Consider the following 113,139-nt stretch of genomic DNA (forward strand, 5'->3'; position numbering starts at 1 on the left):
TGGGGACCGGGGGCGGGCCGATGGTGATCGGGCCTGTCACGAAGGGGCCGAGGGCCTCGAGGACGTCGTCCCGGCGGTCGTCCCCGATCAGGTTGATCCTGGCCGCCTCACGGTCGTACCAGGCGATGTTCCTGCCGTCGTCGCGACAGACGTAGAGCCGTTCCTGGCCATGCCACCAGGTCGGTATGACGCGCAGTCCGTTCATGCACCATCACCCCTACGACCATGGGAACAGGAGGGACGCTCCGGGGCAAGAAGGCGGTTACCCCCGTGACGAGTTGGGCAGGCCCTAGGTTTGTACGCAAGGGAACGCCGTCCGGCTGTGCGCCGGGCTGGACTTCGCGGGCCCGGCCTGGGCAGCGCGTTTGGGGAGGCGTCGTTGCGGACCCGCAGGAAGCAGCCCGACGTACCGGTTCCGGACCGCCCGTGGAGCGAGATCGTGCCCGGCCTGTGGATGGGCGGGCACGAGTTCCGGGGGCTGTCGGGGGAAGTGCAACCCGTCGTGGTGCGGGCCGAGTTCGATCTCGTCCAGACGTTGACGCGGGCGCGGCGTGGACACGGGCCGGATCCCGGCGTGCAGCACCAAGTGTGGCCGGTTCCGGACGGCCCGCTGGACGGGACCCAGCTCGCCGGCGTGATCCGGCTGGCGCAGGCCGCGGGGGACGCGGTGGACGACGGCCGGACGGTCCTCGTCCGCTGCTACAGCGGCTACAACCGCTCGGGACTGGTCGTCGCCCACGCGCTGGTGTGCCGGGGCCACCCGGCCGAGGAGGCCATCCGGCTCATCCGGTCACGGCGCTCACCGTGGGCACTGCACAACGAGCTGTTCGTGGAGTACCTCCGGGCGGGGCTGACGACGGCCCGACTCCTGGAGGAACTGGCCGAGTAATCGTTTCCTCACCCTCAGGGCCTGAGGCCCTCAGAACCTCAGGCCCCCAGCCCGGCACTCCCGGCATCCCCGGCCTCCGCCCCGGCACCCGCGCACTCCCCGGTATCCCTCGATCTCCGCCCCGGCGCCCTCACACTCCTCGGCACGCCTCGACCTCCACCCGGGCGCCCCGCATCCCCGCGTCCCTCAACCTCCTCCCTGGCGCCCGCGCACCCCTGCCCCCTCGACCTCCACCCGGGCGCCCCGCACACCCTGGCCCCCCTCGGCCTCCACCCGGCAGCCTCCACGGGCACCCGGCACCCGCCCAGCCCTGGTCGGCCGATACCTGGCAATATCTGTCAGTACCCTTCAGGAATTGCCAGCATCCGTCAGCATCTGTCAGTACCGGCCTGCGCCACCCGCCACGGCCGCCGCCTTCCCCGCCTCACCACCTCCGGCCCACCGGTACGCAAAACGGACTTCCATACAAATAAGGTGTAACGGGCCTGACACCGTCGTATCGCCAGAGGAGTCACAGGAGTCCCGTGCCCCGCAGTCGCCCCACCAGCACCTTCAGGGCCTCCGGCTCCTCAGGCCCTTCGCGCCTCTCGCGCCCCTTCCGCGCTGCTGAACGCAGGCTCCTCGCCGTCACCGTCGCCCTGCTGGCCTCGCTCGCCGTGGGCTGCGGTGACGCCGGTGAGCTCCAGGGCGCGGGGGCGACGCCGACGGCGATCAGTCCGGACAAGCTGTGGCCGGATCTGGCCCCCGCCTCCAGCCCCGCCTTCGACATCGGCGAGGTGGACACCGAGGTCGTGAAGGGCATCGAGGTGCCCGGCGGCGACATCCGCGAGGTGGACCCGGTGGCGGTCGTCCGCGCGGAGATCGCCGCGCATCCGGGTGACTACGGCCAGGGGACCTACCGGGAGACGGCCCGCCGGATGGCCGACTGCGGGAAGCGCGGGGCGGCGGGGAGCCGGTGCCCCGTGCTCAGGGCGTACTACCGGGATCTCACCGGCGACGGCCACCCCGATCTGACGCTGGGCTTCCGCCAGCTGCCCGGCAAACTGACGGCCGTCCGTGTCTACACCGCGCGCAAGGACAGACTCGTGCAGGTCATGGCCTACGAGGACGCCGTGAGCGGGGTCGAGCTGGCCGGACGGTCCGTGATCATCCGCGCCCCGTCGGAGGTCGCGGGCTACGAATACCGCCTCCAGTGGACCTGGGACCAGCAGCAGGGGGCGATGCTGCTCACCCACGACGAGATGCTGCGCACCGGAGACCGGAAGCACTCGCCCCGGCCCTCCGCCTCCACCACCCCCGACGCCGCCACCCCCGACGCCTCCGCCTCATCCTCCGCCTCCGCGAGCGGCCGATGAGGCTCGCGTTCCCCTCCTGGGCCGGCACCCTCGCCGTGAAGGCCGCCGTCTTCATCACGGTGATGTGCTGCGCGCTCGCCGCCCTGCTGGGCATCCTGGTGCACGTCTCGGTGACGAACCAGACCGTCGGACAGGCCCGTGAACTGGCCTTGTCCCGGCTGAAGGACGCGACGACGGCGTTCGAGGCGGGTGACACCCTGGGGTGGGGAGCGAGCCTCGATCCGCCGGGACTGCCCGCGTCGCTGCGGACGCTGGCGGTGGCCGGTGAACGCGGCACGATGGTCGCCGAGCACCAAGGGCGCCCCACGATGTGGGCGGCGGGCCCGGCCGACGGCGCGCGGGCCCTCGCCGTCCCGGTCGACTACTCGCAGAGCGCCCGCACCATCGAGGCCCTGGACACCGCGATCCTGTGGTCGTCGGTGCTGGCCATCGGCGCGACGCTGCTGGTCGGCGCCGTCGCGGTGACCCGCGTGACGCGCCGGCTGCACGCCACCGCGCGGGTGGCCCGGCGGATCACCGCCGGCGACCTGGACGCCCGGGTGGACGACCCCCGCACGAAGGAACCGGGCCGGCCGCAGGACGAGGTGGGCGCCGTGGCCGTCGCGCTGGACTCCATGGCGTCCTCGCTCCAGGGCAAGCTGCTGAGCGAGCAGCGGTTCACCGCCGATGTGGCGCACGAGCTGCGCACTCCGCTGACCGGGCTGCACGCGGCGGCGGAACTGCTGCCGCCGGGGCGGCCGACGGAGTTGGTCCGCGACCGGGTGGCGGCGCTGCGCACGCTGACGGAGGACCTGCTGGAGATCTCCCGACTGGACACCCGGCGGGAGCGGCTGGAGGTGGACACCGAGGAGCTGGGCGCGCTGGCGGTCCGGGTGGTGCGGGCTGCGGAGGCCTCGGGCACCTCCGGCGCCTCGGTGACCGGCACCGAAGTGAGAATCGTCCGGGACGCGCGCGTGGAGACCGACCGGCGGCGCCTGGAGCGGGTGCTGGGGAATCTGCTCGCCAACGCGCACCGCCACGGGCGCTCGCCCGTCGTGCTGACGGTGGACGGGCCCGTGGTCACCGTGCGGGACGACGGGGACGGCTATCCGGAGTACCTCGTCACGCACGGGCCGCAGCGGTTCCGCACCGAGGGCGGGGCGAAGGGGCACGGGCTCGGACTGACGATCGCGGTCGGTCAGGCGGAGGTGCTGGGCGCCCGGCTGACGTTCACCAACGCACCGGACGGCGGTGCGGTGGCGACGCTGACGCTCCCTCAGACGCCTCCGTCCGGGAGCGCGCTCCCCGATGGCGCAGCGTGACGGGCGACACGCGCGAACCGCTCCTAATGTGGCGATAAGTCAGCTGCACCCTCTTCGTGGAGGTATCGCCATGTCCCTGCGTACCGCTCTCACCCGTGTCGCCATGGTCACCGCGGCAGGCGCCCTCGTCGCCGCCACCGCGGCCGTCGCCCCCGCTCTCGCCGACGACTGGGACGGCGGGGACGACGGTCTCAGCAGCCAGGACGGCGGCGCGGGCAACTGGCAGAACCAGAGCGGCAACAACAACCAGAACGGCAACGGCCCGAGCGGCAACGGCCAAGGAAACGGCCAGGGCCAAGGCAACGGCCAAGGTCAGGGCCAGGGGAACGGCCAGGGCAACGGCCAAGGTCAGGGCCAGGGCAATGGTCAGGGTCAGGGCCAGGGCCAGGGGAACGGCCAGGGTCACGGCCAGGGGAACGGCCAAGGCAATGGTCAAGGTCAGGGCCAGGGGAACGGCCAGGGCAACGGCCAAGGTCAGGGCCAGGGCAATGGTCAGGGTCAGGGCCAGGGCCAGGGCCAGGGCCAGGGGAACGGCCAAGGCAATGGTCAAGGTCAGGGCCAGGGGAACGGCCAGGGCAATGGTCAAGGTCACGGCAATGCCAATGGCAACGGCAACGCGAACAACCAAGGCAACGGCCAGGGCAACGGCCAGGGTCATGGCAACGGCAACGGCAACGGCAACGGCCAGGGTCATGGCAACGGCAACGGCCAGGGCAACCCGAACGGAAGTTGGCAGAGCGGTGGCGGGAACGGCTGGCAGTCGGGCGGTGGCGGCAACGGCTGGCAGAACGGCAACGGGAACGGGAACCAGAACGACTCCCGCCGTTACCGCGGGCGCGTCACCGCGAACGAGCTGCTGCTGCGCAGTGCTCCCACGCGTGCCGGCCAGGTGATCCGGGTGGCCCGTCGCGGCGAGATCGTCTCGATCTTCTGCAAGACCCCCGGGCAGAACGTCCAGGGCAACTCCCTCTGGTACCTCCTCACCGACGGCACCTGGGCCTGGGGCTCCGCGCGCTACATCGACACCATCGGAACGCCGCCCCGCTGGTGCTGATCGGACGTCCAGCCGGTGCCGCACGGTACTGACACGACACTGACACGAAAGTCTCCAAGGCTCACAAGGAGCCGTATTTAGGTAGGTTCCGGACATGACGAAAGCCGGAGTCGGAGCAGGAACCGGCACGGGGACGGGGACGGGAGCCGGCGCCACCGCCCGAGCCGGTTCCCGTGCCGGTGCCACCGTGGCGGCGGCCGACGCGCCCGCCCCCGCGGCGCTTCTCCCCCGGCGCCGTGGCGTCGAACTGTCCCTGATCGTCCTGGCCGTGCTGCTCTCCGTGTACGGCTACTGCGCCGTCGGGCTGGCGAAGCACGGCACCGTCCCGCCCGGCGCCGCCGGTTACGGCGCCGGGCTGGGCGTGCTCGCGCTGCTGGCACACCTCACGGTGCGGCTGCGCGCCCCCTGCGCCGACCCGCTCCTGCTGCCCATCGCCGTACTGCTCAACGGGATGGGCCTGGTGCTGATCTACCGGCTCGACCTGGAGACGCCGCACGACCGGGCGGCGCCCGCCCAGCTGGTGTGGTCCACGCTCGGAGTGGCCCTGTTCATCCTGGTCGTGGCCGCGTTGCGCGACCACCGTGTGCTCCAGCGGTACGCCTATGTCTGCGTGGTCGCCGCGCTCGCCCTGCTCGCCCTGCCCATCCTCTTCCCGGCTGTGAACGGCGCCCGCATCTGGATCCGGATCGCCGGGTTCTCCATCCAGCCGGGTGAGTTCGCGAAGGTGCTGCTCGCGGTGTTCTTCGCCGCGTACCTGGCGGCCAACCGCACGGCGCTGGCGTACGCGGGCCGGAGCATCTGGCGCTTCGAACGGCTGCAACTGCCCACCGGGCGCGTCCTCGGCCCGATCGTCACGATCTGGCTGTTGAGCGTCGGCGTGCTGGTGCTGGAGCGGGACCTCGGAACGTCGCTGCTGTTCTTCGGCCTGTTCGTGATCATGCTCTACGTCGCCACCGGCCGCACCGGCTGGATCGCCGTCGGGCTGCTGCTCGCCTCGCTGGGCGCGGTCGCCGTCGGCCGTCTGGAACCGCATGTGCACAGCAGGGTCGAGGACTGGCTGCACCCGTTCGCGACGATCGAGGCGGGGCAGGGCGCCAACCAGCTCGCCCAGTCGCTGTTCTCCTTCGCGGCGGGCGGGATGCTCGGCTCCGGGCTCGGCCTCGGTCACTCCGTCCTCATCGGCTTCGCCGCCAAGTCGGACTTCATCCTGGCCACGGCGGGCGAGGAACTGGGTCTGGTGGGCCTGTCGGCCCTCTTCCTCCTCTACGGCCTGCTGGTGGAGCGCGGCTACCGGGCGGGCCTCTCGCTGCGCGACCCCTTCGGCCGGCTGCTGGCGACCGGTCTCGCCTCGATCGTGGCGCTCCAGGTCTTCGTGATCGCGGGCGGGGTGACCGGGCTGATCCCGCTGACCGGCATGGCGATGCCGTTCCTGGCCCAGGGCGGCTCCTCGCTCGTCACCAACTGGGCGATCGTGGCGCTGCTGATCCGGGTGAGTGACTCGGCGAGAGGACCGCACCACACACCGCCCGGCACGCCTCGGAACACTCCGCCCGGCACGCCTCGGAGCGCTCCCGCCGGCGCACCCCGCGACACCGCGCACGACAACGGGCGGAACACTTCGCCCGGCGCACCCGACGCCAAGGACCCACGGAGGCCCGGTTGACCCGGCACATCCGGCACGCCGCCGTCTTCTGCGCCCTGCTGCTGGTGGCACTCCTGGTCAACGCCCTGCGCGTGCAGGTCGTCGAGTCCGGCGCCTACGGCGGCAACCCGGCCAACCGGCGCGGCTCCATCGCCCGCTACGCCCAGCCGCGCGGCGACATCCTCGTCGGCGGCGTCCCCGTGACCGGCTCCCGGGACACCGGTGAGCAGCTGCGCTACGAGCGCACGTACCGCGACGGGCCGTTGTACGCGCCGGTGACCGGCTTCGCCTCGCAGGTGTACGGGACGTCGTTCCTGGAGCACTCCGGGGACGAGGTGCTCTCCGGGTCCGATCCGATGCTCTCGCCGTTCCCGCTGTGGAACGACGTCACGCACGGCCGGCCCGCCGGCGGAAACGTGGTGACGACGCTGAACCCCCGGGCCCAGCGGGCCGCGTTCGAGGGGCTGGACGGCCGCAAGGGCGCGGTGGCGGCGGTGGAGCCGACGACGGGACGGGTGCTGGCGCTGGTGTCCAGCCCCTCGTACGACCCCGCCGAGCTGTCCGGCAACGACGGCGCGGCCGAACGGGCCTGGTTGCGGCTCAACGGCGACCCGGACAAGCCGATGCTGAACCGGGCGGTGCGGCAGACGTATCCGCCCGGTTCGACGTTCAAGGTGGTCACCGCGGCTGCGGCGCTGGACGCGGGGGTGATCACCGACCTCGACGCGGCCACCGACTCGCCCGCCCCCTACCGGCTGCCGGGGACGACGACACGGCTGACGAACGCCGGCGACGGCTGCGAGGACGCTCCGCTGCGGGACGCCTTCGAGTGGTCGTGCAACACGGTGTTCGCGAAGCTCGGAGTGGACACCGGGCTGGCCCGGATGACCCGGACGGCGCATGCGTTCGGTTTCAACGACGTGGACGTGCGGATCCCCTTCGCCGTGGCGCCGAGCACCTTCGACACCTCGCTCGACCCGGCACAGCTGGCGCTCTCCTCGATCGGCCAGTTCAACACGCGGGCGACGCCCCTCCAGATGGCGATGGTGTCGGCGGCCGTGGCCGACGGAGGACAGGTACGCACGCCGTACCTGGTGGAGCGGACGACACGGCGGGGTGGTGCCACGGTGGCCACGGCCGGTTCCCGGCCGTCCCGGCAGGCGATGTACCCCTCGACGGCACGGCGGTTGCGGGAGCTGATGGAGGACGTGGTGCGCGAGGGCACCGGCACGAACGCGGCGATCCCGGGCGCGGTCGTCGGCGGCAAGACCGGCACCGCCCAGCACGGCCTCGGCAACGCCGGGATTCCGTACGCCTGGTTCGTCTCCTGGGCGCGGGACGTGCGCGACGCGGAGCCGCGGGTGGCGGTCGCTGTGGTGGTGGAGGACGGGTCGGCGCGCCGCGGGGACATCACCGGTGGCGGGATGGCGGCGCCGATCGCGCGGGCGGTGATGGAGGCGGTGCTCGACTCGTGAGACGGGGGGTGCCGGGACCGCACAGGGGTGTCCTACGGTTCGCCCATGACTGACGCCGAAGCTGAGAACGTCATCGAACCCGCCTCTTTCGAACTCGCGCAGGTCAATATCTCCCGGCTCAAGTTTCCCTTGGACTCGGCCGAATTGAGGGACTTCGTGGATTCCCTCGACCCGGTCAACGCCGCCGCGGAGGCGGCGGACGGCTATGTGTGGCGGCTCCAGTCCGAAGGCGGGGACGCGACCGACATCCAGGTCTTCGGGGACTCCTGGCTGATCATCAACATGACGGTGTGGCGGGACCTCGACGCGCTGACCTCGTTCATGTACCAGGGCCGGCACCGCGAGTTGCTCGCCCGGCGAAGGGAATGGTTCGAGCGGGTGGCGGAGGCGATGACCGCCCTGTGGTGGGTCCCGGCCGGCCGCCGCCCGACGGTCGCGGAGGCCGAGTCCCGTCTGCTGCATCTGCGCGCGAACGGCCCGACCCCGTACGCCTTCGGCCTGCGCACGTCGTTCCCGCCGCAGGGCGCGGAGCCGGTGACCTTCGCCGTCCCCGAGGACCTGGGCTGCTCGGTGTAGTCCGGCCGGCCGCCGATCTCACCGGCGACGGCAGGTGCCGGTGAGGTCGACGGCGAGGGGGAACGGGAGGGGGAGCTCGGCCTTGTCGCGGTGGACGCCCGTGGGGACGTGCACGCCGGCCCGGCAGGAATACCCAGGCGTCCGACCGTCGAGTGATCATCGTACGGATTGCCGGTGCACGGGGGATTGACGGTCTTGCTGACAGGCAGTCTCATAAGGGCATGACGACCCTCACCGATGGCGAAGCGCTGGAAGGGCTGCGGGACGCGCTGGGCCTGCTCAAGGACCGGGAGCAGGTGGCCGAGCGGCTGCTCGCGTCCTCCGCCAAGCACTCCTTCGACCCGGACAAGGAGCTGGACTGGGACGCCCCCTTCGAGGCGGGCAAGTGGTTCTGGCCCCCGGAACTGGTGTCGCTCTACGACACGCCGATGTGGCGGCGGATGAGCGAGGAGCAGCGGATTCTGCTGTCCCGGCACGAGGCCGCGGCGCTCGCCTCCCTCGGGATCTGGTTCGAGATCATCCTCATGCAGCTGCTGGTCCGGCACATCTACGACAAGGCGGCGACGAGCGCCCATGTGCGGTACGCGCTGACCGAGATCGAGGACGAGTGCCGGCACTCCAAGATGTTCGCCCGGCTGATCACGCGGGGCGAGACGCCGTGGTACCCGGTGAGCCGCGCCCACCAGCACCTGGGCCGGCTGTTCAAGACGGTCTCCACGACTCCCGGTTCCTTCACCGCGACCCTGCTCGGCGAGGAGGTCCTCGACTGGATGCAGCGGCTGACCTTCCCCGACGACCGGGTCCAGCCGCTGGTCCGGGGCGTCACCCGGATCCACGTCGTGGAGGAGGCCCGGCACGTGCGCTACGCCCGTGAGGAGCTGCGCCGCCAGATGATGACGGCGCCGAGGTGGTCGCAGGAGTTCACGAGAGTCACCTCCGGCGAGTTCGCGCGGGTGTTCTCCGTGGCCTTCGTGAATCCGGACGTCTACACGAACGTGGGCCTGGACAAGCGGGAGGCGATGGCGCAGGTGCGGGCGAGCGGGCACCGGCGGGAGGTCATGCAGACGGGATCGAAACGGCTGACGGACTTCCTCGACGACATCGGGGTGCTCCGGGGCGTCGGGCGGCGGCTGTGGAGGTCGTCCGGGCTGCTGGCCTGAGCCGACGACGGGCACGGGCCGGGGGTGGGCGATTACGCTGCACGTCATGACCCCCGCCGCCCCCGCCTACCGCCGTCTCAGTGTCGAGGAACGCCGCAGCCAGCTGCTCGAGGCCGCGCTCTCGCTGTTCGCGCACCGCGTCCCCGAGGACGTGTCGCTGGACGACGTCGCGGAGGCCGCCGGGGTGTCCCGGCCGCTCGTCTACCGGTACTTCCCCGGCGGCAAGCAGCAGCTCTACGAGGCCGCCCTGCGCTCCGCCGCCGAGGAGCTGCACCACTGCTTCGACGAGCCCCACGCCGGCCCGCTCCTCCCCCGCCTCGCCCGCGTCCTGGACCGGTATCTGACCTTCGTCGGCCGTCATGACGCCGGATTCAGCGCCCTGCTCCAGGGCGGCAGCGTGGTCGAGACCTCGCGGACGACCGCCATCGTGGACGGCGTGCGCCGGGCCGCCGCCGAGGCCGTCTACAGCCATCTGGGGGTGGCCGACCCGGGGCCGCGGCTTCGGATGACCGTACGGATGTGGATCACGGCGGTCGAGGCGGCCTCCCTCATCTGGCTCGACGAGGACAAACAGCCGCCCGTCGACGAGCTGCGGGACTGGCTGGTCGACCAGCTCGTCGCCGTCCTCACGGTGACCGCGGCGCGGGACGCGCAGACCGCCGAGCTGGTCCGGGGTGCGCTGACCGCCGCGACCTGATCGACACTGGTGCGGTGAAAAGCGAAGACACCCCCTTCGAGGGCGGCCCCATGGACGGCCGGGTGCTGCCCGTGCTGCTCGGTCCGACCGGGCACCCGCCGAAGACGTACCGCATCCCCGTCCCCGACCCGGCCGGCGGGCCGCCCACCGTCCTGGTCTACCGGCGCGTGCCCCGCGGTCACAGCAAGAAGCTCGGACTGCCCAAGGGCTGGAAGTACGAGTTCGCAGCCGAGGGCGACCAGGCCGCGGGGAGGGGCAGCGGCGCGCCGGGCGCACGGAAGTGGCCCTGGTCGAAGCCGGGCACCCCGCCCGGCTCTGCGCCCGGACCCGCCGGCGGCACCGGCACCGCACGGCGCTCCGGGCCCGACGCCACGCCGGGCGATCGGCGGAACGACGCCGACGAGTGATTCCGTTGCGCCGAACCGCGCACCTCCGGGGCGCGGGCCGGGCCCACACGTCCGATGCTCACCGTGCGGGGTGGAGGGGCCACCCCGCAACGGAGGTGATGACGTGTCAGGAAGGTTGCTGGGTCTGGCTTGTACGGTCTCCACGGCGGCGCTCGCGGCACAGGCGCTCCTGGCCCCCGGGCTAGCCGTGGCCGCGGCGGAACCGCCGGAGCCCGGCGGACGGGCCGTGACCGCGCCACGGACACCGGACCCGGACGGACCACAGGTGGCCGGGACGGAGTCCTCCGATACCGACGATCGTTCCGTGGCCCGCCTGCTGACGGACCTTCAGCGGCTGTACCAGGAGGCCGAACGGGCCAGTGAGGCGTTCAACGCCACCGAGGAGCAGCTGAAGCGGCGGAGGGCCGAGACCGGGCGGCTGGACGCAGAGCTCGTGAAGGCCCGGCTCTCCCTGCACCGAAGCCGGGGCGCGGCCGGCCGGCTCGCCCGCCAGCAGTACCAGAGCAGCACCGGCCTCTCCCCGTACGTGCGGCTGCTGCTCGCCCGCGATCCGCAGCACGCTCTCGACCAGGGGCATCTGATCGGCCAGTTGGCGCGGGAGCGGGCCGGGACCGTCGGGCGGCTGGAGAACGGCGAACGCAAGGCCGACTCGCTGGCGCGCCAGGCCCGCGCCGCCCTCGACGAACAGCTCACCCTCGTGGAACGGCGGAAGAAGGAGCGCGACAACGTGCGCCGGCGCCTGGCCGACGTCGAGGCACTCCTCGCCTCCCTCACCGCCGAGCAGCTCACCGCTCTCGCCGAGCTGGAGAAGGACGGCGTCGCGCGGGCGCAGGGCAAGCTCGTGGCGTCCGGCGCCCTCGCCGAGGACCACAAGCCGTCGAAGGAGGGCGAGAAGGCCGTGCGGTACGCCGTGCGGCAGCTCGGGAAGCCGTACGAGTGGGGTGCGGAGGGCCCGCGGTCGTACGACTGCTCGGGCCTCACCTCCGAGGCCTGGGGGCATGCGGGGAAACCGATCCCCCGCACCAGCGAGGAACAGTGGGCGCGGCTGCGGAGGATCCCCCTGAGGGAGCTGCGCCCCGGCGACCTGGTGATCTACTTCCCCGGGGCCACCCATGTGGCGATGTACCTGGGCGGGGGCAAGGTGGTCCAGGCCCCGAGAACCGGCGAGAAGGTCAAGATCACCGAGATCGCCTCCCAACCGGTGCTCGGAGCCGTACGCCCGGACGCCCCACCCGCGCCGAGGCCCGCTCGGGCGCCCGCTCAGGCGCCGGAGACGGAGCCCAGGTAGGCCGCCGTCTTCTCCGGCTCGTAGAAGAAGTTCTCGAAGTCGGCCGGGTCGTTGAAGGCGTTGGCGAAACGATCGGCCACCGGCGGCAGCTGTCCGGCCGCGCCCAACAGGTTGATGATGTGCTCCGGCGGCGGGGCCAGCATCGCGTTGGTCCACTTGGTGACGTGCTGCGCGGTGTCCCAATAGCGGTCGAAGGTGGCGCGCATCCACTCCTCGTCGAACTCCTTCTCCCCGCGCTCGAGGATCGAGGAGAGGTACGCGGCTGCACACTTGGACGCCGAGTTGGAGCCCTGGCCGGTGATCGGGTCGTTGGCGACGACGACGTCGGCGACGCCGAGCACCAGACCGCCGCCGGGCAGACGGCCGACGGGGTTGCGGACGGTGGGCGCATAGCGGCCGGCCAGGGTGCCGCCCGCGTCGGTCAGTTCGACCCTGGTGGCGCGCGCGTACTCCCAGGGCGTGAACTTCTCCATGAGCTCCAGGGTCAGGGAGAGGTGTTCCGCCGGGTCCTTGACGCCGTTGAAGACGTCCAGCGGGCCGCCGGGTATGCCCTCCCAGAACAGGATGTCCGCGCGGCCGGAGGTGGTGAGCGTCGGCATGACGAAGAGTTCGCCGACTCCGGGGACCAGGTTGCAGCGGACCGCCTCGGTGTCCGGGTGCTCCGGGCGCGGGCCGACCCCGTGGACGTAGGCGACGGCGAGGGCGCGCTGCGGCTCGCCGTAGGGGGACCGCTCCGGGTCCCGGCCGAACATCTGGACGAGTTCGCCCTTGCCCGCCGAGACCAGGACCAGGTCGTAGGCCCGGGAGAAGTAGTCGAGATCGGAGACCGCCGCACCGTGGATCACCAGTTGGCCGCCGCGCTGGGCGAACGTCTCCATCCAGCCGGCCATCTTCACCCGCTGGTCGACGGACTGCGCGTAGCCGTCGAGCCTGCCCAGCCAGTCGATCGCACGCTGGGTCGGGCCCGGGTCGTGCGAGCCGGGGGCGGCGACCGAGACGCCGAGGCCCTCGATCTTCGGGGCCTGCTGCTCCCAGAAGTTCAGCTGGAGGTCGCGCTCGTGCTGGAGGGCCGTGTGGAACATGCACTGCGTCGACATGACCCGGCCGGAGCGGATCTCGTCCGCCGTCCGGTTCGACATCAGGGTGACCTCGTACCCGTGCGACTGGAGGCCGAGGGCGAGCTGGAGACCGGACTGGCCGGCTCCGACGACGAGTATCTTCCGCATGCGGGCAACTCTCCTTGAAGGGCCTTACTCGGGGGTTTCGTCGAGCGCGTGGCCCACCAGGGCCAGAAGGGTCTCGATGACCGAGATCCGGCGCCGCGCATCCATGATCATGACAGGTATGTGCGCGGGGATCGTCAGCGCCTCCCGCACGTCCACCGGCTCGAACAGCTCGCTGCCGTCGAAGTGGTTGACGGCGACGACGTACGGCAGCCCACAGCTCTCGAAGTAGTCCAGCGCCGGGAAGCAGTCCTTCAGCCGGCGGGTGTCGGCCAGCACGACCGCGCCGATCGCGCCGCGCACCAGGTCGTCCCACATGAACCAGAACCGCTGCTGACCCGGTGTGCCGAACAGATACAGCACCAGGTCGTCGTCGAGGGTCAGCCGGCCGTAGTCCATGGCGACGGTGGTGGTGACCTTCTCCGGGGTGCCGGTCAGGTCGTCCGTCTCCTCGCTGGCCTCGGTCATCAGCGCCTCCGTCTGGAGGGGCTCGATCTCCGAGACGGTGCCGACGAGGGTGGTCTTGCCGACCCCGAAGCCGCCCGCCACCACGATCTTCGTGGCGACGGGGGCCCGGGTGCGGTCCGTCTGCCAGGGCTTCAGGGGTTCGTCGGGCTCGACGAGGGGGGCGACGCCAAAGGAGGAGGCGGCGTCAGAGACGACGGAGTCCACTCAGCACCCTTTCCAGCAGAGCGCGGTCGGGACGGCCCGTACCGTGAGCAGTACCGGTGCCGTACACACGGATCTTTCCCTGGTCCGCGAGGTCGCTGAGGAGCACCCGGACCACACCGAGCGGCATCTTCAGCAGCGCGGCGATCTCGGCCACCGTGCGCATCCGGCGGCACAGTTCGACGATGGCCCGCAGCTCCGGCATGACGGTGGCCCTCAGGGACCCTCCCCCATAGCTCAGCACATGGGAGGTACCCCCCGTCAGCTCCTTGCGTTCCTCGGGCGCTTCGAGGGCCGCGACGAAGGTCTCGACGAGGAGGACGTGCCCGAAGCGGGTGCGGCCGCCGGTGAGCGAGTAGGGGCGCACCCGGGCCGGTTTGCGGTCGCCACGGCGGAGGGGGAGCTGCCGCCTGCCGTCCCGCGGCTGCTGCGGGATGCCGCTCATCGCGCGCCCCCGGCCGCCGCGGACTCCAGAGACTGCCGTAGTTCGCTGCGCAGTTCGGGGGTCAGGACGTGGCCGGCGCGGCCCACGAAGAGAGCCATGTGGTAGGCCACCACGCTCATGTCGCAGTCGGCGGAGCCGTGCACTCCGAGGAGCGAGCCGTCGCTGATCGACATGACGAAGAGGCTGCCCTCGTCCATCGCGATCATGGTGTGCTTCACCCCGCCGAACGCCATGAGCTTGGCGGCGCCGATGGTGAGGCTGCCGATGCCGGAGACGATGGTGGCGAGGTCGGCGGACGAGCCGCGCGGGCCGGTGGGTTTCGTCTCGCGGGCCTGGCGTGCCTCCACGTTGCGTCCCGCGTCCGAGGACAGCAGGAGCAGTCCGTCCGAGGAGACGACGGCGACGGACTGGATGCCGGGTACCTCATCCACGAGGTTGGTCAACAGCCAGTGCAGGTTACGGGCTTCACTGCTCAGTCCGAAGGTACTGGGCGCGGTCAACTGCTTGCCTCCTCGACTGTGCCCCCCGTGTCATCTTCGGCGTGTGCGTGTGCTTCTCGAGCTGTGTGTCGGGCTGTCTCGGGGGACGGGGCCCGGTTCTGGCCCGTCCGTTCGGCGATCTCCGCCTCCACGTGCCGGTAGCCGGCCTCCGCCCCCCGGCGGAAGCCGCCCAGACGGCGGCGGAGGGCGTCCGCGTCGACGGAACCGGTCCGCTGGCGCGGGGCTTGGGTGGGTGCGGTGATCCTGGGGGTGCGCTTCGGCAGGCCCTTGTCGGTGACGAGTTCCTCCGGGGCGTCCGGCGTGCGCGCGTGTTCCGCCCCGCCCTCGCCCGCGGCGTGTCCGTCGTCCGAGGCGAACGGGCTCTGCGGGGTGTGCCGGGGCTCGGCGCCGGCCGCGACCGGGTCCGGGCCGGGGACGGCGAGGTCCGGGCCGGGGACGGCGAGCTCCGGGCCGGGGACGGCGGCGGTGTCCTGCTCCCCCGTCCCTCCCGGCTCCTCGCCCTGCGGGTTCGGCAGCAGGAGTTCCATCGTCGTCTCGGCCGGCGTCTCCACCGGAACCGGCGCCGCCTGCGCGGGGCCGCGCGGCGCGGACTCCGGCGGACCGTCGCCCGCGAACCGCGGCGAATCCTGCGCCGGGATCCCCGGCGGGGTGGCCGTGGGCGTCTCGGCCCAGGGCTGAGGGGCCGTACCGGCCGAAGTCCCCGACGGGGTCGCCGTCGGCTCCTCTCCGGCGGGCTCCGCCGGGGACCCGGAGGGGGTCGCCTCGGACGTCGTCCCGCCCGGGGACTCCGCCGGCACTCCCGACGAGGCCGGTGCGGGGGTCTCGGACGTGGTCCGGGGTGCGGGTCCGGCCGAAGGCTGCGGCGGGGTCGCCGTAGGTGTCTGCGGTGTGGGGGTCTGCGGTGTGGGGTCCCCCTGTCGTACCGCTCGCTCCGCCAGGGCGACCAGCGGGTCCGCGGGCTTGGCACGGCCCGGCAGGACGTTGGAGTTGGCTTCCGCGTCCGCGCCCGGGAGCGAGAAGCTCTGGGGGCTGGCGGAGGCCGGGCTCGTCATGGGGACCGCTGCGGCCGGGGCCTCGGCGAGAAGCGCGGTCGGCAGGACGACGACCGCCGCCACCCCGCCCTGCTTCTGCTCGCGCAGCCGCACCCGGACCCCGTGCCGGTGGGCGAGCCGGGCCACCACGTACAGGCCGAGGCCGAGACCCTCCTCGCCCTCCTGGTCGTACGGCGTTTCGGGGTCGAACTCGGCGAGACGGGCGTTGAGGCGGCCCATCCGCTCCTCGGGGATGCCGATGCCCTCGTCCTGGACGGAGAGCATGACCTCGCCGTTCTCCAGGAGCCAGCCGGAGACCTCGACGGGCAGGTCCGGCGGGGAGAACGAGGTGGCGTTCTCCATGAGTTCGGCCAGCAGGTGGGAGAGGTCGTCCGCGGCGAACCCCGCCACGTGCGCGTGCGGAGGCAGTGCGGAGATCCGCACCCGCTCGTAGCGCTCGATCTCGCTGACCGCCGCACGCACCACGTCCACCAGCGGGATGGGGCCCGCGTGCTGCTGGACGTGCTCCGTGCCGGCCAGGACCAGCAGGTTCTCGCTGTGCCGGCGCATGACCGTGGCGAAGTGGTCGAGCTTGAAGAGCGTGGCCAGCCGGTCGGGGTCCTGCTCGCGCTCCTCCAGCCCCTCGATGACGGCCAGCTGGCGTTCGACGAGGCCGAGGGTGCGCAGCGCGAGGTTGACGAAGGTGCCGCTGATGCTGTCCCGCAGGCCCTCCAGCAGCGCTGCGGAGCCGTCGAGTTCGGCGCGCAGTTCCTCGCGGGCGTCGGCCATCCGCTGGCGCTGCCCGACGAGGTGCTTGCGATCGGACTCCAGGGTGCCGACCCGCTCGTGGAGAGCCACGGCGTGCGCGTGCAGGGCGTTGACGGAGCGGACGACCTGGGCGAACTCGTCGTTGCGGCCGGTGAACCGGACCGGTTCCTCCGCCGCCGGGTTCTCGGTCTCCGCCAGCCTGGCCGAGCCCCGGCGCAGGACGGACAGCGGGCGGGTGAGGCTGCGGGCCATGCCGGTGGCGACGACGATCGTGAGCAGCATCAGGGCGCCGAGGAGGGTGACGCGCAGCTCCAGGTCGGTGACGTCGTCGTCCCGCATCGCGGCGAGTTCCTCGCCCCGTCGGCCGTACAGGGAGGACTCGACGGCGCGCATCAGGTCGACCCGGGCGGAGAGCGCGGCGTCGAGTTTCTTGACGCTGGTGTCGAGGTCGCGGGCGCTCAGTTCCGGCTGGTCGGTGAGTGCGGCGAGGTAGGCGTCGGCGGCGTCGGCGTCTCCGCCGGTCACCGTGGAGTCGTACGAGGCCACCGCCTCCTGCGGCGCGCCCTCCCGGAAGTCCGCGAGGGCCGCGTCGGAGCGCAGCCGGGCCTGCTGGGCGGCGGCGGTGAGGGCGTCGCGCCGCTTGGTGTCGGCTTCGGAGGAGACCTTCTCGGTGACCGACCGGCCGGTGACGGGGTCGTAGTCGGTCTCGTCGGTCGTGGGTACGTTCAGCGCCGCGAGCAGCAGTCCCCGGGTCGCGGAGGCCTGCTGGACGGCGGTGTCGAGTTCGGCGAGGGCGTACGCGCCGGAGCCCGCGCGCGGCGGCATCTGTTCCGCCAGCCGGTCGACGAGCACGTGCACGGCGGCGATGGCCCTGGAGTAGGCCTCGTGCGCCTGGAGGGCCGTGCTCTTGCCGGTGAGGGCGGACTGGCGGACGGACGGCACGGCGGCGAGGGCCTCGCGCAGCGCGGCGGAGACGTCCGTGTCGGCGGTCAGTTCGCTGGTCTGCCGGTCCACCCGGGCGCTGCCCTGGGTGGAGGGCGCCCGGGACTTCACCCGGCCGGCCGCCACATAGGTGGTGACCTCGTCGCGCTCGTCGGCCAGGGACTGGGCGAGGGCGAGGGCGTCCTGGGTCTGTTCGGCGAGGGTGACCAGGTCCTGGGAGTCCTTCAGCTGCCCGGAGGCGGCGAGGACGGAGGGGGCGCCCGCGCCGGCGACGGCGGCGGCCACGACGGCCACCGCGACGATCAGCCGGTTGCGTACGTGGGTCGGACGGCCCTTGCCGACAGGGGTAGGCTCCGCGCCCCCCTCGGAGGCCGTCTGCCTGCCTGTACGCCGAGGCCGCGTCTTCTGCACCGGTGCTCGCATTCCTGACTCGTGTGCCATGGGCCGGAGGTGACGCTCCGTCAACTGGTGCGTACGTCCGGTACGGTTCCCGACCCTCCCAGTGCCGGTGGGCAGGGGCCGCGCATCGCTTGCCCCGCCACCCGAAGGAGTGAACATCGGAGGGGAGCGGGCGGGCAAGTTCCTCTGGCGTGTGCAGCTGCCTTGCCCGGCAGGCCGGTTGGACGTGGACGGCGGGCTTTGACAGTATTCGCCGCCACGCCTTCCCGGAGTGCTTCATTCCCGCCCATAACAGGCGTCTGACCTGCGGTAGTACGTAAGTTCGTGGAGTGATGCCAGCCTTGTGCGAAGACCGTGAAGGGGTCGTGCAGACTGGCCGAATGCGTACGGAGCTTGTGTCGGAGGCCGGCGATCGGGCCCGCCCCAACGAGGACTTCGCGAGTATCGGGCTTCCCGCCTCCGGACAGGGCGGTTCGCTCGTCCTGCTGGACGGGGTGACGCCGCCACCGGGCGGCGCGGGGTGTCTGCATTCGGTCCCTTGGTTCACGGCGCGACTGGGCGGCGCCCTGACCGAACTGACCGTTTCACTCCCGGATGTTCCGCTGGCCGAGGCGCTCGCCCTCGCTCTCGCACGTACCGCCGGGGCCCATGCGGAAACCTGTGACCTTTCTCACCCGCGTACCCCTCAGGCCACCGTGGCTCTCGCGCGGTGGTCGCCGGAGACCGTCGAGTACCTGGTCCTGTGCGACGCGACGCTGCTGCTGGAGGCCCCGGACGGCACGGTCGTCCCCGTGCGCGACGACCGGCTGGCCCGCCTGCCGCGTGACCTGCTACGCAGCGCCGAGATCGTCGACGGCACGCTCCGCAACCGGGAGGGCGGCTTCTTCACGGCCGCGGCCGACCCCGCGGTGGCCGCCCGCGCCGTCGCCGGGAGTGTGCCGCGCGCGGAGGTCCGCTCGCTGGCAGCGCTGTCGGACGGCGCCACCCGCTGGGCGGACCTCTTCGGGAAGGGCGACTGGGCGGAGCTGCTCAGCCTCGTCGACGAGGAGGGGGCGCGGGCACTGGTGGAGCGGGTCCGGGCGTTGGAGCGGGCGGACGACCGCGCCGGGCGTGCCCTGCTGGGCCGTGCCAAGACCCACGACGACGCGACGGTGGTGCGCGTGGAGCTGTAGGTCGTGTCCGCCCCGGGCCGGCGACGCCCGCCGGGTCACTTCTCCATCCCCCGGTTCAGCTGGCCGAGGAGCCGGGCCAGTTCCCCGACCTCGCTGCGGTCCCAGGCGGAGAAGTGGCTGACGTACCGCTCGCGGCGGGCCTCGCGGACCCTGCTCACCCGGGTGCGGCCCTCCTCGGTGAGGTCGACCAGCCAGGCGCGGCCGTCCGCCGGATCCGGCTCGCGGGCGACCAGGCCGAGCTGCTCCAGGGCGCGCAGCTGGCGGGACATGGTGGCCTTGCCGACGCCGATGTAGCCGGCCAGTTCCGTGGCACGCTGGCGGCCGCACTCCTCCAGCCGGACGAGGAGCCCGTAGGCGGCGGACTCCAGGTCGGGGTGGACCTCGCGGGCCATCTCCCCCTGGTTGGCGCGGGCCCGGCGCAGCAGCACCGTGAGCTCCCGCTCCAGGGAGAGGAACTCCCGGTCGCCCTGCTCCACACCACGCGACGGCGTTTCGCCGTGTGTGTCCTCGTGCACGTCAGCACCCCTGATCTCGCCGGTCGCTGCCATCGGTGCAGCTCCTCAGTATTTCGCAGGCCCGGGCCCACGGCTGTTCCCAGGGCCGCGCAGCGGCGCCGGCCGGACACGGGGAAGGCCCGGGTCTCCGTCACAGGACCCGGGCCTTCCCCGTCCGGTCGTCGCGGACGGTCCCCGCTCAGGGGGGTGTCGTCACGCCGCGACCGGGACCTCCGGCGCCGCGCCGCTCGTGGCGGGCGCGAGCGCCAGTTCCAGGACCTGGCGGACGTCCGTGACGGCGTGGACGTCCAGCTTGTCCAGCACCTCCGCCGGGACGTCGTCCAGGTCGGGCTCGTTGCGCTTGGGGATGATCACGGTCGTGACACCCGCCCGGTGCGCGGCGAGCAGCTTCTGCTTCACCCCGCCGATCGGCAGGACCCGGCCGGTCAGGGAGACCTCGCCGGTCATCGCCACGTCGGTGCGGACGAGCCGGCCCGACAGCAGGGACGCGAGGGCCGTCGTCATGGTGACGCCGGCGCTCGGGCCGTCCTTGGGGACCGCGCCGGCCGGGAAGTGGATGTGCACGCCCCGGTCCTTGAGGTCGCCCACCGGCAGTTCCAGTTCGGCGCCGTGACTGCGCAGGAAGCTGAGCGCGATCTGTGCCGACTCCTTCATGACGTCGCCGAGCTGGCCGGTGAGGGTCAGGCCCGCCGCGCCCGTCTCCGGGTCGGCCAGCGACGCCTCGACGAAGAGGACGTCACCGCCGGCGCCGGTGACGGCGAGACCGGTCGCGACACCGGGCACGGCGGTCCGGCGCTCGGCCGGGTCCTGGGCGGACTCGGGCACGTGGTGCGGCCGGCCGATCAGGCCGCGCAGGTCCTCGTCGCCGATCGTGAACGGGAGTTCCCGCTGGCCCAGTTCGTGCTGGGCCGCGACCTTGCGCAGCAGCCGCGCGATGGACCGCTCCAGGGTGCGCACGCCCGCCTCGCGGGTGTACTCGCCGGCGAGCTTGCGCAGCGCGCTCTCCTCGAGGGCGACCTCGTCCTTGTCCAGGCCCGCCCGCTCCAGCTGGCGCGGGAGCAGGTGGTCACGGGCGATGACGACCTTCTCGTCCTCGGTGTAGCCGTCGAGGCGGACCAGCTCCATGCGGTCGAGCAGGGCCTCCGGGATGGCTTCGAGCACGTTGGCGGTGGCGAGGAAGACCACGTCCGACAGGTCGAGTTCGACCTCCAGGTAGTGGTCGCGGAACGTGTGGTTCTGCGCCGGGTCCAGGACCTCCAGGAGGGCGGCCGCCGGGTCGCCCCGGAAGTCGGATCCCACCTTGTCGATCTCGTCGAGGAGCACGACCGGGTTCAGCGATCCGGCCTCCTTGACGGCCCGCACGATCCGGCCGGGCAGCGCGCCGACGTAGGTACGGCGGTGGCCGCGGATCTCGGCCTCGTCGCGGACGCCGCCGAGGGCGACGCGGACGAACTTGCGGCCCATGGCGTGGGCGACGGACTCTCCGAGGCTGGTCTTGCCGACGCCGGGCGGGCCGACGAGTGCGAGCACGGCGCCGCCGCGCCGCCCGCCCACGACGCCCAGGCCGCGCTCACCGCGCCGCTTGCGCACCGCGAGGTACTCGGTGATCCGCTCCTTCACGTCGTCCAGGCCGGCGTGTTCGGCGTCCAGGACGGCTCGGGCTCCCTGGATGTCGTACCGGTCCTCGGTCCTGACGTTCCAGGGGAGTTCGAGGACGGTGTCCAGCCAGGTGCGGATCCAGGAGCCCTCGGGCGACTGGTCGCTGGAGCGCTCCAGCTTGTCGACCTCCTTGAGGGCGGCCTCGCGGACCTTCTCGGGCAGGTCGGCGGCCTCGACGCGGGCGCGGTAGTCGTCGGACTCGTCGCCCTCCTGTTCGCCGTTGAGCTCGCGCAGCTCCTTGCGGACGGCTTCGAGCTGGCGGCGCAGCAGGAACTCGCGCTGCTGCTTGTCGACGCCTTCCTGGACGTCCTTGGCGATGGTCTCGGCCACGTCCTGCTCGGCAAGGTGGTCGCGCAGCTGCTGGGTGGCGAGCTTCAGACGGGCCACCGGGTCGGTGGTCTCCAGGAGCTCCACCTTCTGTTCGGTGGTCAGGAACGGCGAGTAGCCGGAGTTGTCGGCGAGCGCGGAGACGTCGTCGATGGCCTGGACGCGGTCGACGACCTGCCAGGCGCCGCGCTTGCGCAGCCACGCGGTGGCGAGCGCCTTGTATTCCGTGACGAGTTCGGCGACGTGCCCGGGCAGCGGCTCGGGGACGGTCTGGTCGAGGGTCGTCCCCTCGACCCACAGGGCGGCGCCCGGCCCGGTGGTGCCGGCGCCGATGCGCACGCGGCCGCGGCCGCGGATGAGCGCGCCCGGGTCGCCGTCGGCCAGCCGGCCGACCTGCTCGACGGTGCCGAGCACGCCGGTGCTCGCGTACGTCCCGTCGATGCGCGGCACCAGCAGCACCCGGGGCTTCCCGGGTTCGGAACGGGCGGCGGCCTGGGCGGCCTCCACCGCGGCGCGTACGTCGGTGTCGTTGAGGTCCAGCGGAACCACCATGCCGGGGAGCACGACCTCGTCATCGAGAGGCAGTACGGGCAGAGTGAGCGGAGCGGACGTCGATGCCATGATCTCCCCTTCGGCAGTCAAGTTGAGCTATGCCGACTCAATGCATGTGAGTCGGCGAATGTTCCCCGCGATGCCGTCCGTTCGCTGTGGGCGATCACGACTGTCGCGCCGGACCCTTCCGGACATACGGTCGACCGTAATGGACGAAGAGGGCATTCGACCATTACAACCGGCTATGACCAAGGGGGTCTCCGTGGATCGGTTCGTGCGGGCCTGGGTGGAGGGATGGGTCGTGTCGCGCGGGGCGGCGCCGCCCGTGACGGAGCCGTGGGGATGGACCGTCGACGTGGGAACGGGGCACCACGTCACCCGCCATGTGCTCGGCGCGACGAACGACGCCGTGACGGAGCCCGTCGTCCGGAGGGTGGCGGGCGCGGTCACCGGGGCCGGCGTATGGCTGAAGGTGTTCGCCGACCCCGCACTGGTCGGGCCCTGGCTGGGGCCCGGCTGGTGGATCGACCCCGAGCCCGGCTTCCTGATGACGGCCCCGCTCACGGACGCGCCGCCCGGGGCGGCGCCCGACGGCTACCGGACGCGCACCTGGTCGCGTGGGGGCGTGGTCCGCACCATGATCGCCGCCCCGGACGGCTCCCTGGCCGCGCGCGGACAGATCGCCCCGACCGGCGCGACGGCGGTCGTCGACCAGATCGAGACCTCCCCCGCTCACCGCCGCCGCGGGCTCGGCGCGCTCGTCATGCGCACCCTGCACCGCGCAGCGGCCGAAGAGGGCGCGCGGACCGGCGTCCTCGGTGCGACACCGCAGGGCCGGGCACTGTACGAGTCCCTGGGCTGGCGCGTCGAGTCATCGCTGACCAGCGCGAAGTTCACGGGTGACACGCAGGGGTGACGTCCGGCGGCCGAGAGGGCGCACCGTAAGGCGTCGCACGACGGGGCGCGCCCCTCGCGCCCCCTCTCCGTACCCCGCCCACTTCCGGCATTCACCCCTGATTCACCCACCGCCCGACCACAATGCGCCTATGACCGATGACTGGAAGCGACGTCTCGACGCCCTCCACGCCGACCTGGTCCGCCGTGACGACCCCGTCGCCTGGGTGACGGAGGCGGACGCCGTCGAGGCCTCGCGCCGCTATCCGCACATCACGCTGCGCGGGCCCGTCTTCGGTGTGGCCGTGCGGGACCCGGCCGCCGCGGACCCGGGCTGGCGGCTGCTGAAGCCGGTGGTGGACGGGATGCCCCAGCAGGCCCGCGACGGACTGAACTCGTACCTGTGGTTCAAGGCGAAGGACGGCCCCGACGACCCGGTCGTCCGGCGCGAACTGCTGGCGGCCGTGGCCGTGCTGGAGCGGGCTCCGGCCGACGAGGTGGAGGCGCTGGGCGTGCGCTACCGGGTGGTGCGCGGCGACGAGTTCGCCCGCACCGGTGACGACGGTCCCGAGCCGCCCCGCCCCACCGACCTCGAGCCCCCCGACCCGTCATGGGAGGACCCGGTCGCCGTCCCGTCGCCGGACGTGGGCTACCTCCTGGACCCCGACCGGGACGAGGGCCCGATGGCGGGCGCCCTCCGGCTGGGCCTGCGCGACTTCACGTACACGGGCGCCCGCTTCCCCGCCGACGTGCGCGCGGACTCCGAATGGTCGGCCCGGACGCACCCCGACGTGGTGCGACTGCCCGTCGGCTTCTCGGTGGCCGAACGCGACGACTCCGGCTGGACGCCGTGCGGGTCCCTGGCGGCGACCCCGCACGAGGCCCGCCGCTCGCTGTACGAGGGGATGGCCCGCGTCTGGGCGATGCTCTACCGCTTCGACGAGCGCAAGAAGGTCCTGTACGCGCGGGCGGCGGAGGCGTTCCGGGCCGCCGGACGGGCCGACGAGGCGAGCGTGGAGGGCCGCCTGTTCCGGATCTGCCGCGTCGAGCGGATGGTCCGGGTGGGTGCCGACGGCCCCGAGCCGCCCCGCCCGTCGGACATCGACGAGTACGGCCCCATGAAGCTCCATCCGACCCTGCACGAGAACGGCACGGTCCAGTTCGAGGACTGACGCCCGTACGGGACCGCCGGCCCCTCAGCGGCCGCCGAACCGCCGGTCCCGCTCCCAGCGCCGGACCCGGGACCAGCCGGCGACGCCTGTCGCCAGCGCGATCAGGTGCCCCCAGTTCGTCAGCGGGTCGGTGAAGGCGATCAGGTCCTGGAGCAGCATCCCGCCGAAGGCGGCCAGCAGCGGGTACCGCAGCCACGGCCCGAGCAGGCCCGTCAGGGCGCCGACGCTCGCGGCCACACCGAAGCTGATGCCGTAGTCGAGCCGGTGCAGCGAGCTGTCGGGCAGCCGCCCCACGAGCACCCCCAGGCCCACCGGCACCTCGGTCGCGAGGGTGGCCAGGACATGCCCGAGGAAGAAGACGACGGCCGTCCGGACGCCGCCGACGCGCCGCTCCAGGGCCGTGAGGACGACCAGGAAACCGAGCGTGAACGGGGAGGCGAAGCCACCCGCCACCCACAGCGCGCTGGCCACCAGCACGAGGACCGGCGTCCGCGCCAGATGGGCGACGTCCGTGCTGGAGCCCTGGTGCAGGGCATGCACGAGGGAGGCGTCGAGGTGGGCGGTGCCGTACGAGGTGACGGCGAGGACCGCCGCGTACGAGAGGGTGAAGGGGACGGGGATCCGGTACCGGTGACGGGGGGCCGCCTCGGCGGGCGGCTCGGCGCGCCGCGCGGTGCGCTGGGCCGGGATGCCGTCCAGCAGCCCGGACACCTCGGGCAAAGGCGGGCTCGGGGGTGCGGCCGTGCGTTCCACCGTGAGGCGCTCCTTCCGTTCCCCCTCACTTTTCGCGCCGGGACTCCGCGCTGTCTGTGACGGACGCCACGACCGAGCCGATTCACAGGAAGCTCCGAGGGTTCTCCGGGCCCGCTCCTACATGGTGCGAAAGCCCTCCCGGGCCGTTCCGAGGCGCACGCCCCCGGCATCCGACACACACGGAATTCCCTCAACGAACCGTCAGGGAAATGCCAGGATGGGACGATGTCCCTCCCGTTCGACATCCCCGACGCACCCGAGGTCCTGGACCGTCGCGAAGGCCCCTACGGCGAGGTCGTCCTGCGCAGGCACGGGGAGTTGCTCCAGATCATCGCCAACGGCTGCTTCCTGATGGACACCTCGGACGGCCGTTCGGAACGGCTGCTGGTCGACGCCGCGCTGTCCGCGCTGGCCGGCCACCCCTCGCCCCGCCTGCTGATCGGCGGCCTCGGCGTCGGCTTCTCCCTGGCGCACGCCGCCGCCGATCCCCGGTGGGGCGGCATCACGGTCGTGGAGCGCGAGCGCGCCGTCATCGACTGGCATCTCGACGGCCCGCTGGCCGCGCTGTCGGGGGCCGCACTCGCCGACCCGCGGTCGAAGATCGTCGAAGCGGATCTGCTCGATTACGTCAACGAGACATGCGACACATTCGACGCGGTATGCCTCGACATCGACAACGGGCCCGACTGGACCGTCACCGAGGGCAACGACAGCCTCTATTCCGAGGCCGGACTCGCGGGCTGCGCGCGGGTGTTGAGACCCGGTGGGGTACTGGCCGTATGGTCTGCCCGCCCCTCTCCGGAATTCGAGGGAACCATGGGGAATGCCGGGTTCCAGCAGGTGCGTACCGAAGAGATCCCGGTTGCCCGAGGCGTGCCGGACGTCGTGCACCTCGCCGTCCGACCTGGATAGCAAAGCCGTGGTGACTCCCCGTACGCTGCACCCCTGACGCCGATCATTTACGCGTCAACCGCAGTCATGCGCAGACATGGGATCACCCCACTGGTTCCGGAAAGCACACTCAGGGGCGGGCGATGGAGCAGACACACACCGCACACAACACCACGGCGACAGCCACGCCGGGCGCGCAGCGGCGCGTTCTGGTGGTCGAGGACGACGCGACGATCGTCGACGCCATCGCGGCCCGCCTGCGCGCCGAGGGATTCCTCGTGCAAACAGCGGGCGACGGCCCGGCGGCCGTCGACACGGCGGAGGCCTGGCAGCCCGACCTGCTGATCCTCGACATCATGCTGCCCGGCTTCGACGGTCTGGAGGTCTGCCGTCGTGTGCAGGCGTCCCGCCCGGTGCCGGTGATGATGCTCACGGCGCGCGACGACGAGACCGACATGCTGGTCGGGCTCGGCGTGGGCGCCGACGACTACATGACCAAGCCGTTCTCGATGCGGGAGCTGGCGGCACGCGTGCACGTGCTGCTGCGCCGGGTGGAGCGGGCCGCGATCGCGGCGACCACGCCGCGCAGCGGGATCCTGCGGCTCGGCGAGCTGGAGATCGACCACGCGCAGCGCCGGGTGCGGGTGCGCTCGGAGGACGTGCACCTCACGCCCACCGAGTTCGACCTGCTGGTCTGCCTGGCGAACACCCCGCGCGCGGTGCTCTCCCGGGAACAGCTCCTCGCGGAGGTCTGGGACTGGGCGGACGCCTCCGGCACCCGTACCGTCGACAGCCACATCAAGGCGCTGCGACGCAAGATCGGCGCCGAGCGGATCCGCACCGTGCACGGTGTGGGCTACGCACTGGAGACCCCCACGCCATGAGCGCAGGGCCGGACGGACCGAGAAGCCCCGGGGAGCCCTGGGGGCGCGTACGCCCGTTCTCGATCAAGACCAAGCTGGGTGCGCTGGTCGTCATCTCGGTGCTGATCACCACCGGTCTGTCGATGATCGCGGTGCACACCAAGACGGAGCTGCGCTTCATCACGGTGTTCTCGATGATCGCCACACTGCTGATCACGCAGTTCGTGGCGCATTCGCTCACCGCGCCGCTGGGCGAGATGAACACCGTGGCCCGGTCCATCTCGCACGGTGACTACACCCGCCGGGTGAGTGAGAACCGCGGAGACGAGCTGGGCGACCTGGCCCAGACGATCAACGTCATGGCGGACGAGCTGGAGGCCCAGGACCGCCAGCGCAAGGAGCTGGTGGCCAACGTCTCGCACGAGCTGCGCACACCCATCGCGGGTCTGCGGGCCGTCCTGGAGAACGTGGTCGACGGCATCGCCGAGGCGGACACCGAGACGATGCGCACCGCCCTCAAGCAGACCGAGCGGCTGGGGCGGCTGGTGGAGACGCTGCTCGACCTGTCCCGCCTCGACAACGGCGTCGTCCCCCTGCGCAAACGGCGCTTCGAGGTGTGGCCCTATCTGTCCGGGGTGCTGAAGGAGGCCAACATGGTCGCCTCGGCGCGCGCCACGATGGGCTCGGGCGGCAACCACACGCGCACGGACGTCCATCTGCACCTGGACGTGTCCCCACCGGAGCTGACCGCGCACGCGGACCCGGAGCGCATCCACCAGGTCGTCGCGAACCTGATCGACAACGCGGTCAAGCACAGCCCGCCGCACGGACGGGTGACGGTGAAGGCGCGGCGCGGCCCGCTGCCGGAGTCGCTGGAGCTCGAGGTCCTGGACGAGGGACCCGGCATTCCGCGGTCGGAGTGGCGCCGCGTGTTCGAGCGGTTCAACCGGGGGGCCGTCCGCCGGCCGCACGGCCCGGGCAGCGACGGCGGCACCGGACTGGGGCTCGCGATCGCCCGTTGGGCGGTCGATCTTCACGGCGGCCGGATCGGAGTGGCCGAATCCGAGCGGGGTTGCCGGATTCTTGTCACTCTTCCGGGAGAGGCTTCCGTCTCAAGTTGACGTAAAGTTCGAACCGGAGCCACAAGATCCACCGGCGTCGGCGCAGCCCGACACGTGTGATCAGGCAGCGGACCGTCCCAGGTCGGCAAGGGGTCCGCACGCTCGGCGTGCGCGACATGCATCAACACACCCTCAAGACGCGCAACCGCGCTTGTTTCCCGCCATTTACAGCCGCGAAACGCGCTTTCCGATGTGACTTACACGACCTTGGACCGGCCCGGCCTGACCTTCCCCCTCCAGGGGGCGTAGCCTTTATTCCCGCTGTCCATCACCTTGTGAAGCGGAAGAGGGCGGTTGCCGCCGTGTCGCCACAGTCCCCCAGTAACGCATCGAGCATCTCGACCGACGCAGACCAAGCGGGCAAGAATCCCGCGGCCGCGTTCGGACCGAACGAGTGGCTCGTCGACGAGATCTATCAGCAGTACCTCCAGGACCCGAACTCGGTAGACCGTGCCTGGTGGGACTTCTTCGCCGACTACAAGCCGGGGGCGGCCACGCCCTCGGCTCCGGCGGGTACTGCGGCCGCGGGGGCCGCAGCGACCACCAGCACACCTCCTGCGCCCGCCGCCCCGGCCCAGGCGGCACCCGCCGCCCCGGCTCCGGCTGCTCCGGCTCCCGCGCCGGCCGCCGCCCCGAAGCCCGCGGCCGCCGCCCCGGCTCCGGCCAAGGCGGCTCCGGCGGCCAAGCCGGCCGCCGCGAAGCCCGCGCCCGCCGCGGCTGCGCCCGCGGAGGGTCCCGAGTTCGTGACGCTGCGCGGCCCGGCCGCCGCGGTCGCCAAGAACATGAACGCCTCGCTGGAGCTGCCCACGGCCACGTCCGTGCGCGCGGTCCCGGTGAAGCTGCTGTTCGACAACCGCATCGTCATCAACAACCACCTCAAGCGCGCCCGGGGCGGGAAGATCTCCTTCACGCACCTGATCGGCTTCGCGATGGTGCAGGCCATCAAGGCCATGCCGTCGATGAACTGGCACTACGCGGAGAAGGACGGGAAGCCCACCCTCGTCAAGCCGCCGCACGTCAACTTCGGCCTGGCCATCGACCTGGTGAAGCCCAACGGCGACCGCCAGCTCGTCGTCGCCGGCATCAAGAAGGCCGAGACGCTGAACTTCTTCGAGTTCTGGCAGGCCTACGAGGACATCGTCCGCCGCGCCCGCGACGGCAAGCTGACGATGGACGACTTCACCGGTGTGACCGTCTCCCTGACCAACCCCGGCGGCCTCGGCACCGTGCACTCCGTGCCGCGTCTGATGCCCGGCCAGTCGGTCATCATGGGCGTCGGCTCGATGGACTACCCGGCGGAGTTCCAGGGCACGAGCCAGGACACCCTGAACAAGCTCGGCATCTCGAAGGTCATGACGCTCACGTCGACCTATGACCACCGGGTCATCCAGGGCGCCGCCTCCGGCGAGTTCCTCCGCGTCGTCGCCAACTTCCTCCTCGGGGAGAACGGCTTCTACGACGAGATCTTCGAGGCGCTGCGCATCCCCTACGAGCCGGTCCGCTGGCTCAAGGACATCGACGCCAGCCACGACGACGACGTCACCAAGGCCGCGCGGGTCTTCGAGCTGATCCACTCCTACCGGGTCCGCGGCCACGTCATGGCCGACACCGACCCGCTGGAGTACCGCCAGCGCAAGCACCCCGACCTGGACATCACCGAGCACGGCCTCACCCTGTGGGACCTGGAGCGCGAGTTCGCCGTCGGCGGCTTCGCGGGCAAGTCCCTGATGAAGCTGCGCGACATCCTCGGCGTGCTGCGCGACTCGTACTGCCGCACCACCGGCGTCGAGTTCATGCACATCCAGGACCCGAAGCAGCGCCGCTGGATCCAGGACCGCATCGAGCGCGCGCACAGCAAGCCGGAGCGCGAGGAGCAGCTGCGCATCCTGCGCCGGCTGAACGCCGCCGAGGCCTTCGAGACCTTCCTCCAGACCAAGTACGTCGGCCAGAAGCGCTTCTCCCTGGAGGGCGGCGAGTCCGTCATCCCGCTGCTGGACGCGGTCATCGACAGCGCCGCCGAGTCGCGCCTGGACGAGGTCGTCATCGGCATGGCCCACCGCGGCCGCCTGAACGTCCTGGCGAACATCGTCGGCAAGTCGTACGCGCAGATCTTCCGCGAGTTCGAGGGCAACCTCGACCCGAAGTCGATGCACGGCTCCGGCGACGTGAAGTACCACCTGGGCGCCGAGGGCACCTTCACCGGCCTGGACGGCGAGCAGATCAAGGTCTCGCTGGCCGCGAACCCGTCCCACCTGGAGACGGTCGACCCGGTCATCGAGGGCATCGCCCGTGCCAAGCAGGACATCATCAACAAGGGCGGCACGGACTTCACGGTCCTGCCCGTCGCCCTGCACGGCGACGCGGCCTTCGCGGGCCAGGGCGTGGTGGCCGAGACCCTGAACATGTCGCAGCTGCGCGGCTACCGCACCGGCGGCACGGTCCACATCGTCATCAACAACCAGGTCGGCTTCACCGCCGCCCCGGAGTCCTCCCGCTCGTCGATGTACGCCACGGACGTGGCGCGCATGATCGAGGCCCCGATCTTCCATGTGAACGGCGACGACCCGGAGGCCGTGGTCCGCGTCGCGCGGCTGGCCTTCGAGTTCCGCCAGGCGTTCAACAAGGACGTGGTGATCGACCTCATCTGCTACCGCCGCCGCGGTCACAACGAGTCGGACAACCCGGCCTTCACCCAGCCGCTGATGTACGACCTGATCGACAAGAAGCGCTCGGTGCGCAAGCTCTACACCGAGTCCCTCATCGGTCGCGGCGACATCACCCTGGAAGAGGCCGAGCAGGCACTCCAGGACTACCAGGGCCAGCTGGAGAAGGTCTTCACGGAGGTCCGCGAGGCCGTCACCGCCCAGCCGAGCACGGGCTCCGAGTCGGACCCGCAGGCGGAGTTCCCGGTCGCCGTGAACACCGCGATCTCCACGGAGGTCGTCAAGCGGATCGCCGAGTCCCAGGTCAACATCCCCGACTCCTTCCACGTCCACCCGCGTCTGCTGCCGCAGCTCCAGCGCCGGGCGTCGATGGTCGAGGACGGCACGATCGACTGGGGCATGGGCGAAACGCTGGCCGTGGGCTCCCTCCTCCTGGAGGGCACCCCCGTCCGGCTGTCCGGCCAGGACTCCCAGCGGGGCACCTTCGGCCAGCGTCACGCGGTCCTCATCGACCGCGAGACGGGTGAGGAGCACACCCCGCTCCAGTACCTCGCCGAGGAGCAGGCGCGCTACAACGTCTACAACTCGCTGCTGTCCGAGTACGCGGTCATGGGCTTCGAGTACGGCTACTCGCTGGCCCGCCCCGACGCGCTCGTGATGTGGGAGGCGCAGTTCGGCGACTTCGTCAACGGCGCGCAGACGGTGGTCGACGAGTACATCTCGGCGGCCGAGCAGAAGTGGGGCCAGACGAGCGGTGTGACGCTCCTGCTCCCCCACGGCTACGAGGGCCAGGGCCCGGACCACTCCTCGGCCCGTGTCGAGCGCTTCCTCCAGCTCTGCGCCCAGAACAACATGACGGTGGCCATGCCCACGCTGCCGTCGAACTACTTCCACCTCCTGCGGTGGCAGGTGCACAACCCGCACCACAAGCCGCTGGTCGTCTTCACCCCGAAGTCGATGCTGCGTCTCAAGGCCGCCGCGTCGAAGGCGGAGGAGTTCACGACCGGTCAGTTCCGCCCGGTCATCGGCGACGCCTCGGTCGAGCCGAAAGCGGTCAAGAAGGTCGTCTTCTGCACCGGCAAGGTGTACTACGACCTCGAGTCCGAGCGGCAGAAGCGCGGGATCACCGACACGGCGATCATCCGCCTCGAGCGGCTGTACCCGCTGCCGGGCGCCGAGGTCCAGGCCGAGGTCAACAAGTACCCGAACGCCGAGAAGTACCTGTGGGTCCAGGAGGAGCCGGCCAACCAGGGTGCCTGGCCGTTCATCGCCCTGAACCTGATCGACCACCTGGACCTGGCGGTCGGCGCCGACATCCCGCACGGCGAGCGTCTGCGGCGCATCTCGCGCCCGCACGGCTCGTCACCGGCGGTCGGCTCCGCCAAGCGTCACCAGGCGGAGCAGGAGCAGCTGGTGCGTGAGGTGTTCGAGGCCTGAGCTTTCGGCCCTCGAGAGCCCGCTTCACGGTGAAGGGCCCGCCCCCGGAGATTTCGGGGACGGGCCCTTCACCCGTGTTCCGGGTTCGCCGTGTTCACCGTGGCAGGTGCCGCGGGGCGGGGCCCCGCGGCACCGGACGCCCTCACGTCAGCTGCGGCTCGAAGTCCCAGAACGGGCGGATGCGGGCGCGGGCCGACAGGGTGTGGACGTGCTGCTTGCCGAGGGTCGCCTCGAGATCGGACAGGGCCTCCTGCTCGGTCTTCTCCGCCTGCCGGCGGTCCCGCAGGGCGCGCAGGTCGGCGGCGTGCGCGATCCGGGTGGACAGGGTCAGGGGGTGCGTACGGCCGAGCGCCTCGATGGCCCGTGTCACGCTGTCCGCGCTGAGCACCGCGGCCCCTTCGGTGTCACCGACGAGGTTGCGCAGGGCGGAGGCGTTCAGTGCACAGCCCAGGGTCCAGGGGTGGTTCTCCCCGACCGCGGCGCTCATGTCGGCCAGCGCCTGTTCGACGACGACGTGGGCGTACTCCCGTTCACCCACGATGCGCAGGATCAGCGACTGGTTCGAGCGGGCCCCGGCGATGAAGGGATGGCCGTCGGCGAGCATCACCTCGTAGCGGGCGACCACCGCCTCACTGAGCTCGCGGGCCTGGTCGATGTCGCCGTGCTCGCGGGTGTAACAGCTCTGGCTGGAGGCGAAGATCAAGGTCAGCGGGTCGGTCTCACCGAGCACGCGCTCGCCGCGCTCCAGCACGCTGGTGAGGAGTGCCCCCGCCTTCTCCCGGCTGCCGCCGCGGTAGAGGCACAGGGCGAGGTTGTGCTCCGCCGTGAGGGTCTGCGGATTGTCGCCGCCCATCACGATGCGGTTCTCCTCCAGGTTCCTCGCCTGGACGGACTCCGCCTGCCCGTAGCGGCCCAGCAGGCGCAGGCCGACGGCGTAGGAGAGTTCCGAGTGCAGTGTCCACGGGTGCCGGGCCCTCAGCAGGGTGCGCCGTGCCTCCAGGGTGCGGCGGTCCACCTCGAGGGCTTCCTCGTAGCGGCCGAGCAGACGCAGGGAGACGGCCAGGTTGTTCTGCGCGTTGAGCGTGCGCGAGTCCTGCTCGCCGAGGAGTTCGCGGTACGCCAGGAGTGTCCACTCGGACAGTTGGAGCGCCTCGTCGTAACGGGCGAGGCCGCGCAGGTCGGCGGCGAGACCGGCGGCGGCCCGCAGGTGTTCCAGGTCCTGTGATCCGCGTTCCGCCCTGAGGTGCTCCACGGCGGCGCGGCTCAGCGCCTCCGTCCGGGTGTAGTCGCCCACGGCCCGCAGCAGGTTGGTGTAGTGGTAGGTCAGTTCCCAGACGCGGGGATGGCTGTCGCCGAGGAGGGTGCGCCATGCCTTCATGGCACGCTCGCCGAGCTTGATGCCGGAGGCGTACTCACCGGAGAAGTACATGTAGCGCAGGCAGTTGAAGACCAGCCGCTGGACGCTGGGGTCCTTCGTCTGAAGGACGTCCGCGTACTTCAGGTGCGGCACGATCTCGGCGTAGCCCGGCCACAGGTCGGGGTCGGTGGGACGGCGGGGGTCGGCGGCGGCCAGTGCCCGCCGTACGACCTCGATGAACTCCTGGCGGTCGGCCTCCGGCATGTCCTTGTGGACGATCTGGTGGACCATGCGGTGCAGGTAGAGCGCCTCGCCGGAGGAAGCGGCCTCGTCGAGCGCCGTCTCGTGGGACTCCAGACGCACGACGGAGTACTGACGGAGCTGGTTGATCGCCTTGTTCCACAGCAGCGGGTCGTTGACCAGCCCGGCGATCTGTTCGGGCAGTTCGTCGCTCGGCATCTCCTTGAGCAGGCGCACCGGGACGAAGCCGGGTGCGAAGAAGGTGCACAGCCGCAGCAGGTCGACGGACTCCGGCACGGTCTCACGCAGTTTGTTCAGCAGTATCGACCAGGCGGTCTGGAAGGCCAGCGGGAAGTCCGCCGACACCTTCACGACGTCGCTGTCGATGCCGCCGTCCAGCAGGGCGATGTAGTCGCGCACCGAGAGGTCCGAGTCGTTCAGCCAGCCCGCCGTCTGGTCCAGCAGCAACGGCAGGTCCTCCAGCGCGTCCGCGAGCTGGTCCGCCTCCCGCTCGGTCAGTCTGGGCGCGCGCCGGCGGATGAAGGCCACGGACTCGTCGCGGGCGTAGACCGGCACCTCCAGCAACTTGCTGTTGTGCTCGCTCCATTCGGGGTTGCGGGAGGTGATGATGACGTGTCCCGGGCCGGTCGGCACCATGTCCCAGACCTGGTCGGGTTCGTCCGCGCCGTCGAGGATCAGCAGCCACCGGGCGTACGGGTCGCCCCGCCGCAGCGAGTCCCGTACCGCGCGCAGCCGCTCGCCGTATTCCTGGCCGGTCCTCAGACCGAGCTTCGGCGCGAGTTCGGCGAGCAGCCGCCGGTAGGTCACGCGTTTCTCGGCGTTGACCCACCACACGACGTCGTACTCGGAGCCGAACCGGTAGACGTACTCGGCGGCCAGCTGGGTCTTGCCCACCCCGGACATGCCGTGGAGCGTCACCACACCGGCGCCCGGCTCCGCGCCCTGGAGGAGGTGGTAGGCGTCGTTGAGGAGTGACTCGCGGCCGGTGAACCGGGTGTTGCGGCGCGGCACACCGCCCCACACCTCGGGCATGGCCGCGGGGAAACGAGGTCCACGGCGGCTGCCTTCCGGGGACTCCGGCAGGGTCTCGTACATCAGATCGAGGCGTTCCAGCAGGCGTCGTTCGGCTTCGTCCGCACCGAGGTTCGCCAGGCTCGCGGGGGCGAGCACCGCGGTGGCCGACGGTACCGGAGCGGTGGTCACGGAGACAGCGGCGAAGCGGGAGGCGTCCGGGGCGACCACTTCTCGCAGGGCCGTGTTCCACTCCTCCTGTGTGCGCGGGCCCAGTTGGAAGTACCACTCGCTGACCACGATGAGGATGCGGCCCTCGGCCAGTTTCAGGTCGCGCAGGAGATCCACCAGGGGTGTCTCCGCCGGGGAGTCCCAGCGCAGGAACACCACCCGGAGGCCGCGCCGCTCCAGGCGGTCCCCGATCCAGGCGGCCCAGGCCCTGTTGAAGCCCGCGAAGTGGATCGTGACCGTCTGCCTCGCGACCCCTCTCTCGCTCGACCCGGTCGACGTACGGGCTCCAGACATGCAGCGGCCTCCAGCGCGTAATCCCAAGAAATCGTAGAACCTCGGCGCTCCGCTCGTAAGGTCCCGGGACCCGAGGAGCGCACACCCAGGCCTGACGATCTTTGCGTAACAGTCGGCGGCGGGGGCCCGAACGCTCAGTCATCTTCCGTTCCCTCACTCATTCGGGCCTGGAGAGCGCGGGGGCGTGGCGCTGGGTCCACAGGGTGCGTGCGACTCCCACGTACGCCTGTGCGCGAACGCGGTGTCCCCTGGGCACGGGGTGTTCATCCATGCGTTCGTACGCGGCGGCCATCCCGTCGACGAACAGGCGCCCGTGGCGGGTGAGGTCGGGCGAGCCGACCAACGCCGGCAGTACCGCGCCCACCTGGGCGCGGCAGCGGGCGTGCTGAGCCCACGCCGACTCCCGGTGCGCGGGTTCGACGAGCGCGCGCCGTTGGTAGTAGTCGGCTATCGCGAGATGTGAGTAGGCACCTTGGAGCAGTCCGTCGAAGGGCCGGGGGTCGGGTCGCCAGGGAGCGAAGTACCGTGCCTCGTCCGAGGCTTGATGGAGAGTCACCATGTCGCCGAGTGCGGAGAGTTTGGCGTGGTGGAGTTCGTGCACGAGCGTGGCCGCGAAGGTCACGGGATCGGGCGGGACGCTGGTCATCAGTGCTCCGAACGCCTCCCGCCGGGTGGCGCTGCAACCGCCGCGTCCGGCCCCCGACGCTCCCGGTGGCGACTCTAGGGGGACCAGGCAGCGCAGCAGTGCGAGCGCCTCCGTCAGCCGGTGCTCGCCGCCCGTCCTGAGGGCGGCGGCCGTGCCGGACCACGCCTGCGCCCACTGCTTGCGGCCGGCGTCGTCGAGTGTCGTCGGTCCGCCCAGCGATCCCGAGCGCGGCGCCCGGATGGCCCGGTAGGGGTCCAGGTCGTCCAGCGGCACGGGCGGGGTGCCCGGCAGCAGCCCGGGCAGCGCGTGCGCGGGCGTCCACGCGAGCGCGCCCGACCACGCCCCGAAGCCGTCCTCGAGGTGGACCGTCACGTCGGCGGCCTGCCGTTGCCGTACGGTCAGAGTGCCTGCTTCGCCGGTCACTTCGACGTCGGCCGCGCCGCCCTCCGCGGTATGCAGTGCTCCGAGGGAGGGCAGGGCGAGCACTCCGTCGTGCGCCGTCAAACGGACGGAGAAGGACACCCCGGCCCGGGCTGCGGCGACGGCCGCGAGCGCCCCGAGGTGGGCCAGGTCGTCCCGCAGCAGGCGTCCGCGCTGTGCTGTCGCGGGCCCGGTCAGTCCTCGCAGACAGCGCCAGCCCCACGCGCCGGTCAGGGGGTACATGAGCCGGGTGCGGGCGGGTGGGAGGGCGGTCGCACCGCCGGCGACGGCAACGGGTGTCGCGCGGTCCGCCTCGGTCAGCAGGGCCCAGTCCTCGCGCACGCGTGCTTTCTGCCGGGCGGAACAGACCTCGGGACCGGCTCCCTCTACCGCCTCCAGCACGGCCCGCAGCAGGAGCAGCCGTCGGGTGTCCTGGTCGCGGAGCAGGAGTGCCAGCGTGCCGGGGTCCGCGCCGGTGCGGGCGAGGTCGAGGAGGGCTTCGTCCGGGACCTCGGGAAGGATCACGGGTTGCCCCTTTCACGAGGGAGGGGGAAAGGGACGGGGACGGCCGCGGACGCGCCCTCGGCGAGCCGCCGCGCCACATGGGGGATGAAGTGCTTGAGGTCCGCGCAGTAGACGGACGGGTTACGGAAGCCGTGTCCCGCCCGGTAGCGGTGGGCGTAGTGGCCTCCGCCGCACACCGTCATGAGGGGGCAGGCCAGGCACTGCTCCCCGAGGGCCTCGGCGCCCGTCTGCCGGGCGGCGGCGGCCGGGTGGCGCAGTGCGTCGTCGAGGGCGTGACGGAAGACGTCCAGGCCGGTTCGCGCGGCGCCGTCGTAGGCGGACTTCAGCGAGTCCACCTGTTCGATGGAACCGTCGGTCTCGACGACGACCGCGTCGAACGGGGCGAGGCCGAGCGACTCGGTCGCCGCCGGCAGTCCGAGGAGAAGGGCCACGCACTCCTCGAACAGACGGACCCTCGTCTCCCGTCGTTCGGCGGCCCACCAGCGGTCGAACACGGCGCACAGCCACTCGCCGTAGCGGGTACCGGCCAGATGCGGGGGCGGCGCCGACCAGTTGCCGTGCGGCAGCAGGAGGTCCAGCGCGGGCGGGCGCAGGGCGAGCAGCGACTCGTACGTCTCCACGGGGTCGAGCGTCGGGTCGACGACGGTGAGGATGCCGGCGTACGACTGCGGGAACCGCTCGGCGAGCAGACGTACGCCGCGGACGGCCGCGGGCCAGGACGGGCGTCCGGCGTGATCGACGCGGCGCGTGTTGTGCGCGGCCAGCCCGCCGTCGAGGCTGACGCCGACCCGGATGCCTCCGCCGGCCAGGACGGTGAGGTGCTCCGGTGTGAGCAGGGTGGCGTTGGTCTGGATGACGGCGCGGACCGCGCAGCCGGCCGGGACGCGGTCGCGGACGAGGCCGGTGAAGGCGGCCAGTGTCCCGGCGCCGGCCAGCAGGGGTTCGCCACCGTGCAGGACGAGGGAGAGGGCCGTCAGGCGGTGGGTGCCGGCGTGCTCGGCGATGCGGGTGGCGGTGGCGTCCAGGACCTCGGCGGAGGCGGCCCGGGGGCGGGTGCGCCAGGTGCTGTCGGGGCCCTCGTAGAGGTAGCAGTAGGTGCAGGCGAGGTTGCAGCGGCCGTGCATCTTCACGATGAACTGGCGGAACGGGTAAGGGAGTCGGCCGGTGCCCGCCTCTTCAGACACTCCGGCACCCCCATGCTGTGGAGCCTGTGTCGCGGCCCTGCGCCCCGCACGGGGCGGATGCCCGGACGGGCATCCGCTGTAAACCTGGCGCGATCGTGATTGACCATTTCGATCGCCAAAGGCGACCGAATATGACACTTCTAGACCGAGCCTGATGTTTGCGTGTCGTGCGACACCTGAGGTGACGCGCTTCTTCTCAAAGGGAGTTGTTGAAGCCCCAGAGCATCTCGCTCGGCCGCGCCGCCCGTTCCGTGAGCTCCCCCAGCACCTCCCTGAGCACCGGATGCTCGATCGTCCCCAACTCCGCCAGATCCACCGCCAGCAGATCCGGCAACGGCTCGACCACGCCGGCGTCCTCCGGCATCACCGTCCACCCCGCGACCTGTCCCCGTACGTCCATGCCCTTCCCTCCCGAGTCGCCCCGCTCACGTCACCCGCTCCAGCTCGGCCAGCCGTTCCGCCGTCCCGGCGGGCGTCGGACCGTCGGCGACCAGACTGCCCTCGGGCAGCCGCGACCACTCCACGCGGGCCGCCCGGTAGGCATCCCGGGCAGCCCGCGGCCGTGCTGCCGCCTCATAGGACATACCCCGCCAGTGGTGCGCCTGCGCACCCGCCTGGACGGCTTCCCGTCGCCTGCGGTCCGTCTCGGCCACCCCCTCCGCCTCCCGGGCGGACTCCGCCGCGTCGCGGAAGGCGTCGACCGCGAGGTCCAGGCGGGCCGGACGGCGCAGGCTGCGATAGGCCTCGAACTGGACCTGGCCGAGTTCCAGGCGGCAGCGGGCCGCCAGCAGGGGGTCCTCCGCATCCGCCGCGGCGAGGCCGAAAAGATGCTCGGCCTCGCGCAGGTCGACCCGGTCCCCACGGGCCCGGTAGCGCAGCATCAGCGCGCGGCCGAGCAGCAGCAGCCGGTGGGCGACCCGGGGGCTGCCCGCCGGGGTCTCCATGCGGCAGTCCCGCAGGACACGGATCGCCCGGGACAGCGCGTCCCGCGCCCGCGCCCCGGACTGGAGCCCGGCCAGCCGCAGCAGCGCCTCGCCCCACTCGGCGAGGACGTCGGCGTGCGCGGGCGCGTCCCGGGACATCCGCTGGGCGGCCTGCGCGAAGCGGTCCGCGGCCGTCTCCAGCTCCGCCGGTTCGCCCGACTCGGCGTGACGGGCCACGGCGATCCGGCCGGCCCGCGCCAGCAAGGACGCCCGCCGGCCCTGGTCGCGCACCAGCGCCAGGGCCTCGTCGACCCGGTCCTGGGCGTCGTCCAGCGGGCCGCCCGCCTGGAGCAGCGCGTCGACCAGGTCGAGCAGTACGCGCACCCGCGCGCGTGCCGACTCGGCGGTGTACGGCTCCGGGTCGGTGTCCAGGGCGTCGCGCAGCGACTGCGCGCCCTGCTCCGCGTAGAGACGGGCCTGGTCGGGGTCGGCGGTGGCGCCGGACAGCCGCAGCAGAATGCGGCCGTGTTCCAGGGGCAGCGCGGGCGGGCGGAGGCGCCGGTCGGGCCAGACGTCGGCGAAAGCCTCCAGCATGCCGACGGCGCCCTGGAGCAACGCGCTGTCCCCGCCGAGCCGCCACTGTGCCTCCAGGGCGCCGACGCGTTCCAGGGTGAGCCGCAGCGCCTGCTCCTCGCCGAGCCCGGGCGCCGCGCAGGCGACGGCGTACTCACGGTCGGCGCGGCGCAGCAGATCCAGGGCGGCGCTCCGGTCCCCGCGCCGCCTGCGGTCGGTCGCGGCCGCGTGCAGCACCCGGGCCAGCACGGCCCGTTCGCGCAGCCGCCCGGGATGCGCGGTCGCCCGTTCCGCGGCCGCCTCGGCCTCCTGGAGCAGTTCGTCGCCGCCCTGCACCTCCCACAGGCGCAGCGTGCAGTGCGCGTACTCGGCCCACAGTTCGGGGTCCGCGGCCGTCGACTCCCGCTCGGTGGCGCCGCGCAGCAGCTGCACCGCGTCGATGACGTCCTGGATCATGCCCTCGCCGTCGAAGCGTTCGATCAGCGCCCGGGCCCTGCGGACCGCCTGATGCGTCGGCCGGTCCGCCGCGGGCCCCTGGCCGGTCCGGGCGCCATAGGTCTCGAACTGCTCCGGCAGCGGCATGAACCGTCGCAGGACACGGGCCGCGACCTCCGCGAAGGGCTGCGGCACGGGGGCTTCCTCACCGTTGCCGCCGTGATCACCGCCCGTGCGGTCGGCGCCTGGCGCGTACGGCCGGCCCGTGCCGCCGGCGCCGAGCTGGGCCAGGGCGAGGGCCGGGAAGTTGGGTCCGCCCTTGCCGAAGCGCTGCTCTATGTACTCCGAGCAGTGCTTGAGCACCAGCATGGCCTCGTCGCGGCCCAGCCGGGACAGCAGGGCGTCACGGACGTCGGGCTCGATGCGGTACCACTGGGCACCGTCGTCGGCGTACTCCTCCGACGCGCGCGTCACCAGACCGCCGACCAGCACCTCGGCGAGTTCGGCCGGTCCCGAGTCGGGCAGCATCGTGCGCTGGACGAGCTGCATCACCGGCAGGCACAGGGGGGCGGCAGCCAGGTAGACGGCCAGCCGTCCGGCGGCCGGGGAGGCGCTGGAGGTGAATCTGCTGACCCGTTCGAACGGCGTGCGCCGTCGGTGCGCGCGCGCCGCCGGCGCGGGGGGCTGGTCCGCGCGCACCCAGCCCACGGCCCCAGGGACGGACCCGGCGCCGGCCCCGGACAGCAGTGCGGCCCAGGCGCCGAGGGCCACCGGCTCGGGCGGCAGCACCGGCACGGGCAGCGCTCCCCGGCGAATCTCCGCCGGAACGCCCACCGGGGTGCGCACGCGCAGTGCCGCCGCCCCGCCCAGCGTCTCGCCCCGGCTCAGCCGGCAGAACACCACCGGGAGCCGAGTGCGGTTCCACAGGCGTTGCGGCAGGGGCTGGAGCACGGCGACCGGGCCCTGACGGGAGAGCTGGTGCAGCAGCCGGTGTGCGTGGCCGCTGTGCCACAGGGGACCGGCGCAGTCGCTGACGAAGATCACGATCCGGCGGCCGGTGGGGTCGCTGAGCCGGTCCGCGGAGTGCAGCGGCGCCGCGTAGGCGTCGGGGCTGCGGCTGACGGCGGGTTCACCGTCCGGCCCCTGGTGCAGATGACTGACCTGGATGTCGGAGAACGCACCCAACTGGCCGAACACCTGCTGGAGTTCGACGAACAGCCGGTCCCATACGCGCATCGAGGACGAGGCGTCCAGGACCAGTTGCAACCGGGCGTCGCGCCGGGTGACGGCCCGGTGGACGGGCAGGATCAGCCCGCCGGCCTGGGCGCTGCGCTCCGCCGTCGCCGTCTCGTCGAGCCGCATGCGCAAGGGCGGCGCGGGACTCCGGTAGCGCTGCAACCTCCGTAAGGCGCGCTGGAGTTCGAGTGGGGCGGGCAGCACGGGGGCAGCGGGTACGCCCACCGGCAGCGCGGCGGCCCGTCCCGCGCCGCGTGAGCGCGGCGCCCCGTCCGGCGGCACCGGGTACAGGCTCACCCGCCCGTCGGCCCCCACGTCCTGCGGCGGCCGCGGCGGCCGCTCGGGCCTTTCACCCTCCGGACGCCCGTCCGCACCGCTGCCGTGCGTCCCGTCGAGCCGGGGTACGGGGCGTTTGCCGGTCCTGGCGGGCGGGTCCTCCGGCTCGGGGTCCTCCACCGGCCGGGTCCACCGCGCCAGCCAGAGCGCGTCGCAGAGCTGGGGTACGTCCGGATCGAGTCCGACCTCACGCAACCGCGCGACGAGTTCGGCAAGCGGATCACGACCGCCCGCCCCGGCAACCGGGCCGCCATCGGCCGCACCCGGACCGCCCGGGACGCCCTCGGACGGGACGGGGCCCGCGACGCCGGGGCGGCTGCCGTCGGCCGGACCGGCGCCGGGGGCGCCGGAGCGGCGGCCGTCCGGCGGGACGGGGCCGTGACGGGCCGCTGCGTCGGGCATCAGGCCCTCACCTCGGGCGGTCGAGTCGCTGGATGAGCAGGTCGGCCAGGCGGTCACGACTGGGCGGCGCGGCCGCGTCGGTGAGGTAGATCGCGTTCAGCAGCTGGTCGGCCGCGAGGAGTTCACTGCGCGACCGCTCGAGGAACCGCGTGATCAGATCGTCCCCCGCGCGCGCCGCCTCGTCCCCGAGATGCGCGCGTACGAAGGTGGCGAGCCGGTTGTGGTCGGGGCGCCCCAGTTCCAGGTGGATGCACCGGCGCATCAGCGGGGCCGGGAAATCGCGCTCCCCGTTGCTCGTGAGCACGACGAACGGGAAGGCACGGCAGCGCACCCGGCCGTCCCGCACCCGGACCTTCACACCGTCGGCGGTCAGCACCTCCGCCTCGCCGTCGGGCAGCCGGTCGGCGATGCGCTCCAGCTCGGGGATCGCGAACTCGCCCTCCTCCAGCACGTTCAGCAGGTCGTTGGGCAGGTCGATGTCGCTCTTGTCCAGCTCGTCGATGAGCAGCACGCGCGGGGTGTCGGAGGGCAGCAGCGCGGTGCCGAGCGGTCCCAGACGGATATAGCTGCCGATCCCCTCGACCGCGCCCGGTGAGCCCGCCGCCGACCCGAATCCGCCCTGCGCGGCGATCTGCACGTCCTGGAGCCGGGCGATCGCGTCGTAGTGGTAGAGCCCGTCCTGGAGCGCGGAACGGCTGACGACGGACCAGCGCAGCACGTTGCCGAGGCCGAGTTCGTACGCCACCGAGTGCGCGAGCGTGCTCTTGCCCGCGCCGGGGCTGCCCGTGACGAGCAGGGGGCGGCGCAGATAGAGCGCCGCGTTGATCATCTCCAGCTCCTCGGCGCCCGGCCGGTGCAGTTCCGCCAGGTGCCGGTGCGCGCCGAGCCTGCGGTCCTCGGACCCGTCGCCGGTGCGCGCCGCGTCCCGGCTGGTGAAGTCGCGCCAGGGGGGCGGATCGGGCAACCGCTCGATCCCGTCGTGCGGTTCGCCTGCGCCTCGGTAGATGAGCCACTCACTGGATTCGGTCATGATCCGGTCCTCGTCACTCGTCCACCGCCGCGGCACGTCCGAACGTGCCTCACGTTATCCATCCTGAGGGTGCCTGGTAAGGGGCCTACGAGCCCTGCCGGCAGGTGGGTTCAAGGGGCCTCCAGCAGGTCACCCGTTCCGGGGAGCGGCTGGTGGGGATCGTCGTACAGCAGGGCCACGCCGTCGGCCCAGAAGGACTCCGTGCGGCCCTCGCGCAGCCGCATCCGGAGGTCGTGCACGGCCTCCGGCAGGTACTGCGCGCTGGGCGGTTCGGCGATCCCGTCGATCGTGCCGCGGTGGAACTCCCCGCAGACGGCGTCGGCCCGGCCGTGCCGCCGGCGCCACAGGGCCACGCCGTAGCCGCCGAGGACGATCCGGGTGAGCGCCTCCGCGTCGTCCTCGTAGCGCAGGTCGCCGTAGCGGCAGAGCACCGGGACGGTGCCGTGCGACAGCGCCCGCAACTGCTCCACCGTCGGCAGGGGTTTACGCAACCCCTCGTCGCAGTCCAGGACTTCGGCCCTGCCCGGGTGCGCGTGCAGCCAGCGCCAACGGGCCCGGCGCTCCGCGTCCAAGTCGTCGGGATCATCCGGGTCGCCGAAACCCTCCGGGTCGCCCGCGTCCGCCGCGCCCTGTGTGCCCTGCGCGCCACACCCGTCGGCCGCACCGCCGGAGCCGTCCGGTTCTCCCCCGCCCCGCGCCGCGCCCGGGCCGAAGGGATCCAGGTCGTACGGGCCGAACGCCTCGTCGGGCAGCCGGTCGCGGTCGGCACAGCGCACGACGACCGGGCGCAGCGCGCCCAACGGGGCCTCGTCCGGCGACAGCCGCCAGTTGTCGACCTCCAGGCCGAGCAGCGCATGGGGCAGCGCCACCTGGAGGAGCGCGGGCCTGCCCGGCTCGTCGCAGTGGCGGAACGCCTCCCCGAGCGGGCCGGCGAGATGCACGGGCAGCTCGGCCAGGGGCGTGCGCTCCGCCTCGTGCAGCCGGACCGCCTCCCCGCCGGGCGCGGCCACGCAGACCGACCAGTCGCAGCGGTCCGGCTCCCAACCGCGGAGCACCACTTCGAGCAGCGCGGAGGGCCGTGCCGCGCTGCCGACGGCACGGGCACGCGCGTGTGCGCCGGACCGTCCCCGCCGGCGCAGCCGCTCGATCCGCTGCTCGGCCAGACCCGACCGGTAGCGGACGCTCAACCGCTGCGCGGCCTGCCACACCCACACCCACAGCGCCTTCTCGGCGTCCGGGGTGCTGGGCACGACGAAGGGGCGCGGAGCGGACATCGCCCGCATCGCGTAGTCGAGGACGAGCTCCAGCGCCCCGTCGTCACTCGCGCTCTCGTACAGCGCTCCGAGGCCGTCCCGCCAGCCGCGCGGCGCGGGCAGCGGGGTGAGGGTCTGAAAATCCGGGAGGGAGTCGAGGATGTCCAGCAGGCCGCGGGTGCTTTCGGGCGGCGGGAGTTCGGCGAGCCGGCCCAGCAGCTGGATCCGCTCGTCCGGGCTGAGCGTACGGCCCGGCCGCGCGCCCAGTCGGCCCTGTACGTCGGTCCAGGTCTGCCGCCGGGACGCCGGGTGGCGCTGCCGGTCGCGGTGGTAGCGGTCGTGGGCGTGGAACACCGCCTGGTAGAGGTCGCTGTGCTCGGCCGGCACCGCCTCCGGCGGTACCCGCAGGGTGCGCAGCTGCTCGATGCCGGTCGAGGTGCCGCCGGGCCGGTGGTCCGAGCGCGCCTTGAGCACGCCGATCACCTCGCCGCGCACCGGGTCGATCACCGGCCCGCCCGAGACGCCGTACGGCAGGTCGTTGTCGCCCAGCCGCATCTGCACGTCCGACGACCAGCCGCCGATGGTGCCCTGCACCGTGAGCGTGCCGTCCAGGACCTGTAAGCGGCCCTCGTTCTCCGTCCAGCCGGCGTACAGCACCCGGCCTTCGCCGTAGTACGCCGCCGGACGCTCGGAGACGTACACGCACTCGTGGTCGTCGACAGGTTCGGTCAGCTGGACCAGGGCCAGGTCAGGAGCGGGCCAGTTACCGGCGGGCAGGGTCCCCTCCGCGCGGTCGGCCCGGTCGGGAAGTGTCGCCACCACCCGCCCGGGGGCGGTGGACGTGCCCCGCCCCGGTGCCGTCTCATACACCACGGCGACCTCGCCCCCTTCCCCGCCGCAGGCCACGTGTGCGCAGGTCAGAACCCAGTTCGGGGCGATGAAGAAGCCGCTCCCGAGGAATGTGCCGGGCTCCTCCAGGGCATACCCGACGACCGGGCGATGAATGCGCACGGTCGCCGCCACGACGAGTCCACGCAGTGCACGACGGGCCGCATCGAGCGCGTTCGATGCGCCCGGGGCGTGCCCGCCCGTCATGCCCCGCCCCCACCCGCGGTGCCGTCGGCACCCCCGTGCATCGGCGCGCCGGGAGACGCGCCCGCGCGCCCGCCCCCGCCGGACGACACTCCACCACGCGCGCGTGAACAGGGTGCGGGAGACACGGGCGCGCCGAGGGCCGGTGGGGGTGGGGGCGCGCCGGGAGCGGGTGGCGGCGTGCCCGGAGCCGACGGGGGCATACCGGGAGCCGGCGGGGGTGTGCGGGGGTTCCCCGGCGGTGCCGGTGGCTGCCCATCGAGGGCCGGGTGCGGCGGGGCTGCACCGGGAGCCGGTGGCGGGGTGCCCGGAGCCGACGGGGGTGTGCGGGGGTTCCGCGGCGGTGTGCCCGTAGCCGACGGGGGCGTACCGGGAGCCGGCGGGGACGTAGGGGGGTTCCGCGGCGGTGCCGGTGGCTGCCCATCGAGGGCCGGGTGCGGCGGGGGTGCATCCGGGTCCGGTGGGCCGTTGTGCCAGGTGAGGGTGACCGTGATGCCGGCCTTGGCCTCTCCGTCGGCGAGCAGGCCCACGACCTTCCCGGCCTTGGCGGTCAGCTCGATGCCGAACTCGACGCTCACCTCGTCGGGCCGCACCGCGCGCAGCGGTTCCGCCAGTGACCGCGCGACCCCCGTGACGAGCCCGTGCAGGCTCTCCACGCTCGCCTCCACCCGCTCGGCGAACCCGGTGTCGCTGTACGACAGCCGCCCGGACGGCGCGGTCAGCTCCCCCGCCCCCGAGATCCGGGCCCAGACGGGCGTCCCGTCCGGCAGCGCGATGCGCGCCACCCGCGTCACGTCCTCACCGCTCATGGCACTCCCCCGTTCTCCCGGTCCCCCCGGACCGGCTCACTCCGGTGCGCAGACCGGCCACAGGTTCCCGGCCCTGCGAGGGTCCCGGCGGCCCGTGGGACGCCGTCCCCTGCGCCTATCCTTTTCCTGTCCCCTCCCCCACAGGAGAGCGGAACTCTTCCTCCCCTCGCAGGAACAAGGGTCCTTCCCCCGAGGGGGGATCCCTATCCCTGCGACAGACCCACGGAGCACGATCCATGTACTTCACCGATCGCGGAATCGAGGAACTCGAGAAGCGGCGCGGCGAGGAGGAGGTCACCTTCGAGTGGCTCGCCGAGCAGTTGCGGACGTTCGTCGACCTGAATCCGGACTTCGAGGTGCCGGTGGAGCGGCTGGCGACCTGGCTGGCGCGGCTGGACGACGAGGACGACGAGTAGCCGTTCGCGGCGGGTCCGTACGGAAGGGGCGCCCCACGGGGCGCCCCTTCCGCGTGCACGGGACGACTCACCGGACGGTCACCGGGACGGGCGGCGCGGCCGGGACGGGGGCGGCGCGGCCGAACGTGACAGCCGGACACGTGACAGCCGGCGGGACAGCAGCCGGGGGTGCGGCCCCCGAACGAGTGGCTTGACTTTCGAGGTCCGCGATATATCGTGTTTTACCAGAGACGCGATATTGCGTGTCCTGTCACTGCCGTGGCAGCGCCATGGAGGAGGTCCGCACCATGCCCGAATGGTCCGTCGCCGAGCCGAGGAAGCTCTCCTTCGACGAGCCCGTGAGCGAACTGCACGTGCGCATCGTCGACGGCACCGTGAACGTCGTGGGCACGGAAGAGGGTCCCGCCCGCCTGGAGGTCTCGCGGATCGAGGGGCCTCCCCTGGTGGTGAGCCACCGCGACGGGAACCTGACGGTGGCGTACGAGGACCTGCCCTGGAAGGGCTTCCTCAAGTGGCTCGACCGCAAGGGCTGGCGGCGCAGCGCCGTGGTCTCGCTGGCCGTGCCGGCCGGCACCCGCGTCGAGGTGGGTGTCGTGAGCGCCGGGGCGGTGGTCTCCGGCATCGACGGCCACGCGGAGGTGAAGGGCGTCAACGGGGACACGACCCTGGTGGGGCTCGCCGGCCCGGTGCGCGCCGACACCGTCTCCGGGAGCGTGGAGGCCCAGGCCCTCACCGGCGACCTGCGCTTCAACTCCGTGTCCGGCGACCTGACCGTGGTCGAGGCGGGCTCCTCCGTGAAGGCCGACTCCGTGAGCGGGTCGATGATCGTCGACCTCGACCCGACCAGCCGCCCCACGACCGTCGACCTGACGAGCGTCTCGGGCGAGATCGCCATCCGGCTCCCCCACCCGGCCGACGCGCGCGTGGAGGCGAGCACCGCGAGCGGCTCCGTTTCCAACGCCTTCGAGAACCTCCGGGTGAGCGGCCTGTGGGGCGCCAAGCGCATCACCGGCCGCCTGGGCGCGGGCAACGGCACGCTGAAGGCGACGACGGTCTCCGGCTCGATCGCCCTCCTGCGAAGGCCACCCGCGGACGACACCCTGGACGGGGCGACGGACGGCGCCCGGACCGACGCGCACGAGGCGCAGCCGGCTACGGGAGCCACGGCCCCCACGACCGCGGCCACGGGCTCCCCCGCAGCACCGGCAGCACCGGCCCCGGAGTCGGCGGCGAGCGCGGACCCGGCCCCGACCCCGGCCACCGCGGCGGAACCGGCGAACGGAGCCCGCGCCGGTCGGCCCACCGGCCCGGGGGACAATGCCGCTTCCGGCCCGGGCGTCGAGAGCTCCTCCGTCGAGGGCCCCTCCGCCGACCCGGCCGACAGCACGACCGACAAGAAGGTGCTCTGATATGCCTCCCGTCTTCGCCCACGGCCGTCTCCGTCTCTACCTGCTGAAACTGCTGGACGAAGCACCGCGCCACGGCTACGAGGTGATCCGCCTCCTCGAGGAACGCTTCCAGGGGCTGTACGCGCCGTCGGCGGGCACCGTCTACCCGCGACTGGCCAAGCTGGAGGCCGAGGGTCTGGTCACCCACACCACCGAGGGCGGCCGCAAGGTGTACGCCATCACCGACGCGGGCCGGGCCGAACTGGCGGACCGCAGCGGCGAACTCGCCGACCTGGAACTGGAGATCCGGGAGTCGGTCGCCGAGCTGGCCGCCGAGATCCGGGCCGACGTACGCGGAGCGGCGGGTGATCTGCGGCGCGAGATGCGGGCGGCAGCCACCGAGGCCCGCACGGGCGGCACAGCGGGTTCCGCAGGGCACGGCGCGCAGGGCGAGTACGCGGACCACGGGGAGTTCGGCGACAACGAGGCGTGGCGTGCCGCCAAGGAGGAGATGCGCCGCGTCAAGCAGGAGTGGAAGGAACAGGCCCGCCGGGCCAAGGACGAGAGCCGCCGCGCCCGCGAGGAGGCCCAGCGCGCCCGCCGCCAGGCCAAGGAGGCCCAGGAGCGGGCCCGTAGCCAGGCCCAGGAAGAGGTGCAGCGCATCGCGCGCCGGGTCCAGGAACAGGTCCAGGACCATTTCACCCGGGGCGACTGGCCGACCGGCGTCCGGGAGGGCCTGACGGAACTCGCCAAGGAGTTCGGCGAGTTCGGCAAGGACTTCGGAAGTCAGTACGGCAAGGACTTCGGCTTCGGCCGCGCCGGCACGACGGCCGCGAAGCCGGCGGAGCGAACCGGGTCGCCGGGCCCGACGGGCCCGACATCCTCGACGGGTTCGGCGGCGACCACGCGTCCGGAATACTCGAGCACCCCGGAGGATTTCCCCGCCGGGTACGAGCCGGCCTGGGCCCATGAGGACACCGGCGGCGATCCGAGCCGCGACCTGGACCGCCTCCTCGACCGCTTCCGGGACGACATCCGCGACGCGGCCCGCGATCACGGCGTCACCGCGGACCAACTCCGCGAAGCACGCCGTCACCTGTCCACCGCGGCCGCGCACATCGGCGTGATACTGCGGGTCCCGAAGCCCTGACGTCGCCACCCGGCGAAGGCCGCACCCGAGGCCCTCTCCGGGGCGGGCCGGAGGGCGGGAAGGCCGCAGGGAGCCCCTCCCTCCGGGGAAGCGGCACCCATCCAGCCGGCTGAGCGGGCCGGAAGGCGCCCTCCCCCGCCGGGGAAGCGGCACCCTCCTGGCCGCCGGGCCCGGGTTTCCGAACCCTCGGCCAGAAGGGGCCGGCCCTGGCCCTCCCGCTCAGCCGGCCTTGGTCTCGGGCCCTGAACCGGTACCGGTATCGCTCCCCGCGTCGCCGTCCCGGCCGGTGCCGCCGTACAGCACCCGGGTGAGGGACGCGTGGGTGACGCCGTGGTCGGAGAGGATCTCCGAGGGGGCGCCGCGGCGGGCCGTGAGGGCGAGCAGCAGGTGCTCGTCGCCGATGCGCCGTTCGCCATGCGCGAGGGCGACGCGCAGGGTTCCGGTGAGCAGGTCCTTGGCGCCGCGGCTGAACGGTCTGCGCCCGGACCGTTTGCCGGGGGAGGAGCGCCGGTCGGGGGCCAGCGCCCCTTCGCCGTGGGACTCCTCGACCCGGGTCACGATCTCCGACAGGTCGATGCCCAGCCCGGACAGGGCTTCCTCGTCGGCCCGGGAGAGCCCACCGCGACGGCGCGTCTCAGCCAGGTCCCCCACCAGCCCCGCACGCCCGCCGGGCGGCAGTCCGAGCGAGGCCAGCGCGAAGGAACCGCGGCTGCCCTCCCGGTCGAGCAGGGCGAGCAGCATGTGCGTCTCCTCGACCCGGTTCGCCCCTTCCCGCTCCGCGTGCCCCACCGCGCCCTCGACGACCGCCCGGGCGTCCTTGGTGAACCGCTCGAACATCAATGCCTCCCGTACTTCTTGTGCACGGCCTGCCTGCTGACTCCGAGCTCCGCGGCGATCTCCTGCCACGACCAGCCCTGGTTGCGCGCACTGCGCACCTGTACCGCCTCCAACTGCTCGAGCAGCCGGCGCAGTGCCGCCACGGCGCGCAGTCCGACCCGGGGATCGCGGTCGCCGGCGCGCTCGGCGAGATCCGTTGCTTCGGTCATGATGTCAACTTACGTTGACACGTACGGCATGTCAACCACAGTTGACACGGAGGGCGATGACGCCGCATGAGGACATGCGAAAGGCGGGCCCGGAACCCCGGACCCGCCTTGCCGTCACGGCCGGCCGCGACGGCGTCCCGACCGCCATCGAGGACTCAGCCGTCGCTCGGCCGTCGATCGGCCGTCGACAGACCGTTGATCAGCCTTCGGTCGGCCGCCGATCAGCCGCCGGTGAGTCGTCGGTCAGCTGTTGGTCAGTCGTCGGTCAGCCGTTGGTGAGCACGATCTTGCCGAACTGGTCGCCCGACGCGAGCCGTTCGAAGCCCTCGCGGGCCCGGTCGAGCGGCAGCACCTCGTCGATGACGGGGCGGACACCGGTCGCGGCACAGAAGGCGAGCAGGTCCTCCAGCTCGTCCTTGGTGCCCATGGTGGAGCCGACGACCTTCAGTTCCAGGAAGAAGATCCGGGTCAGCTCGGCGTGCGAGGGCCGGTCACCGCTCGTGGCACCGGAGATGACGAGCGTGCCGCCGGGCCGCAGGGACTTCACCGAGTGCGACCAGGTGGCGGCGCCGACGGTCTCGATGACGGCGTCCACCCGCTGCGGCAGCCGCGCGCCGGGCTCCACCGCCTCGACGGCCCCGAGCTCCAGCGCCCGCTTCCGCTTGGCCTCGTCCCTGCTGGTGGCGAAGACCCGCAGCCCGGCCGCCCTGCCCAGCACGATGGCCGCCGTGGCGACCCCGCCGCCCGCGCCCTGGACGAGGACGGAGTCCCCGGGACGTACACCGGCGTTGGTGAAGAGCATGCGGTAAGCCGTCAGCCAGGCCGTGGGCAGACAGGCGGCCTCCTCGAAGGAGAGCTCCCGTGGCTTGGGCAGGATGTTCCAGGTCGGCACGGCGACCTGCTCGGCGAACGTCCCCTGGTACCGCTCGGTGAGGATGGAACGAGGCTCGTCGGGCCCGACACCGTGCCCGGTCTGGCCGATGACGGAGTGCAGGACGACCTCGTTGCCGTCCTCGTCGACTCCGGCGGCGTCACAGCCGAGGATCATCGGCAGCCGGCCCTCCGGGAGACCGACGCCCCGGAGCGACCAGAGATCGTGATGGTTGAGGGAGGCGGCCCTGACATCGACGGTGCTCCAGCCGGGCCGGGTCTCGGGAGTCGGGCGCTCCCCCAACTCCAGGCCGGAAAGCGGCTGGTCGCGGTCGATTCGGGCGGCGTAGACGGCGAACATGAAACCGACCCTAGGGTCCGGCGACGACGAGCGAAACCGGACGGCGCTGTGAGACATGCCCTCTTGCGCATCCCGGCTCGAGGGCGAGGAGCGTCGGGTCCGGAACGGGGGTCCGGGGCGGCAGCCCGCGTGGGCGGCGCCCCGTCATCACCCGAACGGCCGGGTGGGCGGGCAAAAAGATGGCCCCGCCGGAACCGGCGGGGCCATCGCGACACGCGTCAGCGGCGAGCGACCCCTTCGGCGCGAGCAGCCGCGGCCACCGCCGCGGTCACCGCGGGAGCGACCCGCTCGTCGAACGGCGACGGAATCACGTAGTCCGCCGCGAGATCCTCACCGACGACCCCCGCCAGGGCCTCGGCCGCCGCGATCTTCATGCCCTCGGTGATCCGGGAGGCCCGCACCTGGAGCGCGCCCGCGAAGATCCCCGGGAACGCCAGCACGTTGTTGATCTGGTTCGGGAAGTCCGAGCGCCCGGTCGCGACCACGGCCGCGTACTTGTGAGCGACGTCCGGGTGCACCTCGGGCGTCGGGTTGGCCATGGCGAAGACGAAGGCCCCCTTCGCCATGGAGGCCACCGCCTCCTCCGGGACCGTACCGCCGGAGACGCCGATGAAGACGTCGGCGCCGGCCAGCGCGTTCTCCAGGGAGCCGGTCAGCCCGGCCTTGTTGGTGAACCCGGCCAGCTCACGCTTGACGTCGGTCAGGTCCTCGCGGTCCGCCGAGACGATGCCCTTGCGGTCGGCGACCGCGACGTCCCCGATGCCGGCCTCGACCAGCATCCTGGCGATGGCGACACCGGCAGCGCCGGCGCCGGAGATGACCGCGCGCAGCTCACCGATGCCCCGCCCGCTCAGCCGCGCCGCGTTGCGCAGCGCCGCCAGCGTGACGATCGCCGTGCCGTGCTGGTCGTCGTGGAAGACCGGGATGTCCAGCGCGTCCTGGAGCCGGCGCTCGATCTCGAAGCACCGCGGCGCCGAGATGTCCTCCAGGTTCACTCCGCCGAACGAGGGCGCGAGGCGCACCACGGTCTCGATGATCTCGTCCACGTCCGTGCAGGCGAGCGCGATCGGAACCGCGTCCACACCGCCGAACTGCTTGAACAGGATCGCCTTGCCTTCCATGACCGGAAGAGAGGCTTCCGGACCGATGTCCCCGAGGCCGAGAACGGCCGTGCCGTCGGTCACGACGGCGACGACGGAGGACTTCCAGGTGTAGTCGTCCACCAGCTCCGGCCGCTCGGCGATCGCGGTGCACACCCGCGCGACGCCGGGCGTGTAGGCGAGGGACAGGTCGTCCTTGTCACGAATCGGGACGGTGGCCTGCACGGCCATCTTTCCGCCGCGGTGCAGCGCGAACACCGGGTCGAACGAGTCGAGGGGCTCCGCACCGCCCTCCTGGCCCGTTCGTTCGGCGCTCTCGCTGCGAGGATTGACGATCTCCGCTGCCACTGTGTCTTACCCCTTAGGTCTGCATGGTTTGAGGGTGGCCACTCCTGATTGAGAAGTGGGCGGGCATCGCGCGGGTCCCAGAGTGATGCGTACGGGCGCCTGCGCGTCGGGCGCGCCGCACACGCGCCCTGAGCCCCGGATGAGGGGTGTAAAAATCCTTCTTACCGGACGGAGACCACACCCGACGAGTCCAATCCGTGCAAGGTCACACGCCTCACGCTGTGGACCTCGAACAGACGCCACGCTGAGTGACATGGGTCATGCGCCAGAACTGGCCGAGCTCTCGGAATCCCTTGACACGAGCTCCCTGGGGCACACGGCTTGCACGCCGGGCGACCGCGCCTCCCGGATCGACCGGAGATCTTTCGGCCGGAACGGGGGATTCCCGCAGATGGTCCGGCTCCGTCCGGCCGTGATGTACCGGACTGATGGGGTTCGGGGGTCGCCCGTTATCCGATTTTGACATGGCTGGCCCCCTGAATGGCGTCGTCCGAATGGCAAGATGCGGTAATCACACGAGGTCGCGACACCCGAAGGTGTGTGTTCTCGTCGACCCATCGGCATTTGTCGACCCATCGGCATTTCCATCCATCCGCCGGAGGAATCCACCATGACCGCAAGCTCCACCCGACGCACGACCGCCGCGCGCACCCGCCTGGCAGCGGTCGGATCCCTCGCGGTCGCGGGCGCCTTGCTGCTCTCCGCCTGCGGCGACCAGACCAAGAGCGGCGGCAGCTCCTCCGAGTCGTCGAGCGGCTCCGACAAGGCCCCCCTGTTCTCCAAGCTCCCGGCCGACATCCAGAAGGCGGGCGTCATCAAGGTCGGCACCAACGCCGAGTACGCCCCGATGGAGTCCGTCGAGGGCGGCAAGATCGTGGGCGTCGACCCCGACATCGCCGCCGCGCTCGGCAAGCAGCTCGGCGTCGACTTCCAGTTCACGTCGGGCGGCTTCGACACCCTGATCACGGCGGTCAACACCGGCCGCTACGACGTCGCCATGTCGTCGATCACGGACAACAAGCAGCGCCAGGAGGGCCTGGACGACAAGGGCAAGAAGCTCGGCACGGGCGTCGACTTCGTCGACTACTTCACCGCCGGCACGGCCATCTACGTCCAGAAGGGCAACCCCAAGGGCATCAAGACCATCGACGACCTCTGTGGTCAGACGGTCGCCGTGCAGCGGGGCACCACCTACGAAGAGGCCCTCAAGGCGCAGTCCAAGAAGTGCACGGAGGGCGGCAAGAAGGCCCTCAAGATCGAGTCCTTCGAGAACGACACCGAGGCCCAGACCCGCGTCAAGTCCGGCGGCGCCGTGGCCGGCGTCAACGACTACCCGGTGGCCGTCGACATGGCCCGCAAGGCGGGCAACGGCAACACCTTCGAGGTTCTCGACGAGCAGTACGAGGCCGCTCCGTTCGGCATCGTCGTCGACAAGAAGAACACCCAGCTGCGCGACGCCCTCAAGGAGGCCGTCGACGCGATCATCAAGGACGGCTCGTACCAGAAGGCGCTGGAGAAGTGGGGCGCCGAGAGCGGCGCGATCAAGGCCGCCGCGGTCAACGGCGGCAAGTGATCCACCCGCACCTTTCGCAGTCTTCGAAGGGCAGTCCCCATGACTGACAAGCTCGACAAGTCCTCCACGGGTGGCGCACCACCCGAGGACACCCCGCAGGTCGCCAAGGACTCGGGGTTCTCCGGCCCGCCGGAGGCCATCAAGGCCATCCCCGTGCGCCACTACGGCCGCTGGGTCAGCGCCGTGATCGTCATCGCGCTCCTGGCGCTGCTGGTCAACGCCTTCGCGAACGGCGACATCCAGTGGAACACCGTCGGCGACCAGCTGTTCAACTCGACCGTGATCGCGGGCGCCGGGCGCACCCTCCTGATCAGCGTGCTGTCCATGGTGCTGGGCGTGGTCCTGGGCGTCGTGCTGGCCGTGATGCGGCTGTCGAAGAACCCGGTGACCAGCACGGTCGCCTGGCTGTACATCTGGTTCTTCCGCGGCACCCCGGTCTATGTGCAGCTCCTGATGTGGTTCAACCTGGCGCTGATCTTCCCCGTCCTGAACCTCGGTCCGATCTACAAGGACGAGATGACGGACGTCATGACGCCGTTCATGTGCGCCCTGCTCGGACTCGGTCTGAACGAGGCCGCGTACATGGCGGAGATCTGCCGGGCCGGCCTGCTGGCCGTGGACGAGGGACAGACCGAGGCCTCGCACGCGCTCGGCATGAGCCACGCCAAGACGCTGCGCAGGATCGTCATCCCGCAGGCGATGCGGGTGATCGTGCCGCCGACCGGCAACGAGTTCATCAACATGCTCAAGACCTCGTCGCTGGTGTACGTGGTGACGTACAACGAACTGCTCCGCTCGACCTCGGTGATCGGCTCCTCGTCGTTCGCCGTGATGGAGCTGCTGTTCGTCGCGTCCATCTGGTACCTGGTCATGACCAGCGTGTTCAGCGTCTTCCAGTACTACCTGGAGCGCTACTACGCCCGCGGTTCGAGCCGCAGCCTGCCGCCCACGGTCTTCCAGAAGATCCGGACGAACCTGCTGTCGATCGGCCGCGAAAGGAGGTCGTCATGACCGCGATGGTGAAGGCCGAGGGCGTGCACAAGTCCTTCGGCGCGGTCGAGGTCCTCAAGGGCATCGACCTGGAGGTCAAGAACGGCGAGGTGTTCTGCCTCATCGGCCCCTCCGGCTCCGGCAAGAGCACGTTCCTGAGGTGCATCAACCACCTCGAGAAGATCAACGCCGGACGGCTGTACGTCGACGGCGACCTGGTCGGCTATCGCCAGAAGGGCGACAAGCTGTACGAGCTCAAGGACAGCGAGGTCGCGCTGAAGCGTCGGGACATCGGCATGGTGTTCCAGCGGTTCAACCTGTTCCCGCACATGACGGCGCTGGAGAACGTCGTCGAGGCCCCCGTCCAGGTCAAGGGCGTCAGCCGGGCCCAGGCGAGGGAGCGTGCGACACAGCTCCTGGAACGGGTGGGCCTGGCGGACAAGGCGGCCAGCTACCCCTCGCAGCTCTCCGGCGGCCAGCAGCAGCGCGTCGCGATCGCCCGGGCCCTGGCCATGGAACCGAAGCTGATGCTGTTCGACGAGCCGACTTCGGCTCTCGACCCTGAGCTGGTCGGTGACGTCCTCGACGTCATGCGCGACCTGGCCGAGTCCGGCATGACGATGGTCGTCGTCACCCACGAGATGGGCTTCGCCCGCGAGGTCGGCGACAGCCTGGTCTTCATGGACGGCGGTGTGGTCGTCGAGTCCGGCAACCCGCGGGACGTGCTGACCAATCCGCAGCACGAGCGGACCCAGTCGTTCCTGTCCAAGGTGCTCTAGCGGTACGACGAACGAGAAGGGGCGGTACGGGAATCCCGTACCGCCCCTTCCGCCGTACCGCCCTCCGCCGTCCGGGACCTCTCAGCCGACCGGACCCTCTCCGCGGGCCGGCCGCGTCCGGGCCGGCTCCCGCCGGGGATGCACCGGGCCGGGCGCCGGCCTTCGGCGAGGCCTCACTCCGCCGCGCGGGTCACTTCAGGGCCAGTACCAACGCGTCCGACGGCGAGCACCACACCGTCCGGGCCTCGCCGAAGCCCCGCTCGCGCAGCACGCGCGCGTGCCAGGCGGCGGAGGGCGTGTCGCCCTCGGCGTGTTCGCCGTAGATCTCGAAACGGCGGGCGGTCGGTCCGGCGAGCACGGGATCCGCCGCGGCGAGCTGCCACCACTGCGCCCAGTCGAGAACCCCGCCGGCCCCCTCGGCCCTGCCCTGATCCATGCGGGTGTGGCGCTGTGCGCGCTCCGCCGCGTTGATCCGGGGCGTCGTCTCGTCGATCATGTGGTCCGCGTTCATGAAGACACCGCCGTCGCGGACGAGGTCCGCGACCCGACCGTAGAGGGCAGCGAGGGGTTCGCTGTGCAGCCAGTGCAGGGCCGTGGCGGTCAGTACGGCGTCGTACGTGTCGTACGGCAGCCGGGCCGGCCACTGCGGGTCCTTGAGGTCGGCCGTCACGAAGGTGACGCGGTCGTCACCCTCGAAGGTGCCCTCGGCGATGGCGAGGAGCGCCGGGTCGAGGTCGACGCCGGTGCTGGTGGCGCCGGGCAGGCGGGCGAGCAGCCGGGCGGTGATCGTGCCGGTGCCGCAGGCGAGGTCGAGGACGCGCGGGGCGGGCCCGACCAGCGCCTCGACCATGTCGATCATGACCCGGAAACGATCCTCGCGGTCGGGCATGTACCACTCCTGCTGACGGTCCCAGCTGCGCTGCCAGGCAGCCCAGTCGACACCGGCGGCCGTCCCGGCCGTTGCATCGGTCGTGACACTGTCTGCCGCACCGGTCGTGGCACCGGGCGTGGTACTGGTCCTGGTTCCTGTCGTGGCACCGCTCGTGCTCGTCCGCGCGTCCGTCATGGCAACCCCTCCGCCGCGTATGTCGCGTAATACCCTGGAAGCACGAACGGCCGTTACCCCGCCCGCACCCCGACCATAGAGCGCCCTCGTAAGGACTACAAGTGGAACTGGCCTATTACTCGGACTACGCCGTGCGTCTCGTGAACAGCGAGGAACCGGCCCGGGGCAAGGACGCGCTGACCTCGGTCGAGGCGGTGCGCGCTCTCTTCGGCGGCAACCAGTCGGCGGCCCGCCGGGCCACCGACGCGGACGTCACCCGGTTCCGCTCGGTGCGGGGCCGTCTGCGCGCGGTCTTCGAGGCAGCCGACGGCGGCGACGAGACCCTCGCCGTGGACCTGCTGAACTCGCTCCTGCTGGAGTTCCCGGTCAGCCCCCAGATCTCCGGCCACGACTTCCGGGACGACGACGGCCGCCCACTGTGGCACATGCACCTGGCCGACCACCCGTCGAACGCCACGGCGGGCTACGCGGCCATCGCGGCCATGGGCCTGGCCTTCCACCTCACCGAGTACGGCGTCGACCGCCTCGGCCTGTGCGAGGCCGTCCCCTGCCGCAACGCCTACCTCGACACCTCGACCAACCGCTCCCGGCGCTACTGCTCCGACCGCTGCGCCACCCGCGCCAACGTGGCCGCTTACCGCGCCCGCAAGCGCCTGGAGGCGGACCGGACGGCCGGCACGGGCCTGGCCGCCGACAGCGCCCAGCGCACCACCGCCAGCGGCGAGCGCTGATCCGGCTTGAGCGGACGGTAGCGCAGCCGCACCTTGCCCAGGATCAGCTCGTCGGGCACGGTTCCGTAGTCGGTGCTGTCGCCACCGGCGTAGGTGTTGTCCCCGCGGACCCACCACCCGCCGTCGCGACGCTCCTCGGCCCGCTTGACGACGAGCAGGTCCTGCTGGAAGGGATGCCGCAGGACGATCACGTCACCGGGCCGGACCCGGGCGCCGTACTGCACCACCAGCTGGTCCCCGTGGTAGAGCGTGGGCACCATGGACGGGCCGGTCACCTCGGCCAGTCCGAAGAGCGCGGCCGACCTCGTGCGCCCGGCCTCGTGCGACAGCTCCGGCATCGCCGGCACCTCCCCGGTCTCTTCCTCCACCAGTCCCAGTCTGACCCCGGACTTTTGTCCTAAGCCCATGGGGGCACCCGCGAAAAGCCCTCCCTCAGGGAGTAATGTCCCACCTGAGAAGACGATCACGAGGAAGGAACGCTCCATGCTTTCCCGCCTGTTTGCCCCCAAGGTCAAGGTCAGCGCACACTGCGACCTGCCCTGCGGTGTGTACGACCCGGCCCAGGCCCGCATCGAGGCGGAGTCGGTGAAGGCCGTCCAGGAAAAGATGGCCGCCAACGACGACCCGCACTTCCAGGCGCGCGCCACCGTCATCAAGGAGCAGCGTGCCGAGCTCGCGAAGCACCACGTCTCCGTGCTGTGGAGCGACTACTTCAAGCCCCCGCACTTCGAGAAGTACCCCCAGCTGCACCAGCTGGTCAACGACGCCCTGAAGGCCCTCTCGGCCGCCAAGGCCTCGACGGACCCCAAGACCGGCGAGAAGGCCCTGGAGCTCATCGCCGAGATCGACAAGATCTTCTGGGAGACCAAGAAGGCCTGATCGCCGGCCGGGCTTCCCGACGCCGCTCCGGCGGGTCGCACGCCCAGCTGTCCGCACCCGGCCCGCAGGCCGCCGTCCACGGCGTCCCTGTCGGTCCGGGTGCGGTCTCCTTTCCGGTCGCCCCCCTCCGGTATCCGCGGCGCTTCCGCCCGGTCCTCGGCCCCGCGCCGGCGACGCCCTCCGTGCGATGCTGAGCCCGTGACCCTCGAGGACCTGGTAAGGCTGCGGCAGGCACGCGACCGGATGGATCGTGAGTACGCCGAGCCGCTCGACGTCTCCGCGCTCGCGCGCACCGCGCTGATGTCCCCGGGCCACTTCCAGCGCAGCTTCCGCGAGGCCTACGGCGAGACGCCCTACGGCTACCTGATGACCCGCAGGGTCGAGCGCGCCAAGACCCTCCTGCGCCGCGGCGACCTCACCGTGACGGAAGTCTGCATGGCGGTCGGCTGCACCTCGCTCGGCTCGTTCAGCTCCCGGTTCACCGAACTGGTCGGCGAGACCCCGAGCGCCTACCGGGCGCGGTCGCACGAGGCGAGCGAGGTGATCGCGCCGTGCGTGGTCCGGACGTTCACCCGTCCCCGGCGCGGCCGGCATGCCTAGGCTGGTCACCATGGACCTCAAACTTCACCAGTGTTTCGTCGCCGTCGACGACCACGACAAGGCCCTGCACTTCTACGTGGAGGTGCTCGGCCTCGAAGTCCGCAACGACGTCTCCTTCGAGGGGATGCGGTGGGTGACCGTCGGGTCGCCGCTCCAGCCGGACGTGGAGATCGTGCTGGAGCCGCCGGGCGCGAACCCCGACTTCTCCCCCGCCGACCGGGAGGCGATGGCCCGGCTGCTCGCCAAGGGTGTGCTGCGCGGGGTCATCTTCACCACCGCCGACTGCGACGCGCTGCACGCGCGCGTGCAGGAGGCCGGTGCCGAGGTGATCCAGGAGCCCATGGACCAGCCGTACGGGGTGCGCGACTGCGCCTTCCGTGACCCGGCGGGGAACATGCTGCGGTTCCTGGAACGGACCGGATGATCCGGCCGGTCCTTTGGACCTACGCCTTCGCCGACCGGCCCGCCCGGCACTTCGCGCGGGCCTGCGACTTCTGGACGGCCGTCACGGGGACGTCGGTGTCAGAACCCAGGGGCGCGCAGGGCGAGTTCGTCACCCTGCTGCCGAAGGATGCCGACGCCGACGCCTGCGTCAAGGTCCAGGCGGTCACGGGCGGGGACGGCGGTGCTCATCTCGACCTGGCCGTCGAGGACGTGCCCGGTCTCGTCGCGCGGGCTCTGGAGCTCGGAGCGGAAACGGTCGCGGCTCACGACGGCTGGGCCGTACTGCGCTCCCCTGCCGGGCAGTTGTTCTGCGCGGTGCCGTGGCACGGGGAGTCCGTGCGGCCGCCCGTGGTGTCCGGCGCCCGTCTGGACCAGGTGTGCATGGACCTCCCACCGTCGGCGTACGAGCGTGAAGTCGCCTTCTGGAGCGGTCTGCTGACCGACTGGTCGTCCCGGCCGGGCTCGCGGCCCGAGTTCCACGTGATCGAGCCGCCGCCGGGGCTGCCGGTCCGCATCCTGCTCCAGCGACTCGAGGCGGAACAGGCTGCCGACGCCCACCTCGACCTGGCCTGCGGTCCCGACGTCGACGCCGTACGCGCCCGGCACGAAGGGCTCGGCGCCCGGCTCGTGGACCGCCGGCCCCACTGGACGGTGATGCGTGACCCGACCGGCGCCCTGTACTGCCTGACCGGACGCGACGCGGAAACGGGCGGCCTGCCGCGAGCCGGCACCCGGCCCTCCGAACCGCCCACGGACCGCTGACCGCCTACCGCCGAGCACGCACCGTCGAGCGTTTCCCCTGGTGAGCGCTCCTCCCCCGGTCGGCTACGGCGCCTCTCCCAGCGGTGTCCCCACCTGGAGGTTCCAGCGCCCCGCCCGGCCGCTCAGGTCGACTGCGGTCAGCGGGCGCACGTCCAGCCGCCAGAACGACGGTTCCGGCAGGCTCAGCCCACGGACGAGGAGGGCTCGTACGACGTCTGGTTCCACCACGGCGATCACTCGTCCCGCAGTGCGGGCGATGCCGTCGAGCCATGCGCCGACGCGGTCGCACAGGTCCCGCACGGACTCCCCGCCGTGGGGGGCGTGGGCCGGGTCCACCAGCCAGGACGCCACCGCGTCCGGCTCGGCGGACGTGACCTCGGCGAGGGTCCGTCCGCGCCAGCGCCCCACGTCGAGCGCGGCGAGCGCGGGCACTTGGGGCGCGGACAGGCCGAGCGCCTCGGCGGTCCGACGGCAGCGCGCGGACGGCGAGGCGGCCGAGCGGTCCGCGTCGGGCAGACGGGCCGCGGCCGACCGGGCCAGCCGCTCTCCGGCGGCGTCCAACTCGCAGCCGCCGTCGTCGAATCGCGCCTCGCGCAGGGCCGCCGTGAGCGCCGGTGAGATCAAGGTCACTCGGCTGGTCATCGGTTTTCGCTCCTTGGATTTTGCACGACAAGTCAGCTGAAAATAAAGGCTGTTGAGTGTTCTGCGACGGTCTTCGCGCGTCTGCGCCGTCCCATGCGCCCTTGGCCGCGCAGCCGTCACGCGGTACGTTCTGCGCGACATTGACGACGGTACGGCGGAAGTCCGGTGGGAATCCGGCACGGTCGCGCCACTGTAAGCCGGCAGGCGCCATCCCCTCACGGGTGGTGAACGCCGAGCAAGTCAGACCCGCACCCGTCGTCACGTGCACCACCGAGATGGGACGCGAACTCCCGAGGAGGTCCTGCCATGGCGCAGACCGTCGCACAGCCGACCGCCGGCCCCGCCGCCGCACCCGCCAAGCTGCCGATCGGGGCGATCGTCCCTTGGGCGGTCTTCTTCGGCATCCTGATGATGGTCCTGCTCTACTTCGTCGGAGCCGAGCAGGGCGCCACCTCCGTGGTGTCCGGCGAGGACGTCCACGAGTGGGTCCACGACGCCCGCCACCTGCTCGGTTTCCCCTGCCACTGACCTGACAGGGAACCGGACCCCGTGAACTCCGCAATTGTCAGAAACCTCCTGGTCCGCGGCATGATCGCCGGTCTTGCCGCCGGACTGCTGGCTCTCGCCGTCGCCTACTTCCTGGGCGAACCGCGCGTCGACTCGGCGATCGCCTACGAGGACTCCCACGCCCACGAGCACGGCGTCGAGCTCGTCTCCCGCACGATGCAGTCCACCGGCGGCCTGGCCACCGGCGTCCTCCTGTACGGCGTGGCGTTCGGCGGCATCGCCGCTCTCGCCTACTGCTTCGCGCTCGGCAGGATCGGCCGCTTCGGCCCCCGGGCGAGTGCGCTGCTCCTGTCGGCTGCGGGACTGCTCGCCGTCTACGTGGTGCCGTTCCTGAAGTACCCGGCCAACCCGCCCTCCGTCGGCGACCCCGACACGATCGGCAAGCGCACCACGCTGTACTTCCTGATGATGGTGCTCAGCGTGCTCCTGACCGTCGCCACGGTCATCCTGGGCAAGCGACTCGCGCCGCGCCTGGGTAACTGGAACGCGACGATCGCCGCGGGAGCGTTCTTCGTCCTGGCGGTCGGTCTCGCCTATGCGTTCCTGCCGGCCGTCAACGAGGTCCCGAAGGGCTTCTCGCCCACGCTGCTCTGGCAGTTCCGCCTCGCGGCGCTCGCGATCCAGCTCACCCTGTGGACTGCTTTCGGGCTCGTCTTCGGGCTGCTCGCCGAGCGTGTGCTGTCACCCGCGCCGGCCGCCACCGCAGGGAAGCAGGGGGCCGCGCAGGCGGCTTCCGTGACCCACTGAGATCAGGAGGCCGGAGCCGCAGGGGCTCCGGGTTCCTGTTCGGACTCCGCGGCGTCGTGCCGGGCGCCCGGTTCCACGTACGCCTCACACTTGGCGTTGTGGCAGGGGCCCGGCACCCAGCGCGGTACCCACGCGCCGAGCGTCTTGTGTCGCCGGACGACGGACTGTACAGGCTGCCCGCAGGCGGGACAGACGCGTTGTTCCCGGTCCATGCCCTACAGAGTAGGACGGCCCGCACGCGAGCGCTCCCCGCCGTACGTCACCGATCCCGGTAGTACGTCCGTACGACCGCGCCGTTTCCGAAGGAACGCACTCCGCCGAACGTGAAGCGGGCGGCGTCGAATGCGGCACCGAACATCGGCATACCGACGCCGTAGACCATCGGGTACCGCTTGATCACGAGTTCGTCGATCTCGTCGCGCAGCTCGCCCGCCAGGCGGGACCCGCCGCACAGGTAGATGTCGAGACCGCCGTCCTCCGCCTTCAGCTCGCGGACCTTGTCGAGCAGACCGTCCGCGATGATCTCGACGTCCGGGGACGGCGATTCCCCGAGGGTGCGTGAGGCCACGTACTGGCGCAGGTGCGCGTAGGGGCTGGGGTTGCACTCCTTCAGGGCCAGGTCATAGCTGGCCCTGCCCTGGATGATCGTGTCGAACCTCCTGTTCTCCAGGTCGTCGAAGCCGAGGGCGCGACGGCCGTGGGTCGGCACGGTCTCCGGGTACTGCGACTTGAGGAAGTCGAGGAACTCCTCGTCGACGAAGGACACCATCGCCGTGGCGTCGCCGGTCACGTCCCCGATGAAGCCGTCGACGGAGCAGGCGACGTAGTACGTGAGCTTTCGCAAGTAGGACTCTTTCCGTAGGCTGGTTCCTGACCACTCCAGCTGTAGTGCTTCATTTGTAGTACTTCACCTGTAGTGGTTGCAAGGGGTTTCCCTGCATTTCGGGAAACGGAGCCAAGTGAGAGAGAGGGTTCCGCATGGCCGGAAATCCGGAGCGCCGGGCGGCCCTGGTGGACGCGGGCGTCGAGGTGCTCGCGCGCGAGGGCGCGCGCGGGCTGACGTTCCGCGCGGTGGACACGGCGGCGAGCGTGCCGGTGGGCACGGCCTCCAACTACTTCACCGGACGCGACGACCTGCTGCGGCAGATCGACGCCCGGCTGCACGTCCGGCTGGCGCCGGACCCGGAAGCGTTGGCCGAGCTGATGACAAGGCCCCGGGACCGCTCCCTGGTCACCGCGTTCATGCACGACCTGATGGCCCGCGCGACCCGCGACCGCAGCGGCTATCTCGCCCTGCTGGAGATGCGCCTCGAAGCGACCCGGCGCCCGGAGCTCCGCGCCTCCTTCACCACGTCGGTACGCGGCGACCTCGAGCACGGCATGACCTTCCACCGCGACGCGGGCCTGCCCGGCGGCGACGAGACCGTCGTCGTCCTCTATCTCGCGATGCTCGGGCTCGTCCTGGAGCACCTGACACTGCCGGGCGTACTGGACGGCGCCCTGCCGGGCGTGAGGGTGCCGGAGGGCCTGGTCGAACGCATCGTCGCAACGGTGGTGCCGGAAGCCCCCTGACGCCCACACTCGCGATCCCCGACCACGACCACCACCGCGGCCCAGCCCACGACCCCGACCGCGACCGCGACCGGGGATCGGGCATCGGAGGGCCGGACAGCCCCGCCCTCCGCCACACCGCCCCTGACACACACCGCCACAGCCGCGGGCCCGACGGGGCGGGCAGGGCGAGGCCGACCCGGCCGCCCCATGCGAAGCGGGCACGGCAGGGTAGGGCACGGCCGGCCATGCGGAGCCGGCACGGCGGGGCGGAGCCGGCACGGCCATGCAGACCGGGCACGGCGGGGCGGAGCCGGCCCGGTCCGCCCGGGCGGACCGGGCACGGCAGAGAAGGCGACGCACGGCGGGGCGAGGCCGCGCGGCTGTGCTGCTGCCAGGTCGGCATCGCCCTGCCCTGCGGCTGCACAGCCGCAGGTCCCGCACACCGTGAGGATGTGCGGGACCGGCCGGACCTGACCCCCCTCGTGATGGTCCGGCTTCCGCCCCGGCCCCCGCCCTCGTTCCGCGTCCCCTTGTTCCTCGCCCCCTCGCTCCTCGCCCCCTCGCTCCTCGCCCCCTCGCTCCTCGCCCCCTCGCTCCTCCCCCCTCGCTCCTCGCCCCTTCGTTCCTCGCCCCCTCGCTCCTCCCCCCTCGCCCCTTCGTTCCTCGGCTCCTCCCGTCCTGGTCAGTTGCTGCGGCGCGTCACGAACTCCGCCAGGGAGAGCAGGCCGCCGGCCGACTCCGGATCCGGGATCGCCCTGCTCAGCGCGTGCATCGCCCGGGACATACGATCGGCCGCCTGCTCCTGCGCCCACGCGCGACCGCCGGCCCGTTCGACGGCCAGCGTCGTACGGTCCAGGTCGGCCGGCTCGTACGGCGCCGCGTACAGCTCCGCCAGCTCGCCGGCCGCCGGGGTGCCGGAGGTCAGCGCGGCGACCACGGGCAGGGACTTCTTGCGGGCGGCGAGATCCGCACCGGCTGGTTTACCGGTGTGCCGCGGGTCTCCCCATATGCCGATGACGTCGTCGATGAGCTGGAAGGCGAGCCCGGCCTCCCGGCCGAACGCGTCCAGCGCGTCGACGTCCTCCTCGGCCGCCCCCGCGTACAGTGCGCCCACCGCGCACGCGCAGCCGAGCAGCGCTCCCGTCTTGGCCTCGGCCATGACGAGCACCTCGTCCAGGGTGATCTCGGCAGGCCCCCGTTTCTCCATGGCCGTGTCCGCCTGCTGGCCGGCGCAGAGTTCGACCACACAGGCCGCGACCCGGGCGACGGCCGCCGAGGACGCGGGATGCGGATCCGCGGCCAGCAGCCCCAGGGCGAGGGCCTGGAGGGCGTCCCCGGCGAGGATGGCGTCGGCGTCGCCGAACACGGTCCAGGCGGTGGGGCGGTGCCGGCGGGTGGTGTCCCGGTCCATCACGTCGTCGTGCAACAACGTGAAGTTGTGGACCAGTTCGACCGCCGCGGCGGCCCGCAGGGCCGCCGCGCGAGCCGCCGGGCCACCGAGCGCGCCGGCCGCCGCGAGCACCAGGGCCGGGCGGATCGCCTTGCCCGCGTTGCTCGCCGCCGGGGTGCCGTCCGCGTGCTCCCAGCCGAAGTGGTAGAGCGCGACCCGGCGCAGCGGGCCGGGCAACGAGTCGCAGGCGGCCCGCAGTTCCGGGTCGACGGACGCCCGGGAGCGTTCCAGGATCCCCGCCGCCTCGTGCCCGTCGGCCCGGCCCGGACCGCCGTGGCCCTGGCTGCCGATGACCCCCCGCCCTTCGCGCGTCTCGTCCCGGTGCCGCCTGATGGCGGAAGTCACCGCCAGCGGCCGATCTCGACGTTCTCCAGGACGCCCAGCGCGTCCGGCACGAGGACAGCGGCCGAGTAGTAGGCCGTGACCAGGTACTTGATGATGGCCTGTTCGTTGATGCCCATGAACCGCACGGACAGGCTCGGCTCGATCTCGTCCGGGATGCCGGACTGGCGCAGTCCGATGACGCCCTGGTCCTCCTGGCCCAGGCGCAGCGCGATGATGGAGCTGGTGCGGGCCTCGCTGACGGGGATCTTGTTGCACGGGTAGATCGGCACCCCGCGCCAGGTCGGGATCCGGTTGCCGCCGACGTCGATCGTCTCGGGGACGAGCCCACGCTTGTTGAGCTCGCGGCCGATGGCGGAGATCGCACGCGGGTGGGCGAGCAGCATCTTGGTGCCGCGCCGCCTGCTGAGCAGTTCGTCCAGGTCGTCCGGGCCGGGCACGCCGTCGTGCGGCTGGAGCCGCTGGTCGTACTCGCAGTTGTGCAGCAGCCCGAACTCGCGGTTGTTGACGAGCTCGTGCTCCTGGCGCTCCTTGAGCGCCTCGACCGTCAGCCGCAACTGCTGCTCGGTCTGGTTCATCGGCTGGTTGTACAGGTCGGCCACGCGCGAGTGGATGCGCAGTACGGTCTGGGCGATGCTCAGTTCGTACTCGCGCGGCCGGGCGTCGTAGTCCACGAACGTGTGCGGGATGTCCGGCTCGCCGGCGTGGCCCGCGGCGAGGTCGACCTCCTTCTCGCCGTACTTGTTGGTGCGCTGCTCGGGGATCGCGCGCAGTTGGTGGAGGTGCTCGCGCAGGGTGTCGGCACGCTCCGCGACCTGCTCGACGTCCTGCCGGGCCAGGATCAGCACGGTGCAGGCCGTGTCGGCGCGGGCCGTGTACTCCCAGATGGCGTCCGCGTCGAGCAGCGCCTGGTCGCCGAAGTACGCGCCGTCCGCGAGGACGCCGAGCACCTGGTCGTCGCCGTAGGGTCCGGTGCCGACCTTCTCGACGCGGCCGTGCGCCAGCAGATAGACCTCGTCGGTCTGGCTGCCGAAGGAGGCGATGACCTCGCCCGGGCCGAACTCCCGCTGGCGGCAGCGCTGGGCGAGCTCCCCGAGCACCTCCTCGTCCTCGTAGGAGCGCAGCGCGGGCAGTTCGCCCAGCTCGGCGGGGATGACCTCGACCCGGTCACCGGTCTTGACGAACGTGATGCGGCCGTCGCCCACGGCGTACGTGAGCCGCCTGTTGACCCGGTACGTACCGCCCTGCACATCCACCCAGGGCAGATTCCGCAGCAGCCAGCGGGAGCTGATCTCCTGCATCTGCGGTGCGGACTTGGTCGTGGTGGCCAGGTTCCGCGCGGCCGCGGTGCCGAGACTCTGCTGCGGCTTGCCCGAATCCGTGCGGACCTCTTCGCCTACCGACATGAGAAATGCCCTCCCGATTCATGCACCGGCGCCGAACTGCGCCGGTGCACTTCGTTCACGCGGCAAGCCTTCCATCACCGTGTGTGCTCGTGCTATTACCCGAAAGAGCGGGAATGGATCAACGGGGTGCTGGGAACAGGCACGTTTCACCGAATGCTGTTCGACAATGAGCGGGTGACCGACCTGCGCCCCCACCTGCCGTCTCCGCTCCGGGAAGTGTCCGACGACCGGTTCGGGCGGCACGGGGTACGGCTGCTGCTGAAGCGGGACGACCTGATCCATCCCGAGGTGATCGGCAACAAATGGCGCAAGCTCGCTCCCAACCTGGAGCGGGCGGCGGGCGGAACCCTCCTGACCTTCGGCGGCGCCTACTCCAACCACCTGCGGGCCACGGCCGCGGCCGGCCGGCTCCTCGGTCTTCCCACGGTGGGGGTGGTGCGCGGCGACGAACTGGCCGGCCGGCCGCTGAACCCCTCCCTGGCCCGGTGCGCGGCCGACGGCATGCGCCTGCACTTCGTGGAACGCTCGACGTACCGGCGCAAGACGGAGCCGGACGTGCTCGAGGCGATCGTGGAAGCGGTCAGGGCACCGGACGCGTACGTGGTCCCCGAGGGCGGCAGCAACGCGGCGGCGGTCCGCGGCTGCCGGGCGCTGGGCGAGGAGCTCCGCCGCCGTACCGACGTCGTCGTCCTCGCCTGCGGTACCGGCGGCACGCTCGCCGGTCTGGCGGCCGGGCTCGCCCCCGGTCAGCGGGCCCTGGGCATACCGGTCCTCAGGGGAGGGTTCCTGGAGGACGGCATACAGGCGCTCCAGGAGGATGCCTTCGGCGGCCGACGGGGCGAGTGGACGCTCGACGAGCGCTTCCACTTCGGCGGGTACGCCCGTGTCACCCCCGGCCTGGAGGCCTTCGCGGCGGACTTCGAGCAGCGCCACGGTGTTCCCGTGGAGCGTCTGTATGTCGCCAAGTCGCTCTACGGTCTTGTCACCCTCGTGGAGGAGGGCGCCTTCCCGCGCGGGACGACCGTGACGGCCGTGATCACCGGCCGCCCGTTCCCGTAGGAGTGAGGGGACAGCGGTGTACGCGTGCGTGCGCCGGGCCTACGCCGTCTCGCGGTAGGCCGCCGCCTCCTCCAGGTCCAGTCGCCGCAGCAGCGTGCGCAGCATCTCGTCGTCGATGTAGCGGCCGTCCCGCAACCGGACGAACATCTCGCGCTCGGCGCTGATCATCTCGCGCGCGAGGCGCCGGTAGGTGTCGTCGACGGTTTCGCCGGTGACCGGGTTGGCCTGCCCGAGCCGCTCCCAGACGGCGTTGCGGCGGCGCTCCAGCACGCTGCGCAGGCGGTCGGCCAGCGGCGGGGGCAGGGCGTTGCGCTCGTCGGACAGGAGCGCGTCCAGACGCTCCTCGGCGACGCGGGAGGCCTGCGCCTGGGCGTTGGCCTCGGCGAGCGTCGCGGCCTGCGGGTCGGCCTCGGGGAATCTCAGGAGCCGGATCAGCGGGGGCAGGGTCAGTCCCTGCACCACCAGGGTGCCGATGACCGTCGTGAAGGTGAGGAAGAGGATCAGATTGCGGTGCGGGAAGGGCGCGTCACCGTGGTCCACGGTCAGCGGGATGGAGAAGGCGATGGCCAGCGAGACCACGCCCCGCATGCCGGCCCAGGCGATGACTATCGGTCCCCGCCACGTCGGGTTGGCCTCCCGCGCGCGGATGCGGGCCGACAGCAGGCGGGGCAGGAAGGTCGCCGGGTACACCCAGAGGAAGCGCGTCGCCACGACCACGAGGAAGAGCGCCACGGCGTACCAGGCGGCGTCCAGGCCCTCGTAGGCGCCCAGGCCCTTCAGGACCACGGGGAGCTGGAGGCCGATCAGGGCGAAGACCGCCGACTCGAGGACGAAGGCGACCATCTTCCACACGGCCTCCTCCTGGAGGCGGGTCGCGAAGTCGACCTCCCACGCGCGGTGGCCCAGGTAGAGCGCGACGACGACCACGGCGATGACGCCGGAGGCGTGGAACTGCTCGGCGGCCGAGTACGCGACGAAGGGGATCAGCAGGGAGAGCGTGTTCTGGAGGAGGGGCTCCTTGAGGTGGGTCCGCAGCCAGTGCAGCGGGGCCATCAGGATCAGGCCGACGGCCGTTCCGCCGACCGCGGCCACCAGGAACTCCTCGATGCCACCGGCCCAGGAGGCGCCCTCGCCGACCACGACCGCGAGGGCCACCTTGTAGGCGGTGATCGCGGTGGCGTCGTTCAGCAGCGACTCGCCCTGGAGGATGGTGGTGATCCGCGAGGGCAGGCCCACCCGGCGTGCCACCGCCGTGGCGGCGACCGCGTCCGGTGGCGCCACCACCGCGCCCAGCACCAGCGCCGCCGTCAGCGGCAGCCCGGGGACGATCAGGTAGGCGGCCCAGCCGACGGCGAAGGTCGCGAAGAGCACGTACCCGACCGACAGCAGGGCCACCGGCCGCATCTGGGCGCGCAGGTCGAGGTAGGAGCTGTCGGTGGCCGACGTGTACAGCAGCGGCGGCAGCAGGAGCGGCAGTACCACGTCCGGGTCAAGGGTGTAGTCGGGCACCCCGGGCACGTAGGACACCACCAGGCCGACCGCCACCAGCAGCAGCGGCGCGGGCACCGGGGTGCGCCGTGCCGCGGCCGCGACCGCCGCGCTGCCGGCCACCAGCAACAGCAGTGGCATCACGTCCATGTCCTGCCCGCCCTCGTTTTCCGCGCGGTCGTCCGCACGCCCGTCGTAATCTGGCAATCATGAAACAGTGCACGCACGCCGACGCGCTGCCCCACCCCGAACCCGTCCCCCTCGGCGAGACGTGTCCGGAGTGCCTGCGGGACGGCACCCATCCTGTGCAACTGCGGTTGTGCCTGACGTGCGGCCACGTCGGCTGCTGCGACTCGTCGCCGAGCCGGCACGCGACGGAGCACCACAAGGAGTCGGGTCATCCGGTGATGCGGACCTTCGAACCCGGCGAGAACTGGCGCTGGTGTTTCGTCGACCATGTGCTCGTATGAGGAGACCATGCCACGTACAGACCCTTTCGGTGCGCCCCGGCCCCGCGTGAACTTCCGAGGCGGTGCGAGCGTTGAACTCATGAGACGCTCCGGCCGTCCGGCGGGTACGGTTCGACCATCTGACGCCTGGGTACGTCAACCCGGCGCGCCCTCTTCCCATTTGGGCCGACGGACCTCTAGACACGGAGCGTGTTCACAGCTTTACTGTGAGTGACGTCAGGGGTTGGGGTCCCGGGGACAGGAAACTTGAGAGCGCGATAGCGTCACCGCTGCACCACCCATGCGTTACCCCGGGGGGCGACCCTCGGCCCCGAAAAGCTTGTACCACCTTGGAGGTGAGGGTGTCCCAGATCGCAGGCGAGCCCGCGACCCAGGACTTCGTCGAAGTCCGGCTGCCGGCTGCGGGTGCCTACCTGTCGGTGCTGCGGACGGCCACGGCCGGCCTCGCGGCCCGTTTGGACTTCACCCTGGACGAGATCGAGGACCTGCGCATCGCGGTGGACGAGGCCTGCGCGATCCTGCTCCAGCAGGCCGTGCCCGGCTCGGTTCTCAGCTGTGTGTTCCGACTCGTCGACGACTCGCTGGAAGTCACCGTCTCCGCGCCGACCACGGACGGGCACGCCCCCTCGCGGGACACCTTCGCCTGGACCGTCCTGTCCGCCCTCGCGGGCAAGGTGTCCTCCGCCGTCGACGAGGACAAGACCGTGACGATCAGCCTCTACAAACAACGCGGCGCGGGACCCGGGCCGGCGTGAGGAACGGGGACGGGCCGGTGCGGGACGAAGAGCGCGGCGCACGGGAGCTGCCGGCCGGAAAGGCCGACATTCCCGTCTCTCCGGACGGTTCCCGACGCATGGCGGACGGTATCGACGGCATTCCGGAGCAGGCCCGGCCGCATCCGGAGGACGACTCGGCCTCCGCGCAGGCCGGTCCGCCGGAAGGCGCCGTGCAGGGCTCGCCTCGGGAGAGGCGGATCGGGGGCTCGCCCCCAGGCCGAGCAGAGGCGAGGGCTCGACAGAGGGCGACGGGCGGGACAATGAGCGAGCACGGGCGAGACGGCGAACAGAGCGTGCCGGGCACGCGGCACGAACCACCGGCAACCCCCGTGGCGGGGGACCGCAGCGGGGCACGCGCGATGTTCGTCGAGCTGCGCAAGCTCGAGAGCACCAGTGCCGAGTACGCGGAGATGCGCAACCAGCTGGTCCGCATGCATCTGCCGCTCGTCGAGCACCTCGCGCGGCGCTTCCGCAACCGCGGCGAGCCGCTCGACGACCTCACCCAGGTCGCCACCATCGGCCTGATCAAGTCGGTCGACCGCTTCGACCCGGAGCGCGGCGTGGAGTTCTCCACGTACGCGACCCCGACGGTGGTCGGCGAGATCAAGCGGCACTTCCGTGACAAGGGCTGGGCGGTGCGGGTGCCGCGTCGGCTCCAGGAGCTGCGCCTGGCGCTGACCACGGCGACGGCCGAGCTGTCGCAGCAGCACGGCCGCTCCCCCACGGTCCATGAGCTCGCCGAGAAGCTGGCCATCTCGGAGGAGGAGGTCCTGGAGGGCCTGGAGTCGGCCAACGCGTACTCCACGCTCTCGCTGGACGTGCCCGACACCGACGACGAGTCGCCGGCCGTCGCGGACACCCTCGGCGCGGAGGACGAGGCGCTGGAGGGCGTCGAGTACCGGGAGTCCCTCAAGCCGCTCCTGGAGGACCTCCCGCCGCGCGAGAAGCGGATCCTGCTGCTGCGGTTCTTCGGCAACATGACCCAGTCGCAGATCGCGCAGGAGGTCGGCATCTCACAGATGCACGTCTCGCGTCTGCTGGCCCGCACGCTGGCCCAGCTGCGGGAGAAGCTGCTCGTCGAGGAGTAGCGCAGCGCGGTATGCAGCGCGGGATCGACGGGGCGGCGGTGGAACAGCGGCTACTCCGACGCGCGGCCGGGCCCCCGGATCCCGAGGGCCCGGGTCGTCTCCTTGTTGACGATCAGGACGAGCGACGCGACGGCGACGGCGGCGAGCGCGATGCCCGCCGGGATCGCCAGACTGTCGGCCTGGAGCAGGTTGTAGGCCACCGGCAGCGCCATGATCTGCGTGATGACGGCGGGCCCGCGGCTCCAGCCGCGCAGCCTCAGCAGCCCTCCGGCGGCGAGCAGCGGCAGCAGCGCGAGCACGATCAGCGTGACCCCGCCGGTGACGGCCTGCCCGCGGTCGTCCGGGTCGCCGCCGATCCCGAGGACGAGCATCCACAGCCCGCCGACGACCAGCGCCAGCCCTTCCAGGGCGACGAGCACGGCGGCGTACGTCAGCCGGCGGGGGCGGGAACCGGCGGTTTCCGGGGCCGCTTCCGGGGCGGCGGGGGTCTGGTCACTGCTCACTCCTGAAGGGTAGCCCGCGGTCCGATCGCCCGCCGGGCCGCCCGCGAGCAGGGCCGCGTCGCCCGTGTCGAGGCTCACCCCGCGATCTCTTACCCGATCCCCACCTGGCCTGTGCCCGGTACCACCCAGTAGGTACGCTGCAACTCATGCGTGCACTTCTCGTGGTCAATCCGGCGGCAACCACTACCAGTGCACGGACGCGCGACGTCCTCATCCACGCGCTCGCGAGCGAGATGAAGCTCGACGCGGTCACCACGGAGTACCGGGGGCACGCGCGCGATCTGGGCCGGCAGGCCGCGGACAGCGGGAACGTCGACCTGGTCGTGGCGCTCGGCGGCGACGGGACGGTCAACGAGGTCGTCAACGGTCTTCTGCACGCGGGCCCCGATCCGGAGAGCCTGCCCGGCCTCGCGGTCGTCCCCGGTGGTTCCACCAATGTCTTCGCCCGTGCCCTGGGGCTGCCCAACGACCCGGTGGAGGCCACCGGCGCGCTGCTGGACGCCCTGCGTGAGGGCAGCGAGCGTACGGTCGGACTCGGCCTGGCCGCGGGCACGCCCGGCACGGAGGACGAGGCGGTGCCGTCGCGCTGGTTCACCTTCAACGCCGGGCTCGGCTTCGACGCCGGAGTGGTGGGGCGGGTGGAGCAGCAGCGCGAGCGCGGCAGGAGATCCACACACGCTCTCTACATCCGCCAGGCCGTTCGCCAGTTGTTGGGTGAGTCACAGCGACGGCACGGGTCGATCACGCTGGAACGGGAAGGCGTCGAACCGGTGACCGATTTGGTGCTGTCCATAGTCTGCAATACGGCTCCGTGGACCTATCTGGGCAATCGCCCGGTGTACGCGTCGCCTAAGGCCTCGTTCGATACAGGGCTCGACGTACTCGGTCTCAGCCGTCTGTCCACGGCCTCGGTTGCCCGATATGGCACCCAGTTGCTCACTTCGTCCCCCGAGCGGGGACCACACGGCAAGCATGCGGTCTCACTGCACGATCTGGACCGGTTCACCTTGCATTCGAAGGTCCCTTTGCCCCTTCAGATGGACGGTGACCACCTGGGGCTGCGAACAAGCGTGACGTTCACAGGCGTACGCCGTGCACTGCGTGTGATTGTGTGAGCAGAAAGGGCTGAAGTCCTTTCACTCGAACGTTTAGGCCAGGATCCACCCCATGGAAGTACGGCTGTGACCTAGTCGACACCGAGGAATCAAAAAAAACTTTCCGGTAGGGGTTGTATCCGCCGCTGAGGTTTGCGAGTCTCTACGTGGCGATCGGGACAGCCCGCAACACCGGCATCCACTGATCACCGGAACCCCTCTTCAAACACCAGGACCACGCCAGGGAACTGGCTGGTGGCCCTTCACTTGTTGAGGGATTCGTGAAAGCGTTCACATTCACAAGCAACCTGCACGTAATACCAAGGAGAGGTAGCAGCCATGGACTGGCGTCACAACGCCGTTTGCCGCGAGGAAGACCCCGAGCTCTTCTTCCCCATCGGCAACACCGGTCCTGCGCTGCTGCAGATCGAGGAAGCCAAGGCCGTCTGCCGTCGCTGCCCGGTTATGGAGCAGTGTCTGCAGTGGGCGCTCGAGTCCGGCCAGGACTCCGGCGTCTGGGGTGGCCTCAGCGAGGACGAGCGTCGCGCCATGAAGCGCCGCGCCGCCCGCAACCGGGCCCGCCAGGCAACCGCCTGACAACACCCGCCCCGCAAGCCTGAGCTTGGCGGCGCGTACAGCGAGTACGCATCTCCCGCCCCCGAGCCGCAGCGCGCAGTACCCCCGATGCGCAGCACACGCTGGCAACGAGCATTCGAGCCCCGGACCCCTGAACGGTCCGGGGCTTCTTGCTGCGCCGTGCGCCCGTGCCGTCGGACAGCCGCTACTTCTGCGCGCTCACCGGGATGTCCAGGATCACCTGCGTACCGCGCTCCGGCGCCGGGACCATGTCGAAGGTTCCGCCCAACTCGCCCTCCACCAGCGTCCGTACGATCTGGAGGCCGAGGTTGCCTGAGGTGTGCGGGTCGAAACCCGCGGGCAGGCCGACGCCGTCGTCCTGGACGGTGACCAGCAGACGGCCCTCCTTCGTGGTGCCGCCGCGGATGGCGGAGACCTCGACCGTGCCGGTGTCGCCCTCCACGAAACCGTGCTCCAGGGCGTTCTGGAGGATCTCGGTGAGCACCATGGACAGCGGGGTGGCGACCTCGGCGTCCAGGATGCCGAAGCGTCCGCTGCGCCGGCCGGCGACCTTGCCCGGGGAGATCTCGGCGACCATCGCCAGCACACGGTCGGCGATCTCGTCGAACTCCACCCGCTCGTCCAGGTTCTGAGACAACGTCTCATGCACGATGGCGATCGAGCCGACCCGGCGGACCGCCTCCTCCAGGGCCTCCCGACCGCGCTCGGACTCGATACGCCGGGCCTGGAGCCGCAACAGGGCCGCCACCGTCTGGAGGTTGTTCTTCACCCGGTGGTGGATCTCCCGGATGGTCGCGTCCTTGGTGATCAACTCGCGCTCTCGGCGGCGCAGTTCGGTGACGTCACGCAGGAGCACGAGCGCGCCGATGCGGGTGCCCTTCGGCTTGAGCGGGATCGCCCGGAACTGGATGACCCCGTCCCTGGCCTCGATCTCGAACTCGCGGGGCGCCCAGCCGCTGGCGACCTTGGCGAGCGCCTCGTCCACCGGACCCCGGGTCGGAGCGAGTTCCGCGGTGGTCAGGCCGAGGTGCTGGCCGACCAGGTCGGAGGCGAGGCCCATGCGGTGGTAGGCCGACAGCGCGTTCGGGGAGGCGTACTGGACGATGCCGTCGCCGTCCACGCGGATCAGGCCGTCGCCGACGCGCGGGGCCGCGTCCATGTCCATCTGCTGGTTGGGGAACGGGAAGGAACCGGCCGCGATCATCTGCGCGAGGTCCGAGGCGCTCTGGAGGTAGGTGAGTTCCAGACGGCTCGGGGTGCGCACGGTGAGCAGGTTGGTGTTGCGGGCGATGACCCCGAGGACGCGCCCCTCACGCCGTACGGGGATCGACTCGACCCGGACGGGGACCTCCTCGCGCCATTCCGGGTCGCCCTCGCGCACGATCCGGCCCTCGTCCAGGGCGGCGTCCAGGAGGGGGCGGCGGCCGCGCGGGACGAGGTGGCCGACCATGTCGTCCTGGTAGGAGGTCGGGCCCGTGTTGGGCCGCATCTGGGCGACGGAGACATAGCGGGTGCCGTCACGGGTGGGGACCCACAGGACGAGGTCGGCGAAGGAGAGGTCGGAGAGCAGTTGCCACTCCGAGACCAGCAGGTGGAGCCACTCGAGGTCGGAGTCGTCGAGTGCGGTGTGCTGGCGTACGAGTTCGTTCATGGAGGGCACGTCTGCGAGCGTACCCGTGGGTCTGTGCGTGGCCTAAACCCGTCGGCGGCGCGCGCTCGGCGCGGGGCCCGGAAAACACCCGCGGGCCGCGGCGCCTGGGAGGGACCCTCAGCCCTCCCGGCACCGCAGCCCGGAGCAGTATCGGCCGCGGGGTGTGCGGTCCCGTCGACCGAAGGTTGAGGAACCGGGGCAGTCAGGGCAGAGAGCTCCGGGTCCTCGGTCCGCCTTCCTGTGCGGGGAAGACGGAAGTTCTGCGTCTCGCTACCTTGCCATTGTGGACTAGACCACTAGGGGTGTCCATGCCTGGAAGGCTGTCTGTCGTGGTGGCTGTGCGGACGCTCTGACATCCACAACGCAGCCTAGCCTGTGCGGGTTCCCGCGCGGGGCCGGAAGGGCGGGACATTTTCGGCGCTCCGCCCCGGACACGGCCGCCCGGCCCCTTCCTCCGCCCCCGCCCGCACCCACACCCGCACCCGAGACGGGCGCGGCCGATTCTGTTAGATTGACCCCATAGATTGGTCTAAACCACATAGCCCTTCCGGGTCCCTGGGCCCCTCTCAGAACGGCAGGCCAGCGTGGAAGTTGTCATCGTTGCGGACGCCCGGTCGGGCGGCGAGCTGATCGCCCGGGCCATGGCGCGGCTCCTGCGGCGCAAGCCGGACGCCCTGCTCGGCGTGGCCACCGGCTCCACCCCGCTGCCCGTGTACCAGGCGCTGGCGGCCGAGGTGCGCTCCGGCGCCGTCGACACCGCACGGGCCCGGATCGCCCAGCTCGACGAGTACGTGGGGCTGCCCGCCGAGCACCCCGAGTCCTACCGTTCGGTGCTGCGGCGGGAGGTGCTCGAACCGCTGGGGATCGGCATGGACGCCTTCCTCGGCCCGGACGGCACGGCGACGGACGTGCAGGCCGCGTGCGAGGCCTACGACCGCGCGCTGGCCGCGGCCGGCGGGGTGGACCTCCAGCTGCTCGGCATCGGCACCGACGGACACATCGGCTTCAACGAGCCGTGCTCCTCACTGGCCTCACGCACCCGGATCAAGACGCTGACCGAGCAGACCCGCATCGACAACGCGCGCTTCTTCGGGGGCGACATCGAGCAGGTGCCGCACCACGTCATCACCCAGGGGATCGGGACGATCCTGGAGGCCCGGCACCTGGTGCTGCTCGCCACCGGGGAGGGCAAGGCGGACGCCGTCGCGGCCACCGTCGAGGGTCCGGTCGCCGCGGTGTGCCCGGCCTCCGCGCTCCAGCTCCACCCGCACGCGACGGTCGTCGTCGACGAGTCCGCCGCGTCCAAGCTGAAGCTCGCGGAGTACTTCCGGCACACCTACGCCAACAAGCCCGCCTGGCAGGGAATCTAGGGCCTGCCGGGATCCAGTCGGTCGCGCCGGTCTCGTCGGTTTCCGTCCGCCGGGCCGGGTCTCACGGGGACCGCGGGCCGTCTCGGCCGGTCGCGCGGCCCCGCGCCCCCGCGGAACGCGACAGGCGCCGGTTTCCCCGAGGGGAGCCGGCGCCTGTCGCGTCGTGGAAGCTACCGGCCCGCGATGACCTCCGCCGCCGCACGGCCGCAGACCCGGGCCGCGCCGTGGGTGGCGATGTGCAGAGCGCCCCGGGGCGGGGCCTGGGGGACGCCCATCTCGACGACGACCGTGTCCGGGCGGGCGGTCAGCAGGTCTCCGAGGGCCGAGGCCATCCAGGGGTGCCGGTGCTCGTCGCGGACCACGGCGACGATCCGCCGCTCCCCCGCCGCGACCAGCGCCGCCTGCCCCGCGTCGGCGCCCGAGAAGCTGCCCGTCCGCGTCCCCGGCAGCAGCTGGACCAGCTCCGCCGCGACGCCCCAGGGGGTCTCGTCGCCGACGGCGAAGTTGGCGACCGGCGTGAGGGCCGCGACGAACGGGGGTTCGGTGAGCGGGGTGAAGACGTCCTCGCCGGTGAGGCGCAACGCCCGGCGGGCGGCGATCAGCCCGACATCGGCCCGTACGCCATCCGTCCGGCCCGTCCCTTCCCCGGTGCCGACGGCGGCCGTGCGCCCCGGGGCCGTCCAGCCGGCCAGTTCGCGTACCCGTCGGGCCGCGTCCGCGAGGCGTTGCTCGGGCAGCTCTCCGGTGCGGACGGCCGTGACCAGGGCGTCGCGCAGCTTCCGTACCGTCTCGTCGTCGGCGAGGCCGCCGCCCACGCAGATGGCGTCGGCGCCGGCCGCGACGGCGAGGACGCTGCCGCGTTCGATGCCGTAGGTCGCGGCGACGGCCTGCATCTCCATGCCGTCGGTGACGATCAGACCGTCGTAGCCGAGTTCCTCGCGCAGCAGGGTGGTGAGGATACGACGGGACAACGTTGCCGGGCGGGCCGGGTCCAGGGCCGGGACCAGGATGTGCGCGCTCATCACCGCGCGGGTGCCGGCGGCGATGGCGGCTCGGAACGGCGCCAGTTCGCGTTCCGCGAGGACCGCCGGGTCGGCGTCGATGCGTGGCAGGGCGTGATGGGAGTCGACGGCCGTGTCGCCGTGGCCGGGGAAGTGCTTGGTGCAGGCCGCCACGCCCGCCGACTGGAGGCCGGTGACGTAGGCGGCGGTGTGCCGGGCGACCAGGGCGGGGTCAGGGCCGAAGGAGCGGACCCCGATCACCGGGTTCGCGGGGTTGGAGTTCACGTCGGCGGAGGGCGCCCAGTTGAGGTTGACCCCGCACTCCGCGAGGCGTCGGCCCAGCTCCGCGGCCACCTCCAGGGTGAGCGCCACGTCGTCCACCGCGCCCAGCGCGTGGTTGCCGGGGAAGCTGGAGCCGGTGCGCACCTCCAGGCGCGTGACGTCTCCGCCCTCCTCGTCGATCGCGACCAGGACGTCGTCGCGTTCCGCGCGCAACTGGGCGGTCAGCGAGGCGAGCTGCTCGGGCGTGGCGATGTTCCTGCCGAACAGGCCCACCGAGGCCAGGCCCTCGCCGAGCCGGCGCAGCAGCCAGTCGGGGGCGGTGGTGCCGGGGAAGCCGGGTTGCAGGACCGTCAGGGCGTCACGGGTGAGAGTGTCGGTGCCGCTGGCGATTGTCGTCATCGGGGCGTTATCCCTTCACGGCGCCCGCGGTCAGCCCCGCGGCCATCTTGCGCTGGACGAGGAGGAACAGGGCGACGATCGGTACGGCCATCATCGTGGCGCCGGCCATCATCGGGGCGTACTCGGTGCCGTGCTTGGTGGAGAAGTTGCTGAGCCACACCGTCGCCGTCTGGTTCTTCTGGCTGAGCAGCATCAGGGCGTACAGGTACTCGTTCCAGGCCTGGATGAAGCCGTAGACCGAGGTGGCGACCATGCCGGGGGCCAGCAGGGGGAAGACCACCCGGACGAAGGCCCCGGTGCGGCTGCATCCGTCGACCATGGCGGCCTCCTCCAGCTCCTTCGGGATGTTGACGATGAAGCCGCGCAGCGTCCACACCGTGAAGGGGAGGATGAAGGTCAGATACGTGATGATCAGACCGGAGAGCTTGTCGTACTGGTCCAGGTCGTTGAGGAGCAGGAAGACCGGGATGATCATCGCGACGAGCGGGACCATCTGGACGGCCAGGATGCCCACGATCACGACCTTGCGGCCGCGGAAGGCGAACCGGGAGATGGCCAGGGCGGCCAGCATGCCGACGACGACGCCGATCGCGACGACCGCCAGCGAGACGAACAGGCTGCGGCCCACGGGACCCCAGAAGTCGGCGATGCTCAGCGCGCGGCGGAAGTTGTCGAGGGTGATACCCGTCGGCAGCAGGCTCGGGTCCGGGTCGATCGCGTCCTTCGCCGGCTTGAACGCCGTGTTGAGCATCCAGTAGACGGGGAAGCCCGCGACGGCGAAGACGAGCAGACCGAGCAGGTTCCAGCCGTACTTCGGCCTGCGGCGCCCGGACCGGCTTTCCGTCCGGCTCGCCCCGGAGGCAATGGCGCTCATTCGACCTCTCCGATCTTCAGCATCTGGCGCATGTAGACGGCGACCACCCCGAGCAGCAGCAGCACGGTGATCAGGGCGATCGCCGAGCCCTGTCCGTAGTCGTTGACGACGAAGGCGCGGTCGTAGGAGTACGTCGTCAGGATCTGGAACTCGGCTTCCGGGTGCCCGTTGCGCATGACGAAGACCTGAGGGAAGACGCCCATGTCCCAGATGACCGACAGGGTCGTGAGCATCACGATGATCGGCTTGAGGATGGGCAGGGTGACGTACCGGAAGACGCCCCAGGCGCCCGCGCCGTCGAGGCGGGCGGCCTCCTCCAGCTCGGCCGGGACCTGGGTGAGGCCGGCGCTGAGGGTGATGACCACGAAGGGCACGGCTCCCCACACCACGAGGAGCATGATGACCGCCAGCCCCTGCGGGCCGCTGGCGAACCAGTTGTGGCCGATCAGCTCAACGCCCGGCAGCCTGCTCAGGACCGCGTTGAGGATGCCGTAGTCGGCGTCGAACAGCCACTTGAAGACGGTGGTGGCGACGATGACCGGCATGCCCCAGCTCGCCACGAGCGCGATGTTGATGAGGGTCTTCACCCAGCCGGAGACCCGCTGGAGGAGCAGCGCGATCAGCATGCCGATGACCATCGTGAGGATCACGCAGCCGGCCGCGAAGACGATCGTGCGGACGACGACCTGCCAGAACTCGCCGTCGGCCAGTACGCCGGTGAAGTTGCCGAACCCGACGGACTCGGCGGGCTGGAAGCCCCACAGCTGGGACTGCCCGAACTTCTGGAAGGAGAGGGTGACCAGCCGGACCAGGGGATAGCCCATGACCAGGGCGAGGACCAGCAGGCAGGGGGCGAGGAGCAGCCAGGGGGTCGCGGCGCCGCCGGATCTCCGGCCGCCGCGTGGTCTCTTCGCGGCGGGTTCGCCCACGGGCGGTGGTGGCGACTGCCGCGTCGGCGGCACTTCGGCAGTGGTCGTGTCTGCGGCACTCATCCGCGCGCTCCTCAGCGGTCCCTCGGGTCGTACGAAGGCGAACCCCGTACGGGTCGTACGGGAGGCAGGGCCCCGCCCCCGATGAAGCCCTCCGGGGTTCACGGGGCCCTGCCGTCAGGTCACTTGTTGTTGATGACCTTGTCGATCGCGGCGTCCGCGTCCTTCGCGGCGGCCTCGACCGTCTTCTTGCCGGTGCCGATGCTCTGGAGCATGGTCTGGAGCACCTGGGCCTTCTCGACCTGGCCCCAGCCGGGAGCCATCGGGACGAACCAGTTGGACTCGGCGGCGGTGGCGGGGACCGCGGTGGCCGGGTCGTTCTTGAGGGTCGCGAGGTCGGTCTTGTTGTTGGGCAGGTTGCCCTTGGCCATCAGGCCCTTCTGGCCGGCCGGGCCGGTGAAGGCGTTGATCCACTCGGCGGCGAGGGTCTGCGCGTGCGACTTCACCGGGACGGCGAGGTCGGAACCGCCCAGGAAGACGGGGAGGTTCTTGCCGGACGGACCGGGCATCACGAAGTTCTCGAGGTTGTCCTTGAGCTTGCCGGTCTTGTCGTTCTTCGGGTCGGCGGAGGTCGCGCCCTCCCAGGCCGCGCCGAAGATCATGCCCGACTTGCCCTGGCCGTAGACGATGTAGCGGTCGGACTCGTCCTTGGTCTTGTCGCCGTGCATGTACTTGTCGACGACCGTCTTGAACTCGCCCAGGCCCTTGAGGGACTCGGGCGAGGAGAGGTTCGCCTTCCACTGACCGCCGTCCTCCTTGGCGATCGAGCCGCCGGCGTCGTAGACGAAGGACATGGCCGCGTACCAGTCGCGGGTGGGCTGGTACCAGGCGGAGAACTTGTCGCCCTCCTTCTGCTGGACCTTGTCCAGCGCGGCGGTCAGCTCCGCGTACGTCTTCGGGGTGGACTTGACGCCCACCGAGGCGAAGAGGTCCTTGCGCCAGTTCCCGACGCGCCCGCCGGCGTAGTACGGCACGCCGTAGGTCTTGCCGTCGTAGGTCACCGACGCCTTGAGGCCGTCGAGCCAGGCGGAGGAGTTGTCGAACTTGGAGGTGTCGAGGGGGGCGAAGGCGCCCTTGACCATGTAGCCGAGCATCTCGGTGTTGCCCATCTCGACCACGTCGGGGGCCTTGTCGGTGGCGAGGACCGCGTCGAGCTTGGCGTTCTTGTCCGGCCAGCCGTAGTACTCGTGGTTGATCTTGACGCCGGGGTGCGCCTTCTGCACCGCCGCGTCGGCGGCCTTCACCAGCTCCGGCCAGTTGTTCTGCGCGTCGACGGTGAGCCAGACGGTGAGCTCCTTGGCGTCGGTGCCCTTCGAGTCCCCACTGCCACTGTCGTCCCCGCACGCCGCGATGGAGACCATCATGCCCGCGATACCGATCGCGGCTATCAGCTTGCGCTTCACGCCATCCTCCTCAGGGATACCACACCCCCCGCCCGCGGGCCGGGACCTCGATCTGGACCAATGGTGTAGACCAGTGCGCAGAGCTTGGCTCAGACCAATAAGCCTGTCAAGGGTGGCCGAACCCCCTCCGAACAGCCGTTATGGGACCTACATATGCAGGAACCTTTAAGTAAGAAGGCGGCGAAAACATCGACCGCGGAGGGCGCCTCCCCGGTAGACCATTTGCCCTGGTGGACTAGACCAACCAGAATTGCGACGGTATACAGAGGGATCACGGAACGGTGGCACAGCATCCCCGCGTCCGTGCCACGATGTGAGCCGCGGCCGACGGCATGTCGGCCATTTCGGCACCCGAAGCCGGGAAGGCAGGCCATGAGCACCGATGTCAGCAGTGCGGAGAACGAGGGTGGGGCGACCGTCCGTACCGCGCGCGTGCCCAAGTACTACCGCCTGAAGAAGCACCTGCTCGACATCACGGAGACCCAGTCTCCGGGCACCCCGGTCCCGCCGGAGCGCACCCTGGCGGCCGAATTCGACACCTCGCGCACCACCGTCCGCCAGGCCCTCCAGGAACTCGTCGTCGAGGGGCGCCTCGAGCGCATCCAGGGCAAGGGCACCTTCGTCGCCAAGCCGAAGGTGTCCCAGGCGCTCCAACTCACCTCGTACACCGAGGACATGCGCGCCCAGGGACTCGAACCGACCTCGCAGCTCCTGGACATCGGCTACATCACCGCCGACGACCGCCTCGCCGGGCTGCTCGACATAACGGCCGGCGGACGGGTGCTGCGCATCGAGCGCCTGCGCATGGCCAACGGCGAACCGATGGCCATCGAGACGACCCACCTGTCGGCGAAGCGCTTTCCGGCCCTGCGCCGGTCGCTGGTCAAGTACACCTCGCTGTACACCGCCCTCGCCGAGGTGTACGACGTCCGGCTCGCCGAGGCCGAGGAGACCATCGAGACCTCGCTCGCCACCCCGCGCGAGGCGGGCCAGCTCGGCACCGACGTGGGCCTGCCGATGCTGATGCTCTCCCGTCACTCGCTGGACCAGGAGGGGCAGCCCGTGGAGTGGGTGCGGTCGGTGTACCGGGGCGACCGGTACAAGTTCGTGGCCCGGCTCAAGAGGCCCACCGATTGAGGTGCTCTCCCGGCTGAAGGCCGGGAGATTCCCGCCCACCTTGCGGCAGCGGGCCTGACGCTCTCCGCGCCTTTGGCCCAACGATGGCCTCCACCACCGCCCTTATGGCGGAGCGCAGACCGAGATCAGAGGTAGAGGGTCTGTGGAGGGCCTTCCGCTGGGCTTATCCGTCACTTACATTGCCTGCGCATTACACCTGTGATCAAGGCGATCGAGTGAGGGGACGGAGCCGCCGATGTCAGAGACCCCGGAAGCGACCAGGGGGCCGGTGGTGACGCCTGTGCGCGTCGCCATCGCCCTCTGTCTGCTCGCGCCCTTCGTGGCGATGCTGTGGGTGGGTTCGTACGCGAAGGTGGACCCCGCGTTCATCGGGATCCCCTTCTTCTACTGGTACCAGATGCTGTGGGTACCGCTCTCCGCCGCGCTGACCGTGACCGCGTACAAACTGTGGCAGCGTGACCAGCGCGGCCGCGCGGGCGTCGCCCCTGCCTCCTCCCGTTCCTCCTCCCCGAAGGGCGGTGCGTCGGAGTGAAGGACGGCGTGAACGGCGTCGCGCTCGCCGTCTTCATCTTCTTCTTCCTGGCCGTCACGGTCATGGGCTTCCTGGCCGCGCGCTGGCGCAAGGCCGAGAACGACAGCCTCGACGAATGGGGCCTGGGCGGCCGGTCGTTCGGCACCTGGGTGACCTGGTTCCTGCTCGGCGGCGACCTGTACACCGCGTACACCTTCGTCGCCGTACCCGCGGCGATCTACGCGGCGGGCGCGGCCGGCTTCTTCGCGGTCCCGTACACGATCCTCGTCTACCCGCTGATCTTCACGTTCCTGCCCCGTCTGTGGTCGGTGTCCCACAAGCACGGCTATGTGACGACCTCGGACTTCGTGCGCGGCCGGTTCGGCTCGAAGGGCCTGTCGCTGGCGGTCGCCGTCACCGGCATCCTGGCCACGATGCCGTACATCGCCCTCCAACTGGTCGGCATCCAGGCCGTGCTCGACGTGATGGGGGTCGGCGGCGGCGAGAACACCAACTGGTTCGTGAAGGACCTGCCGCTGCTGATCGCGTTCGGCGTGCTGGCGGCCTACACCTACTCCTCGGGGCTGCGGGCCCCCGCGCTGATCGCATTCGTGAAGGACACGCTGATCTACATCGTCATCGCGGTGGCGATCATCTACATCCCGATCAAGCTGGGCGGTTTCGACGACATCTTCGCCAAGGCGGGCGAGGCGTTCAGCCAGACCAACCCGGCGACGGGCAAGCCGCGCGGCGCGCTGGCACCGGCGGACCCGGGCCAGTGGACGTACGCGACGCTGGCGTTGGGCTCGGCGCTTGCGCTGTTCATGTACCCGCACTCGATCACGGCGACGCTGTCGTCCCGCAGCCGTGAGGTGATCCGCCGCAACACCACGATCCTGCCGCTGTACTCCCTGATGCTGGGCCTGCTCGCACTGCTCGGCTTCATGGCGATCGCCGCCGGGGTCAAGGTCACCAACGGGCAGCTGGCGATCCCGCAGCTGTTCGAGGACATGTTCCCGTCGTGGTTCGCCGGGGTGGCGTTCGCCGCCATCGGCATCGGCGCGCTCGTGCCCGCGGCCATCATGTCGATCGCGGCCGCGAACCTCTTCACCCGCAACATCTACAAGGACTTCATCAAGCCGGACGCGACGCCCGCGCAGGAGACCAAGGTCTCCAAGCTGGTCTCGCTCCTGGTGAAGGTGGGCGCCCTGGTCTTCGTCCTCACCATGGACAAGACGGTGGCCATCAACTTCCAGCTGCTGGGCGGCATCTGGATCCTCCAGACGTTCCCGGCCCTGGTCGGCGGCCTGTTCACCCGCTGGTTCCACCGCTGGGCCCTGCTCGCCGGCTGGGCGGTCGGCATGGTCTACGGCACCTTCGCCGCGTACGGCGTCGCCTCCCCGACCCAGAAGCACTTCGGCGGCTCGTCCAAGGAGATCCCGGGCATCGGCGAGATCGGCTACATCGGTCTCACCGCGTTCGTGATCAACGTCGTCGTCACGGTGGTGCTCACCTTCGTCCTGAAGGCCGCCAAGGCCCCCGAGGGCATCGACGAGACCAAGCCGGAGGACTACACGGCGGACGCCGGCGACCCGGGCGTACAGGTGGAACTGCCACCGGCGACGGCGGGCACGTCCCACTAGGGCGTGTCCGACAATTCGCGTCGGATCAGCGCGCGGCGTCCGGTGCGGTGCATCGCAAGGCGGAGGATCGCCCGCGTACCGGATGTACTCGGGTGATCCGACAACGCAGCGTGGGGGCACCCCCCCGGCCGAAGGCCGGGGGAGTGCCGTGCCGGGCACCGCGCGCCCGGCGGGAAGTGTCGGACACGCCCCAGGCACCCGAGGCCGGCCGGACACCGTTCTGGTCCCGCGTCCGTCTGGCCATCGCGTCCCAGAAGCGGTCCAGTTCGCCGACCCGCATGCCGACCCGGTGCGGGGTCTTCCGGCGCAGCCCCCGGGGCAGCCAGCGCCGGACGCTGCTGGGCAGCAAGGCCTGCTGCTGACGGCAGAACGGCTCGCGGATCTCTCCCCGGGGCACACCGCCCCGGGGAGGGTACGGGCAGAGCTGGAACTTGCAGTCGGGCAGACAGGTCGTGCCCGGTGCGGGCGGGACGACGTGGTCGTTGCGGCCGCCCAGGTACGTGTGCGGGTGCCGTGGACGCCGGTTGGCCGCGTACTTGAAGCCGCCTCCATGGAACCACTCCCTCCGCAACCCGGGCGTCCGGCACACTCGGGGCCATGGACATCGTGATACGGCAGGCCGAGCCCGGCGAGTACGGGGTCCTCGGCGACCTCACCGCTCGTGCCTACCTCGACGACGGCCTGCTGGACTTCGGGGAGAGCGACGGGTATCTGCACGAGCTGAGGGACGTGGCGAAGCGGGTCGCCGCCGCCGAGGTTCTGGTGGCGGTGGACGGCGGGCGTCTTCTGGGCGGGGTCACGTTCGTTCCCGGTCCCGGTCCGATGGCCGACCTCGCGCGTCCCGGCGAGGCGGAGATCAGGATGCTCGCGGTCGGGCGGGCGGCGCGCGGCCGTGGGGCCGGCGAGGCCATGGTCCGCGCCTGCGTCGGGCGCGCCCGGGCCATGGAGGGCTGTACGGCCGTCGTCCTGTCGACCCAGCGCGCGATGCACGCCGCCCACCGCCTCTACGAACGCCTCGGTTTCGTCCGCACACCCGAGCGGGACTGGCGTCCCCTGCCGCACCTGGACGACATCACTCTCCTCGCCTACAAGTTGACGCTCTGAAACCACCGCGACACAACATCTGGGGGTGGCATGACGGGTGGGCACAAGATGTATGCTCATGCTCGCTGTCGCCGCAGGGGAATCCGGTGCGAATCCGGAACTGTCCCGCAACGGTGTACTCGCGTGCATCCATACCCATATGCGCACGCCTGTTCAGTCCGAGGTCCTGCCGACAGCGCGCCCGGCCGTCCGGTCCGGGTGCCCTGACGTCCGGGTCTCGCGGAGTGGGCCGGTGGACGCGACGCCCCCGCGCGCTCGTGTGCTGCCCCCTGCCCTGCGCCAGGCCCACCGCCGAGCGAGGGAGAGCCCCACGTGACCATCGCGCCAGCCGATCCGGTTCCGGTCACCGAGCCGGAGACCGACGGTCCCGGTACCGCGTTGCTGCGGACCCTGACCGAGCTGACCGCCGACCTGCCCGACGCCGACCCCGGCCGGGTCGCCGCCGTGGCCCTGCGCGGCCGGTCGGCACGGGCTGCCTCCGAGATCACCGCGGAGCTGCGCGAGCTGGCCACGGAGGGGGCGGCGGGTCTGATCTCCGAGGATCCCGCCTACTCGAAGCTGGCCGCCCGGCTGCTGACGATCAGCATCGCCGCGGAGGCGGCCTCCCAGGGCGTCACGTCGTTCACGGGATCGGTCGCCGTGGGCCACCGCGAGGGTCTGATCGCCGACCGCACCGCCGAGTTCGTGCGCGTCCACGCGGTCCGTCTCGACGCGCTGATCGACGAGCGGGCCGACGACCGCTTCGGCTACTTCGGGCTCCGCACGCTGCACAGCCGCTACCTCCTGCGGCACCCGATCACCCGCAAGGTCGTCGAGACGCCCCAGCACTTCCTGCTGCGCGTCGCCTGCGGCCTCGCCGAGGACGACACCCCCCGCTCGGTGGACGAGGTCGCCGCGCTCTACGGGCTGATGAGCCGCCTGGACTACCTCCCGTCCTCCCCCACGCTCTTCAACTCCGGCACCCGGCACCCCCAGATGTCGTCCTGCTACCTCCTCGACTCCCCGCTGGACGAGCTGGACTCCATCTACAACCGCTACCACCAGGTGGCCCGGCTGTCGAAGCACGCCGGCGGCATCGGGCTGTCGTACTCGCGGATCCGTTCCCGCGGTTCGCTGATCCGCGGCACCAACGGGCACTCCAACGGCATCGTCCCGTTCCTGAAGACGCTGGACGCCTCGGTCGCCGCGGTCAACCAGGGCGGCCGGCGCAAGGGCGCGGCCGCGGTCTACCTGGAGACCTGGCACTCCGACATCGAGGAGTTCCTGGAGCTGCGGGACAACACCGGTGAGGACGCCCGCCGCACGCACAACCTGAACCTCGCGCACTGGATCCCGGACGAGTTCATGCGCCGGGTCGACGCCGACGGGCCGTGGTCGCTGTTCTCCCCGGCCGACGTGCCGGAGCTGGTCGACCTGTGGGGCGAGGAGTTCGACGCGGCCTACCGGTCGGCCGAGGCGAAGGGGCTGGCGAAGAAGAGCATCCCCGCCCGTGACCTCTACGGCCGCATGATGCGCACCCTGGCGCAGACCGGCAACGGCTGGATGACCTTCAAGGACGCGGCCAACCGCACCGCCAACCAGACCGCCGAGCCGGGCCATGTCGTCCACTCCTCCAACCTGTGCACGGAGATCCTGGAGGTCACGGACGACGGCGAGACAGCGGTCTGCAACCTGGGTTCGGTGAACCTGGGCGCGTTCGTCGACACGGCGGCCGGCGCGATCGACTGGGAGCGGCTGGACGAGGCCGTCCGCACGGCCGTCACCTTCCTCGACCGGGTCGTCGACATCAACTTCTACCCGACCGAGCAGGCGGGCCGCTCCAACGCCCGCTGGCGGCCGGTCGGTCTGGGTGCGATGGGTCTCCAGGACGTCTTCTTCAAACTGCGCCTCCCCTTCGGCTCGCCCGAGGCCAAGGCCCTCTCCACCCGTATCGCCGAGCGCGTCATGCTCGCCGCGTACGAGGCGTCCGCCGGCCTGGCCGAGCGCAACGGCCCGCTGCCGGCCTGGGAGAAGACCCGCACAGCCAGGGGCGTGCTGCACCCGGACCACTACGGCGTCGAGTTCACCTGGCCCGAGCGCTGGGCGGCCCTGCGCGAGCGGATCGCGCGGACCGGCCTGCGCAACTCCCTGCTCCTCGCCATCGCGCCCACCGCGACCATCGCGTCCATCGCGGGCGTGTACGAGTGCATCGAGCCGCAGGTGTCCAACCTGTTCAAGCGCGAGACGCTGTCCGGCGAGTTCCTCCAGGTCAACTCCTACCTGGTGAACGACCTCAAGGAGCTCGGCGTCTGGGACGCCCGGACCCGCGAGGCGCTGCGCGAATCCAGTGGCTCGGTGCAGGACTTCGCGTGGATCCCGGACGACGTCCGTGCGCTGTACCGCACGGCGTGGGAGATCCCGCAGCGCGCCCTGATCGACATGGCCGCCGCCCGCACCCCGTATCTGGACCAGGCCCAGTCCCTGAACCTGTTCCTGGAGACGCCGACCATCGGCAAGCTCTCCTCGATGTACGCGTACGCCTGGAAGTCGGGTCTGAAGACGACGTACTACCTGCGTTCCCGTCCGGCGACCCGTATCGCCCGCGCGGCCCGGGCCACCGTCCCCCTTCAGCAGGTGACCGAGGCCGACGCCGTCGCCTGCTCCCTTGAGAACCCCGAGTCCTGCGAGGCCTGCCAGTAATGACCACCGCACCTGAGAAGAGCGAGAAGAACCTTCTCGACCCGGGCTTCGAGCTGACCCTGCGCCCCATGCGCTATCCGGACTTCTACGAGCGGTACCGGGACGCCATCAAGAACACCTGGACCGTCGAGGAGGTCGACCTCCACTCGGACGTCGCCGACCTGGCGAAGCTGTCCGAGGGCGAGCAGCACATGATCGGCCGGCTGGTCGCGTTCTTCGCGACGGGCGACTCGATCGTGGCGAACAACCTCGTGCTCACGCTGTACAAGCACATCAACTCCCCCGAGGCGCGCCTCTACCTGTCGAGGCAGCTGTTCGAGGAGGCCGTCCACGTCCAGTTCTATCTGACGCTCCTGGACACCTACCTCCCCGATCCGGAGGACCGTTCCGCCGCCTTCGCCGCCGTGGAGAACATCCCGTCCATCCGCGAGAAGGCCGAGTTCTGCTTCAAGTGGATCAACGAGGTCGAGAAGCTGGACCGGCTGGAGAGCAAGGCCGACCGCCGCCGCTTCCTGCTCAACCTGATCTGCTTCGCCGCGTGCATCGAGGGCCTGTTCTTCTACGGCGCCTTCGCGTACGTCTACTGGTTCCGCAGCCGGGGTCTGCTGCACGGCCTCGCCACGGGCACCAACTGGGTGTTCCGTGACGAGACGATGCACATGAGCTTCGCCTTCGAGGTGGTCGACACCGTCCGCAAGGAGGAGCCGGACCTCTTCGACGACCGGCTCCAGGAGGAGGTGACGGCCATGCTGCGGGAGGCCGTGGAGGCCGAGCTCCAGTTCGGGCGCGACCTGTGCGGCGAGGGGCTGCCGGGCATGAACACCGACTCGATGCGGCAGTACCTCGAATGCGTCGCCGACCAGCGGCTGTCGCGGCTCGGGTTCGCCCCGGTGTACGGCTCGGAGAACCCCTTCTCCTTCATGGAGCTCCAGGGCGTTCAGGAGCTGACCAACTTCTTCGAGCGCCGGGCATCGGCGTACCAGGTCGCGGTGGAGGGCACCGTGGACCTGGACGAGGACTTCTGAGGCGCCCTCTCGCCCCGGGCCTCCTGGGCCTCCCTGATCTGCCGGTCGGCGCGCCGGTCGCGCACGATGCCGAGCACGGACGGGAGGACCAGGAGGACGAGGATCCCGAGGACCATGGACATTCCGATGAGGCCTTCGATCTGGTTCGTGTTCATGGACACCACTCTCCTGCCGGACACTCCTGACCGTCAGTGGCAGGACTGCCGCACACCTTCAAATTCCTGCCACTTCGGGTGCACACTGGCAGCATGCTGAAGAACGTGGCGGCCGTCCTCCTCGACGGCGTGCATCCCTTCGAACTCGGAGTCGTCTGTGAGGTGTTCGGCCTCGACCGCAGCGACGAAGGGCTCCCGGTGTACGACTTCGCCGTGGTGTCGGCCGAGGGCCCGACCCTGCGCACCCATGTCGGCGGGCTCACCGTGTCCACGCCCTACGGCCTCGACCGGCTGGAGGAGGCCGACCTGATCGCCGTCCCGGCCGCGGACTCGAACGTCGACCGGGTGTATCCGCACGAACTGCTCGCCGCGCTGCGCCGGGCCGTGGACCGGGGTGCCCGGGTCCTCAGCGTCTGCTCCGGGGTCTTCGTGCTGGGCGCCGCGGGACTGCTCGACGGCCGGCGCTGCGCCGCGCACTGGCGGCACGCGGACGTGCTGGCCCGCCGCTATCCCCTGACGGCCGTCGAGGCGGACGTGCTCTACGTCGACGAGGACCCGGTGATCACCTCCGCCGGCACGGCCGCGGGCATCGACGCCTGTCTGCACCTGGTCCGCAAGGAGCAGGGCCCCGAGGTCGCCAACCGGATCGCCCGGCGCATGGTGGTGCCGCCGCACCGGGACGGCGGCCAGGCCCAGTACATCGAGCGGCCGCTGCCCCGGTCGCGGTGCGACACCGTCGGTGAGGTGCTCGCGTGGATGGAGCAGCACCTCGACCAGGAGATCACGGTCGAGCGGCTCGCGGAACGCGCCCACATGTCACCGCGCACCTTCGCCCGCCGTTTCCAGCAGGAGACGGGCACCACCCCCTACCGGTGGCTGCTGCGCCAGCGGGTGCTGCTGGCCCAGCACCTGCTGGAGGCGACGGACGAGACGATGGACGCGATCGCCTGGCGGGCCGGCTTCGGTACGGCCGGCGCCCTGCGCCACCAGTTCGTGCAGGCGCTGGGGACGACCCCCAACGCCTACCGGCGCACGTTCCGCGGCCCGCGGGCCGTCGCCTGAGCCCGGCCCCTCAGCCCGGTATCGCCCGCAGCAGCAGCCGGCGCGGCCGGAGCGTGATGCCGATGTGCGTCCGCGCGTCGGAGCCGGGCGCCGGCTCGAAGCGGAACGCGGACGCCACCACCGCGGTGATCAGTGTCAGCACGGCCATCGAGAAGTGGTCGCTCGGGCACTTGCGGTTGCCGACGCCGAACGGCGTCATGGCGTACTTGGGCACCTCCGGGGAGCCTCCGGGCAGCCAGCGGTCGGGATCGAACTCGGTGTGCCGCGCGTACGACCGCGGATCGCGCTGAACGGCGTAGGGGCTGTAGACGATGTCGGCGCCGGCGGGAATGCGGTAGCCGCCGAGCTCGGTCTCCTTCACCGCGCGCCGGGTCAATATCCATACGGCGGGATACAGCCGCATGGTCTCGACGACGACATTGGCGGTGTGCTGGAGCTTTCGGACGTCGCCGAAAGAGACCGGGCGGTCTCCTATGACGCTTTTCACCTCTTCGCGGATCTTGTCCACCTGGTCGGGGTGCTCGGTGAGCACCTTGAGCAGCGACATGACCACGGAGCCGGCGGTTTCGCTGCCCGGGGTGAGTATCGCGATGACCTGGTCGTGGATCTCCTGCTCCCCGATCGGGTCGCCATTCTCGTCCTTCGCCTCCAGCAAAGCTGTCAGCAAATCGTCCGGCTTTTGACCGGATGCCCGGCGGTCGGCGACGATCTCGTCCACCAGCCGATGCAGATCGGCCAGCGCCCGGTTGAATTCGCGGTTGGCCGGAATCGGTACCCGATAAAGGGGTCCGAGGGGTACCACCATGCGCTGGTACATACCGGCGAACAGTGTGGCGAGCGCGGTGGTGATGCGCTCGGACCGGGCGTCCATATAGCTGCCGCGCATCAGACAGCGGGCGGAGATGCGCACCGACACCCGGAAGGCCTCCGCGGTGACATCGAGGACCTCGCCCTTCGTCCAGCGCTCGACGAGGGCGTGCGCCTCCTCCTCCATGACCGGCCCGTAGGCCGGGATGGCGTCGAGCCGGAACGCGGGCTGGATCGTGCGCCGCTGGCGGCGGTGCAGCGGGCCGTTGGCCGTGGCCACGCCCTCCTTGCCGAGCAGGCTCTCCAGCGACTCCCACAGGGGGCCGGAGATGATGTAGTCCGGGCTGAGCGCCAGGGCTCCGGTGAGGTCCGGCGCGGTGACGGCGTACACCGTCTTGGGGCCGAGCCTGAGGCGGACGATGCCGCCGTGGTCGCGGAGCCCGGCCAGGAAGGCCAGCGGGTCGCGGGCCAGCTTCCAGCCGTGCCCGAGGAGGGGAAGCCTGCCACCGGCCAACGGTGGCTCACGCAGTTCGGGCGATCCGGAGGTGGTGGGTTTCACCGACTCGACGGTCATTTCTCACCTGCCGCTTCGTTGTTGACGTACGGGGGCGTGGACCGGTCGTCCCAGCTGTCGACCATGTAACGGCCGGACTCGTGGTGGAACCAGTAGACGGAACTGAACCAGTTCCGCATATTGCCGAGGCAGACTCGCACGGCGGCGCCGAGTTGATTTCCGCGGGCCGTCCCGTCGGCAAGTCGCTCGGCGAGCCGTAAGACGTCCTTCTCCACGGCGAGGAATCCGGATATGCATTCCTCCACGCGTCGGCGGACATCGTCGACCGCCTCTTCGAGAGTCAGCCCCTCATGCGTGATGAGACTGATTCCGAGATTGTGCACCTCGTCGCCCGCTATTTCCTTGGGCAGCGAGCAGAGGTCGTTGTACAGGGCGGCGAACTCCTGACTCAGCAGGGCCGCGCGCCGGTATGCGGGGTGTTTCCGTACCGGATCCGGGAGTTCTGTTCTCGCACTCGGCTCGAGCAGGTCGGTCCAGATCCAATGCGCGAAAGTGAGCCGACGCAGCTCCAGGTATTCCTCGACGCCTGGAATACGTCCTTCGGTTCGGTTGTGGAATTCCCTGTCGTACGCGTCGATCACGGCGTGGAAGTGCCGGGCGAACCGGGCGTTCCAAGTGCCGGGCAGGAAGGACTGCAACCGGCCCACGCTGTCGGCGAGCCCGGCGACCAGCGGATCCGGGTGACGCAGATACTCCGCCGGGGAGTCCAGGGCCGCGTGCAAGCGGAACCTGAGCCGCCGCCAGGAGGTGGTCCGGCCGTGCACGACGTCACGGTCGTGCCGGTCGTCCCAGACGAAGAACCACGCGCTGTAGTCGGCGATGGCCTGCATGACCTCGTCGGGTGCGCCGAGGTAGTAGCCCGCCATCAGGTCGGTGTAGCAAAGTCCGTCGGCATATTCTGCGACCTTGTCCGCCGACATCAACCGCATTTCCAGCAGCCAGGAGCGCGTCTTCTCCTGCAACCGAGGCCAATACGGATGCAGTTGCCGGGAAAACGCCGCCTCGATGACTGGAAGAGAGAGCGAGGGAGGGACCGCGGGCGCGGCCACCGTCGCTGTGGTGCTGTATGTGGTGCTGTATGGGAAAGTTGGCACGAACAACCCCTCTCAGCCGCCAGTGGGCAACACACCCCTCCCCCCGTGCCGGGCGTGCGCCGTTGCGTATCCCCGCACTTCCCATTCAGCACTACAACTGACCGTTCTGGGAACGGATTTGCTGCATTCGCCGCACCAACATGCCGAGAATCCACCCCTGCGTGACTGGTTACGGATCAGCAGATGTGCGTAAGCGATCGAACGTCCGTCGGACACACGAACGACGCCCGGCGGGGAAGAGGTCCCGGCCGGGCGTCGTCGTGGTGCGGGTGAGCTCAGTCGTTGGCCACCACGGGGTAGCGGGGCTCGTTCTCGGCCATCTGCCGCAGCGCGTCCTTGCGTTCGCGCTTGGACAGACGGTCGATGTACAGGTAGCCGTAGAGGTGATCGGTCTCGTGCTGCAAACACCGCGCGAAGTAGCCGGTCCCGCGCACCTTGATCGGGTTGCCCCGCTCGTCCTGCCCGGTCACCTCGGCGTAGTCGGGACGGGCCAGCGGCGCGTAGGCGGTGGGCACCGACAGGCAGCCCTCGTTGCTGTCGTCCAGCCGGCGCCGGTCGGCGGGCAGTTCGACGAGCCGGGGGTTGCAGACGACACCGGTGTGCCGGGCGCCCTCGTCGTCAGGGCAGTCGTAGACGAAAACCTTCAGGTCCACGCCGATCTGGTTGGCGGCGAGGCCGACGCCCTCGGCCGTGTGCTGCGAGGCGAACATGTCCGCGACCAGCTGCCGCAGTTCGTCGCCGAACTCGGTGACATCCCTGCACTCCTTGTGCAGGACCGGGTTGCCGACGACGGTGATCGGCCGCGAGGTGCCGGCCTCACGCCAGGCCAGCTCGCGCGCCTCCGCCTCCCCGGTGTCGATGACGAAGCCCTCGTCGTCCACGGGGAGCACGCCCGCGTGCTGCTGATCGGTGTCCTGCTGCGCCATGACCGACGATGCCTTCCTCAGTGGAACAGGGGGTGAAGTTGCTGATACAGGGTACGGGGATCGCGCCCCCAGGGGCGCGGGGGCCGAAGCGGTCCGCGGCTCCACCACGCTGGGGGCACCCCGCTCGAACGAGGCCGGGAGGCGGGAAACGACCGGCCACGACGGCGCCGCGGCGACCCGCGCTCTAGCAGACCTCTTCCAGATCCCGCCAGTCACGCGAGTCCGGACTGTCCGCGACCCAGCCGTCCAGCAGTCCCCGCACGAGGGAGGCCGGGGCGGCCACACCACACTCGCGTTCCGGCACCCACAACTGCCCGTCGGTCCGGTGACCGAGCGGCCCCGGGTGCCCCGGCTCGCTGTGGTCGTGCGGGTCGAGATGCTCGCCGTCACCCTCGTCGGAGGGCATCCGGGACTCCGAGCACATCCGGCACAGCAGTCGCACCGACGACGACCAGTCCTCCGCCGCGAAGCCGGCGTCGGCCGCCAGCTGCTCCAGCGCGTCCCGGTCGGACTCGGTGGCCGCCTCCAGCAGGACCACCCAGGTCGGCACGGGCGACGGCGCCCACAGCTCGATCTCGTCGAAGACCGGGTAGGAGTGGCCCGTCGAGGTGGTCCGCTCGCCGTGCGGCACCCCGTCGTGCAGCACGACCTCGCCCCAGCGCCGCCCGGACGAGGGCAGCGGGATCGACAGGACCTCCATCCGGGCAGGGTCCAGCCGCCGCCCCCACACGACCTCCGCCTCGCCCTCGGGCGACAGCCGTACGGCCGCGCTGCCCAACTCCATACCGACGGGCTCGCCGGCGCCCGTGGCGTCCCCCGGCACCCGCAGCCCGTACGCCTGCCAGGCGCGGCGGGCCAGCGGCCAGTCCTGGAGGGCGGTGGCCGCGATACCGACGTTCCACCAGTCGGGGGCTCCGGCCTCGCGGTCGAGGAGGGCGACGGCACGCAGCCCCGCGGTACGGGCCTGCTCCCAGTCGTGCCGGAACTTGTGCAGCAGGGCGAGGTTGAACCAGGACTCGGACAGCCACGGTTCCAGGTCGGCGGCACGTGTCAGCAGCGCGCCCGCGTCCTCGTACCGCCCGTCACCGATCAGCGTGAACGCGCGGTCGGTGGCCTGCCGCCAGGAGGCGGAGGGCCGGTGCCGTCCCTTGCCGAAGATCCTCACGATTCCCGCCTGCCAGTTCCGTTCTGTGGGCTGGCCAGTGCCCCCGGACACTCTCTCCCTCGCATCCAACCACGTGTGGCCGGAGGGCCGCTCATTACCCATGGGTTACCCACCCGAAGACAAGGTCAGACAGGGCGCTCGTCGCCCGCCACCACCCTGCCCGGGGCTCCTGCGGGGCTGAACGCCGGGGGGCGCCCCCAGCGCGCCGCCCCCGCGTTCCACAGCACCCTGGCCAGAGCCTCCACCACCTCCGGCGCATACTCCCCGCCGGTGCCGAGGCGCAGCTCCTCCAGGGCGGTGAGCGGCCCGCCCGGTCCCCTGCCCCGGACCTTCTCCTCGTATGCGTTCACCACCCGGACTATGCGGGCGGCCACCGGCTGGTCGGGGTAGGGGTCGGCCTGCCGCTCGACGACCGCCGCGACCTGGGCGCCCGCCCCGGTCTGGCGCACGACGGCCCCGCCGAGCAGCGCGATCCGCCGCTGCTGCACCACGGGGAGCCCCGCGGTGGCCCCGGCGGGGACCGGGTCCACCAGGCTGAGCTGGCCGATGTCGTGCATGAGGGCCGCGTACTCCAGAACAGTCAGCTCGGGCTCCGGCAGCCCCAGGTCCCGGCCCACGGCCTGGCTGAGGGCGGCGACCCGGCGGGCGTGCCCAGGCGGTGTGTACCCGGCGATCTCGGTGGCACGGGCCAGGGAGGCGATGGTCTGCCGGTAGGTGTCCCGCACCGCGGCGTACCGGCGCAGGGACAGCTGGGTGAGCAGCAGCGGCACCGAGAACACCGGCAGCGCCCACAATCCGACGACGGCCACCGCGAGCGCCATCACCGCGCCCGTCGCGCACACCGCCGAGCCGATGCCGGGCACCCCCCGCAGCTCGTCCCTCAGCAGCGGGCCGAACGGCCAGCCGGTGCGGGAGCGGGCGAGCGCGGCGGCGACGACGGCGTCGCACAGGACGGTCAGGACGAGCAGCGCGAGCAGCAGCAGCGCGTAGGCGGGGCCGCTCCAGCCGTCGAACACCCCGCGGTTGTGCAAGGGCTGGAAACAGACGGCGGCGAACCCGACGGCCAGGACCCGCCGGACCAGGTGATCGAGGACGGGTCCCTGTCCGCGCGCCAGGTGCGGCACGCTGCCCAGCAGCGAGGCGGCGACCACGACCGCCACGACCTGGGCGACCCCGTGGTGCGTGGGATGCCCGGCATGCCCGCCGACCAGCGCGTACGACAGTGAGGCCGCGGCGCCGAGCGGTGCCGCCTCGCGCAGCAGGGGGCCGCTCTGCGGGCGGGTCAGCTCACCGGCGGCGACGAGGATCCCGAAGGCGAGTGCGACGGGGCGTTCCTCGACGCCCGTCATGAACGTGACGAGGAGGGAGACGAGGACGAGGAGGGCGGCCACGGCGAAGAGGGCCACATGGGAGCGGTGGGCGGTCATCGGTGCGCCCCGGAACGGTCGTCAGGGGCCTGGGACTGCGAGGGGACGCCCGGCCGGGTCTCCTCGGCGGTCACGACCGGATGCCAGCCGTCCCGGGTGATGACGTGGGTCAGCGCCTCGACCATCCGGGGGTCCAACTGGGAGCCCGCGCACCGCCGCAGCTCCTCCAGGGCCACGTGCACCGGCCGGGCCCTGCTGTAGGACCGGGTGGACGTCATGGCGTCGAAGGCGTCCGCGACGGCGACCACGCGGGCCGGTTCGGGGATCTGGCTGCCCACCAGTCCGTAGGGGTAGCCCTTGCCGTCGATGCGTTCGTGGTGGTGCAGGATCGCCGAGCGTGCCTCGCCGAGGAAGGAGATCCCGCGGGTGATCTCGTGTCCGTACTCGGGGTGCAGCTCGATCACCCGCCGCTCCTCGGGTGTCAGGGGCCCGTCCTTGCGCAACAGCCGGGTGGGGACGCCGAGTTTGCCGACGTCGTGCAGGATCCCGGCGAAGCGGAGCATCTCGATCCGGCCCTCGTCCATCCCCAGTTCACGCCCGATCAGCACCGATGCCTGGCCGACGCGTTCGCTGTGCCCGCGGGTGTAGCCGTCCTTGATGTCGACGGCCTGCACCAGGGCCCGGATCGTCGCCTGGTGGGCGGCCCGCTCCCGGTGGTACTGCGCGAACACCCACCACGACACGGTGGTGGGGAACAGCACCAGCAGGGCGGCCACCGGCCCGTACGGGCTGCGCCACAGCACGGCGATCATCAGCCCGGCGAGCCCGTGCACGGCCAGCGGCGCCAGGGAACGCAGGAACAGCCCCCGGCAGAGCCGCCGCGGCGGCAGTCCCTCGGCGAGCGCCCGCATCCCGCCGTCCAGCAGGGCGAGCGCGGCGCAGAACACCAGCACGGCCGCGCCCGCGGGCACCAGCGCGTACGGCAGGTCGGAGCCGACCACGGCGTCCCGCCCGCCGAGCGCTCCGTGCACCCGGGCGGCGGCCCACACGGCGAGCGACGCATGGGCGGCCCGCCAGACCCGGCGCAGCGCGACGGGGCGCCGCTCGACGTGCGAGAACAGCGCCCCGGGCAGCGGGACGAGGGCGGCCGCGGACGGCGCGAGCAGAAAGGCCCCGGCCAGCAGCACGGGGTGGAGGGTCCCGGCGAACCTGCGCCCGGCGATCCGCTCACCACCGGCGTACAGGGCGGCGAGCAGGGCGACGGCCCACCACGGGGTGGGCGCACCGGGGAGCGAGGGGACCGTGCAGAGCAGCGTGCCGAGGACGGCACAGGCGGCGTACACGCGCGCCCGCGCCGGAATCCCCTCCATGAGCCTCCCCCAGCCGTGCCTGTCCGGGCTCAGGAGCCTAGGACGGCCGGGGGTGGGTCCGCGGGCGTATCACCCGCGGATTAGCACATTCGAGTGACGGGAGCTCAGGTCTCCTGGGGCGTCGCCGCCACGTCGTGCTCGGGGACGGTCTGGCCGGAGCGGATCAGGTCGATCCGTCCCATGACCTTGGCGCGCAGGTCGGTCGGCACGTCGTCCCGCCCGCAGCACCGCTTGACCAGCTTCTTCACGGCCTCCTCCAGCCCGTACTTCTCCAGGCAGGGAGAGCACTCCTCGAAGTGGTGCTGGAACTTGTCCCGGTCGAGAGGAGGCATCTCGCTGTCGAGATACTCGTACAGGTGGTCGAGGACCTCACTGCAGTCCGTCTCGTGCGGATCTCCGCAGCTCATGAGCCCGAACCTTTCGCTTCGTCCGACTCTCCGGCACCGGCCGGGACCAGCCCGCGCTCACGGGCGTAGTCCTCGAGCATGCCGCGCAGTTGACGGCGGCCCCGGTGCAGGCGGGACATCACCGTGCCGATGGGTGTCCCCATGATGTCCGCGATCTCCTTGTACGCAAAGCCCTCTACGTCCGCGAGATACACGGCGATCCGGAACTCCTCGGGGATGGCCTGAAGCGCCGCCTTCACGTCCGAGTCGGGCAGGTGGTCCAGCGCCTGCGACTCCGCGGAGCGCAGACCGGTGGACATGTGCGACTCGGCGCGCGCCAGCTGCCAGTCCTCGATCTCCTCGGCCGCGCTGCGCTGGGGTTCACGCTGCTTCTTGCGGTACGAGTTGATGAAGGTGTTGGTGAGGATCCGGTACAGCCAGGCCTTGAGGTTGGTGCCCTCACGGAACTGGTGGAAGGACGCGTACGCCTTCGCGTAGGTCTCCTGCACCAGGTCCTCGGCGTCCGCCGGGTTGCGCGTCATGCGCAGCGCGGCCGAGTACATCTGGTCGAGGAACTCGAGCGCGTCCCGCTCGAAGCGCGCGCTGCGCTCCGCGGTGGACTCCGCGGCCGGCTCCACGCTCACGCCCTGGCCCTCGGGCAGCTCCGCCTGGCCGTTGTCGGTCCCTGCGTCGGTACCGGTGACCGGACCCACCTCCTCAAGATCGCGGGTGGAACCGAAACCGATCCCACTCGAATCGGAGGATAGACGACTACCCGAGGCTGCCGCCGCTCGAATAGGAGCGGTCTTCGCCGCGTGCAGGACCGTCCAGTCCAGATCTGTGCGGCTGCTGCGGCTCGGGCAGATGGTCGAACCCATGCGGCGGACTTCCTCTCCCACTGACATCGGTGCCGGTTGTTCAGCACTTCTGTCCGCCTCAACAGCGCCCGGGCCCTCCACATTCCCCGCCCGTTCACATGAGGGACCCGACCCACCGCAGGACTCCGGCGGTGACGACTTCGAGCGTCTCCTGCTGCGTGACCCCGGCCCGCTTGGGCACGGCGAACCCGTGATCGCCGTACGGCACCTCCACCAGTTCGTACCCGCCGCCGGGAAACTCGCCGGGCCTGCCGAACGGGTCGTGGCCGCCCTGGACGACGAGGGTCGGCACCCCCGCCCCGAGCAGTTCGCCGGCCCGGGACTTCTCCGGCCTGCCCGGCGGGTGGAGCGGAAACCCGAGCGCCAGCACGGCGTGCGCACCGAGCTCGGCCGCCGTACGGCAGGCCACCCGCGCGCCCGCCGACCGTCCTCCCGAGATCACCGGCAGCCCCGGCGCGACGACGGCCGGCCAGATCCCGCGCCAGCCGACGTCGAGGGTCTTCGGCGCGGGCGCGACCTTCTTCCCGGCCACCCGCCAGGGCTGCTCGACCAGGGCCACGCTCACCCCTCGTCCGGGCAGCACGGCGGCGAGTGCCCGGAGGTCCCTGGCCTCGATCCCGCCCCCGGCGCCGTGGCTGACGGCGAGGACGAGCCGCGGCTTCGCGGCGTGGTGCCAGGTGATGCGGGCGGTACCCGCCTCGGTCTCCGCTGTTTCGGTGCTCACGACCGCTTCGGTGCTCACGTCAGAAGAGTGTGCCCTCCTCGGGCCCCTCCAGCTCCTTGAGCAGCTCCGCGCCGTTGTTGCGGACGTTGCTGACGGCCGTGGACACCGGGTAGGCGCGCATCAGTCCGGCCGGCGGCGGTTCGAGCAGGGAGCGGAGGTCGTCGACGTCCGTCCGCGCCGGGTCGAGCCAGGCGTCCCAGCGGTCCGGGGTGAGCATCAGCGGCATCCGGGGGTGGATGTCGGCGAGGGCGTGCGGGCCCTCGGCCGGGGCTAGGGCGAGCGGGGAGGTCTCGGCCTCGGTGGTGATCACCGAGCACGTCACCCACCAGGCCTGCGGATGGTCGTCGGGCAGGGTCCTGTCCCGCCAGAACTCGTAGAGCCCGGCCATCGCGAAGACCGAACCGTCGGCCGGGAGCACGAAGTAGGGCTGCTTGCGCGGCCGCTTCTTCTTCCCCTCGACCTCCAGGTCCCGCTCCTGGACGCCGGTGACCCACTCGTAGTAGCCGTCGGCGGGCAGGACGCAGCGCCGGGTGGCGAAGGCGCGACGGTAGGAGGGCTTCTCGTGGACGGTCTCGGCGCGCGCGTTGATCAGCCGCGCACCCCCCTCGGGGGTCTTCACCCAGGAGGGGACCAGTCCCCACTTCAGCTTCCGCAGCTGCCGAACCGGGCGCTTGTCGCCGGCGTCCTTCAGGGGACGGTCCAGAACGGCGTAGACCTCCTTGGTCGGCGCCACGTTGTAATCGGGCTGCAAGGTTTCCTCGGGCTCCCACCGCTCGATCTCAAAGACTCCTGCGAGATCCTCGGGCCTGCGACTCGCTGCATACCGTCCGCACATACGTGCCACACTGCCAGGCCCGTCCGTCACCCGGCCACCACCCTCAAGGGAGCCAGCAGAAAACATGGAGAGCACCGCCGCCCTCGCGCTGCCCGACCTGTGGGACCGTCTCGTCGGCACCCAGTCCGACCCGGACCTGTGGGTGGTGATCGCCACGGCGGTGGCGGCCCTCGCGGTCGTCGTGCCGCACACCCTGTGGCGGATATCGCGCAACGCGATCACCATCGCCCACGAGGGCGGCCACGGTCTGGTCGCGCTGCTGACCGGCCGGCAGCTGACGGGGATCCGGCTGCACTCCGACACCAGCGGCCTGACCCTCAGCCGGGGCAAGCCGCACGGTCTCGGCATGATCCTCACCGCCGCCGCGGGCTACACCGCTCCCCCGCTGCTCGGCCTGGGCGGCGCCGCCCTCCTCGGCGCCGGCCGCATCACCCTGCTGCTCTGGGTGGCCACGGCGCTGCTGCTCGTGATGCTGGTGATGATCCGCAACGCGTACGGCGTGCTCACGGTGGTCCTCACCGGCGGCGCCTTCCTGCTGGTGTCCTGGCTGGCGGGACCGCAGGTGCAGGCGGCCTTCGCGTACGCGGTCGTGTGGTTCCTGCTGCTGGGCGGCGTACGGCCCGCCTTCGAGCTCCAGGCGAAGCGCTCACGCGGGGGTGCGGGCGACTCGGACGCGGACCAGCTGTCCCGCCTGACCCATGTGCCGGCAGGCCTGTGGCTTTTCCTCTTCCACGCGGTCAGCCTGTGCGCGCTGCTGGGCGGGGGCAGGTGGCTGCTGGCCCTGTGACGCGAGGCCGGAGGGAGGCGTTCCGGGGGCGCGGCAGGTGACTGCGGCGGCTTGGCCCGGGGCCGCGGCCGGCCCCCGCGGCGCCGCCCCCGGACGACAGCCGACCACCGGGGCGACCACTAAAGTGGGCTGCATGGCCCCGAACCCCGCACACACCGCCCTCTGGCCCGCCCCGCACGCGAGCGAGGCCGTCGCCGCGACGGTCCACGTACCGGGGTCGAAGTCCGTCACCAACCGCGCGCTCGTCCTCGCCTCCCTGGCCTCCGAGCCCGGCTGGCTGCGTCGTCCCCTGCGCTCCCGGGACACCTTGCTGATGGCCGGCGCCCTGCGCGCGATGGGTGTCGGCATCGAGGAGACCGTGTCGTCCAGCTCCTCCGGCGCGGGGGGCCCCGACAGCTCGGGCGAGGCCTGGCGGATCCTCCCCGCGGGGCTGCGCGGTCCGGCCACCGTCGACGTCGGCAACGCGGGCACGGTGATGCGCTTCCTGCCGCCGGTCGCCGCCCTCGCCGACGGACCCGTCCGCTTCGACGGCGACCCGCGCGCGTACGAGCGTCCCCTGAACGGCGTCATCGACGCGCTGCGCGTCCTCGGCGCCCGGATCGACGACGACGACCGCGGCGCGCTGCCGCTGACCGTGCACGGCTCGGGCGCCCTGGACGGCGGGACGGTGGAGATCGACGCCTCGTCCTCGTCCCAGTTCGTGTCGGCCCTGCTGCTCTCCGCCCCCCGTTTCAACCAGGGTGTGGAGGTTCGCCACACCGGCGCCACGCTGCCCTCCGTACCGCACATCCGGATGACGGTCGACATGCTGCGCGCGGTCGGCGCCCAGGTGGACACCCCGGAGTCGGGCGGCGAACCGAACGTCTGGCGGGTCACCCCGGGCGCCCTGCTGGGCCGGGACCTGACCATCGAGCCGGATCTGTCCAACGCCCAGCCGTTCCTGGCGGCGGCGCTGGTGACGGGCGGGCGGGTCCTGATCCCGGACTGGCCGGCCCGTACCACCCAGCCGGGTGACCGGCTGCGCGAGATCTTCACCGAGATGGGCGGTTCCTGCGAACTCGCCGACTACGGTCTGGTCTTCACCGGCTCGGGTTCGGTCCACGGCATCGACGTCGATCTCGGTGACGTCGGCGAGCTGACCCCGGGCATCGCGGCGGTCGCCGCCCTCGCGGACTCCCCCTCCACCCTGCGGGGCGTGTCCCACCTGCGTCTGCACGAGACGGACCGGCTGGCCGCGCTGACCAAGGAGATCAACGAACTCGGCGGCGATGTCACCGAGACCGCCGACGGTCTGCACATCCGTCCGCGCCGGCTGCACGGCGGGATCTTCCACACCTACGACGACCACCGCATGGCGACGGCCGGCGCGATCATCGGCCTGGCCGTGGAGGGTGTGCAGATCGAGAACGTGGCGACGACGGCGAAGACCCTGCCGGACTTCCCCGACCTGTGGACCGGGATGCTCGGGGTATAGGGACTTTCGCCATGCGCCGCTACGGCAAGCACACCGACGAGGACGACATCCGCAGCCGCCCGAACCGCAAGGGCAACCGGCCTCGCACGCACATCCGGCCCAAGCACGAGGACGCCGCCGACGGCATGGTCCTCACCGTCGACCGGGGCCGGCTGACCTGTCTCGTCGACGACCGGATCGTCCTCGCGATGAAGGCCCGGGAACTGGGCCGCAAGGCCGCGGTCGTGGGCGACCGGGTCTCCCTGGTCGGCGACCTGTCCGGCAAGAAGGACACCCTCGCCCGCATCGTCCGGATCGGGGAGCGCATGTCGGTGCTCCGCCGCACCGCCGACGACGACGATCCCTACGAGCGGGTGGTCGTCGCCAACGCCGACCAGCTCGCCGTCGTCACGGCCCTGGCCGACCCCGAGCCCCGCCCCCGGCTGATCGACCGCTGTCTGGTCGCGGCCTACGACGGCGGTCTGACCCCGCTGCTGGTCATGACGAAGTCGGACCTGGCCTCGCCGGACAAGCTGCTGGAGCTGTACGGCCACCTCGACATCCCCTATGTCGTGACGAGCCGCGAGGAGCTGGAGAACGGCGACGCGGCGGACCGGGTGCGCGAACTGCTGACCGGGCGGGTCACGGCGTTCGTCGGTCATTCCGGAGTCGGGAAGACCACCCTCGTCAACGCGCTGGTCCCGCAGGAGCGGCGCCGGGTGACCGGCCACGTCAACTCGGTGACCGGCCGCGGACGCCACACCACGACCTCGGCGCTGGCGCTCCCGCTGGAGCGCACCGGCGACTGGGTGATCGACACCCCGGGCGTACGGTCCTTCGGTCTCGCCCACATCGACCCGTCCCGGGTGATCCTCGCCTTCCCCGACCTGGTGCCCGGCACGGAGGGCTGCCCGCGCGCGTGCAGTCACGACGAGCAGGACTGCGCGCTGGACGCGTGGGTCGCCGACGGCCATGCCGACCCGGCACGGCTGTACTCCCTGCGCCGGCTGCTGTCCACGCGGGAACGCACGGAGGGCGACTGATCCACCGGTCGGCGCCCTGGTCGACTCACCTGCTGACCACCGCGTTGTTTGCGTCCCCCCGAGCCCGGTAAGTGCATAATCGCACCGAGCCGGACCGGGCCGGGCAAACGGAGGGACAGCACATGGCGTGGCTGCTGGTCGTCGTGGCCGGGTTGCTCGAGACCGGATTCGCCGTATGCCTCAAGCTGTCCCACGGATTCACGAGGCTCTGGCCCACCATCGCCTTCTGCGCCTTCGCCCTCGGGAGTTTCGGTCTGCTGACCCTCTCCCTGAAGAAGCTGGACGTGGGTCCCGCCTATGCCGTGTGGACGGGCATCGGCGCGGCGGGCACCGCGATCTACGGAATGATCTTCCTCGGCGACCTGGTGTCGACCCTGAAGCTCATCTCGATCAGTCTGGTGATCATAGGAGTCATCGGGCTCCAGCTGTCGGGCTCGGCTCACTGACCCTTCCGGCCGGCCGGCTGTCGTTGCAGGGCTCCCCGCACCAGCTCCGCGACCCCGCCCTCCCCCGCCGGGGGCGCCGCCACGCAGGACAGGGCGAGCCGGACGGCCAGTTCGCAGGAGCGGGCCAGATCGGCGGCGTCGGCCCGCAGGGCGCCGGGACCGGAGAGCACCGCCACCGCCCGGTCGCGGACGGCGCCGACGAGGTCGCCGGGCGACGGCAGCGGCCCGTCCGCCCGCCGCTGGGCCGGCACGGCGGAGGAGGACGGCACCGCCGAGAGGGTCGGCGAGGGCAGGCGCTCGCTCCAGAACCCGGTGAGCACGGCCCGTACCAGGACGTTCTCGCGGGCCGCGGACGTGGTCCACTCGGCGGTGGCGGTGAGCCTCTCCCGGGCGTCGCCGTGCACGGCCAGCGCCCGTTCGACGCCCGCGAGGTAGCCGTCGGCCTCGCGTCGGACGAGCGCCCGGGCGAGGCCCTCCTTGCTGCCGAACTCGTTGTACAGCGTCTGCCGGGACACCCCGGCCGCCGCGGCGACGTCCACCATCCGCACCGCGGCCCATGGCCGGTGTGCGAGCGCCTTGAAGGCGGCATCCAGTAGGGATTCCCGCGCTGCAGGCATCATCGCCTCCCTGGGGCGAGCGGCTCTGCGCCCAGGTTTGACGCGCACGCGTGCACTGTCAAGGGTCCGCGGCCCGGCCGGCGGTTCGCGGGCCGTGTCCACGCGCCTCCGAGCCCGCCCGCCAGGTCCACCCCGTGATCCCTTGTGGCCCGTTCTCACCTTCGGCGGATACGGTTCGTCCCATGCCGGACTACCACGACGACCTCCGACTCGCGCACGTCCTCGCGGACGCCGCCGACGCCGTGACCATGGCCCGTTTCAAGGCCCTCGACCTCAAGGTCGAGACCAAACCGGACATGACCCCGGTGAGCGAGGCCGACAAGGCCGCCGAGGAGCTCATCCGCGGCCAGCTCCAGCGGGCCCGGCCGCGGGACGCCATCATCGGCGAGGAGTACGGCGTCCAGGGCACCGGTCCCCGGCGTTGGGTGGTCGACCCGATCGACGGCACGAAGAACTACGTGCGGGGTGTCCCCGTGTGGGCCACCCTCATCTCGTTGACGGAGGCGGGCGAGGGGGGTTACCAGCCCGTGGTCGGCGTCGTCTCGGCGCCGGCGCTCGGCCGTCGCTGGTGGGCCGCGAAGGGACACGGCGCCTACACCGGCCGCAGCCTGTCCTCCGCGAGCCGGCTGCGCGTCTCCCGCGTCTCGGAGCTCTCGGACGCCTCCTTCGCGTACTCCTCGCTGACCGGGTGGGAGGAGCGCGGGCACCTGAACGGGTTCCTCGACCTGACCCGCGAGGTGTGGCGCACGCGCGCGTACGGCGATTTCTGGCCGTACATGATGGTCGCCGAGGGCTCGGTCGACCTGTGTGCCGAACCCGAGCTCTCCCTCTGGGACATGGCGGCCACGGCGATCGTCGTGACGGAGGCGGGCGGCACCTTCACGGGCCTCGACGGGCGCCCGGGCCCGCACAGCGGCAACGCGGCCGCCTCGAACGGGCTGCTCCACGAGGAGTTGCTGGGCTATCTGAACGAGCGGCACTGAAACACCCGCCGGAGACTCACAGATGAGCGCGCGCGCCCTCAATTGGCTGCGCGCGCCCTCTTGTTGACCCCCGCTTTACCTGCCACGCTGACAGCACCCCCCACTTGTGAACTTGTGAATCCATGAACAACCGTGGGTTCTTAGGAGGTGGCTCCAGCCATGCTCGTCCGTGACGCCATGAGCACGGTGGTCCTCACCATCGGCCCCGCCCATACCCTCCGTCAGGCAGCAGCCCTGATGGCCGCCCGCCGGGTCGGCGCGGCCGTCGTCCTGGACCCGGACGCCGGAGGCATCGGCATCCTCACCGAACGCGACATCCTCAACTCGGTCGGCCTGGGCCAGGACCCGGACACCGAACACACCCACGCCCACACCACCAACGACGTCGTCTTCGCCTCCCCGACCTGGACCCTCGAGGAGGCGGCACGCGCCATGGCCCACGGCGGTTTCCGGCACCTCGTCGTCCTCGACCGCGGCGGACCGGCCGGCATCGTCTCGGTCCGCGACATCATCCGCTGCTGGGCGCCGGCCCGGCAGCAGGTGCCGGCCTGAGCGCACGGCGGGCCCGGCACCCCTGCCGGGCCGGCCCGTCCGTCCGTCCACTCACGGCGAGCGGCCCGTCCGTCCGCTCACGGCGAGCGGTCCGGTGCCGTCAGCCGCACGGGGACGGCACCGACGCGGTCTGGAGCCGCTCACCACCGCTCGGCCCGACTCACCACCCGTGACTCGACTCGATCGCACAATGGACTTCATCCAAGTCGCTCAGGGATCTAAAGTCACACCTGTTCGGGACCTGGTCCTACTGGCTGCTAGGCTGATTCCATGAGTGACCTTCTGGAGCGGCTGCGCGGACGCGGATGGCGGATGACCGCACAGCGGCGCGTCGTCGCCGAGGTGCTCGAGGGCGAACACGTCCATCTGACCGCCGACGAGGTGCACGCGAGGGCCGTCGTGCGGCTGCCCGAGATCTCCCGGGCGACCGTCTACAACACGCTGGGCGAGCTGGTCTCCCTCGGCGAGGTCCTCGAGGTCGCCACCGACAAGCGCGCCAAGCGGTACGACCCGAACGCCCACCGCCCTCACCACCACCTGGTGTGCGCACGGTGCGGCGCGATCAAGGACGTCCACCCGAGCGGCAACCCGCTGGCCGACCTCCCGGACTCGGAACGCTTCGGCTTCTCGGTCTCGGAGGTCGAGATGACGTACCGCGGGATCTGCCCGAGCTGCGCCGCGGCGTAGCGGCGGCCCCGCCCCGCTTTCCTCTTCACCGGCGGCGATCCCGCCCGCACTCTGCTGCGCCACTTCGGCCCTGCACCGTGAGGGCACATGACTGAGGGCCGGAACTCTTTCGAGTTCCGGCCCTCAGTCTTCAGTAGCGGGGACAGGATTTGAACCTGCGACCTCTGGGTTATGAGCCCAGCGAGCTACCGAGCTGCTCCACCCCGCGCCGTTGAATGCAACGTTACGTGAAGGCGGAGGACAAAGGCAAATCAGTAAGCCGGAGGGCGACCCGTACCTGCCTTTCGCAGGCCGGAGGCCCGTCCGAGCCTCACGGCACCGCACTGTGCCGGCAGCAGACACGGGGTCGGGAAGAGAGCCCGCGCCGTCAGGCCGAGAGCTCCTGCCGCAGCGCGTCCCGCAACCGCGCCGCCCGCTCGGCCACCTCCGCCGGACCCAGTGTCACCGCCCGGTCGGCCCACCGCTGCCCCTCCGCCAGCTCGCCGCGACGCGCGTAGACGAGGGCGAGCCGCAACGCCGCCCGCCCGTGCCCCGCGTCGGCAGCCCGGGTCCACCACACGGCGGCCTCGGGCTCGCTTCCCTCCCGCGCGAGCAGCAAGCCGAGGTTGAAGGCGCCGTTGCGCGACCCGGCCTCCGCGGCCGTCCGGTACCACCGCGCCGCCTCCACCACGTCGCCCCGCGCGGCGGCCAGCATCCCGACCCGGACCTGTGCCCGGCGATGCCCCTGGGTCGCCGCCCTCTCGTACCACTCCTCGCACTCGGTCTTCTCGTGGACGATCTCCCCGAGCTCGTGCGCCGGCTGCTGCGGCCGCCGCGCGTCCAGCACGGCCGCCAGCCGGTACGCCGCCTCCGCGCTCCCCCCGCCGGCGGCGCACCGCAGGTGCCGTTCGGCCTCCTGCTCGTCGCCGTCGCGCAGTCGCGCGATCCCGACCTGAAGCGCCGCCTCGGTGTGCCCGGCGGCCGCCGCCCGCTCGTACCAGCGCAGCGCGACGGGCTCCTCGCCCCGGCCGGCGAAGAGAATGCCGAGGTTGAACGCGGCGTCGACGCTGCCCGCCTCCGCGGCCTTGGAGAACCAGGGCTCGGCCCCGGCCGTGTCGCCGACCTGGAGCAGCAGCACGGCGAGCGCGTTGGCCGCCTCCCGGTGTCCGGCGTAGGCGGCGCGCCGGTACCACTGCTCGGCCTGGGCGGTGCGGCCCTGCTCGGCACAGAGCAGGGCGAGGTTGTAGGCGCCGTTGTCGTCACCCGCGTCCATCGCGGCCCGGTACCACCGCTCGGCGGTCTGGGTCTGTCCCCGCTCGGCGTGCAGCGCGCCCAGCGCGTTCGCCGCGTTGCCGTCGCCCTCCTGTGCGGCCCGCAGCCACCAGACGGCGGCGCTCTCGGTGTCACCGGCGTCGCGCAGCAGGAACCCGAGCGCGCAGGCGGCCCGCGGCTCTCCGTCCTTGGCGGACGTCAGGTACCAGCGCCCCGCCTCCTTGAGTTCGCCGCGCCTCTCCAGGATCGTCCCGAGGTGCAGGGCGGCCCGCCGGTGTCCGCGCGCGGCGGCCTGGCGGTACCACTGCTCGGCCTCCGCCCGCGCGGTGTCACCGCTGTCGTGCCCGCACTCGTCCGCGTCGCCGGCCGTGCGGGAGCCCCGGTGCTCATGGTGCTCCGCACCCGGCCGGCACTCCTGGTGGTCCAGGGCCCGGGCCAGCCGGTACGCCGCCTCACGGTGCCCGCGCTCGGCGGCGGCCCTCATCCACTGCTCGGCCCCGGGGTCCCCGCGGTGCTCCAGCAGGTCGGCGAGGGCGTACGCGCCCAGCGCGTGCCCCTGCTCGGCGGACTGGCGCAGCCAGTACTCGGCGGCCGGTTCGTCGCCGCACTCGCGGCGGTGGCGGCCCAGGGCGTGCGCGGCCGCGGCGGAGCCGGCGACGGCGGCGACCCGCCACCATCCGGCCGCCTCGTCGGGGTAACCGCGCTGGTGGAGAAGGACGCCCAGGTTGTTGGCGGCGGCCCGGTCGCCCTCCGCGGTGGCGGCACGCAGATGGGGCTCGGCTCCGTCCAGGTCACCGCGGCGCAGCAACATGGCCCCGAGGACACTCACGGCCTCGACGTCGCCGGCTTGCGCCGCGAGCCGCAGGCTCATCTCCTCGACGGCCTCCCCCGTCTCGACGGCGTCCGCCGTCTCGTCCCGGCTCATGTCCGGGGTCGCTTCCTCACCGGAAGGCTGCACAAACCGCCCTGTCTCGAACAGAGTTGCCTTGTCCCCCATAACGTCCATCGTCGCACCACCCGCAACCCGGGTACACCTGGTATACCGCGGCCCGTAAGGTCACTTCAGCGTTTTGTCGACATGCCCACAGAGAGACAAGTGAAACACAAATCGCTCAACTCCCCACGGCGGCGCGGCGGTCAGACCCCCGGCACATGCGTTCGCACACCACGAAGGCCCGGATCCTGAAAGGATCCGGGCCTTCGTCTTCAGTAGCGGGGACAGGATTTGAACCTGCGACCTCTGGGTTATGAGCCCAGCGAGCTACCGAGCTGCTCCACCCCGCGTCGTGTTCCACAACCGTACCACGACGCGGGGCGGGGATGATCAGCCGCTGCTGGGAGCGGGACTCGGACTGCTACTGGCGGTGCCCGCGGCCCCGGAGCCGGCGCGCGGACTCGCCGAACCGGTCGGGCTCGGACTGCTGCCGGTCTTGGCCCCCTTGTCGGCCGCCGTCTGCGCCTCCTCGGCCCGCTTCAGCGCGGCCTCGAGATCCTGCTGCGCCTTGGCGTACGCGTCCCAGTCGGGCTTCTTCAGAGCCTCCTGGCCGGCGTTGAAGGCCTTCTGGGCATCGGCCAGGGCCTCGCGGACCGTCGGGTTGGCGGGCGTCGGCGGTGGCGTGGTCGTGCCGCCGCCCTCGTCCGTCGGCGGCGGGGTCGTGCCCTCCGCGCCGAAGACCTTGTTGAGGGCCTCGTCCAGGGTGTCCTCGAAGGCGGTGTTGCCGCCGTAGGTCACCAACACCTTCTTCAGCAGCGGGTACTTGAGCCCGCCGCCGCGGACGTAGACCGGCTCCACGTAGAGCAGACCCCCGTCGAGCGGCACCGTCAGCAGGTTGCCGTACTCGATGTCGGAGTCGCCGCCCTTCAGGAGTCTGATGGACTCGGCGATGTCCTGTTCGGAGTTGAACTGGCTCTGCACCTGTTTGGGTCCGTCGACGGTCGTACTGGTGGGCAGCTTCAGGACTCTGATCTTGCCGTAGTCGGGAGTGCCCGCCTCGGAGTCGACCGCCATGAACGCGCTGAGGTTGTCCCGGCCGTTGGGCGTGAACGTCGTCGTCAGGGAGAACGCCTGCGCCTTCTGGTCGGGCATCTTCATGCTCAGGTAGTACGGCGGCACCGCGTCGCCCGACTTGTTGGACGGGTCGTCCGGCACCTGCCACACCTCGCTGCCGCTGAGGAACGTGGTCGCGTCCTTCACGTGGTAGCGGGTGAGCAGCTCGCGCTGGACCTTGAACAGGTCCTGCGGATAACGGAGATGGGCCATCAGGTCGGTCGAGATGGACGACTTGGACTTCACCGTGCCGGGGAAGGCCTTCATCCAGGTCTTCAGGACCGGGTCCTCGGTGTCCCACTGGTAGAGCTTGACCTCGCCGGTGTACGCGTCGACGGTCGCCTTCACCGAGTTGCGGATGTAGTTGACCTGGTTCTGCTGGGCGACGACCGCGCGGTTGTCGTTGGTCGCGGTCAGCGAGTCCGCCGTGGTGTCACCGAGGGTCGTACGGGAGGCGTACGGGTAGCCGTTCGTCGTGGTGTACGCGTCGACGATCCACTGGATCTTGTGGTTGACCACGGCCGGGTAGGCGTCACCGTCGATGGTCAGCCACGGGGCGACCGCCTCGACGCGCTCCTTGGGCGTGCGGTTGTACAGGATCCGCGAGCCCTCGCCGATGGCGCCGGAGTACAGGATCTGCGGCTCGCCGAACGCCACCGCGTACGCGGCCCGGTTGACCGGGTTGGAGAGGTTGACCCCGCTCTCGCCGGTGTAGCTGGTGGTCTTCTCACCCGCGTCGTCGGAGTAGTCGATCTCCTTCTGGGGACCGCCGACGATCGAGTACGAGGTCGTCTTCTCGCCGTAGTAGATCCGCTGCTGGTATGTGCCCAGGTCGCCCTCGGAGGGCAGGTTGGACTCGGTGAACAGCGGACGGCCCTCGGCGTCGGCGGTGGTGCCCCTGGCGGCCACCACGCCGTAACCGTGGGTGTAGCGGAAGTGGTTGTTGATCCAGTTCTGCTTGTCGACGCCCGCGAGGTTCAGTTCCCGCAGACCGATGACGGTGTCCTGGTCGGACCCCTTCACGTTGTAGCGGTCCACGTCCAGGTTGGTCGGGAACGCGTAGTACTTCCGCATCTGCTGGAGCTGCTGGTACGTCGGGGAGACGATGTTCGGGTCCAGGACACGGATGCTCGCCGTGGCGTCGACGTCGTCGCGCAGCGTCGCCTTGTCCGTGGTGGTGCTGGTGCCCGAGTACTCGGTGACCTGCGCGCCGTCGATGCCGTACGCCTCACGGGTCGCCTTGAGGTTCTTCTCGACGTACGGGGCTTCCTTGGCCTGCTCGTTCGGCTGGACCTGGAACTTCTGGACGATCGCCGGGTACAGCCCGCCGATGAGGATCGCCGAGAGCACCATCAGGCCGAAGCCGATCACCGGCAGCTGCCAGGTGCGCCGCCACAGGGTGGCGAAGAACAGCAGCGCGCAGATGACGGCGATGCAGAACAGGATCGTCTTGGCCGGCAGATAGGCGTTGGCGTCGACGTACCTCAGACCCGTCCAGTTGTCCGTGGCCTTGAAGTCGCTGGACTTCACCGCCAGGCCGTAGCGGTCGAGCCAGTAGGCGACCGCCTTCAGCGCGACGAAGATGCCCAGCAGCACCGACAGGTGGCCGGTGGCCGCGGCGGTGGCGCGCGCGCCCGGACTGGTGACGCGCAGCCCGCCGTACAGGTAGTGGGTGAGCGCGGCGGCGATCAGCGACAGGATCGTGGCGGCGAAGCCGA

General features: G+C 71.5%; 101 protein-coding genes, 2 tRNA genes and 1 riboswitch (2 of these 104 running past the window's edge). Of the genes, 53 read left to right on the forward strand and 50 right to left on the reverse strand.

Annotated elements, in window-relative coordinates; genetic code table 11:
• Positions 1–205, reverse strand: the beginning of a protein-coding gene (locus tag OHS71_RS14065) for an NERD domain-containing protein (RefSeq protein WP_328479717.1). The gene continues 599 nt to the left of window position 1, outside the view; 205 of the gene's 804 nt are visible here — the first part of the coding sequence; its start codon is at positions 203–205; the stop codon falls past the left edge of the window.
• Between the two features lie 174 nt (positions 206–379).
• Between OHS71_RS14065 and OHS71_RS14070 the strand changes: the two genes are divergently transcribed.
• The 11 genes from OHS71_RS14070 to OHS71_RS14120 all read left to right on the forward strand — a co-directional run bounded on the left by OHS71_RS14070 (position 380) and on the right by OHS71_RS14120 (position 11,844).
• Positions 380–889, forward strand: a complete 510-nt coding sequence (locus OHS71_RS14070) for a protein-tyrosine phosphatase family protein (protein ID WP_328479718.1) — start codon at positions 380–382, stop codon at positions 887–889.
• Positions 890–1,413: 524 nt separating this feature from the next.
• A complete protein-coding gene (locus OHS71_RS14075; protein ID WP_443046942.1) occupies positions 1,414–2,244 on the forward strand; it encodes a hypothetical protein in 831 nt (276 codons plus the stop codon).
• Positions 2,241–3,545: an ATP-binding protein gene (locus OHS71_RS14080; RefSeq protein ID WP_328479719.1), complete on the forward strand. Its 1,305-nt coding sequence runs from the start codon at positions 2,241–2,243 to the stop codon at positions 3,543–3,545. Before OHS71_RS14075 ends, OHS71_RS14080 begins: the two co-directional genes overlap by 4 nt.
• A 70-nt stretch (positions 3,546–3,615) precedes the next feature.
• Positions 3,616–4,599 (forward strand): SH3 domain-containing protein, encoded by a 984-nt coding sequence (locus OHS71_RS14085; protein ID WP_328479720.1) that lies wholly within the window; start codon positions 3,616–3,618, stop codon positions 4,597–4,599.
• Between the two features lie 94 nt (positions 4,600–4,693).
• Positions 4,694–6,262, forward strand: a complete 1,569-nt coding sequence (locus OHS71_RS14090) for an FtsW/RodA/SpoVE family cell cycle protein (protein ID WP_328479721.1) — start codon at positions 4,694–4,696, stop codon at positions 6,260–6,262.
• Positions 6,259–7,716: a peptidoglycan D,D-transpeptidase FtsI family protein gene (locus OHS71_RS14095; protein ID WP_328479722.1), complete on the forward strand. Its 1,458-nt coding sequence runs from the start codon at positions 6,259–6,261 to the stop codon at positions 7,714–7,716. The genes OHS71_RS14090 and OHS71_RS14095 overlap by 4 nt, the downstream gene beginning before the upstream one ends.
• A 45-nt stretch (positions 7,717–7,761) precedes the next feature.
• On the forward strand, positions 7,762–8,292 hold the full coding sequence (locus OHS71_RS14100) for a DUF3291 domain-containing protein (protein ID WP_328479723.1): 531 nt from the start codon (positions 7,762–7,764) through the stop codon (positions 8,290–8,292).
• 221 nt (positions 8,293–8,513) lie between these two features.
• Positions 8,514–9,452 (forward strand): AurF N-oxygenase family protein, encoded by a 939-nt coding sequence (locus OHS71_RS14105; protein ID WP_328479724.1) that lies wholly within the window; start codon positions 8,514–8,516, stop codon positions 9,450–9,452.
• A gap of 46 nt (positions 9,453–9,498) precedes the next feature.
• A complete protein-coding gene (locus OHS71_RS14110; protein WP_328479725.1) occupies positions 9,499–10,149 on the forward strand; it encodes a TetR/AcrR family transcriptional regulator in 651 nt (216 codons plus the stop codon).
• Positions 10,150–10,163: 14 nt separating this feature from the next.
• Entirely contained in the window at positions 10,164–10,556 is a 393-nt protein-coding gene (locus tag OHS71_RS14115) for a hypothetical protein (protein WP_328479726.1), read from the forward strand.
• A gap of 103 nt (positions 10,557–10,659) precedes the next feature.
• The gene (locus OHS71_RS14120) at positions 10,660–11,844 is read left to right on the forward strand and encodes a C40 family peptidase (protein WP_328479727.1); all 1,185 of its coding nucleotides are present in this window, start codon (positions 10,660–10,662) and stop codon (positions 11,842–11,844) included.
• Here the strand turns inward: OHS71_RS14120 and OHS71_RS14125 are convergent.
• From OHS71_RS14125 to OHS71_RS14145, 5 genes are read right to left on the reverse strand one after another with little or no spacing between them, the layout of a single operon-like run.
• Positions 11,817–13,070 carry a styrene monooxygenase/indole monooxygenase family protein gene (locus tag OHS71_RS14125; RefSeq protein WP_328479728.1) on the reverse strand — a complete coding sequence of 418 codons (1,254 nt, stop codon included), beginning with the start codon at positions 13,068–13,070 and terminating at the stop codon, positions 11,817–11,819. The genes OHS71_RS14120 and OHS71_RS14125 overlap by 28 nt on opposite strands.
• Before the next feature lie 24 nt (positions 13,071–13,094).
• The gene (locus OHS71_RS14130) at positions 13,095–13,739 is read right to left on the reverse strand and encodes a GTP-binding protein (RefSeq protein ID WP_328479729.1); all 645 of its coding nucleotides are present in this window, start codon (positions 13,737–13,739) and stop codon (positions 13,095–13,097) included.
• On the reverse strand, positions 13,720–14,181 hold the full coding sequence (locus OHS71_RS14135; RefSeq protein ID WP_328479730.1) for a DUF742 domain-containing protein: 462 nt from the start codon (positions 14,179–14,181) through the stop codon (positions 13,720–13,722). The genes OHS71_RS14130 and OHS71_RS14135 overlap by 20 nt, the downstream gene beginning before the upstream one ends.
• Positions 14,178–14,681 (reverse strand): roadblock/LC7 domain-containing protein, encoded by a 504-nt coding sequence (locus OHS71_RS14140; protein WP_328479731.1) that lies wholly within the window; start codon positions 14,679–14,681, stop codon positions 14,178–14,180. The genes OHS71_RS14135 and OHS71_RS14140 overlap by 4 nt, the downstream gene beginning before the upstream one ends.
• On the reverse strand, positions 14,678–17,833 hold the full coding sequence (locus OHS71_RS14145) for a sensor histidine kinase (RefSeq protein ID WP_328479732.1): 3,156 nt from the start codon (positions 17,831–17,833) through the stop codon (positions 14,678–14,680). The genes OHS71_RS14140 and OHS71_RS14145 overlap by 4 nt, the downstream gene beginning before the upstream one ends.
• Positions 17,834–18,201: 368 nt before the next feature.
• Here OHS71_RS14145 and OHS71_RS14150 point away from each other — a divergent pair, with 368 nt between their 5' ends.
• Complete coding sequence (locus tag OHS71_RS14150) at positions 18,202–18,993, forward strand: hypothetical protein (protein WP_328479733.1); 792 nt, start codon at positions 18,202–18,204, stop codon at positions 18,991–18,993.
• Positions 18,994–19,028: 35 nt separating this feature from the next.
• Here OHS71_RS14150 and OHS71_RS14155 read toward each other — a convergent pair whose 3' ends face one another.
• Both OHS71_RS14155 and lon read right to left on the reverse strand, forming a co-directional pair.
• Positions 19,029–19,508 carry a MarR family winged helix-turn-helix transcriptional regulator gene (locus OHS71_RS14155; protein ID WP_398148235.1) on the reverse strand — a complete coding sequence of 160 codons (480 nt, stop codon included), beginning with the start codon at positions 19,506–19,508 and terminating at the stop codon, positions 19,029–19,031.
• Between the two features lie 192 nt (positions 19,509–19,700).
• Entirely contained in the window at positions 19,701–22,115 is a 2,415-nt protein-coding gene (lon, locus tag OHS71_RS14160; protein ID WP_328479735.1) for an endopeptidase La, read from the reverse strand.
• A 193-nt stretch (positions 22,116–22,308) separates the two neighbouring features.
• Between lon and OHS71_RS14165 the strand changes: the two genes are divergently transcribed.
• Positions 22,309–22,962 carry a GNAT family N-acetyltransferase gene (locus tag OHS71_RS14165; RefSeq protein WP_328479736.1) on the forward strand — a complete coding sequence of 218 codons (654 nt, stop codon included), beginning with the start codon at positions 22,309–22,311 and terminating at the stop codon, positions 22,960–22,962.
• Positions 22,963–23,092: 130 nt separating this feature from the next.
• Positions 23,093–24,112 (forward strand): DUF5954 family protein, encoded by a 1,020-nt coding sequence (locus OHS71_RS14170; protein WP_328479737.1) that lies wholly within the window; start codon positions 23,093–23,095, stop codon positions 24,110–24,112.
• Positions 24,113–24,136: 24 nt separating this feature from the next.
• Here the strand turns inward: OHS71_RS14170 and OHS71_RS14175 are convergent, their stop codons facing one another.
• Positions 24,137–24,865 carry a rhomboid-like protein gene (locus tag OHS71_RS14175; protein ID WP_328479738.1) on the reverse strand — a complete coding sequence of 243 codons (729 nt, stop codon included), beginning with the start codon at positions 24,863–24,865 and terminating at the stop codon, positions 24,137–24,139.
• Positions 24,866–25,090: 225 nt separating this feature from the next.
• Here OHS71_RS14175 and OHS71_RS14180 point away from each other — a divergent pair, with 225 nt between their 5' ends.
• From OHS71_RS14180 to OHS71_RS14195, 4 genes are all read left to right on the forward strand, one after another.
• On the forward strand, positions 25,091–25,777 hold the full coding sequence (locus tag OHS71_RS14180) for a spermidine synthase (RefSeq protein WP_328479739.1): 687 nt from the start codon (positions 25,091–25,093) through the stop codon (positions 25,775–25,777).
• A gap of 122 nt (positions 25,778–25,899) precedes the next feature.
• Positions 25,900–26,640: a response regulator transcription factor gene (locus OHS71_RS14185; protein WP_328479740.1), complete on the forward strand. Its 741-nt coding sequence runs from the start codon at positions 25,900–25,902 to the stop codon at positions 26,638–26,640.
• Complete coding sequence (locus tag OHS71_RS14190) at positions 26,637–27,740, forward strand: HAMP domain-containing sensor histidine kinase (RefSeq protein ID WP_328479741.1); 1,104 nt, start codon at positions 26,637–26,639, stop codon at positions 27,738–27,740. The genes OHS71_RS14185 and OHS71_RS14190 overlap by 4 nt, the downstream gene beginning before the upstream one ends.
• A 302-nt stretch (positions 27,741–28,042) precedes the next feature.
• Positions 28,043–31,840 (forward strand): multifunctional oxoglutarate decarboxylase/oxoglutarate dehydrogenase thiamine pyrophosphate-binding subunit/dihydrolipoyllysine-residue succinyltransferase subunit, encoded by a 3,798-nt coding sequence (locus OHS71_RS14195; protein ID WP_328479742.1) that lies wholly within the window; start codon positions 28,043–28,045, stop codon positions 31,838–31,840.
• A 142-nt stretch (positions 31,841–31,982) separates the two neighbouring features.
• On the opposite strand, the gene fxsT is transcribed toward OHS71_RS14195, so the two are convergent.
• The 8 genes from fxsT to OHS71_RS41335 all read right to left on the reverse strand — a co-directional run bounded on the left by fxsT (position 31,983) and on the right by OHS71_RS41335 (position 45,858).
• Positions 31,983–34,994 (reverse strand): FxSxx-COOH system tetratricopeptide repeat protein, encoded by a 3,012-nt coding sequence (gene fxsT, locus OHS71_RS14200; RefSeq protein ID WP_328479743.1) that lies wholly within the window; start codon positions 34,992–34,994, stop codon positions 31,983–31,985.
• Positions 34,995–35,151: 157 nt separating this feature from the next.
• Positions 35,152–36,582 (reverse strand): aKG-HExxH-type peptide beta-hydroxylase, encoded by a 1,431-nt coding sequence (locus tag OHS71_RS14205; RefSeq protein WP_328484509.1) that lies wholly within the window; start codon positions 36,580–36,582, stop codon positions 35,152–35,154.
• On the reverse strand, positions 36,582–37,709 hold the full coding sequence (locus OHS71_RS14210) for an FxsB family cyclophane-forming radical SAM/SPASM peptide maturase (RefSeq protein ID WP_328484510.1): 1,128 nt from the start codon (positions 37,707–37,709) through the stop codon (positions 36,582–36,584). The genes OHS71_RS14205 and OHS71_RS14210 overlap by 1 nt, the downstream gene beginning before the upstream one ends.
• 256 nt (positions 37,710–37,965) lie before the next feature.
• A complete protein-coding gene (gene fxsA / locus OHS71_RS14215) occupies positions 37,966–38,169 on the reverse strand; it encodes an FxSxx-COOH cyclophane-containing RiPP peptide (RefSeq protein WP_328479744.1) in 204 nt (67 codons plus the stop codon).
• Between the two features lie 25 nt (positions 38,170–38,194).
• Entirely contained in the window at positions 38,195–41,674 is a 3,480-nt protein-coding gene (locus OHS71_RS14220) for an SAV_2336 N-terminal domain-related protein (protein ID WP_328479745.1), read from the reverse strand.
• Positions 41,675–41,681: 7 nt separating this feature from the next.
• Complete coding sequence (locus OHS71_RS14225; protein WP_328479746.1) at positions 41,682–42,704, reverse strand: AAA family ATPase; 1,023 nt, start codon at positions 42,702–42,704, stop codon at positions 41,682–41,684.
• Between the two features lie 110 nt (positions 42,705–42,814).
• Positions 42,815–45,052, reverse strand: coding sequence for a VMAP-C domain-containing protein (locus OHS71_RS14230; RefSeq protein ID WP_328479747.1), 2,238 nt, complete (start codon positions 45,050–45,052; stop codon positions 42,815–42,817).
• Positions 45,049–45,858: a CU044_2847 family protein gene (locus OHS71_RS41335; protein ID WP_443046944.1), complete on the reverse strand. Its 810-nt coding sequence runs from the start codon at positions 45,856–45,858 to the stop codon at positions 45,049–45,051. Before OHS71_RS41335 ends, OHS71_RS14230 begins: the two co-directional genes overlap by 4 nt.
• Before the next feature lie 236 nt (positions 45,859–46,094).
• On the opposite strand from OHS71_RS41335, the gene OHS71_RS14240 reads away from it, so the two are divergent.
• The 3 genes from OHS71_RS14240 to OHS71_RS14250 all read left to right on the forward strand — a co-directional run bounded on the left by OHS71_RS14240 (position 46,095) and on the right by OHS71_RS14250 (position 48,812).
• Positions 46,095–46,274, forward strand: coding sequence for a DUF6104 family protein (locus OHS71_RS14240; protein WP_003992906.1), 180 nt, complete (start codon positions 46,095–46,097; stop codon positions 46,272–46,274).
• A 287-nt stretch (positions 46,275–46,561) separates the two neighbouring features.
• Positions 46,562–47,683 (forward strand): DUF4097 family beta strand repeat-containing protein, encoded by a 1,122-nt coding sequence (locus tag OHS71_RS14245; RefSeq protein WP_328479748.1) that lies wholly within the window; start codon positions 46,562–46,564, stop codon positions 47,681–47,683.
• 1 nt (position 47,684) lies between these two features.
• Positions 47,685–48,812, forward strand: a complete 1,128-nt coding sequence (locus tag OHS71_RS14250) for a helix-turn-helix transcriptional regulator (RefSeq protein ID WP_328479749.1) — start codon at positions 47,685–47,687, stop codon at positions 48,810–48,812.
• Between the two features lie 219 nt (positions 48,813–49,031).
• Here OHS71_RS14250 and OHS71_RS14255 read toward each other — a convergent pair whose 3' ends face one another.
• The 4 genes from OHS71_RS14255 to OHS71_RS14270 form a co-directional block, all read right to left on the reverse strand.
• Entirely contained in the window at positions 49,032–49,649 is a 618-nt protein-coding gene (locus tag OHS71_RS14255; protein WP_328479750.1) for a Clp protease N-terminal domain-containing protein, read from the reverse strand.
• Entirely contained in the window at positions 49,649–49,858 is a 210-nt protein-coding gene (locus tag OHS71_RS14260) for a helix-turn-helix domain-containing protein (protein WP_016437953.1), read from the reverse strand. Before OHS71_RS14260 ends, OHS71_RS14255 begins: the two co-directional genes overlap by 1 nt.
• Positions 49,859–50,123: 265 nt before the next feature.
• Positions 50,124–51,089, reverse strand: coding sequence for a zinc-binding dehydrogenase (locus OHS71_RS14265; RefSeq protein WP_328479751.1), 966 nt, complete (start codon positions 51,087–51,089; stop codon positions 50,124–50,126).
• Positions 51,090–51,307: 218 nt separating this feature from the next.
• Positions 51,308–52,537, reverse strand: coding sequence for an NAD(P)-dependent malic enzyme (locus OHS71_RS14270; protein ID WP_328479752.1), 1,230 nt, complete (start codon positions 52,535–52,537; stop codon positions 51,308–51,310).
• Between the two features lie 610 nt (positions 52,538–53,147).
• Here OHS71_RS14270 and OHS71_RS14275 point away from each other — a divergent pair.
• From OHS71_RS14275 to OHS71_RS14285, 3 genes are read left to right on the forward strand one after another with little or no spacing between them, the layout of a single operon-like run.
• A complete protein-coding gene (locus OHS71_RS14275; protein ID WP_328479753.1) occupies positions 53,148–54,110 on the forward strand; it encodes an ABC transporter substrate-binding protein in 963 nt (320 codons plus the stop codon).
• 39 nt (positions 54,111–54,149) lie between these two features.
• Positions 54,150–55,121, forward strand: a complete 972-nt coding sequence (locus OHS71_RS14280; protein WP_328479754.1) for an amino acid ABC transporter permease — start codon at positions 54,150–54,152, stop codon at positions 55,119–55,121.
• On the forward strand, positions 55,118–55,879 hold the full coding sequence (locus OHS71_RS14285; RefSeq protein WP_328479755.1) for an amino acid ABC transporter ATP-binding protein: 762 nt from the start codon (positions 55,118–55,120) through the stop codon (positions 55,877–55,879). The genes OHS71_RS14280 and OHS71_RS14285 overlap by 4 nt, the downstream gene beginning before the upstream one ends.
• Before the next feature lie 190 nt (positions 55,880–56,069).
• Here OHS71_RS14285 and OHS71_RS14290 read toward each other — a convergent pair whose 3' ends face one another.
• Positions 56,070–56,945 (reverse strand): class I SAM-dependent methyltransferase, encoded by an 876-nt coding sequence (locus tag OHS71_RS14290; protein WP_328479756.1) that lies wholly within the window; start codon positions 56,943–56,945, stop codon positions 56,070–56,072.
• Positions 56,946–57,046: 101 nt separating this feature from the next.
• On the opposite strand from OHS71_RS14290, the gene OHS71_RS14295 reads away from it, so the two are divergent.
• Complete coding sequence (locus tag OHS71_RS14295; RefSeq protein ID WP_328479757.1) at positions 57,047–57,676, forward strand: CGNR zinc finger domain-containing protein; 630 nt, start codon at positions 57,047–57,049, stop codon at positions 57,674–57,676.
• Here the strand turns inward: OHS71_RS14295 and sodX are convergent.
• Positions 57,580–58,014 carry a nickel-type superoxide dismutase maturation protease gene (sodX, locus tag OHS71_RS14300; protein WP_328484511.1) on the reverse strand — a complete coding sequence of 145 codons (435 nt, stop codon included), beginning with the start codon at positions 58,012–58,014 and terminating at the stop codon, positions 57,580–57,582. The genes OHS71_RS14295 and sodX overlap by 97 nt on opposite strands.
• Before the next feature lie 145 nt (positions 58,015–58,159).
• Here sodX and sodN point away from each other — a divergent pair, with 145 nt between their 5' ends.
• From sodN to OHS71_RS14320, 4 genes are all read left to right on the forward strand, one after another.
• Positions 58,160–58,555 carry a superoxide dismutase, Ni gene (sodN, locus tag OHS71_RS14305; RefSeq protein ID WP_328479758.1) on the forward strand — a complete coding sequence of 132 codons (396 nt, stop codon included), beginning with the start codon at positions 58,160–58,162 and terminating at the stop codon, positions 58,553–58,555.
• Between the two features lie 198 nt (positions 58,556–58,753).
• Positions 58,754–59,155: a helix-turn-helix transcriptional regulator gene (locus tag OHS71_RS14310; protein ID WP_328479759.1), complete on the forward strand. Its 402-nt coding sequence runs from the start codon at positions 58,754–58,756 to the stop codon at positions 59,153–59,155.
• A 10-nt stretch (positions 59,156–59,165) separates the two neighbouring features.
• A complete protein-coding gene (locus OHS71_RS14315; protein ID WP_328479760.1) occupies positions 59,166–59,579 on the forward strand; it encodes a VOC family protein in 414 nt (137 codons plus the stop codon).
• Positions 59,576–60,361 carry a VOC family protein gene (locus OHS71_RS14320; protein ID WP_328479761.1) on the forward strand — a complete coding sequence of 262 codons (786 nt, stop codon included), beginning with the start codon at positions 59,576–59,578 and terminating at the stop codon, positions 60,359–60,361. The genes OHS71_RS14315 and OHS71_RS14320 overlap by 4 nt, the downstream gene beginning before the upstream one ends.
• Positions 60,362–60,424: 63 nt before the next feature.
• Here OHS71_RS14320 and OHS71_RS14325 read toward each other — a convergent pair whose 3' ends face one another.
• Complete coding sequence (locus OHS71_RS14325) at positions 60,425–61,003, reverse strand: histidine phosphatase family protein (RefSeq protein ID WP_328479762.1); 579 nt, start codon at positions 61,001–61,003, stop codon at positions 60,425–60,427.
• Between the two features lie 306 nt (positions 61,004–61,309).
• Here OHS71_RS14325 and OHS71_RS14330 point away from each other — a divergent pair, with 306 nt between their 5' ends.
• Together OHS71_RS14330 and OHS71_RS14335 are read left to right on the forward strand one after the other, a co-directional pair.
• Entirely contained in the window at positions 61,310–61,531 is a 222-nt protein-coding gene (locus tag OHS71_RS14330; protein ID WP_328479763.1) for a CbtB domain-containing protein, read from the forward strand.
• A gap of 21 nt (positions 61,532–61,552) precedes the next feature.
• Positions 61,553–62,317 (forward strand): CbtA family protein, encoded by a 765-nt coding sequence (locus OHS71_RS14335; protein WP_328479764.1) that lies wholly within the window; start codon positions 61,553–61,555, stop codon positions 62,315–62,317.
• A 259-nt stretch (positions 62,318–62,576) separates the two neighbouring features.
• On the opposite strand, the gene OHS71_RS14345 is transcribed toward OHS71_RS14335, so the two are convergent.
• Positions 62,577–63,161, reverse strand: coding sequence for a dihydrofolate reductase family protein (locus tag OHS71_RS14345; protein WP_328479766.1), 585 nt, complete (start codon positions 63,159–63,161; stop codon positions 62,577–62,579).
• Positions 63,162–63,295: 134 nt separating this feature from the next.
• Here OHS71_RS14345 and OHS71_RS14350 point away from each other — a divergent pair, with 134 nt between their 5' ends.
• Positions 63,296–63,889 carry a TetR/AcrR family transcriptional regulator gene (locus OHS71_RS14350; RefSeq protein ID WP_328479767.1) on the forward strand — a complete coding sequence of 198 codons (594 nt, stop codon included), beginning with the start codon at positions 63,296–63,298 and terminating at the stop codon, positions 63,887–63,889.
• Between the two features lie 664 nt (positions 63,890–64,553).
• Here OHS71_RS14350 and OHS71_RS14355 read toward each other — a convergent pair.
• Positions 64,554–65,612: a family 2 encapsulin nanocompartment cargo protein polyprenyl transferase gene (locus OHS71_RS14355; protein ID WP_328484512.1), complete on the reverse strand. Its 1,059-nt coding sequence runs from the start codon at positions 65,610–65,612 to the stop codon at positions 64,554–64,556.
• Between the two features lie 50 nt (positions 65,613–65,662).
• Entirely contained in the window at positions 65,663–67,069 is a 1,407-nt protein-coding gene (locus OHS71_RS14360; RefSeq protein ID WP_328479768.1) for a family 2B encapsulin nanocompartment shell protein, read from the reverse strand.
• Between the two features lie 153 nt (positions 67,070–67,222).
• Here OHS71_RS14360 and OHS71_RS14365 point away from each other — a divergent pair, with 153 nt between their 5' ends.
• Positions 67,223–68,128: a 1-aminocyclopropane-1-carboxylate deaminase/D-cysteine desulfhydrase gene (locus OHS71_RS14365; RefSeq protein WP_328479769.1), complete on the forward strand. Its 906-nt coding sequence runs from the start codon at positions 67,223–67,225 to the stop codon at positions 68,126–68,128.
• A 39-nt stretch (positions 68,129–68,167) separates the two neighbouring features.
• Here the strand turns inward: OHS71_RS14365 and OHS71_RS14370 are convergent, their stop codons facing one another.
• Entirely contained in the window at positions 68,168–69,766 is a 1,599-nt protein-coding gene (locus tag OHS71_RS14370; RefSeq protein WP_328484513.1) for a Na+/H+ antiporter, read from the reverse strand.
• Positions 69,767–69,825: 59 nt separating this feature from the next.
• Here OHS71_RS14370 and OHS71_RS14375 point away from each other — a divergent pair, with 59 nt between their 5' ends.
• The 3 genes from OHS71_RS14375 (at position 69,826) to OHS71_RS14385 (ending at position 71,950) form a co-directional block, all read left to right on the forward strand.
• Complete coding sequence (locus OHS71_RS14375; RefSeq protein ID WP_328479770.1) at positions 69,826–70,086, forward strand: UBP-type zinc finger domain-containing protein; 261 nt, start codon at positions 69,826–69,828, stop codon at positions 70,084–70,086.
• A gap of 341 nt (positions 70,087–70,427) precedes the next feature.
• Entirely contained in the window at positions 70,428–70,841 is a 414-nt protein-coding gene (locus OHS71_RS14380) for an anti-sigma regulatory factor (protein WP_020130755.1), read from the forward strand.
• Between the two features lie 17 nt (positions 70,842–70,858).
• Positions 70,859–71,950: an RNA polymerase sigma factor SigF gene (locus tag OHS71_RS14385; RefSeq protein WP_328479771.1), complete on the forward strand. Its 1,092-nt coding sequence runs from the start codon at positions 70,859–70,861 to the stop codon at positions 71,948–71,950.
• A 50-nt stretch (positions 71,951–72,000) separates the two neighbouring features.
• On the opposite strand, the gene OHS71_RS14390 is transcribed toward OHS71_RS14385, so the two are convergent.
• Positions 72,001–72,453: a hypothetical protein gene (locus OHS71_RS14390; protein WP_328479772.1), complete on the reverse strand. Its 453-nt coding sequence runs from the start codon at positions 72,451–72,453 to the stop codon at positions 72,001–72,003.
• 146 nt (positions 72,454–72,599) lie between these two features.
• Here OHS71_RS14390 and OHS71_RS14395 point away from each other — a divergent pair, with 146 nt between their 5' ends.
• Positions 72,600–73,568, forward strand: coding sequence for a diacylglycerol/lipid kinase family protein (locus OHS71_RS14395; protein WP_328479773.1), 969 nt, complete (start codon positions 72,600–72,602; stop codon positions 73,566–73,568).
• Positions 73,569–73,886: 318 nt separating this feature from the next.
• Positions 73,887–74,144: a WhiB family transcriptional regulator gene (locus tag OHS71_RS14400; protein WP_006380970.1), complete on the forward strand. Its 258-nt coding sequence runs from the start codon at positions 73,887–73,889 to the stop codon at positions 74,142–74,144.
• A 184-nt stretch (positions 74,145–74,328) separates the two neighbouring features.
• Here OHS71_RS14400 and OHS71_RS14405 read toward each other — a convergent pair whose 3' ends face one another.
• The gene (locus OHS71_RS14405) at positions 74,329–75,804 is read right to left on the reverse strand and encodes a sensor histidine kinase (RefSeq protein WP_328479774.1); all 1,476 of its coding nucleotides are present in this window, start codon (positions 75,802–75,804) and stop codon (positions 74,329–74,331) included.
• Between the two features lie 575 nt (positions 75,805–76,379).
• On the opposite strand from OHS71_RS14405, the gene nagB reads away from it, so the two are divergent.
• Positions 76,380–77,165 carry a glucosamine-6-phosphate deaminase gene (nagB, locus tag OHS71_RS14410; protein WP_328479775.1) on the forward strand — a complete coding sequence of 262 codons (786 nt, stop codon included), beginning with the start codon at positions 76,380–76,382 and terminating at the stop codon, positions 77,163–77,165.
• 170 nt (positions 77,166–77,335) lie between these two features.
• On the opposite strand, the gene OHS71_RS14415 is transcribed toward nagB, so the two are convergent.
• The 4 genes from OHS71_RS14415 to OHS71_RS14430 all read right to left on the reverse strand — a co-directional run bounded on the left by OHS71_RS14415 (position 77,336) and on the right by OHS71_RS14430 (position 82,113).
• Positions 77,336–78,847 (reverse strand): glycoside hydrolase family 3 protein, encoded by a 1,512-nt coding sequence (locus OHS71_RS14415; protein WP_328479776.1) that lies wholly within the window; start codon positions 78,845–78,847, stop codon positions 77,336–77,338.
• Between the two features lie 7 nt (positions 78,848–78,854).
• Entirely contained in the window at positions 78,855–79,721 is an 867-nt protein-coding gene (locus OHS71_RS14420; protein WP_328479777.1) for a carbohydrate ABC transporter permease, read from the reverse strand.
• Positions 79,718–80,713: a carbohydrate ABC transporter permease gene (locus tag OHS71_RS14425; RefSeq protein ID WP_328479778.1), complete on the reverse strand. Its 996-nt coding sequence runs from the start codon at positions 80,711–80,713 to the stop codon at positions 79,718–79,720. The genes OHS71_RS14420 and OHS71_RS14425 overlap by 4 nt, the downstream gene beginning before the upstream one ends.
• Before the next feature lie 119 nt (positions 80,714–80,832).
• A complete protein-coding gene (locus OHS71_RS14430) occupies positions 80,833–82,113 on the reverse strand; it encodes an extracellular solute-binding protein (RefSeq protein ID WP_328479779.1) in 1,281 nt (426 codons plus the stop codon).
• 372 nt (positions 82,114–82,485) lie between these two features.
• On the opposite strand from OHS71_RS14430, the gene OHS71_RS14435 reads away from it, so the two are divergent.
• The 6 genes from OHS71_RS14435 to OHS71_RS14460 all read left to right on the forward strand — a co-directional run bounded on the left by OHS71_RS14435 (position 82,486) and on the right by OHS71_RS14460 (position 90,212).
• Complete coding sequence (locus OHS71_RS14435; RefSeq protein WP_328479780.1) at positions 82,486–83,250, forward strand: GntR family transcriptional regulator; 765 nt, start codon at positions 82,486–82,488, stop codon at positions 83,248–83,250.
• Between the two features lie 235 nt (positions 83,251–83,485).
• Positions 83,486–83,782 (forward strand): DUF3311 domain-containing protein, encoded by a 297-nt coding sequence (locus OHS71_RS14440; RefSeq protein ID WP_328479781.1) that lies wholly within the window; start codon positions 83,486–83,488, stop codon positions 83,780–83,782.
• Complete coding sequence (gene mctP, locus OHS71_RS14445; protein ID WP_328479782.1) at positions 83,779–85,404, forward strand: monocarboxylate uptake permease MctP; 1,626 nt, start codon at positions 83,779–83,781, stop codon at positions 85,402–85,404. Before OHS71_RS14440 ends, mctP begins: the two co-directional genes overlap by 4 nt.
• A 597-nt stretch (positions 85,405–86,001) precedes the next feature.
• Positions 86,002–86,508: a GNAT family N-acetyltransferase gene (locus OHS71_RS14450; RefSeq protein ID WP_328479783.1), complete on the forward strand. Its 507-nt coding sequence runs from the start codon at positions 86,002–86,004 to the stop codon at positions 86,506–86,508.
• 52 nt (positions 86,509–86,560) lie between these two features.
• Positions 86,561–86,696: riboswitch (cobalamin riboswitch) on the forward strand.
• Positions 86,697–86,820: 124 nt separating this feature from the next.
• On the forward strand, positions 86,821–89,187 hold the full coding sequence (locus OHS71_RS14455) for a ribonucleoside-diphosphate reductase subunit alpha (RefSeq protein ID WP_328479784.1): 2,367 nt from the start codon (positions 86,821–86,823) through the stop codon (positions 89,185–89,187).
• Positions 89,187–90,212, forward strand: coding sequence for a ribonucleotide-diphosphate reductase subunit beta (locus OHS71_RS14460; RefSeq protein WP_328479785.1), 1,026 nt, complete (start codon positions 89,187–89,189; stop codon positions 90,210–90,212). The genes OHS71_RS14455 and OHS71_RS14460 overlap by 1 nt, the downstream gene beginning before the upstream one ends.
• Here the strand turns inward: OHS71_RS14460 and OHS71_RS14465 are convergent.
• Complete coding sequence (locus OHS71_RS14465; RefSeq protein ID WP_328479786.1) at positions 90,125–90,367, reverse strand: hypothetical protein; 243 nt, start codon at positions 90,365–90,367, stop codon at positions 90,125–90,127. The genes OHS71_RS14460 and OHS71_RS14465 overlap by 88 nt on opposite strands.
• A gap of 93 nt (positions 90,368–90,460) precedes the next feature.
• Here OHS71_RS14465 and OHS71_RS14470 point away from each other — a divergent pair, with 93 nt between their 5' ends.
• Positions 90,461–91,429, forward strand: a complete 969-nt coding sequence (locus OHS71_RS14470; RefSeq protein ID WP_328479787.1) for a helix-turn-helix domain-containing protein — start codon at positions 90,461–90,463, stop codon at positions 91,427–91,429.
• A gap of 10 nt (positions 91,430–91,439) precedes the next feature.
• Here the strand turns inward: OHS71_RS14470 and OHS71_RS14475 are convergent, their stop codons facing one another.
• From OHS71_RS14475 to OHS71_RS14520, 10 genes are all read right to left on the reverse strand, one after another.
• The gene (locus OHS71_RS14475; protein ID WP_328479788.1) at positions 91,440–92,810 is read right to left on the reverse strand and encodes a bifunctional albaflavenone monooxygenase/terpene synthase; all 1,371 of its coding nucleotides are present in this window, start codon (positions 92,808–92,810) and stop codon (positions 91,440–91,442) included.
• Entirely contained in the window at positions 92,807–93,904 is a 1,098-nt protein-coding gene (cyc1, locus tag OHS71_RS14480) for an epi-isozizaene synthase (protein ID WP_443046946.1), read from the reverse strand. The genes OHS71_RS14475 and cyc1 overlap by 4 nt, the downstream gene beginning before the upstream one ends.
• A 275-nt stretch (positions 93,905–94,179) precedes the next feature.
• Entirely contained in the window at positions 94,180–94,830 is a 651-nt protein-coding gene (def, locus tag OHS71_RS14485) for a peptide deformylase (RefSeq protein WP_328479790.1), read from the reverse strand.
• A 184-nt stretch (positions 94,831–95,014) separates the two neighbouring features.
• Positions 95,015–95,995, reverse strand: a complete 981-nt coding sequence (locus OHS71_RS14490) for a tetratricopeptide repeat protein (RefSeq protein WP_328479791.1) — start codon at positions 95,993–95,995, stop codon at positions 95,015–95,017.
• A 125-nt stretch (positions 95,996–96,120) separates the two neighbouring features.
• Positions 96,121–97,422, reverse strand: a complete 1,302-nt coding sequence (locus OHS71_RS14495; RefSeq protein ID WP_328479792.1) for an HD-GYP domain-containing protein — start codon at positions 97,420–97,422, stop codon at positions 96,121–96,123.
• Positions 97,419–98,732, reverse strand: coding sequence for an HD-GYP domain-containing protein (locus tag OHS71_RS14500; RefSeq protein ID WP_328479793.1), 1,314 nt, complete (start codon positions 98,730–98,732; stop codon positions 97,419–97,421). Before OHS71_RS14500 ends, OHS71_RS14495 begins: the two co-directional genes overlap by 4 nt.
• A gap of 104 nt (positions 98,733–98,836) precedes the next feature.
• Positions 98,837–99,139 carry a mycothiol system anti-sigma-R factor gene (gene rsrA / locus OHS71_RS14505; protein ID WP_328479794.1) on the reverse strand — a complete coding sequence of 101 codons (303 nt, stop codon included), beginning with the start codon at positions 99,137–99,139 and terminating at the stop codon, positions 98,837–98,839.
• Entirely contained in the window at positions 99,136–99,996 is an 861-nt protein-coding gene (locus tag OHS71_RS14510) for a sigma-70 family RNA polymerase sigma factor (RefSeq protein ID WP_398148060.1), read from the reverse strand. The genes rsrA and OHS71_RS14510 overlap by 4 nt, the downstream gene beginning before the upstream one ends.
• A 94-nt stretch (positions 99,997–100,090) precedes the next feature.
• A complete protein-coding gene (locus OHS71_RS14515) occupies positions 100,091–100,738 on the reverse strand; it encodes an alpha/beta hydrolase family protein (RefSeq protein WP_328479796.1) in 648 nt (215 codons plus the stop codon).
• A gap of 1 nt (position 100,739) precedes the next feature.
• On the reverse strand, positions 100,740–101,555 hold the full coding sequence (locus tag OHS71_RS14520; RefSeq protein ID WP_328479797.1) for an SOS response-associated peptidase: 816 nt from the start codon (positions 101,553–101,555) through the stop codon (positions 100,740–100,742).
• A 64-nt stretch (positions 101,556–101,619) separates the two neighbouring features.
• On the opposite strand from OHS71_RS14520, the gene OHS71_RS14525 reads away from it, so the two are divergent.
• From OHS71_RS14525 to OHS71_RS14540, 4 genes are all read left to right on the forward strand, one after another.
• Positions 101,620–102,342, forward strand: coding sequence for a M50 family metallopeptidase (locus tag OHS71_RS14525; protein WP_328479798.1), 723 nt, complete (start codon positions 101,620–101,622; stop codon positions 102,340–102,342).
• Positions 102,343–102,475: 133 nt separating this feature from the next.
• Positions 102,476–103,816 carry a 3-phosphoshikimate 1-carboxyvinyltransferase gene (gene aroA / locus OHS71_RS14530; RefSeq protein ID WP_328479799.1) on the forward strand — a complete coding sequence of 447 codons (1,341 nt, stop codon included), beginning with the start codon at positions 102,476–102,478 and terminating at the stop codon, positions 103,814–103,816.
• A gap of 11 nt (positions 103,817–103,827) precedes the next feature.
• Positions 103,828–104,838, forward strand: coding sequence for a ribosome small subunit-dependent GTPase A (rsgA, locus tag OHS71_RS14535; RefSeq protein ID WP_328479800.1), 1,011 nt, complete (start codon positions 103,828–103,830; stop codon positions 104,836–104,838).
• Positions 104,839–104,960: 122 nt separating this feature from the next.
• Positions 104,961–105,284 carry a DMT family transporter gene (locus OHS71_RS14540; protein WP_328479801.1) on the forward strand — a complete coding sequence of 108 codons (324 nt, stop codon included), beginning with the start codon at positions 104,961–104,963 and terminating at the stop codon, positions 105,282–105,284.
• Here OHS71_RS14540 and OHS71_RS14545 read toward each other — a convergent pair.
• Entirely contained in the window at positions 105,278–105,904 is a 627-nt protein-coding gene (locus OHS71_RS14545) for a TetR/AcrR family transcriptional regulator (protein WP_328479802.1), read from the reverse strand. The genes OHS71_RS14540 and OHS71_RS14545 overlap by 7 nt on opposite strands.
• 179 nt (positions 105,905–106,083) lie before the next feature.
• Between OHS71_RS14545 and hisN the strand changes: the two genes are divergently transcribed.
• From hisN to OHS71_RS14560, 3 genes are all read left to right on the forward strand, one after another.
• Positions 106,084–106,884, forward strand: a complete 801-nt coding sequence (gene hisN / locus OHS71_RS14550) for a histidinol-phosphatase (protein WP_328479803.1) — start codon at positions 106,084–106,086, stop codon at positions 106,882–106,884.
• A gap of 159 nt (positions 106,885–107,043) precedes the next feature.
• Complete coding sequence (locus tag OHS71_RS14555) at positions 107,044–107,436, forward strand: CBS domain-containing protein (protein ID WP_328479804.1); 393 nt, start codon at positions 107,044–107,046, stop codon at positions 107,434–107,436.
• 270 nt (positions 107,437–107,706) lie between these two features.
• Positions 107,707–108,123, forward strand: a complete 417-nt coding sequence (locus tag OHS71_RS14560) for a Fur family transcriptional regulator (RefSeq protein WP_328479805.1) — start codon at positions 107,707–107,709, stop codon at positions 108,121–108,123.
• A gap of 134 nt (positions 108,124–108,257) precedes the next feature.
• Here OHS71_RS14560 and OHS71_RS14565 read toward each other — a convergent pair.
• The 4 genes from OHS71_RS14565 to OHS71_RS14580 all read right to left on the reverse strand — a co-directional run.
• A tRNA-Met gene (locus OHS71_RS14565) sits at positions 108,258–108,331 on the reverse strand.
• 159 nt (positions 108,332–108,490) lie between these two features.
• Entirely contained in the window at positions 108,491–110,380 is a 1,890-nt protein-coding gene (locus OHS71_RS14570) for a tetratricopeptide repeat protein (RefSeq protein WP_328479806.1), read from the reverse strand.
• A gap of 204 nt (positions 110,381–110,584) precedes the next feature.
• A tRNA-Met gene (locus OHS71_RS14575) sits at positions 110,585–110,658 on the reverse strand.
• Positions 110,659–110,698: 40 nt separating this feature from the next.
• Positions 110,699–113,139, reverse strand: the 3' portion of a protein-coding gene (locus tag OHS71_RS14580) for a UPF0182 family membrane protein (RefSeq protein WP_328484514.1). The gene runs 538 nt beyond the window's last position; 2,441 of the gene's 2,979 nt are visible here — the last part of the coding sequence; its start codon lies beyond the right edge, outside the window; the stop codon is at positions 110,699–110,701.

It is taken from the genome of Streptomyces sp. NBC_00377, from assembly GCF_036075115.1.
GTDB lineage: Bacteria > Actinomycetota > Actinomycetes > Streptomycetales > Streptomycetaceae > Streptomyces.

Bases quoted from the DNA above. Each gene is read 5' to 3' on its own strand.
- OHS71_RS14245 (WP_328479748.1), top strand. From the start codon at position 46,562: ATGCCCGAATGGTCCGTCGCCGAGCCGAGGAAGCTCTCCTTCGACGAG.
- OHS71_RS14450 (WP_328479783.1), top strand. From the start codon at position 86,002: ATGGACATCGTGATACGGCAGGCCGAGCCCGGCGAGTACGGGGTCCTC.
- OHS71_RS14570 (WP_328479806.1), bottom strand. From the start codon at position 110,380: ATGGACGTTATGGGGGACAAGGCAACTCTGTTCGAGACAGGGCGGTTT.
- OHS71_RS14440 (WP_328479781.1), top strand. From the start codon at position 83,486: ATGTCAGAGACCCCGGAAGCGACCAGGGGGCCGGTGGTGACGCCTGTG.
- OHS71_RS14240 (WP_003992906.1), top strand. From the start codon at position 46,095: ATGTACTTCACCGATCGCGGAATCGAGGAACTCGAGAAGCGGCGCGGC.
- aroA (WP_328479799.1), top strand. From the start codon at position 102,476: ATGGCCCCGAACCCCGCACACACCGCCCTCTGGCCCGCCCCGCACGCG.
- OHS71_RS14540 (WP_328479801.1), top strand. From the start codon at position 104,961: ATGGCGTGGCTGCTGGTCGTCGTGGCCGGGTTGCTCGAGACCGGATTC.
- OHS71_RS14250 (WP_328479749.1), top strand. From the start codon at position 47,685: ATGCCTCCCGTCTTCGCCCACGGCCGTCTCCGTCTCTACCTGCTGAAA.
- OHS71_RS14475 (WP_328479788.1), bottom strand. From the start codon at position 92,810: ATGACCGTCGAGTCGGTGAAACCCACCACCTCCGGATCGCCCGAACTG.
- sodN (WP_328479758.1), top strand. From the start codon at position 58,160: ATGCTTTCCCGCCTGTTTGCCCCCAAGGTCAAGGTCAGCGCACACTGC.
- OHS71_RS14560 (WP_328479805.1), top strand. From the start codon at position 107,707: ATGAGTGACCTTCTGGAGCGGCTGCGCGGACGCGGATGGCGGATGACC.
- OHS71_RS14370 (WP_328484513.1), bottom strand. From the start codon at position 69,766: ATGGACGTGATGCCACTGCTGTTGCTGGTGGCCGGCAGCGCGGCGGTC.
- fxsA (WP_328479744.1), bottom strand. From the start codon at position 38,169: ATGGACGTACGGGGACAGGTCGCGGGGTGGACGGTGATGCCGGAGGAC.
- rsgA (WP_328479800.1), top strand. From the start codon at position 103,828: ATGCGCCGCTACGGCAAGCACACCGACGAGGACGACATCCGCAGCCGC.
- OHS71_RS14085 (WP_328479720.1), top strand. From the start codon at position 3,616: ATGTCCCTGCGTACCGCTCTCACCCGTGTCGCCATGGTCACCGCGGCA.
- OHS71_RS14525 (WP_328479798.1), top strand. From the start codon at position 101,620: ATGGAGAGCACCGCCGCCCTCGCGCTGCCCGACCTGTGGGACCGTCTC.
- OHS71_RS14125 (WP_328479728.1), bottom strand. From the start codon at position 13,070: ATGCGGAAGATACTCGTCGTCGGAGCCGGCCAGTCCGGTCTCCAGCTC.
- OHS71_RS14360 (WP_328479768.1), bottom strand. From the start codon at position 67,069: ATGTCGGTAGGCGAAGAGGTCCGCACGGATTCGGGCAAGCCGCAGCAG.
- OHS71_RS14350 (WP_328479767.1), top strand. From the start codon at position 63,296: ATGGCCGGAAATCCGGAGCGCCGGGCGGCCCTGGTGGACGCGGGCGTC.
- OHS71_RS14290 (WP_328479756.1), bottom strand. From the start codon at position 56,945: ATGACGGACGCGCGGACGAGCACGAGCGGTGCCACGACAGGAACCAGG.
- OHS71_RS14275 (WP_328479753.1), top strand. From the start codon at position 53,148: ATGACCGCAAGCTCCACCCGACGCACGACCGCCGCGCGCACCCGCCTG.
- OHS71_RS14105 (WP_328479724.1), top strand. From the start codon at position 8,514: ATGACGACCCTCACCGATGGCGAAGCGCTGGAAGGGCTGCGGGACGCG.
- OHS71_RS14545 (WP_328479802.1), bottom strand. From the start codon at position 105,904: ATGATGCCTGCAGCGCGGGAATCCCTACTGGATGCCGCCTTCAAGGCG.
- OHS71_RS14375 (WP_328479770.1), top strand. From the start codon at position 69,826: ATGAAACAGTGCACGCACGCCGACGCGCTGCCCCACCCCGAACCCGTC.
- fxsT (WP_328479743.1), bottom strand. From the start codon at position 34,994: ATGTCTGGAGCCCGTACGTCGACCGGGTCGAGCGAGAGAGGGGTCGCG.
- lon (WP_328479735.1), bottom strand. From the start codon at position 22,115: ATGGCATCGACGTCCGCTCCGCTCACTCTGCCCGTACTGCCTCTCGAT.
- OHS71_RS14395 (WP_328479773.1), top strand. From the start codon at position 72,600: ATGCGTGCACTTCTCGTGGTCAATCCGGCGGCAACCACTACCAGTGCA.
- OHS71_RS14520 (WP_328479797.1), bottom strand. From the start codon at position 101,555: ATGTGCGGACGGTATGCAGCGAGTCGCAGGCCCGAGGATCTCGCAGGA.
- OHS71_RS14320 (WP_328479761.1), top strand. From the start codon at position 59,576: ATGATCCGGCCGGTCCTTTGGACCTACGCCTTCGCCGACCGGCCCGCC.
- OHS71_RS14425 (WP_328479778.1), bottom strand. From the start codon at position 80,713: ATGAGTGCCGCAGACACGACCACTGCCGAAGTGCCGCCGACGCGGCAG.
- OHS71_RS14555 (WP_328479804.1), top strand. From the start codon at position 107,044: ATGCTCGTCCGTGACGCCATGAGCACGGTGGTCCTCACCATCGGCCCC.
- OHS71_RS14260 (WP_016437953.1), bottom strand. From the start codon at position 49,858: ATGACCGAAGCAACGGATCTCGCCGAGCGCGCCGGCGACCGCGATCCC.
- OHS71_RS14265 (WP_328479751.1), bottom strand. From the start codon at position 51,089: ATGTTCGCCGTCTACGCCGCCCGAATCGACCGCGACCAGCCGCTTTCC.
- OHS71_RS14280 (WP_328479754.1), top strand. From the start codon at position 54,150: ATGACTGACAAGCTCGACAAGTCCTCCACGGGTGGCGCACCACCCGAG.
- OHS71_RS14500 (WP_328479793.1), bottom strand. From the start codon at position 98,732: ATGGAGGGGATTCCGGCGCGGGCGCGCGTGTACGCCGCCTGTGCCGTC.
- OHS71_RS14225 (WP_328479746.1), bottom strand. From the start codon at position 42,704: ATGACCGAATCCAGTGAGTGGCTCATCTACCGAGGCGCAGGCGAACCG.
- OHS71_RS14180 (WP_328479739.1), top strand. From the start codon at position 25,091: ATGTCCCTCCCGTTCGACATCCCCGACGCACCCGAGGTCCTGGACCGT.
- OHS71_RS14510 (WP_398148060.1), bottom strand. From the start codon at position 99,996: ATGGGTTCGACCATCTGCCCGAGCCGCAGCAGCCGCACAGATCTGGAC.
- OHS71_RS14315 (WP_328479760.1), top strand. From the start codon at position 59,166: ATGGACCTCAAACTTCACCAGTGTTTCGTCGCCGTCGACGACCACGAC.
- OHS71_RS14365 (WP_328479769.1), top strand. From the start codon at position 67,223: ATGCTGTTCGACAATGAGCGGGTGACCGACCTGCGCCCCCACCTGCCG.
- hisN (WP_328479803.1), top strand. From the start codon at position 106,084: ATGCCGGACTACCACGACGACCTCCGACTCGCGCACGTCCTCGCGGAC.
- OHS71_RS14330 (WP_328479763.1), top strand. From the start codon at position 61,310: ATGGCGCAGACCGTCGCACAGCCGACCGCCGGCCCCGCCGCCGCACCC.
- OHS71_RS14465 (WP_328479786.1), bottom strand. From the start codon at position 90,367: ATGAACACGAACCAGATCGAAGGCCTCATCGGAATGTCCATGGTCCTC.
- OHS71_RS14435 (WP_328479780.1), top strand. From the start codon at position 82,486: ATGAGCACCGATGTCAGCAGTGCGGAGAACGAGGGTGGGGCGACCGTC.
- OHS71_RS14190 (WP_328479741.1), top strand. From the start codon at position 26,637: ATGAGCGCAGGGCCGGACGGACCGAGAAGCCCCGGGGAGCCCTGGGGG.
- OHS71_RS14135 (WP_328479730.1), bottom strand. From the start codon at position 14,181: ATGAGCGGCATCCCGCAGCAGCCGCGGGACGGCAGGCGGCAGCTCCCC.
- OHS71_RS14285 (WP_328479755.1), top strand. From the start codon at position 55,118: ATGACCGCGATGGTGAAGGCCGAGGGCGTGCACAAGTCCTTCGGCGCG.
- OHS71_RS14150 (WP_328479733.1), top strand. From the start codon at position 18,202: ATGCGTACGGAGCTTGTGTCGGAGGCCGGCGATCGGGCCCGCCCCAAC.
- OHS71_RS14100 (WP_328479723.1), top strand. From the start codon at position 7,762: ATGACTGACGCCGAAGCTGAGAACGTCATCGAACCCGCCTCTTTCGAA.
- OHS71_RS14220 (WP_328479745.1), bottom strand. From the start codon at position 41,674: ATGCCCGACGCAGCGGCCCGTCACGGCCCCGTCCCGCCGGACGGCCGC.
- OHS71_RS14400 (WP_006380970.1), top strand. From the start codon at position 73,887: ATGGACTGGCGTCACAACGCCGTTTGCCGCGAGGAAGACCCCGAGCTC.
- OHS71_RS14080 (WP_328479719.1), top strand. From the start codon at position 2,241: ATGAGGCTCGCGTTCCCCTCCTGGGCCGGCACCCTCGCCGTGAAGGCC.
- OHS71_RS14495 (WP_328479792.1), bottom strand. From the start codon at position 97,422: ATGACCGCCCACCGCTCCCATGTGGCCCTCTTCGCCGTGGCCGCCCTC.
- OHS71_RS14460 (WP_328479785.1), top strand. From the start codon at position 89,187: ATGACCACCGCACCTGAGAAGAGCGAGAAGAACCTTCTCGACCCGGGC.
- OHS71_RS14230 (WP_328479747.1), bottom strand. From the start codon at position 45,052: ATGACGGGCGGGCACGCCCCGGGCGCATCGAACGCGCTCGATGCGGCC.
- OHS71_RS14470 (WP_328479787.1), top strand. From the start codon at position 90,461: ATGCTGAAGAACGTGGCGGCCGTCCTCCTCGACGGCGTGCATCCCTTC.
- def (WP_328479790.1), bottom strand. From the start codon at position 94,830: ATGGCGCAGCAGGACACCGATCAGCAGCACGCGGGCGTGCTCCCCGTG.
- OHS71_RS14210 (WP_328484510.1), bottom strand. From the start codon at position 37,709: ATGCACGGCCGCTGCAACCTCGCCTGCACCTACTGCTACCTCTACGAG.
- rsrA (WP_328479794.1), bottom strand. From the start codon at position 99,139: ATGAGCTGCGGAGATCCGCACGAGACGGACTGCAGTGAGGTCCTCGAC.
- OHS71_RS14185 (WP_328479740.1), top strand. From the start codon at position 25,900: ATGGAGCAGACACACACCGCACACAACACCACGGCGACAGCCACGCCG.
- OHS71_RS14325 (WP_328479762.1), bottom strand. From the start codon at position 61,003: ATGACCAGCCGAGTGACCTTGATCTCACCGGCGCTCACGGCGGCCCTG.
- OHS71_RS14415 (WP_328479776.1), bottom strand. From the start codon at position 78,847: ATGACGACAATCGCCAGCGGCACCGACACTCTCACCCGTGACGCCCTG.
- OHS71_RS41335 (WP_443046944.1), bottom strand. From the start codon at position 45,858: ATGAGCGGTGAGGACGTGACGCGGGTGGCGCGCATCGCGCTGCCGGAC.
- OHS71_RS14170 (WP_328479737.1), top strand. From the start codon at position 23,093: ATGACCGATGACTGGAAGCGACGTCTCGACGCCCTCCACGCCGACCTG.
- OHS71_RS14090 (WP_328479721.1), top strand. From the start codon at position 4,694: ATGACGAAAGCCGGAGTCGGAGCAGGAACCGGCACGGGGACGGGGACG.
- OHS71_RS14110 (WP_328479725.1), top strand. From the start codon at position 9,499: ATGACCCCCGCCGCCCCCGCCTACCGCCGTCTCAGTGTCGAGGAACGC.
- OHS71_RS14420 (WP_328479777.1), bottom strand. From the start codon at position 79,721: ATGAGCGCCATTGCCTCCGGGGCGAGCCGGACGGAAAGCCGGTCCGGG.
- OHS71_RS14255 (WP_328479750.1), bottom strand. From the start codon at position 49,649: ATGTTCGAGCGGTTCACCAAGGACGCCCGGGCGGTCGTCGAGGGCGCG.
- sodX (WP_328484511.1), bottom strand. From the start codon at position 58,014: ATGCCGGAGCTGTCGCACGAGGCCGGGCGCACGAGGTCGGCCGCGCTC.